Origin of the sequence: Pedobacter sp. GR22-10 (assembly GCF_026239715.1) — a bacterium.
Lineage (GTDB): Bacteria > Bacteroidota > Bacteroidia > Sphingobacteriales > Sphingobacteriaceae > Pedobacter.
The window spans coordinates 115,343-230,685 of sequence record NZ_JAPIVR010000005.1 but is presented as its reverse complement, the minus strand read 5'-3'; the positions used below and the strand labels follow the sequence as shown (position 1 = coordinate 230,685).

General features: G+C 38.2%; 92 protein-coding genes and 2 tRNA genes (1 of these 94 cut by a window edge). 44 read left to right on the top strand and 50 right to left on the bottom strand.

All coding sequences use genetic code 11. The features are described 5' to 3' along the window. Positions 1–48: 48 nt before the first annotated feature. From OQX64_RS19790 to OQX64_RS19775, 4 genes are all read right to left on the bottom strand, one after another. Positions 49–333: a hypothetical protein gene (locus tag OQX64_RS19790; RefSeq protein WP_088299391.1), complete on the bottom strand. Its 285-nt coding sequence runs from the start codon at positions 331–333 to the stop codon at positions 49–51. Between the two features lie 31 nt (positions 334–364). Beyond that, complete coding sequence (pth, locus tag OQX64_RS19785) at positions 365–925, bottom strand: aminoacyl-tRNA hydrolase (RefSeq protein WP_265820062.1); 561 nt, start codon at positions 923–925, stop codon at positions 365–367. Between the two features lie 179 nt (positions 926–1,104). Beyond that, a complete protein-coding gene (locus tag OQX64_RS19780) occupies positions 1,105–1,689 on the bottom strand; it encodes a 50S ribosomal protein L25/general stress protein Ctc (RefSeq protein ID WP_088299393.1) in 585 nt (194 codons plus the stop codon). 152 nt (positions 1,690–1,841) lie between these two features. Next, on the bottom strand, positions 1,842–2,783 hold the full coding sequence (locus OQX64_RS19775) for a ribose-phosphate pyrophosphokinase (protein WP_088299394.1): 942 nt from the start codon (positions 2,781–2,783) through the stop codon (positions 1,842–1,844). A gap of 367 nt (positions 2,784–3,150) precedes the next feature. On the opposite strand from OQX64_RS19775, the gene OQX64_RS19770 reads away from it, so the two are divergent. From OQX64_RS19770 to OQX64_RS19760, 3 genes are all read left to right on the top strand, one after another. Next, the gene (locus tag OQX64_RS19770; protein ID WP_265820061.1) at positions 3,151–6,177 is read left to right on the top strand and encodes a protein O-mannosyl-transferase family; all 3,027 of its coding nucleotides are present in this window, start codon (positions 3,151–3,153) and stop codon (positions 6,175–6,177) included. 226 nt (positions 6,178–6,403) lie between these two features. Beyond that, positions 6,404–9,451, top strand: coding sequence for a DUF2723 domain-containing protein (locus OQX64_RS19765; RefSeq protein WP_265820060.1), 3,048 nt, complete (start codon positions 6,404–6,406; stop codon positions 9,449–9,451). 235 nt (positions 9,452–9,686) lie between these two features. Continuing rightward, on the top strand, positions 9,687–10,241 hold the full coding sequence (locus OQX64_RS19760) for an REP-associated tyrosine transposase (RefSeq protein WP_088299397.1): 555 nt from the start codon (positions 9,687–9,689) through the stop codon (positions 10,239–10,241). Between the two features lie 499 nt (positions 10,242–10,740). Here OQX64_RS19760 and OQX64_RS19755 read toward each other — a convergent pair whose 3' ends face one another. The 11 genes from OQX64_RS19755 to OQX64_RS19705 form a co-directional block, all read right to left on the bottom strand. Next, the gene (locus OQX64_RS19755) at positions 10,741–11,703 is read right to left on the bottom strand and encodes an acetyl-CoA carboxylase carboxyltransferase subunit alpha (protein WP_265820059.1); all 963 of its coding nucleotides are present in this window, start codon (positions 11,701–11,703) and stop codon (positions 10,741–10,743) included. Between the two features lie 442 nt (positions 11,704–12,145). Next, entirely contained in the window at positions 12,146–13,705 is a 1,560-nt protein-coding gene (locus OQX64_RS19750) for a S10 family peptidase (protein WP_265820058.1), read from the bottom strand. A 536-nt stretch (positions 13,706–14,241) separates the two neighbouring features. Beyond that, positions 14,242–15,609, bottom strand: coding sequence for an MFS transporter (locus OQX64_RS19745; protein WP_088299401.1), 1,368 nt, complete (start codon positions 15,607–15,609; stop codon positions 14,242–14,244). A 216-nt stretch (positions 15,610–15,825) separates the two neighbouring features. After that, on the bottom strand, positions 15,826–17,505 hold the full coding sequence (locus tag OQX64_RS19740) for an alpha-amylase family glycosyl hydrolase (RefSeq protein ID WP_265820057.1): 1,680 nt from the start codon (positions 17,503–17,505) through the stop codon (positions 15,826–15,828). Positions 17,506–17,687: 182 nt separating this feature from the next. Next, a complete protein-coding gene (locus tag OQX64_RS19735) occupies positions 17,688–20,006 on the bottom strand; it encodes a glycoside hydrolase family 65 protein (RefSeq protein WP_265820056.1) in 2,319 nt (772 codons plus the stop codon). A gap of 70 nt (positions 20,007–20,076) precedes the next feature. Next, entirely contained in the window at positions 20,077–20,763 is a 687-nt protein-coding gene (gene pgmB / locus OQX64_RS19730) for a beta-phosphoglucomutase (protein ID WP_265820055.1), read from the bottom strand. Between the two features lie 118 nt (positions 20,764–20,881). Further along, positions 20,882–22,801 carry a glycoside hydrolase family 13 protein gene (locus tag OQX64_RS19725; protein WP_265820054.1) on the bottom strand — a complete coding sequence of 640 codons (1,920 nt, stop codon included), beginning with the start codon at positions 22,799–22,801 and terminating at the stop codon, positions 20,882–20,884. A 64-nt stretch (positions 22,802–22,865) separates the two neighbouring features. Next, positions 22,866–23,897 (bottom strand): SusE domain-containing protein, encoded by a 1,032-nt coding sequence (locus OQX64_RS19720; RefSeq protein WP_265820053.1) that lies wholly within the window; start codon positions 23,895–23,897, stop codon positions 22,866–22,868. A gap of 18 nt (positions 23,898–23,915) precedes the next feature. After that, a complete protein-coding gene (locus OQX64_RS19715; RefSeq protein WP_265820052.1) occupies positions 23,916–25,505 on the bottom strand; it encodes a RagB/SusD family nutrient uptake outer membrane protein in 1,590 nt (529 codons plus the stop codon). Between the two features lie 19 nt (positions 25,506–25,524). Beyond that, positions 25,525–28,506: a SusC/RagA family TonB-linked outer membrane protein gene (locus OQX64_RS19710; protein ID WP_265820051.1), complete on the bottom strand. Its 2,982-nt coding sequence runs from the start codon at positions 28,504–28,506 to the stop codon at positions 25,525–25,527. 415 nt (positions 28,507–28,921) lie between these two features. Beyond that, on the bottom strand, positions 28,922–29,953 hold the full coding sequence (locus tag OQX64_RS19705) for a LacI family DNA-binding transcriptional regulator (protein ID WP_265820050.1): 1,032 nt from the start codon (positions 29,951–29,953) through the stop codon (positions 28,922–28,924). Positions 29,954–30,282: 329 nt separating this feature from the next. Between OQX64_RS19705 and OQX64_RS19700 the strand changes: the two genes are divergently transcribed. Next, the gene (locus OQX64_RS19700) at positions 30,283–30,642 is read left to right on the top strand and encodes a response regulator (RefSeq protein WP_088299408.1); all 360 of its coding nucleotides are present in this window, start codon (positions 30,283–30,285) and stop codon (positions 30,640–30,642) included. 242 nt (positions 30,643–30,884) lie between these two features. Next, positions 30,885–31,985, top strand: coding sequence for a DNA polymerase IV (gene dinB / locus OQX64_RS19695; protein WP_265820049.1), 1,101 nt, complete (start codon positions 30,885–30,887; stop codon positions 31,983–31,985). Positions 31,986–32,085: 100 nt separating this feature from the next. Here the strand turns inward: dinB and OQX64_RS19690 are convergent, their stop codons facing one another. Then, positions 32,086–32,730: a DUF1349 domain-containing protein gene (locus OQX64_RS19690; protein ID WP_088299410.1), complete on the bottom strand. Its 645-nt coding sequence runs from the start codon at positions 32,728–32,730 to the stop codon at positions 32,086–32,088. A gap of 163 nt (positions 32,731–32,893) precedes the next feature. Between OQX64_RS19690 and OQX64_RS19685 the strand changes: the two genes are divergently transcribed. From OQX64_RS19685 to OQX64_RS19645, 9 genes are all read left to right on the top strand, one after another. After that, entirely contained in the window at positions 32,894–33,649 is a 756-nt protein-coding gene (locus tag OQX64_RS19685) for a response regulator transcription factor (RefSeq protein WP_265820048.1), read from the top strand. Positions 33,650–33,992: 343 nt separating this feature from the next. After that, positions 33,993–35,273: an OmpA family protein gene (locus tag OQX64_RS19680; RefSeq protein WP_265820047.1), complete on the top strand. Its 1,281-nt coding sequence runs from the start codon at positions 33,993–33,995 to the stop codon at positions 35,271–35,273. Between the two features lie 142 nt (positions 35,274–35,415). After that, positions 35,416–36,513 carry an AI-2E family transporter gene (locus OQX64_RS19675; RefSeq protein ID WP_088299913.1) on the top strand — a complete coding sequence of 366 codons (1,098 nt, stop codon included), beginning with the start codon at positions 35,416–35,418 and terminating at the stop codon, positions 36,511–36,513. 23 nt (positions 36,514–36,536) lie between these two features. Then, positions 36,537–36,923, top strand: coding sequence for a hypothetical protein (locus OQX64_RS19670; protein ID WP_088299413.1), 387 nt, complete (start codon positions 36,537–36,539; stop codon positions 36,921–36,923). A 272-nt stretch (positions 36,924–37,195) separates the two neighbouring features. After that, positions 37,196–37,915, top strand: a complete 720-nt coding sequence (locus OQX64_RS19665) for an SDR family NAD(P)-dependent oxidoreductase (RefSeq protein ID WP_088299414.1) — start codon at positions 37,196–37,198, stop codon at positions 37,913–37,915. Between the two features lie 8 nt (positions 37,916–37,923). Further along, complete coding sequence (locus OQX64_RS19660) at positions 37,924–38,538, top strand: MarR family winged helix-turn-helix transcriptional regulator (protein ID WP_088299415.1); 615 nt, start codon at positions 37,924–37,926, stop codon at positions 38,536–38,538. 79 nt (positions 38,539–38,617) lie between these two features. Then, entirely contained in the window at positions 38,618–39,454 is an 837-nt protein-coding gene (locus OQX64_RS19655; RefSeq protein WP_265820046.1) for a phytoene/squalene synthase family protein, read from the top strand. 63 nt (positions 39,455–39,517) lie between these two features. Continuing rightward, positions 39,518–41,065: a cryptochrome/photolyase family protein gene (locus OQX64_RS19650; RefSeq protein ID WP_265820045.1), complete on the top strand. Its 1,548-nt coding sequence runs from the start codon at positions 39,518–39,520 to the stop codon at positions 41,063–41,065. 272 nt (positions 41,066–41,337) lie between these two features. After that, positions 41,338–42,219 (top strand): alpha/beta hydrolase family protein, encoded by an 882-nt coding sequence (locus OQX64_RS19645; protein WP_265820044.1) that lies wholly within the window; start codon positions 41,338–41,340, stop codon positions 42,217–42,219. Here OQX64_RS19645 and OQX64_RS19640 read toward each other — a convergent pair. After that, a complete protein-coding gene (locus OQX64_RS19640) occupies positions 42,216–42,956 on the bottom strand; it encodes a hypothetical protein (RefSeq protein ID WP_265820043.1) in 741 nt (246 codons plus the stop codon). The two genes, OQX64_RS19645 and OQX64_RS19640, sit on opposite strands and share 4 nt — an antisense overlap. A gap of 357 nt (positions 42,957–43,313) precedes the next feature. On the opposite strand from OQX64_RS19640, the gene OQX64_RS19635 reads away from it, so the two are divergent. Continuing rightward, positions 43,314–44,852 carry a SulP family inorganic anion transporter gene (locus OQX64_RS19635; RefSeq protein ID WP_265820042.1) on the top strand — a complete coding sequence of 513 codons (1,539 nt, stop codon included), beginning with the start codon at positions 43,314–43,316 and terminating at the stop codon, positions 44,850–44,852. A gap of 1,041 nt (positions 44,853–45,893) precedes the next feature. Here the strand turns inward: OQX64_RS19635 and OQX64_RS19630 are convergent. The 10 genes from OQX64_RS19630 to OQX64_RS19585 form a co-directional block, all read right to left on the bottom strand. Next, positions 45,894–46,259: an ImmA/IrrE family metallo-endopeptidase gene (locus OQX64_RS19630; RefSeq protein ID WP_322974984.1), complete on the bottom strand. Its 366-nt coding sequence runs from the start codon at positions 46,257–46,259 to the stop codon at positions 45,894–45,896. 392 nt (positions 46,260–46,651) lie between these two features. Beyond that, positions 46,652–47,602 (bottom strand): hypothetical protein, encoded by a 951-nt coding sequence (locus OQX64_RS19625; RefSeq protein WP_265820041.1) that lies wholly within the window; start codon positions 47,600–47,602, stop codon positions 46,652–46,654. 4 nt (positions 47,603–47,606) lie between these two features. Further along, positions 47,607–49,859 (bottom strand): peptidase domain-containing ABC transporter, encoded by a 2,253-nt coding sequence (locus tag OQX64_RS19620; protein ID WP_265820040.1) that lies wholly within the window; start codon positions 49,857–49,859, stop codon positions 47,607–47,609. Further along, positions 49,859–50,965 (bottom strand): hypothetical protein, encoded by a 1,107-nt coding sequence (locus OQX64_RS19615; RefSeq protein WP_265820039.1) that lies wholly within the window; start codon positions 50,963–50,965, stop codon positions 49,859–49,861. Before OQX64_RS19615 ends, OQX64_RS19620 begins: the two co-directional genes overlap by 1 nt. A 12-nt stretch (positions 50,966–50,977) precedes the next feature. Beyond that, entirely contained in the window at positions 50,978–52,168 is a 1,191-nt protein-coding gene (locus OQX64_RS19610; protein ID WP_265820038.1) for a lanthionine synthetase LanC family protein, read from the bottom strand. A 7-nt stretch (positions 52,169–52,175) separates the two neighbouring features. After that, a complete protein-coding gene (locus OQX64_RS19605) occupies positions 52,176–55,397 on the bottom strand; it encodes a lantibiotic dehydratase (RefSeq protein ID WP_265820037.1) in 3,222 nt (1,073 codons plus the stop codon). Positions 55,398–55,415: 18 nt separating this feature from the next. Continuing rightward, positions 55,416–57,845, bottom strand: a complete 2,430-nt coding sequence (locus OQX64_RS19600; RefSeq protein ID WP_265820036.1) for a TonB-dependent receptor — start codon at positions 57,843–57,845, stop codon at positions 55,416–55,418. A 68-nt stretch (positions 57,846–57,913) separates the two neighbouring features. Beyond that, positions 57,914–58,117: a class I lanthipeptide gene (locus OQX64_RS19595; RefSeq protein WP_265820124.1), complete on the bottom strand. Its 204-nt coding sequence runs from the start codon at positions 58,115–58,117 to the stop codon at positions 57,914–57,916. A 1,894-nt stretch (positions 58,118–60,011) separates the two neighbouring features. Beyond that, positions 60,012–60,085 (bottom strand) — tRNA-Asn (locus OQX64_RS19590). Between the two features lie 89 nt (positions 60,086–60,174). Then, a tRNA-Asn gene (locus tag OQX64_RS19585) sits at positions 60,175–60,248 on the bottom strand. A 145-nt stretch (positions 60,249–60,393) separates the two neighbouring features. Here OQX64_RS19585 and OQX64_RS19580 point away from each other — a divergent pair. Further along, entirely contained in the window at positions 60,394–61,314 is a 921-nt protein-coding gene (locus OQX64_RS19580) for a PfkB family carbohydrate kinase (protein WP_265820035.1), read from the top strand. A gap of 92 nt (positions 61,315–61,406) precedes the next feature. Here the strand turns inward: OQX64_RS19580 and OQX64_RS19575 are convergent, their stop codons facing one another. The 3 genes from OQX64_RS19575 to OQX64_RS19565 are packed head-to-tail and all read right to left on the bottom strand — an operon-like array spanning position 61,407 to position 62,851. After that, positions 61,407–61,640 carry a cytochrome b5 domain-containing protein gene (locus OQX64_RS19575; protein ID WP_088299426.1) on the bottom strand — a complete coding sequence of 78 codons (234 nt, stop codon included), beginning with the start codon at positions 61,638–61,640 and terminating at the stop codon, positions 61,407–61,409. Further along, the gene (locus OQX64_RS19570; RefSeq protein WP_265820034.1) at positions 61,640–62,320 is read right to left on the bottom strand and encodes a lycopene cyclase domain-containing protein; all 681 of its coding nucleotides are present in this window, start codon (positions 62,318–62,320) and stop codon (positions 61,640–61,642) included. The genes OQX64_RS19575 and OQX64_RS19570 overlap by 1 nt, the downstream gene beginning before the upstream one ends. Further along, a complete protein-coding gene (locus tag OQX64_RS19565; protein WP_088299428.1) occupies positions 62,321–62,851 on the bottom strand; it encodes a hypothetical protein in 531 nt (176 codons plus the stop codon). A gap of 133 nt (positions 62,852–62,984) precedes the next feature. Between OQX64_RS19565 and OQX64_RS19560 the strand changes: the two genes are divergently transcribed. Beyond that, positions 62,985–64,466, top strand: coding sequence for a phytoene desaturase family protein (locus OQX64_RS19560; RefSeq protein ID WP_088299429.1), 1,482 nt, complete (start codon positions 62,985–62,987; stop codon positions 64,464–64,466). A gap of 362 nt (positions 64,467–64,828) precedes the next feature. Here the strand turns inward: OQX64_RS19560 and OQX64_RS19555 are convergent, their stop codons facing one another. From OQX64_RS19555 to OQX64_RS19545, 3 genes are all read right to left on the bottom strand, one after another. After that, the gene (locus OQX64_RS19555) at positions 64,829–65,359 is read right to left on the bottom strand and encodes an RNA polymerase sigma factor (protein ID WP_088299430.1); all 531 of its coding nucleotides are present in this window, start codon (positions 65,357–65,359) and stop codon (positions 64,829–64,831) included. A 126-nt stretch (positions 65,360–65,485) separates the two neighbouring features. Continuing rightward, positions 65,486–66,502, bottom strand: a complete 1,017-nt coding sequence (murB, locus tag OQX64_RS19550; RefSeq protein ID WP_265820033.1) for a UDP-N-acetylmuramate dehydrogenase — start codon at positions 66,500–66,502, stop codon at positions 65,486–65,488. A 74-nt stretch (positions 66,503–66,576) separates the two neighbouring features. Further along, entirely contained in the window at positions 66,577–67,017 is a 441-nt protein-coding gene (locus OQX64_RS19545) for a sterol desaturase family protein (protein WP_265820032.1), read from the bottom strand. Positions 67,018–67,182: 165 nt separating this feature from the next. Between OQX64_RS19545 and OQX64_RS19540 the strand changes: the two genes are divergently transcribed. The 5 genes from OQX64_RS19540 to OQX64_RS19520 all read left to right on the top strand — a co-directional run bounded on the left by OQX64_RS19540 (position 67,183) and on the right by OQX64_RS19520 (position 74,623). Further along, entirely contained in the window at positions 67,183–67,788 is a 606-nt protein-coding gene (locus OQX64_RS19540; protein WP_265820031.1) for a TetR/AcrR family transcriptional regulator, read from the top strand. A 143-nt stretch (positions 67,789–67,931) separates the two neighbouring features. Beyond that, entirely contained in the window at positions 67,932–69,272 is a 1,341-nt protein-coding gene (locus OQX64_RS19535; protein ID WP_088299916.1) for a TolC family protein, read from the top strand. A gap of 2 nt (positions 69,273–69,274) precedes the next feature. Next, entirely contained in the window at positions 69,275–70,342 is a 1,068-nt protein-coding gene (locus tag OQX64_RS19530) for an efflux RND transporter periplasmic adaptor subunit (protein WP_088299433.1), read from the top strand. 64 nt (positions 70,343–70,406) lie between these two features. Beyond that, the gene (locus tag OQX64_RS19525; RefSeq protein ID WP_088299434.1) at positions 70,407–73,601 is read left to right on the top strand and encodes an efflux RND transporter permease subunit; all 3,195 of its coding nucleotides are present in this window, start codon (positions 70,407–70,409) and stop codon (positions 73,599–73,601) included. 173 nt (positions 73,602–73,774) lie between these two features. After that, the gene (locus OQX64_RS19520) at positions 73,775–74,623 is read left to right on the top strand and encodes a hypothetical protein (RefSeq protein WP_265820030.1); all 849 of its coding nucleotides are present in this window, start codon (positions 73,775–73,777) and stop codon (positions 74,621–74,623) included. Here the strand turns inward: OQX64_RS19520 and OQX64_RS19515 are convergent. From OQX64_RS19515 to OQX64_RS19495, 5 genes are all read right to left on the bottom strand, one after another. Further along, positions 74,613–75,812, bottom strand: a complete 1,200-nt coding sequence (locus OQX64_RS19515; protein WP_088299436.1) for an MFS transporter — start codon at positions 75,810–75,812, stop codon at positions 74,613–74,615. The genes OQX64_RS19520 and OQX64_RS19515 overlap by 11 nt on opposite strands. Before the next feature lie 152 nt (positions 75,813–75,964). Beyond that, complete coding sequence (lpdA, locus tag OQX64_RS19510) at positions 75,965–77,371, bottom strand: dihydrolipoyl dehydrogenase (RefSeq protein ID WP_265820029.1); 1,407 nt, start codon at positions 77,369–77,371, stop codon at positions 75,965–75,967. A 179-nt stretch (positions 77,372–77,550) separates the two neighbouring features. Next, entirely contained in the window at positions 77,551–78,216 is a 666-nt protein-coding gene (locus tag OQX64_RS19505; protein ID WP_265820028.1) for an HAD family hydrolase, read from the bottom strand. Between the two features lie 120 nt (positions 78,217–78,336). After that, positions 78,337–79,551, bottom strand: coding sequence for an esterase-like activity of phytase family protein (locus OQX64_RS19500; protein WP_265820027.1), 1,215 nt, complete (start codon positions 79,549–79,551; stop codon positions 78,337–78,339). A 105-nt stretch (positions 79,552–79,656) separates the two neighbouring features. After that, positions 79,657–80,505, bottom strand: a complete 849-nt coding sequence (locus OQX64_RS19495) for a DUF6515 family protein (RefSeq protein WP_265820026.1) — start codon at positions 80,503–80,505, stop codon at positions 79,657–79,659. 192 nt (positions 80,506–80,697) lie between these two features. Here OQX64_RS19495 and OQX64_RS19490 point away from each other — a divergent pair, with 192 nt between their 5' ends. From OQX64_RS19490 to OQX64_RS19470, 5 genes are all read left to right on the top strand, one after another. Continuing rightward, positions 80,698–82,563, top strand: a complete 1,866-nt coding sequence (locus tag OQX64_RS19490) for a CocE/NonD family hydrolase (RefSeq protein WP_265820025.1) — start codon at positions 80,698–80,700, stop codon at positions 82,561–82,563. A gap of 4 nt (positions 82,564–82,567) precedes the next feature. Continuing rightward, complete coding sequence (locus tag OQX64_RS19485) at positions 82,568–84,433, top strand: CocE/NonD family hydrolase (protein WP_265820024.1); 1,866 nt, start codon at positions 82,568–82,570, stop codon at positions 84,431–84,433. 193 nt (positions 84,434–84,626) lie between these two features. After that, positions 84,627–86,279, top strand: a complete 1,653-nt coding sequence (locus tag OQX64_RS19480) for a M1 family metallopeptidase (protein ID WP_265820023.1) — start codon at positions 84,627–84,629, stop codon at positions 86,277–86,279. Between the two features lie 138 nt (positions 86,280–86,417). After that, a complete protein-coding gene (locus tag OQX64_RS19475) occupies positions 86,418–87,149 on the top strand; it encodes a head GIN domain-containing protein (protein WP_265820022.1) in 732 nt (243 codons plus the stop codon). A gap of 117 nt (positions 87,150–87,266) precedes the next feature. Next, the gene (locus OQX64_RS19470; RefSeq protein WP_265820021.1) at positions 87,267–87,710 is read left to right on the top strand and encodes a DinB family protein; all 444 of its coding nucleotides are present in this window, start codon (positions 87,267–87,269) and stop codon (positions 87,708–87,710) included. A 59-nt stretch (positions 87,711–87,769) separates the two neighbouring features. Here the strand turns inward: OQX64_RS19470 and OQX64_RS19465 are convergent, their stop codons facing one another. Both OQX64_RS19465 and OQX64_RS19460 read right to left on the bottom strand, forming a co-directional pair. After that, on the bottom strand, positions 87,770–88,660 hold the full coding sequence (locus OQX64_RS19465; protein ID WP_265820020.1) for a hypothetical protein: 891 nt from the start codon (positions 88,658–88,660) through the stop codon (positions 87,770–87,772). 96 nt (positions 88,661–88,756) lie between these two features. Further along, the gene (locus OQX64_RS19460) at positions 88,757–89,461 is read right to left on the bottom strand and encodes a DUF2490 domain-containing protein (protein WP_265820019.1); all 705 of its coding nucleotides are present in this window, start codon (positions 89,459–89,461) and stop codon (positions 88,757–88,759) included. A 240-nt stretch (positions 89,462–89,701) separates the two neighbouring features. On the opposite strand from OQX64_RS19460, the gene fabV reads away from it, so the two are divergent. The 5 genes from fabV (at position 89,702) to OQX64_RS19435 (ending at position 93,860) form a co-directional block, all read left to right on the top strand. Further along, a complete protein-coding gene (gene fabV / locus OQX64_RS19455) occupies positions 89,702–90,895 on the top strand; it encodes an enoyl-ACP reductase FabV (RefSeq protein WP_088299448.1) in 1,194 nt (397 codons plus the stop codon). A 128-nt stretch (positions 90,896–91,023) separates the two neighbouring features. Next, the gene (locus OQX64_RS19450) at positions 91,024–91,557 is read left to right on the top strand and encodes a GNAT family N-acetyltransferase (protein WP_265820018.1); all 534 of its coding nucleotides are present in this window, start codon (positions 91,024–91,026) and stop codon (positions 91,555–91,557) included. A 220-nt stretch (positions 91,558–91,777) separates the two neighbouring features. Next, complete coding sequence (locus tag OQX64_RS19445; RefSeq protein ID WP_088299450.1) at positions 91,778–92,230, top strand: cold-shock protein; 453 nt, start codon at positions 91,778–91,780, stop codon at positions 92,228–92,230. Positions 92,231–92,757: 527 nt separating this feature from the next. Then, positions 92,758–93,450 carry an SIMPL domain-containing protein gene (locus tag OQX64_RS19440; RefSeq protein ID WP_265820017.1) on the top strand — a complete coding sequence of 231 codons (693 nt, stop codon included), beginning with the start codon at positions 92,758–92,760 and terminating at the stop codon, positions 93,448–93,450. A 95-nt stretch (positions 93,451–93,545) separates the two neighbouring features. Continuing rightward, entirely contained in the window at positions 93,546–93,860 is a 315-nt protein-coding gene (locus OQX64_RS19435) for a hypothetical protein (RefSeq protein ID WP_265820016.1), read from the top strand. A 130-nt stretch (positions 93,861–93,990) separates the two neighbouring features. Here OQX64_RS19435 and serS read toward each other — a convergent pair whose 3' ends face one another. Continuing rightward, positions 93,991–95,262, bottom strand: coding sequence for a serine--tRNA ligase (gene serS, locus OQX64_RS19430; protein WP_265820015.1), 1,272 nt, complete (start codon positions 95,260–95,262; stop codon positions 93,991–93,993). Positions 95,263–95,361: 99 nt separating this feature from the next. On the opposite strand from serS, the gene rsmI reads away from it, so the two are divergent. The 6 genes from rsmI to OQX64_RS19400 all read left to right on the top strand — a co-directional run bounded on the left by rsmI (position 95,362) and on the right by OQX64_RS19400 (position 100,736). After that, entirely contained in the window at positions 95,362–96,072 is a 711-nt protein-coding gene (gene rsmI / locus OQX64_RS19425; RefSeq protein ID WP_265820014.1) for a 16S rRNA (cytidine(1402)-2'-O)-methyltransferase, read from the top strand. 24 nt (positions 96,073–96,096) lie between these two features. After that, on the top strand, positions 96,097–96,741 hold the full coding sequence (locus OQX64_RS19420) for a PH domain-containing protein (protein WP_265820013.1): 645 nt from the start codon (positions 96,097–96,099) through the stop codon (positions 96,739–96,741). 227 nt (positions 96,742–96,968) lie between these two features. Beyond that, positions 96,969–98,585: an apolipoprotein N-acyltransferase gene (gene lnt / locus OQX64_RS19415; RefSeq protein WP_265820012.1), complete on the top strand. Its 1,617-nt coding sequence runs from the start codon at positions 96,969–96,971 to the stop codon at positions 98,583–98,585. A 148-nt stretch (positions 98,586–98,733) separates the two neighbouring features. After that, complete coding sequence (lspA, locus tag OQX64_RS19410; protein WP_088299457.1) at positions 98,734–99,243, top strand: signal peptidase II; 510 nt, start codon at positions 98,734–98,736, stop codon at positions 99,241–99,243. Positions 99,244–99,366: 123 nt separating this feature from the next. Further along, the gene (locus tag OQX64_RS19405) at positions 99,367–100,116 is read left to right on the top strand and encodes a M57 family metalloprotease (RefSeq protein ID WP_265820011.1); all 750 of its coding nucleotides are present in this window, start codon (positions 99,367–99,369) and stop codon (positions 100,114–100,116) included. A gap of 203 nt (positions 100,117–100,319) precedes the next feature. Next, a complete protein-coding gene (locus tag OQX64_RS19400; RefSeq protein WP_088299459.1) occupies positions 100,320–100,736 on the top strand; it encodes an OsmC family protein in 417 nt (138 codons plus the stop codon). A gap of 123 nt (positions 100,737–100,859) precedes the next feature. Here OQX64_RS19400 and OQX64_RS19395 read toward each other — a convergent pair whose 3' ends face one another. Both OQX64_RS19395 and OQX64_RS19390 read right to left on the bottom strand, forming a co-directional pair. Beyond that, positions 100,860–102,500, bottom strand: a complete 1,641-nt coding sequence (locus OQX64_RS19395) for an NAD+ synthase (protein ID WP_265820010.1) — start codon at positions 102,498–102,500, stop codon at positions 100,860–100,862. A 15-nt stretch (positions 102,501–102,515) separates the two neighbouring features. After that, on the bottom strand, positions 102,516–103,196 hold the full coding sequence (locus tag OQX64_RS19390; RefSeq protein ID WP_265820009.1) for a porin family protein: 681 nt from the start codon (positions 103,194–103,196) through the stop codon (positions 102,516–102,518). A gap of 26 nt (positions 103,197–103,222) precedes the next feature. Here OQX64_RS19390 and gldB point away from each other — a divergent pair, with 26 nt between their 5' ends. From gldB to OQX64_RS19370, 4 genes are all read left to right on the top strand, one after another. After that, on the top strand, positions 103,223–104,257 hold the full coding sequence (gene gldB / locus OQX64_RS19385; protein ID WP_265820008.1) for a gliding motility lipoprotein GldB: 1,035 nt from the start codon (positions 103,223–103,225) through the stop codon (positions 104,255–104,257). Between the two features lie 93 nt (positions 104,258–104,350). Further along, positions 104,351–105,121: a patatin-like phospholipase family protein gene (locus OQX64_RS19380; RefSeq protein WP_088299462.1), complete on the top strand. Its 771-nt coding sequence runs from the start codon at positions 104,351–104,353 to the stop codon at positions 105,119–105,121. A gap of 281 nt (positions 105,122–105,402) precedes the next feature. Further along, complete coding sequence (locus OQX64_RS19375; RefSeq protein ID WP_265820007.1) at positions 105,403–106,203, top strand: M12 family metallopeptidase; 801 nt, start codon at positions 105,403–105,405, stop codon at positions 106,201–106,203. Between the two features lie 66 nt (positions 106,204–106,269). Next, positions 106,270–107,187, top strand: a complete 918-nt coding sequence (locus tag OQX64_RS19370) for a hypothetical protein (protein WP_265820006.1) — start codon at positions 106,270–106,272, stop codon at positions 107,185–107,187. Here OQX64_RS19370 and OQX64_RS19365 read toward each other — a convergent pair. Both OQX64_RS19365 and gcvT read right to left on the bottom strand, forming a co-directional pair. After that, positions 107,184–107,900, bottom strand: a complete 717-nt coding sequence (locus OQX64_RS19365; RefSeq protein WP_265820005.1) for a 2-phosphosulfolactate phosphatase — start codon at positions 107,898–107,900, stop codon at positions 107,184–107,186. The genes OQX64_RS19370 and OQX64_RS19365 overlap by 4 nt on opposite strands. Before the next feature lie 80 nt (positions 107,901–107,980). After that, complete coding sequence (gene gcvT / locus OQX64_RS19360) at positions 107,981–109,060, bottom strand: glycine cleavage system aminomethyltransferase GcvT (RefSeq protein WP_265820004.1); 1,080 nt, start codon at positions 109,058–109,060, stop codon at positions 107,981–107,983. 265 nt (positions 109,061–109,325) lie between these two features. On the opposite strand from gcvT, the gene OQX64_RS19355 reads away from it, so the two are divergent. Continuing rightward, positions 109,326–109,889: a DUF4256 domain-containing protein gene (locus tag OQX64_RS19355; protein ID WP_265820003.1), complete on the top strand. Its 564-nt coding sequence runs from the start codon at positions 109,326–109,328 to the stop codon at positions 109,887–109,889. A gap of 17 nt (positions 109,890–109,906) precedes the next feature. On the opposite strand, the gene OQX64_RS19350 is transcribed toward OQX64_RS19355, so the two are convergent. Continuing rightward, a complete protein-coding gene (locus tag OQX64_RS19350) occupies positions 109,907–111,049 on the bottom strand; it encodes a glycosyltransferase family 4 protein (protein ID WP_265820123.1) in 1,143 nt (380 codons plus the stop codon). Positions 111,050–111,131: 82 nt separating this feature from the next. Beyond that, positions 111,132–111,740, bottom strand: coding sequence for a ribonuclease HII (locus OQX64_RS19345; RefSeq protein ID WP_265820002.1), 609 nt, complete (start codon positions 111,738–111,740; stop codon positions 111,132–111,134). A 190-nt stretch (positions 111,741–111,930) separates the two neighbouring features. On the opposite strand from OQX64_RS19345, the gene OQX64_RS19340 reads away from it, so the two are divergent. Further along, positions 111,931–112,293, top strand: a complete 363-nt coding sequence (locus OQX64_RS19340; RefSeq protein WP_322974983.1) for a GxxExxY protein — start codon at positions 111,931–111,933, stop codon at positions 112,291–112,293. Positions 112,294–112,446: 153 nt separating this feature from the next. Here OQX64_RS19340 and OQX64_RS19335 read toward each other — a convergent pair whose 3' ends face one another. The 3 genes in view from OQX64_RS19335 to OQX64_RS19325 are tightly spaced (each overlapping or abutting the next) and all read right to left on the bottom strand, a layout consistent with a single transcriptional unit that may run on beyond the window. Continuing rightward, on the bottom strand, positions 112,447–113,589 hold the full coding sequence (locus OQX64_RS19335) for an ABC transporter permease (protein ID WP_265820001.1): 1,143 nt from the start codon (positions 113,587–113,589) through the stop codon (positions 112,447–112,449). Then, positions 113,589–114,725 (bottom strand): glycosyltransferase family 2 protein, encoded by a 1,137-nt coding sequence (locus tag OQX64_RS19330; protein ID WP_265820000.1) that lies wholly within the window; start codon positions 114,723–114,725, stop codon positions 113,589–113,591. The genes OQX64_RS19335 and OQX64_RS19330 overlap by 1 nt, the downstream gene beginning before the upstream one ends. After that, positions 114,703–115,343 carry the 3' portion of a lysylphosphatidylglycerol synthase domain-containing protein gene (locus tag OQX64_RS19325; RefSeq protein WP_265819999.1) on the bottom strand. 337 nt of this gene lie beyond the right edge of the window, so only the last 641 of its 978 coding nucleotides appear in the window; its start codon lies beyond the right edge, outside the window; the stop codon is at positions 114,703–114,705. Before OQX64_RS19325 ends, OQX64_RS19330 begins: the two co-directional genes overlap by 23 nt.

Sequence of the window (115,343 nt, the reverse complement as noted above, 5' to 3'; positions counted from 1 at the left end):
TCTTTTTTCGTTGGTGGAAATCTTAATTGTTTCGGAAAAAAAAAGCTTTTATAGAAATCGTACGACTAACTGTTCCCATTCCTCTTCCAGTGAAATTTGTGGCCGGCTTTCTTTTGCGTTCCTATACCAATAATCTGCATTCCAGGTATCGCCTTCTTTACGGTGTAAATAAGCATGAATCAAAGCGGAGATAGCATCATCCAAATGATCTACTTCATGGTGCGCTTGATCCCAATCACCTTTTCCATCAAACCAGAGTGCCTTTAATGGAACAGATAAACCTATGGGCGGATGATCAGATTTTAAGGAATCTTTAAATTCGATGAAAGTCATGAAGATGAAGTTTAATAATGATGATTCGATGTTATTTATTAAAAGCTGTCATGGTATGTGCCGGACCAATCGTAACAAAACTTTTAATCAGTTCTACACTTTTATCAATAAGCGCAGGCAATTCCAGTTGTTCATTTTTATCAAACAGACCTAAAACGAAATCGATCTGACGACCTTTAGGATAATCATTCCCAATACCAAATCTTAAACGGGCATAATTTTGTCCGCCACAAACTTCCTCTATACTTTTTAGGCCATTATGACCAGCACTTGAGCCTTGTAATTTTAACCGGAGTTTACCCAGTGGGAGCGCCAGATCATCAACAATAACCAATACATTTTCAGGAGTAATTTTCAACTCCTTCATCCAATAATTTACGGCTTTACCGCTGAGGTTCATAAAAGTTGTAGGCTTGATGACATGAAGTTTTTTTCCTTTGAAACTCACTTCAGCATAATAGGCCAACCGGATATTATCAAAACTGCCCCCTAGGCCCTTCACCAATTCATCAGCAATATCAAATCCAATATTATGCCTCGTATGCGCATACTCCGGACCAATATTACCCAAGCCAACTATCAGATATTTCATGGCGCAAAGATATAATGTTTAATGGAAGATGGAAAATGGGTTTTGGAAAACCTAGGGAGTAACTTTAGCTTCTGACGGGTAGCGTAAGTTAAGACAAAATTTGAATAAAAAAGCGGTACAAAATTGCTTTTGCACCGCTTTTAATCTGTGAAATCACTTTAATCAGTGAAATCCTTGTACTATTTTTTACCTTTAGCAGCTTCAGTTTCTGCTTGTTTTAATGCTCTAGACATTGCAACAGAAACGATCGTATCTTCAGGAGTATTTGTAATGGCATAACCTTCAGCTTTAAGATCACGCACACGGTATAAACTACCTACTTCTAATTTTTCTAAGCTTACTTCAACATTTTGTGGCATGTTAGCAGGTAATGCTTTGATACGTAACTTACGTAATTTCTGAATCAATTTACCCCCCATTTTAACACCTGGAGAAGTTCCTGTTAATTTAACCGGAATTTCCATAACGATTTCTTTCTCGTCGAACAACTGAAGAAAATCGATGTGCATTAATACGTCAGTAAGCGGGTGAAACTGGGTGTCTTTAACGATCGCTTTAGTTTTAGTACCGTTTACATCAATTTCCACAAAATTTACTTCCGGGGTATAAATAACATCTCTTAAATCAGCAATAACCACTGCTAAGTGTTGTTGCTCTTTTCCACCATACAATACCGCCGGAACCTTACCTTCGTAACGAAGTTCCTTGGCATCGCGTTTCCCTACGTTCTCTCTTGGAGAACCGCTAATTGCGATTGTTTTCATTTTATTTATATTTATTTATTAGTAGCAAGTTTTAGTATCGAGTATTAAGACCTTACGCCCTAAACTATTTAACCTTCAACTTTTTCAAACTCTCTTTTTGTTCAGCGTAAGTTCTTTTGGCCTTTTAAACGCCTACCGCAACACGCTTAACGCTATACTTTAAACAAGTCGCTAATTGAACCGTGCTCATTTACATTGGCAATTGCCCTGGCAAATAAACTTGCGGTACTCAGCACCCTTATTTTTTCACTCTCCATTCTTAAAGGAATGGTATCTGTTACGATCAATTCTGTTAACACAGAATTTTCAACCGTTTCTATGGCTTTACCAGATAATACCGCATGTGTACAGACTGCCCTTACGCTAGCCGCACCATTTTCCATAATCAAAGCCGCAGCTTTTGATAATGTTCCGGCGGTATCACAAATATCGTCAATCAACACTACATCCTGCCCGGTTACATCACCAATAATTGACATGGATTCAATTTCATTGGCCCGTTTACGGCGTTTATCACAGATAATTACCTCTGCATTGAAAAACTTTGCAAAAGTTCTGGCCCTGTATGAACCACCCATATCCGGAGATGCAATGGTTAAATTTGGCAGATTTAAACTTTTAATATAAGGTACAAAAATCACTGATCCATCCAGGTGATCTACCGGAATATCAAAGAAACCCTGAATCTGAGCCGCATGCAAATCCATCGTCATAATGCGGTGGATACCTGCTGATTTTAATAAGTTTGCTACCAATTTGGCGCCGATTGCTACACGTGGTTTATCCTTTCTATCCTGACGGGCCAAACCATAATAAGGAACAACTGCCGTAATATAATGTGCCGATGCCCTTTTAGCCGCATCTACCATCAACAAGAGTTCCATTAAATTATCACTAGGCTGATAAGTAGATTGGATTAAAAAAACATCGCAGCCGCGGATTGATTCGTCAAAAGAAGGCTGGAATTCTCCATCACTAAATTTGTGGATCGTAACATCACCAAGTGGCTTGCCGTAACTTTCGGCAATTTTCAGTGATAGTCCTCGTGAACCTGTTCCGGAAAATAATTTTACCGGGTTAAACTGCAATGGCATAATCCGTGTGTAGTTTACGGTTTAAAAAAAATCGGATCATGTTATTTAAAAACACGATCCGATGATAAATTTGTTGTCCGACCTGGATTCGAACCAAGACAAACAGTACCAAAAACTGTCGTACTACCCTTATACTATCGGACAAACTTTCCCGAGGTTAACCCCTCGTAAGGGAATGCAAATGTAGGAAGCTTATTTGAAATATGCAAGAGTCATTTTAAAAAATTTTTCAATTTTTTCTTACTCTTCCTTTTTGCATTGCAAAGATAAAAAAATCATCATATGCCGTGCAACATTTTATTTTTTTCTACGACATTTTTAATCAGGAACCACATAAATCATTTATTATCAAAGACTAAATTTTACTATGAATTATTCAAAGATCAACATCGCTATGGGTTGGCTGTGCTTTTTTATTGCTGCGCTCACTTATATCCTCACTTTAGATCAATCTGTAAGTTTCTGGGATTGCGGAGAATTTATTGCAGCAGCATATAGAATGGAAGTTGTTCACCAGCCAGGTGCACCAATGGTTTCCATGATCCAGCGGTTATTTTCTACGCTTGCCCTGGGCGATAAAACGCTGGTTGCCTATTTTATGAATGTATCTTCAGCTTTGGCAAGCGCAGGTACAATTCTTTTCTTATTCTGGACCATTACAGCATTGGCAAAAAAAACGATTCTTAAAAAAGAAGAAGAAATAAGCACTTCTAAATTAATCAGTATCATGGGTGCCGGTCTGGTAGGCGCGCTGGCTTATGCTTTTTCTGATAGCTTTTGGTTCTCGGCCGTTGAGGCTGAAGTTTATGCCATGTCATCGCTCTGCACCGCAATAGTATTATGGGGAATATTAAAGTGGGAATCTCATGCAGATGAACCAAAGGCTGATCGATGGTTACTATTCGTAGCGTATATGATGGGTATTTCGATTGGCATACATCTTTTAAACCTATTGGCTATCCCAGCGCTGATCTTCATATATTATTTCAAAAAGCATCCAAATCCCCGCTTGAAAAATGTGATTAAAGTTTTTGTCATATCAATTCTGGCATTGGCAACTGTACAATTTGGAATTATACAATACCTGGTCTCATTTGCGGCGAACTTCGATTTTTTCTTTGTAAATACATTAGGTCTTGGCTTTGGCAGTGGTATTCTATTTTTTGTGTTATTACTTATTTGCGGACTCGTTTATGGAATCCATTACGCTATCCGCAAGCATAAAAAAGCATTGAACATAATTCTGCTGTTTACAACGCTGCTCATTTTTGGCTACAGCTCATTCGCTATTTTAATCATCAGGGCACATGCGAAACCAAATTTGAATAACACAGACCCTGAAAATGCTTTTAACTTTTTAAGCTATGTTAACCGATCTCAGTATGGTGATCGTCCTTTACTTTATGGTGAAAATTACAATTCAGAAAAAATCGACATTAAAGAAACCGGAACACTTTACAGAAAGGGGAAAAACAAATATGAACTTGCCGGAACCAAATCAGAATATGTTTTTGCTGACAAAACTTTAATGCCACGAATGTATAGCGATAAGCCTGAACACATCAATTTTTACAAAAACTACATGGGTTTTGATGATGCACATCAACCTACTTTAATGGATAATTTAAGTTATATGTTCTCTTTTCAGACCGGGCAAATGTACATGCGCTATTTTATGTGGAATTTTGTGGGCAGGCAAGATAATGAAGACGGACAATTAGGAGGCCGTAATGGTGCCTGGTTAAGTGGCGTTAAGCCAATTGATGCTTTGAGGCTGGGCAATCAAAGCCATTTGCCACCATCTATTACAGAAAACAAAGCCTATAACCGTTTTTTCTTTCTGCCATTGATTATCGGATTAATTGGTGCTATCTGGCACTTTAAGCGCAATCATAAAGATGCAGGAGTAATTGGATTATTGTTTGTATTTACCGGAGTTGCAATTGTGATTTACCTCAACTCAGTACCAATAGAACCCCGCGAAAGAGATTATGCTTATGTAGGATCTTTTTATGCCTTTGCCATCTGGATTGGCCTGGGTGTTTTGGGGCTGAAAGATTGGCTCTTTCAAAAACTTTCACCGGCAAAAGCGGGCCTGTTTGCATCATTTACCGCAATTTTAATGGTGCCGGTATTGATGGCTGTTCAAGGCTGGGATGATCATGACCGTTCAGAAAGTCATGTTGCTCATGATATGGCTGTTAATTACCTGGAATCTTGTGCGCCTAATGCCATTCTTTTTACTTACGGCGATAATGACACTTATCCGGTTTGGTATGCACAGGAAGTGGAAAATGTTCGTCCGGATGTACGGGTGGTTAACCTGAGTTTGTTTACTGCCGATTGGTATATTGATGGTTTGAAGCGGAAACAGAATCAATCGGAACCTTTGCCAATAACGCTTAAACCAGAACAATATGTTGCCGGTACCCGGGATGTCATGTATTACCAGGATTATAAAATTGCACAACATGTTGAATTAAAAGATATTCTGGAAGTACTGCTATCAGATAATGATGCAGACAAAGTAACGATGAATGATGGCACTAAATATAATATCCTCCCTACCCGGAATTTAAAATTAACAGTAAATCCCAAACAAGTTTTAGATACCGGAACGGTGCCAAAAGAAGATGCCGGAAAAATTGCTGAAAGCATGGAATGGACATATACGGGGAATTATGTCAGCAAAGGTACCTTAGTTTTGTTTGATATTCTAACTCATAACAATTGGGAACGACCAATATATTTCACCAGTGCTATGCCAGATGAGCAGTACATCGGACTGGATAAATACTTATATACAGAAGGCCTTAACAAGCACCTGTTGCCGCTGAAATCAGATCGTTCACAAGCTGACGGTAAGGATCTGATTAACCCAAAACCGATGTTCAATAACCTGATGAACGTATACGGGTACGGCAATATCAAAAATGCGAATCATCTGAACAGACAGTCAGCTGATGATGTGACTTATGTTTCAAATATGTTTAGCGGGCTGTTAACTAAATTAATTGATGAGGGGAAAATTAATGAAGGTAAAAAAATAGCAAATCAATACTTTCAGGTGATACCTGACAAATTTTATACCATGCGCCAGGTGGTAAGTACTTTCTATTTTACAGAAAGCCTTTATCGTTTGAATGATTTAAACCGGGCAAATGCAATGATCAGCAAATCCGCCAATCACATCAACAAAGAGCTGACCTATCTGGCTGACGTTTCTGAAAGCAAAGATCAACTCGCATCAGCGCAAAACGTTCGTATTTACCTTACCTATCTTGCTCAGATGGTCAAGCTGACGCAAACATTTAAGCAGAGCGGGTTGAGTAAGCAACTTGAAAATCAATACAACGAATTAATACAAAGATTTACCCCATTTGCCTCAAGCTAAGTAAAAGTACATTTAAACCTAACCCATAATCAGCATCTATGATTCTGTTTATGGGTTTTTATTTTTTTCACCACATTTAAAAGGCAATAAAGCACCTGGTAAAATAACCTGCAGCCGTTAAAATTTGTTAAATCAATCTAAAAATTTACCAGTTTTATCGACTAGAATAGTTAATTTCGGCAGCATTTTTATGTGAAAACAATTTTTTAATATCATTAAATAACCAATGAATTATTCTAAAGTCAATAATATAGTAGGCTGGATCTGCTTTCTAATTGCTACCATAACTTATGTTTTAACCCTTGAGCCCTCTGCAAGCTTTTGGGACTGCGGAGAATTTATCGCATCAGCATACAGAATGCAGGTGGTACACCAGCCAGGCGCACCATTATTCTTAATGATCCAACGCTTCTTCTCTATTTTTGCCTTTGGTGATGTTACAAAAATTGCCTACTGGATGAACATTGGTTCTGCAGTATCAAGCGGTGCTACGATCATGTTCTTATTCTGGACGATTACGGCATTGGCTAAAAAAACACTGGTTAAACCAGGCGAGGTGCTTTCAAAAAGTACGTTAATCAGCATTATGGGTGCCGGAGCGGTTGGTGCGCTGGCTTATACCTTCTCAGATAGTTTCTGGTTTTCTGCAGTAGAATCAGAAGTTTATGCTCAATCATCCTTATTTACAGCTATTGTATTCTGGGCAATTCTAAAATGGGAATCTCATGCCGATGAGCCGAGAGCCGACAGGTGGCTGTTATTTATTGCCTATATCATGGGTTTATCTATTGGTATTCACTTACTAAACTTATTAACCATTCCGGCAATTGCTTTTGTATATTATTTCAGAAGAACAGGCAAAGCCACTACCGCTGGTGTTTTTAAAACCCTGATTGCTGGAATCTTAATTTTAGCTGTTATTCAATATGGCATTATTCAATATTTAGTCTCCTTCGGTGCCTATTTCGATTTATTCTTCGTGAACACTTTAGGTCTTGGCTTCGGAACAGGCGTGCTGTTTTTTGCGATCGTATTAATTGGTTTATTGGTTTGGGGAATCAGGTACTCCATTAAACACCAAAAGAAATTATTAAACCTGGGCTTGATTTCAACAGTACTCATTATTTTCGGATATGCTTCATTCTCCATGATCATCATCCGGGCAAAAGCTGATCCAAATTTAAATAACAGTGCCCCTAAAGATGCTTTCTCCTTTTTAAGCTACCTTAACCGTGAACAATACGGCGACAGGCCACTGGGCTACGGACCTAACTACAACTCTGAACGGACCGGAATTAAAGAGGGGGGAAAAACCATCTGGAGAAAAGGGAATGATAAGTATGAAAAAGCAGGTACAAAAACGGAATACGAATACAACAACAATACTTTGCTCCCCCGTATGTATAGCGATGATGCCCCTCATGCCGCATTTTATAAAGAATGGATGCACCTTGATGATGCTAAAAAGCCAAACCTGGTAGATAACGTAGGTTTCTTATTCAGCTACCAGATCGGTTACATGTATATGCGTTATTTCGGATGGAATTTTATTGGCCGCCAGAATGATGAACAAGGTCAGGGAAGCGGTTATGAAGGAGAATGGTTAAGTGGCATTAAAGCTTTTGACTCTTGGAAAATTGGCGATCAAAGTCATTTGCCCCCATCAACAGTTGATAATAAAGCTTACAACCGCTTTTTCTTTCTGCCATTGATTATTGGCTTGTTAGGTGCCATCTGGCATTTTCAACGCAATCAAAAAGATGCCGGTGTGGTGGCCTTACTCTTCTTTTTTACCGGTATTGCCATTGTTTTATACTTAAACCAAAAGCCCTTAGAACCTCGTGAACGTGATTATGCTTATGTAGGCTCATTCTATGCCTTCGCGATATGGATTGGACTCGGGGTTCTGGCCATTCGAGAGTGGGTACTCAAAAAGCTAAGCCCAACCGCCGGTGCCATTGGCGCTACCGTGATTGGATTACTGGTTGCACCTGTAATTATGGCTGAACAAGGCTGGGATGATCACGATCGTTCTACAAAAATGGTGGCACATGATATTGCACTGGATTATCTTCAGTCATGCGCACCCAATGCCATTTTGTTTACTTATGGCGATAATGACACTTATCCGCTCTGGTACATCCAGGAGGTTGAAAATGTTCGCCCTGATGTCCGCATTGTGAATTTAAGCTTATTCGATACAGACTGGTACATTAATGGTTTAAGACAGAAACAAAATCAATCTGAGCCATTGCCAATCACCATGAAACCTGAACAATATGTACAGGGAGAAAGAGATGTAATGCCTTTCGATGATTATAAAATTGCAGGTAATGTGGAACTTAAAAACATCGTGGAATTACTTTTATCCAATGATGACAATGATAAAGTAGCCATGCAGGATGGTACTAAATCTAACTTCCTGCCTACTAAAAATTTCAAAATCACCATTGATCCGCAACAGGTAATCAGTACAGGAACCGTTTCTCCTGCCAATGCAGCAAAAATTACTCCTGAAATGGACTGGACATTCAACAAAGGGTATGTTACTAAAGGTACTTTAGCCATGCTGGATATCCTGGCACACAACAACTGGAAAAGGCCGATTTATTTTGCCTCTACTGTACCTTCAGATCAATACAATGGTTTGGATAAATACTTATACAGTGAAGGCCTGGCCTTACGCTTGATGCCACTTAAACCAGATACGGCTAATAATGAAGAAAGGGCTGAACAGTTAAATACTCCGGTTCTTTACAACAACGTAATGACCAAGTTTAAATGGGGCAACATGAAAACTGCCACTTATTTAGATCCGCAATCATCAGATGACACCTTTATTTTCACCAATATCTTCAGTAACCTCGCCGGAAGTTTAATTAAAGAAGGAAAAAATACCGAAGCTAAAAAAGTGGTAGATAAATATTATGAAGTGATGCCACAACGGTTCTTTGGCATTCGTACCGTAGTGGTAAAATATTACATGGCCGAAAATCTGTATAAGTTAGGTGAAACAGCCAGGGCAAATGAAATTTTAACACAATCAGCAGATTATATCAATAAAGAACTTATTTTCCTGAGTGATATTTCGCAATCTAAACGTTCACTAACCGGATCGCAAAATGTGCAGACAGGCCTCTACTATTTAGACAGAATGATTAAAACCAGCAAGGCTGCCGGCCAGGAAAAGGTAAGCACACAACTGGAAAAAATATTTGCTGGATTGGAGGCTAAATTTTCAGGTTATTATGGTCAGCAAGGCCCAGGGCAATAAACTTAATGATTAAAATATAAGCTTACAAAGCAGTTACATTTAGTTGTAGCTGCTTTTTTTGTGCGCTTGCGTTCGTTTCTAACGAGTGCAAGAATAGCCTTACGATTTTATCGTAAAAAGATGCATAAAGATTAATTTGGCATATAAGTCGTAAATACGACAAACTATTTAAACGCTCATTAGAATCGAGTGTAAGCAATTATGATTTTTCAGTATAAATAAATATTTTTATTGAATGTCAGATCAGTATCAGGCTAGGAATCCAGAAGGTATCTACTTTTTAACTTTTACGATTGTAGATTGGGTGGATATATTCACCCGTCAATCTTATAAAGAAATTATCATGGATTCTTTAAAGTATTGCCAATCAAACAAAGGCCTTATACTTTACGCATACTGTTTAATGACAAATCATATCCATCTTATTGCATCTACCCATACAAATGTCAAGCTTTTTGAAATCATAAGAGATTTTAAAAAATTCACAAACAAGGCTATTATTAAAGAGATATCTTCTGAAAATGAAAGTCGCAGGAAATGGTTGCTTAATAAATTTGAATTTGCTGGAAAATATCTTACACGAATTGAAAACTATAAAGTTTGGCAAGATGGTTATCATGCGGTTGAATTAATCAGTCCGAATTTTACATTTCAAAAGTTGAATTACATTCATCAAAATCCGGTTAGAGCTGGAATAGTGTCTGAGCCAGAACATTATATTTATAGTTCAGCATCCAACTATTATAATTTAGGAGGCCCAATAGAAATTGAATTGTTAGACATTGATTGAGAGATGCATGAGATATGTACTTGCGCTCGATTTTAAAGCCGCGCAATAATAGCCCTACGATTTTATTGTAAATATGTATAAAACGAGTTCACCCTTATATGCCGTAAAATACGGCAACCTATTTACACGCTTGTTTGAAACGAGCGTAAGCCGTTCTATAGCGCTTGCGCTCGTTTCTAACGAGTGCAAGAATAGCCTTACGATTTTATCGTAAAAGTATACAAAACCAGTTTACCCTTACACGCCGTAAAATACGGCAACCTATTTACACGCTCGTTTCAAACGAGCGTAAGCCGCTCTATAGCGCTTGCGCTTGCTTTTAACGAGTGCAAGAATAGCCTTACGATTTTATCGTAAAAGTATACAAAACCAGTTTACCCTTACACGCCGTAAAATACGGCAACCTATTTACACGCTCGTTTCAAACGAGCGTGAACTGCAAAAAAAAATCCCGCTCAGCCAGGCCAAACGGGACAAAAAAAATATAGTTAGTTAATGATTATTCGTTTACAACTCCCATTGCACAGAATTTATCAATTCTTTGCTCAATCATTTTATCGGTTTTTAATTTACCCAAAGCTGCCAGATCTTTAATCAGGTATTCTTTTAACGTTTTGCCCATCAGCTCCGGATCCTGATGCGCACCTCCAAGCGGCTCCGGAATAATTCCGTCAATCAGCTTGTTGCCAAACATATCATCAGATGTTAGTTTTAAACATTCTGCAGCTTTTTCTTTAAAATCCCAACTTCTCCATAAAATAGATGAACAAGATTCAGGAGAAATTACAGAATACCAGGTATGCTCTAACATATAAACCTTATCGCCAATACCAATCCCTAAAGCACCGCCTGATGCACCTTCACCCACAACAATACAGATAATCGGCACACGGAGTACAGACATTTCTAATAAGTTTCTGGCAATGGCTTCACCCTGACCACGTTCTTCTGCTTCTAAACCCGGATAAGCACCCATGGTATCAATAAAAGAAACAACAGGTTTGTTAAATTTTTCTGCCAGGCGCATTAAACGTAAAGCTTTGCGGTAACCTTCAGGGTTAGCCATACCGAAGTTGCGAAACTGACGCTCTTTCGTATTTTTGCCCTTCTGATGACCGATAACCATTACGGTTTGGCCGTTTATGGTCGCAAAACCACCAATAATGGCTTTATCATCTTTAACCGTTCTATCGCCGTGAAGCTCAATAAAATCATCACAAATCATGCTGATATAATCAAGCGTTTGCGGACGATCCGGGTGACGGCTCATCTGAACCTTATTCCAGCCTGTTAAATTTTTATATAAGTTATTGGTTGTTTCATTTAATTTACCGTCAAGCTCATCTAAAGTGGCAGACATATCTACCTTAGTTTTATCGGCAACCTGCTTAACCTTTTCTATTTGCTGAACTAAATCTGCAATAGGTTTTTCAAAATCGAATGATGTTTTTATTTGCTGCATAATTGAGCCACAAAAATAAGTATTTATTTTTAGTTTGCAGGCAACAGTTTACGCTTTGAATTTTTAAGCAGATAAATTGCCCTGGCAGCATTGACAAATTTTCCTGCATGCTGACGATTTGAGTTGTCAAACCTTAAAGTTTATGTACTGTGAAATCTGTTGCTTCTAAATAAATCATTTGGAAAGCAGTGGCAGTAATGCTTTGGTAAAGCATCCACTGTGGTCGGGTTTAAATTATTCAGGTTACCGCTACTATGAGGGGTTTCCGTGCCACAAGCCTAACCGATTTAGCCCTGATTGAAGCGGCATCTCCCGATTTTTCATCGGGAATACAGCGCAAAGCAGGAACAAACTTTAATATTTGCACTGCCTTTGCGCTCCCATTATTGAATGAACGATATCTCTACACTATCTTAGCATCCTATAATCACCACCATCATAGCTAAAACTTAGCCGCCTCTCCTTCTTTTGGCAACGCTTTTTTGATAAACTCCCTGATGTGGTTATTTGCCGTTTTCAAATCATCTTTTCGCAGATACATCATGTGTCCGCTCCGGTAGCCTTCCCATGTCATTCTATCCTTTAATTTACCGGCGGCGTCTAGTTGCCACATGCTGTATTTGGCATTGAAATAATCGCAGGCACCATCGTAATAACCGGATTGCACCAATAAGCGGAGGAATGGATTTTGTGCCATCGCCTGGCGGAGATTATCTCCGGTTTGGTCGCCTGCTTTATCCCAAGGGTAAACAGAACCGAACATATTATATTTTAAATCTGTTTTGTAATGGAGTTCATTGCGGATGTACATATTAATAGCCGGCGTGAACGAATGCAACCAGGAAGTTAATTCGGCATTGTAATCAGGACCTTCGCCAGCACTCATTTTATCGATGCCGCGGTAACGTGAATCTAACCGACCAACCGTGAACCCTTTATCTCGCATCAGTTCTTTCCAAAAGAAATCTGTTGGTACGTTAAGGTTATAATCCATGATTACCTTTTCTGATAAGCCGGAATATCGTGCCATTTTGTTTGCAATTTCCTTCTTCTTATCCGCACTCAACATCCCTCCCTGTGCAATTGCCGGAATGAGTTCATTAATGGTAAAAGCCTCAACTTCGGGTAACATGGCGGTTAAATCTTTCGACTGTAAATCTGCAGGCAACACTTTATGGTACCAGGCCGTAGCCGCAAAGTAGGGTAAACGCAAGGCAGCATCAACAGGGCCACCTCTTTCAATGCCTAATTCTGTCGGCGAGACCAAAACCACGCCATTCAAATACATCCATTGGTTGTTCTGTAGTTCCAAAGCCAGACCTGAAACGCGGGTGGTACCGTAACTCTCGCCAATAAGAAACTTTGGTGATGCCCAACGATTATTGCGGGTGACGAAAGTATTGATCCATTCAGCTAAATATTTAATGTCAGCTTTTACGCCGAAAAACTTTTCTTTCGGTACATCCTTACTCACCGCACGAGAGTAACCTGTATTAACCGGATCTACGTAAACAATATCAGCAACATCTAAAATAGAGTACGGATTTTCTTTGTAGCCATAGGGCTGTACCGGATAACCTTCATCATCAATATTCAAAACCACCGGACCGGTATAAGCAATATGCATCCAAACCGATGCCGAGCCCGGACCGCCGTTAAAGGAAATCACCAATGGTCGCTTATCTCGATTGGAAATATCGCTCCGCTCATAATAAGTGTAAAACAAGCCTGCAATAGGTTTTCCGTCTTCATCCCAAACGGGTAAAGTACCTGTTGTAGCTTTATAAGGAACGGATTTACCGTTGATATTCACAGTGTGATTGGTCACTACAGTGCTCTCCACTTTTATGGTTCTTTCGTTAGCTGCAGGTTTCGGCTCTTCTTTAACGGTTAATTCTGTGGTGGTTTTAGTTTCTTTTGATTGGTTTTTCTTCGGCTCTTGCTGTGCATTGACGAAAAAGCCTGCACATAAGAAGGTAGCGAGTACAAGTTTGAATTTCATTGAAGGTTTGGTTTGAATGTTTAAATATCAAACTTAAGAAGCGTTAATCAAAAATCGCTGTAGAAATGTTACCAAATCGTATGTTCTCCTGAACTTGATCCGAGATTTTTTCGAATCGTGCAGTTTTTCCTACTGCGATGGCTGGCATCGGCTGGCCGCCGAAGGGCTTTCTTCTTTTTCTTAACAAGAGCAAGCAAAAGTCAAGGCTTGTAACTGATGTCGGATAAATTCGTTAAAACTTTATTTCGGCAGCACAAGCACCCGATGAAAAATCGGGTGCTTGTGCTGCCTTGGGTGGTAGTGGTATGAAAGATTGTGGTGGAAGCTTTAATCGTTTTCACCATCCATCATTTCCTAGGCCGGGTAGCAGGATGGCAATAGCGAAGGGCAAATTTAAATTTGTAAGCTTCCTTTCAATTTTAAGCTGCTTTTTGTATTGATATGAACAAGGGATTAATGCGGTCGTCTTCCTGAACTTGATACAGCAATCTTTTTATCGAAGCCTACCAACTGTCAACGAAGAACGATCAACAATCTTACACCGATCTGTTCTCTTCAACACCCAACTTCACTGTCAAAACATCATCTGTTTTTTTCGGTTCTCTGATGAAGACATAACAAATCACTGCAGCTAAAATCATCAGGCCACCACCCAATTGAACCGCCAAAAGGCGATCATTATTTAATACGTTTCGCATTAACCAGCCGAAACCCAGCGAAGCGATAATCTCTGGTAACACGATAAAGAAGTTAAAAATGCCCATGTAGATCCCGATTTTATCTTTTGGTAAAGAACCACTCAGCATGGCATAAGGCATGGAAAGAATACTGGCCCAGGCAATGCCAACACCCGTCATACATAGATACAGCATGTTTTTGTCATGTACCCAAGCTACGCTGATCAGTCCGATGGCACCACAGATTAGACAAATGGCATGGGTTGTTTTTCTTCCTAAAGCATCAGCAATTTTGGGCAACACCAATGCAAAAAGAAACGTAATGACACTATAATAAGCCAAAGTCAAACTCCCAAAATCGGCGCCTTGTGCATAAACCGGATCGGCAGCATCTTTGCCACCAAATACATTTACCGCAACCGCAGTAGTGTAATAAAACCACATCAGGAATAACCCCGGCCAGGTGAAAAACTGCACCAATGAAACAATCTGCATGCGCTTCGGCATATTTTTCAATGCACTGAAAATTTCATTTACACCGTTCCTGAAACCTCTGCTTTCTTTTTCCGGAAGTTCGTTTTCTTGTGGCGGATACTCTTTCGTGGTAAAGACCGTCCACAATACGGCTGCGAAAAAGAAAAAAGCACCGATGTAAAACGAAAACTTCACATTTTCAGGAATGATTCCCTTTGCAGCTGTGTTTTGCAAATGAAAGACGTTGTTCATTAACCAGGGTAACGCTGAAGCCACACTTCCACCCAAACCGATCATCATGCTTTGCATAATAAAACCACGGTTCACCTGACTATCAGGCAATTTATCGGTAACAAAAGCACGGAAAGGCTCCATCGCTATGTTTCCGAAAACATCTAAAACCCAAAGCAAACCTGCTGCCATCCACAGCACGCTGCTGTGTGGCATCACGATCAGTGCCAGACTACTCACAATTGCCCCGATCATAAAATAGGGTCTTCTTCTTCCCCATTTCGGGTGCCAGGTTCTATCGCTCAAGTAACCAATAATCGGTTGAACCAACAACCCGGTTAATGGTGCGGCTAGAAACAATAAGGGAACCTGATCTGGATTGGCCCCCAGATTTTCATAAATACGCCCCATGTTGGCACGTTGTAAATCCCAGCCAAACTGGATTCCGAAAAATCCAACACTCATGTTAATGATCTGAACCAGTGTTAATTTCGGGTTCTCGAAAACTGTTTTTAAGCTCATTATTTTTCGTTATTTTACCACAGAGGGCACAGCGTTTTTCACGGAGGACACAAAGTTTCTATTTGCTAACTGTTCATTTCCTCTGTAAGCTCATTGTTATTTGGTTCTGTTTTTTACCACATAGCACACCGATTTTTTACACAAAAGACGTTGACATTTTAAAACTTCTCTGCTTGCTCTGTGCTTTTTCTTTGTGTACTCTGTGGTTAATACTTTTTAAAATTCAATCACCTGCGCCGAAACAGGCTCAAGTTTAACAGGAATACTTGTTCCCGCCGGAATATTTAACTTTCTATCTGTTAATAAATCGGTAACCGGCGAAGAACTTTTTACTTTCAGAATTTGATCCGGTATTTCAATAGTTGCTTCTAAAGTTTGGTCCCTGTCGAAGTTCGCAACCACTAATAAACGTTGCTTGCCCGAATAGCGAATAAAAGCATACATGCGGTTATTCATGTTTCCGTTTTGTGGAACATCATAAATTTCACCATGTAAAACGGCATCACTGGTTGTGGTTACTTTTAATAACTGCTGATAATAAGTCCTTAACGCCTGCTGATCTCCATTTAAACCGTATCCGTCGAATAAGCCGCCGTTCATCCATTGCTGATGATAAGGTACGCCCCAATAATCAAAAATCGTGGTGCGGTTATCATCGCCACCAAAACCTTCTGCACCTTTACCGGGCTCGCCTACTTCTTGTCCGAAGTATAACATTACGGGGCCCTGGCCCAAGGTTGCCGAAACCACCATTGCAGGTAAAGCCAGTTCGGCCTTCCCTGCAAATCCTGCAGAAGCAATTCTTTCCTCATCATGGTTTTCTAAAAAGCGCAACATGTGTTTGCCAAAACCAGCACTTTCTGCCTGCCATACGTGACGAATATCTTTAACATCTGCATTTGGTTCGTTTTTGATCAATCGCTTTAAGCCATCATATAATCCAACTTTATCGTATAAATAATCGAATTTACCCTCGTCCAGGTATTGCTTGTATACTTGCGGATTGTAAGCTTCGCCAAGAAAAATCAGATCCGGATTTATTTTTTTTACCTGTGGAATTACCCAGTTCCAGAAGGCAATCGGCACCATTTCGGCCATATCGCATCGGAAACCATCCACCCCTTTATGAGTCCAGAAGATTAAAATATCTTTCATTTTTAACCACACTGGCGGAATCGGATCAAAATACTGTTTCTCTCCATGCTGATAGTCTACCCCATAATTGAGTTTAATGGTTTCATACCAGTCATCATATTTAGGCACCGCTGAAAACACATTGTTTCCGGTGGCTTTAGCCGGATTTTCCTCAAACTTTCCATCCTGCAGCGCAGAAAGAGGCGTTTTTTCTCCGTTGGTGGGTACCACGAACGGCTGACCCGGAACATAGTAAAAATCATTTTTCGGACTGAAACTTTTGCTCGGATCATCCTGCGCACCAAAATCAATCACATTTTTTGGCCTGGCGTATGAATGATAACTTCTGGCGACATGGTTAGGAACGAAATCGATAATGGCTTTTAGATTTTTTGCATGTGTTCTTTTGATCAAAGCTTCGAACTCCTGCATCCGGTTTTTAACATCAACGGCTAAATCAGGATTCACGTCGTAATAATCGCGGATGGCATAGGGCGAACCTGCCCGGCCTTTTACCACATCGGCATCATCAACCTTAATCCCATAGGCAGCATAATCGGTTAAACTGGCGTGGGCAATGGCTCCGGTGTACCAAATGTAGTTTACATGAAGTTCCTTAATTCCGTCTAAAGCCTTATCAGTAATGTCGTTAAACTTACCGGAACCATTTTGTTCAATGGTGCCGTAAGGGATATTTTTAGTGTTTTTATTTCCAAATAACCGAGGCAATAACTGATAGATCACGATTTGTCGATCGTTCATTTTTTTACTCCTTTTTTGTGCAAATGATGATGAAGAGAGCAGCATTAAGATCAAGATAAGCATATGATGACTTACTTTGCGTAATCGAAAAGGTGACAAACATGGTGCCGAAAGGCCTTTCTGATTTGCAAAAGTTAGCTTTTTTAACCCTCTACCTTCAACCTTTAAACCCTCATCCTTACTCATACTAATTCAGTGTTTTTAACTTCGATTTCAGTGTTACCCGCTAACTTATACAACTGGTTTTTGATATTAATTTCAAGTTCTACATCATTATTGTTTTTAATGGTGATGCCGTTTTCTGCGATCCTTATTTTAAGCGTTGCACCTCTGAAACCAATCGTAAACGAGAACGATTTCCATTGTGTTGGCAAAAACGGATTAAATTGTAGTTTTCCATTTCGAACCCGCATTCCGGCGAAACCTTCTACCACACTCATCCAGGTTCCGGCCATTGAAGTGATGTGTAAACCATCTTCTGTATCGTTGTTGTAATCATCTAAATCTAACCGGGCAGTACGCAGATAAAATTCGTAAGCACGTGCTTCGTCGTTTAGTTTCGCGGCCAAAATACTGTGTACGCAAGGCGACAAGGAACTTTCGTGAACGGTACGTGGCTCATAGAAATCGAAGTTTCTTCTGATGGTTTCCAGATCATAATCTTCTTCAAAGAAATAGATACCTTGTAAAACATCCGCTTGCTTAATGAACGGTGAGCGCAAAATCCTATCCCAACTCCATTTCTGGTTGATTGGTCTATCGCTCGCCGGCAGATCTTTTACCAATGTTTGCTCCTTATCCAGATAACCATCCTGCTGTAAGAAAATTCCTTTTTCCTGATCTTCCGGATAGTACATCTTTTCGATAATATCTGCCCAATCGGTAAATTCCTCGTCTCTAAAATTTACGCTTTCCAGCAAATTCGCATATTTATGTGGCTGCTGTGTTTTTACAATTTCTGCTGCTTCGGTGGCATATTTCATGCACCAGGTAGCGAGTAAATTGGTGTACCAGTTATTGTTTACGTTGTTTTCGTACTCATTCGGACCTGTAACCCCGAGCATTACGTATTGCTGTTTTTCGCTGCTCCAGTTTACACGTTGTTTCCAGAAACGGGCAATGCCAATGAGTACTTCCAAGCCGAAGTCAGAAAGATAACTTTCATCGCCCGTATAGCGGATGTAGTTATAGATAGCGAAGGCAATCGCACCATTGCGGTGAATTTCCTCGAAGGTTATTTCCCATTCGTTATGGCATTCCTCGCCATTCATGGTCACCATGGGATATAACGCTGCGCCATCCTTAAAGCCTAATTTTGCAGCATTTTCGATCGCCTTACCTAATTGTTTATGGCGATAAACCAATAAGTTTTTGCTTACTTCCTGCGGAGCGGTAGCCAGATAAAATGGTACGCAATAAGCTTCAGTATCCCAATAAGTAGAGCCGCCGTATTTTTCGCCGGTAAAACCTTTCGGACCGATATTCAGGCGATCATCTTTACCTGTATAAGTTTGAAACAACTGGAAAATATTGAACCTGATGGCTTGCTGTGCAGATACATCTCCTTCAATAATGATATCACTCTCTTCCCATTTGGTTGCCCAGGCTGCTTTTTGTTCTGACAATAACGTATCAAAACCTTTAGCCGTTGCTTTCGCAATTACTGCCTTTGTTTCTTTTAAAAGCGATTCTTTTGGATAGTTTTCGGAAGATAAATTAGCCGCAATTTTGATCAGTGTAACCTCTTCGTTTGCCTTTATATCCAACGTTACAGTTTGCCCGACGAATTTTTCCCGGCGAACTTCCTCCAACTGAACATCAAGCTGCTTCCCATTTTTGTAGAGTTCGATGTTACTTCCTGTGCAAACTTCAAAAGCTGTTTTTTTCGTTCTCAGTTTGAGGTAAGCTTCTGTTCCTGAAAATTCATCCGCAACAAGATCCCAGAATTTTTCATCATAATTGCTATCCTGATTTTTAACATCACCATCAATAAATGGCATCAGGGTTAATTTCCCATCAAAATCTACTGGCGTAATGGAATAACGAATGGCGCCAACTTCATCATCAGCGATGCTGCAAAAACGGGTTGCTTTTACTTTTACGGTTTTACCACTTTTTAGCTTTGCGGTGAAAGTACGTTCTAAAACCCCGGCATGCATATCCAGCACCCGCTTGAATTCGCTTACTTCGGCAGTTGCCAAATCTAAAACTTCATCATCCAGCTTGACTTCAATTCCTACCCAGTTTGCAGCATTTAAAACTTTAGCAAAATATTCCGGATAGCCGTTTTTCCACCAGCCTACGCGGGTTTTATCAGGATAATAAACGCCTGCAACATAATTACCTGATAAAGTTTCGCCGGTATAAGTTTCTTCAAAATTAGCCCGCTGACCCATCCGGCCATTACCTAAGCTGAAAATACTTTCTGAAATTTTATTTAAATGTGGATCAAAGCCTTCTTCGATAATGTTCCACTCATCTGCTTTAATGTAATTTTTCATAATTGAGTATTGAGTAGCGGGATTGGAGATTGGAGACAATGCCCTTCACCTTAAACCCTACACCTTAAACCTATAAATTCTCTAAATCTTTAACTGTTAATTTGTCTAATCCGCTAACGACTACATCCGCATCGGTGAGTACGCTTTTTTCGCCGATACCAATGGCTCTCATACCACCTCTTTTCGCTGCTTCCACACCAGCCACAGCATCTTCAAAAACGACACATTCATCAGGTTTGAAACCTAAAAGTTCTGCACCTTTCAAAAATACTTTCGGATCTGGCTTTGATTTAGTAACCATATTGCCATCTACAATTTCATCAAAGAAATGCGCAAGATTGGTTTGCTCTAAAATAATCCCTGAGTTTTTGCTCGCTGAACCCAAAGCCAGTTTATAACCAGCCTGGTGAATTTCAGTCAAAAAATCTACCGTTCCGGGCAAAACTTCTGCAGGTGTCATTTTGGTGATCATTTCTACATACCAGCTATTTTTCAAAGTGGCGAGTTCTTCTTTTTCAGCATCCGTTTTTTCTACGCCGCCCCAGGCCAAAATTTTATTCAAACTTTCTACCCTGCTTACGCCTTTCAACTGTTCGTTTTGCGCTTCGGTAAAATCAAAACCCATGGTATTGGCGAGTCGTTTCCATGCCTGGTAATGGTAAACAGCGGTATCAACTAAAACGCCATCAAGATCAAAAAGGCAGGCTTTTATTTGGGTTTTGGGTTCGGGATTGGGGGTTTGGAGTTCTTCTTGCATTATTGGTTGTTATATCGTACAGCGTAGTAAGTATCTATTATCAAGGCAGGTGTGCTTACCTGGTTTTCCGCTTTGATCTTTGATCTTTCCGCCTTAGTATTTATTTTTTGCGTTCTACTTAATTCAACTCCAAAACCAGCGTTGTCCTTGCTGGCACTTTAATTTCGTTGAATGAAATGGTTTCGTTGGTAATAATATTTTTCGCTGAGGTAGTTCCGAGGGTTCTTTCTGTGAAACGATCCGTTTTCAGTGTCTTTTCTTTTTCGGCATTATTTACAACGACCATCACTGTTCCTTTAACGCTTTCATTGTAGCGGAAGTACACATAAATATCATCTTCCGGTACAAACTGCATCAATTTTCCACTTTGTAAAGGAACACTGTTTTTTCGGTAATTTGCTAATGTCCGCACAAAATTAAATGCCTCATTTTCTTTGCTTGTTCTACCTTTGGCGATGAACTTATCTTTTTTGTCACCATCCCATCCACCAGGGAAGTCGGCACGCACTAAACCATCAGGGTTGGAGAAATTTTTCATTAATATTTCAGTTCCGTAATACATTTGCGGAATGCCACGCATGGTGAGCAATAAGGCCATACCCATTTTATATTTTTGGAAATCTTCATTCACTACAGAATAAAAACGGCTCATGTCGTGGTTATCTAATGCGACGCAATTTTGAGTAGGATCTTTATATAAAAAATCGTGTGCGATCACGTCGTACAAACGATTCACGCCATCAGTCCAGCCATTTTTTCCGTTTAGTGCTTCATAAATCCCTTCTTTTACAGCCATATCGGTAATTCCCGGAAGGTGTGTATTAAAGCCGCGATTTACAGTGTTTCCTTCTGTAAAATAAGCCTGATTCGGCACGCCACTGACAAAGGTTTCTCCGAAGATAGAAAGGTTTGGAAACTCAGCTTTTATCTTCAATGCCCAATCTGCCATATAAGCCGGATCGTTGTAAGGATAAGTATCTAAACGCAAACCATCAATGCCTGCATATTCAATCCACCAGATGTGGTTTTGCGTCAGGTAATTTTGCACATAAGGGTTTTGCTGATCCAGATCTGGCATAGACGGTACAAACCAGCCATCCAGCATTTTCTTGCGATCGGCTTGTGAGGCATGTGTATCCATAACCGCCTGATCGCGGTAACTGGTTTGTGTATATTTTGGCCACTGATGCACCCAGCTTTTCATCGGTAAATCTTTAAAAAACCAATGCCCCGTGCCAATGTGATTGTGCACAATATCTTTAATCACTTTCATGCCTTTTGCATGAGCAGTTTCTACATATTTCTTAAAAAGTTCGTTGCTGCCATAACGCGGATCAATTTTATAGTGATCGGTTACTGCATAACCATGATAGGAAGCTTTTTCCATATCATTTTCGATTTCCGGTGTCATCCAAACGGTGGTGATGCCTAAATCTTTCAGGTAATCGAGGTGATTCATTACCCCCTGAATATCGCCTCCGTGACGGTAATACATACTATCACGGTTTAGTGCAGTTTCGGCTAAGCCTTTCACTACATCGTTACTTTTATCGCCATTCGAAAAACGATCCGGCATCAACAAGTAAATAAAATCTTTTTGTGTTACGCCCTGAATTCTGGTTGTGCTTTTATCGCGGTTCCTTAATTCGTAAGTGTAATTCAATATTTTTTTCCCGTTTACCGTGAAGTGAATTGGAAATTTTCCCGCCCTGGTAGTTGGCGCGATGGTTAAATCTAAAAACAGGTAATTTGGGTTTTCTACTTTATTAACTTTTACCAGTTTTACACCCGGGTAAGTTAATGAAACAGTACTTAATGCGATGTTTTCGCCATGTACAATCAACTGCAATTCAGGATTGTGCATACCTGTAAACCAAAACATCGGCTCGATCCGTTCTAATTTCTGGGCGAATAAATGACTTGCCGAAAGTGAAATCAGCAAAGTCAGCAGCATTATTTTTTTTCCTGCAAATTGCAGAAAGTTTGTTTGAGCACTGGATAATAAAGGAAAGAGCGAAAAGTTTTTGGATCTGAACATGCTGAAACATTAAAGGATAAAAGCCCTGCAAAACTGGCGTTCGGCAGGGCGAAATAAAGATTAATTACTTTTTAACCATGGTGTAGCTACCGCCTGTTACCACATCGCCTGCTTTCGTAAGCGTTAAAGTAATGGTATAAATGCCAGGGGTTTCCACCTTAATGTTGCCACCCCCCAAAGCAAGCGTGGTACCGCCACCTAAATTAATCGCCCAGTCGTGACCGAAACGAAATTTAAATTCTCCTGCAACCAGCGTAGTTTGCAATGTGTAAACCATTGCTTTTCCATCGTTAATTACTTTCAAATCGGTATCAATAACCCAGCCACCGGGAGTTGCATCACCAATAATAGACCATTCTTTTGGTGTAGTGATGGTGTAGGTTGATTTATTTAAGTCGACCGTAACTTGTTTTACTACCGCATCCGGTGAATTAATATCTCCACCAGAAGTGCTGATGGTACCCGTACCGGCATCACCGTAAGAAAGATCCCATTTTTTTGCAGGTGTAATTTTGAAAGCAAGTTTACCTGGCGTAAAGGCAATCATTCCGGTATAAATGCCATTGCTTGATAGTGAAACCAAACTATCTGCAGTAGCGGGATCCCAGTTTTGGTAAGCTCCCGGAGCATAAATCCAGGCAGAAGCTAAATAAGGTGTTGCACTTAAAGTAACCACATTCGAATAGCTGATGTCGTTTACGGCTGCGCCGGATTTTAACCTTACTTCAACCTGGGCAGGTGTACCTACTTTGCCACCTAAAGCTAAAATCATGTTATTTACCTGGGTAACCGTTGGTGCATAAGTACCCCTTGTAACCACTATTTCACTTGGCGTACTAAAGTTTTTCCCTTTTAAATCGAACTGTAAAGTAGAGGTTACAGGCACCACATAACCTGTTGCGGTAGATATAGGAAAGTTCAAGGTTAGTGCGGTTTGCGTACCATTGGATTGCACTAAATTTAAATTAGTTGCCGAAGCCGCTAATGTACCTGCAGGTGCAATATTGGAAACGGTTTGCGTTTCATCTTTTTTGCAGGACCAAAGCGATAGGGTGATTAAGCCCAACGCTAAGGATTTGAATATTGTTGATTTCATCTCTTATTAAAATTAAGATTAATAACCTGTGTTTTGAACCAGATTCGGGTTGGCAATTAAATCTGCTGTTGGAATGGCAAAGATGTTGCGGTAAGCCGGGATTGATGCTCCGGCTTTTACGCCACCTTTGTATGGCCACAAATAAGCAGCACCTGCAAACCTTCCGAAACGGACTAGATCTGTACGGCGGTGACCTTCCCAGTATAATTCACGTCCGCGCTCATCTAAATAGAAATCTGTAGTTAATGCCGCAGCACTCACATGACCAGATGCATTTCCATAAGCCCTGGTGCGTAAGGCATTAACATAAGTTAAAGCAAGGCTTGCACTTCCGCCGGAACCACCACGCGCAACAGCTTCTCCATAAATTAAATACTGTTCAGCCAGGCGGAATAAAGCAAAATCAAGCGAGCTGAATACGCCATTTAGCGAAGTTGGAGTGGTATTGGCAGATGTTCTATTGGTGAATTTTGTAACACGTAACCCATCAGTGAAAGTACCAACATCATCAATTGTATTTTTAGTACCGAAGAAAACACCACGTTTATCTAACGTTCCGTTTGCATCAGGAAACAGAGCCGGTAAATTCTGACGGGTCCTGTTTCCACCCCATCCACCATTCGGAACACCGAAACTCGCCGGATTCATATCTGCATTAATGGCCGCATTAATTAAGAAAGTAGTTCCTCCGTAATTTGTTCCTTTTACGCCATCATAGTTAATGGTTAAGATGTTTTCTGTATTGTTTCTATCGTTATCTGATTTGAAAAGATCCAGGTAATTGTTTTTCAATTGATAATTGGCTGCAATTACTTTACTTGAATAGGTAATGGCTTCAGTATATTTCGCGGTACCGGTATAAACCTGTGCATTTAAATATAATCTCGCCAATAAAGCCCAGTCTGCACCTTTATCGGCACGGCCATAATCATTTGCACGCGGCTCAGCTAAATCGCCTTCAATTGCTTTTAATTCAGATTCCACATAGTTAAATAACGCTGCTCTTTGAATTTGTTTTGGTGCAACTTTACCAATGTTATCATCTTCAGTTACGAAAGGCGGATTACCAAAAGCATCTAACAATACCCAATATTGAAAAGCACGTAAAAAACGAGCTTCAGCACGGTAGCGGGTAATGGCGGTGGCATCTGCACCAGCAATGTTGCGACTTGCCAATTTCTCTGGTGTGCTTTCTCTTAAAAACTCATTACAGAAAGTAATCTGCAGTAAACTTCTCGAGTATAAACCTCTTAAAAACTGGTTATCATTGCTTGGCGTGCCGAAGTTTAATTCCGGAATACCCACATCGCCCCAGGCACAAATGGCTTCATCCGTTGTCAGCTCCTGCGAAGTCCAGAATAACCTGAAGAAATCTGCAAAACCTGCATTTAATCCGCCAACATCACTGTTGTCTGAACCTGATGGACTGGTTAGTGCGTAAGTTGCATACAGCTTCACCAGGCTATTTTTATATCCGGCCGGAGTGGCATAAACATTCTCGGCAGTTACATCATTGGTTGGCGTTAAGTTTAAGTCCTCTTTTTTACAAGAATTTAAACCTAAAAGCAAGAACCCTGATGCCAATATGATTTTAAATGAATTTTTCATTTTTATATTTTCTTTGATATTAGAAACCAACATTTAAACCCAAAGTGTAAGTTCTCGGTCTTGGGTATAAGTTAAAATCAATCCCCGATGATAATTCCGGATCTAAGCCTTTGTAATCAGATACGATAAATACATTCTGTACGTTCGCTGAAATTCGCATACTGGTGTTACTGTTTTTAGATAATTTACCTACGTTGTACGACAAACCAACGTTATCCATTTTTAAGAATGATGCATTTTTGATAAAATAATCACTTAAATACTGCGTACCCGAACTCCCGGAGAAATTGGTATTGTATAAATCTACCCCGGCATTGTTCAGAATTCCCTGTGTACTTAAGATGTTATTTCTGATTCCGAAGTTGGATGAAATGTTATCGTATACATAGTTTCCAATGCTCGCCCGAAGCACGGTTGTAGCCGTCCATTTTTTGTAAGTGAATGACGTATTGAAACCAAAGGTGAAGTTTGGATCTGGTGATTTATAGAAATACTGATCATTCGTGTTGATTACACCATCGCCATTTAAATCTTCATAAATACCTTCTAAAGGCACGCCATTAGCATTGTAAACTTGTTTATAAACGAAGAATGCACTTGGAATCTGGTTCACCGCATTCCATTTTAAGGTATTTCCTGTACCACCGGTAATGTCACCTGCACCAACTTTAGATCCCGGATCAGGATTTAACGTCAAGTTGGTAATCTTCCTTTTGTTGTAAGCCGCATTCACACCAAATTCCCAGGTCACCTCATCTTTTTGGATGGCTACAAAATTCAAGCTGGCTTCAGCACCCTTTACTTCCATATTCCCCACGTTGGTGGTTAATAAGTTACTGAAGTTGGTCCCTACCGGGATGTTAATCGTACTCAATAAATCTTTTGTTTTTTTGTAATACACATCCAGGCTACCGTACAATCTTCCTTTTAAGAAACCATAATCCAAGCCAGCATTATAAGTAGTTGTGGTTTCCCATTTCATATCCGGATCATAACCAGCAGGACTGTAATAATTGTAAAAAGAGTTGCCCACCTGATACTGACCCTGGTTGGTATTGGCATAATATCTGGAGATGTAATTGTAGTTACCAATGGTTGATCCGTCTTTATTACCTGTTTCGCCATAGCTTAATCTTAATTTCAGATCAGATACCACTTTGCTGTCTTTTAAGAAATTTTCGCCAATAATTCTCCAGGTAAAACCAGCTGAAGGAAAATATCCCCAACGATTCTGCTCTGAGAATCTTGATGAAGCATCTGCACGCATCGTTCCGGAAAGGATATATTTATCAGCAAGGGTGTATACAAATCTTCCATAATAAGAAAGTAACTTTTGTCTCTCTACAGCATTAGGGAATACAGGAGTAGTTAAAATCTCTCCTGTTCCTCTGTACGTATTGAAATAAAAATCAGTAGTGGAGTTATCATAGTAACCATAACCAGCGGTTACATCAAACCTACTTTTAATGCTTTCTACTGTTTTGGCATAGTTTAAATAGAACTCTGAGAATTTATCAGAACCATTGTTTAACCTTCTTTCGTAGTAACCATTTGTTGAGGCGCGTTGCGCTGCATAAACAGGAATTGATTTTGAACCGTAACCTTTAGAGATATCGTAACCTAAATTTAAGTTTGCGTGCAATTCCGGCAGGAAGTGAAAAGAGTAATCAAACCTGGCATTACCAAAGCTTCTTTCTGCATTACCTACGTTATTTTGCTGCCTGATTAAAGCAACCGGGTTACGTGGTGCATTTGGATTTGGCACGCCTGCAGCCCCCGTTCCTGAAATCCACTCGAAATAGCCACCAAATTTATTATCAGCATAAACAGGTTGAGTGGGATCGAACTGGATGGCATTCTGAATTGCGGCATCATCAGGATATTGAGAATTACTCAGGGTTCCTTTTAAACTTAAATCAATTTTTAAGTGGTCCTTAAATAAACGTGGCGATAAGGTTAAACCACCAGTTGCTCTTTTCAACTTGGCGGTAATCAATACCCCATCCTGATCTAAATAACCAGCAGATACGCGGTAAGGAACGCCTTTAAATGATCCGGCAATGCTTAACGTATTATCTGTTGAAAATGCGTTTTGATAAATTTCATCCTGCCAATCAGTATGGGCGGTACCTAAAAGTGCTCGCTGTGCAGCTGTTCCATTTGCGTTTACATAGGCACGAACCTCATCAGCAGAGAAAACATCAACCTTTTTCGCTACTGTGGCGATGGAATTATTGGTACTGAAATTAATCACCGGTGCACCTGAAGCACCTTTTTTAGTGGTAATTAAAATTACCCCATTTGATGCCCTGGAACCGTAAATTGCCGTTGCATTTGCATCTTTCAATACGGTAAAGGTTTCAATATCGTTCGGGTTAATTAAAGAAAGCGGACTTGGTGCATTACCAATACTGTTTCCGCTGAAAGGAACACCATCCACAACAATTAACGGATCATTGCTGGCATTTAGAGAAGCACCACCACGAATACGGATTTGTCCTCCTGCACCTGGCGCACCACCACCTGAAATGATGTTTACACCAGCAACTTTACCCTGAATCAATTGTTCAGGAGTGGTAATGGTACCTTTTTGAAAGTCTTTCGAACTTACGGTAGTAATGGAACCGGTTAAGTTTTTCTTTTCTGCCGTACCGTAGCCAATTACCACCACTTCATTTAATTTTTGTGCATCAGGCACCAGCTGAAAGTTTAGCGTAGTGTTGCCATTAAGGCTTACCGCTTTATCGAGTGTTTGATAGCCGATAAAACTGGCAGATAAGGTTACCGAACCGTTCGGTAAACCAGCAATTTTGAAATTTCCTTCACCATCAGTGGATGTACTTCTGGTTGTACCTTTTACAACCACAGAAGCACCAGGTAATGGCAGGCCTGTTTCATCAAGCACCTTTCCGGAGATTGATCCGGTTTGTGCTTTTACGATTAATGCTGAAAAAACTAACAGCACCAAAAGCCCCTGTTTTAACAGGTAAAATACTTTCATATTCGAAGCTCGTTTAAGTATAAAAATTTGGTTAAATATTATAGTGAATTACACACAGGCCTAATTTACAGCACATAATTACATTTCAAAATTTATTTAAAAAATATATTTACTGCGAAAAACAGACCTGTAAAAAACTGATAAAAATTTAATTTTACTTTAAATTTTAGATTTCAAAAAAATGCCGAATAAAAAATAAAATATTGACAATCAATTATTTAAAAAAACATAAAAGTTGTTTAGCGTGTATTTTTTACACTAAGCCATTTTTCAACGATTCTTCGGGAACGTTCCCGAAAAAATCAATATCAAATTTGCTGCGTTTTCGGGAACGTTCCCGAAATTTGAACAGAATTCTGCTTATTTTACACTAAGTGAAGATTTTTTTTGAGATTTTCAGGGATTAAAAACCTGCTTATTTCAGTCGTTTTTTTTGCTGGTTTGAGGTAGAATTACGGATGATGATTTCTGACTCCAGAACCACCTCATTCATGAAATTTTTATCTTGCTGACAATCTAAAATTTTGAATAATAATTTAGCTGCCTCATCTCCAATTTTAGCCGCTGGTTGCGTAATGGTGGTGAGTGATGGATTTAAGAGCGGGGCAATTTCCAGACTGGAAAAACTAATTACTTTCAAATCGTCAGGAATGTCAATGCCTAAATCATAACAAGCATAATAAGTAGCAAAAGCCAGACGTTCCACAGATGTAAAAACACCATCTGGCTTTAAATCCGTTAAGGCATTCTTAATGATAATGCTATTTTCATCATAACTGTTACTGCAATCCACAATTAACTGTTCTTCAAAACCAACCCGATGCTTGGTCAAAGCATCTAAATATCCCTGCATTCGTGTTTTACCGATGGATAAACTTTTATTCACCACCAGATAAGCAATGCGCCTGCAACCTTGCATGATTAAATGTTCAGTGGCTAAAAAACTACTGTTATAATCGTTTGTAATTACTCTGGGCGTTACAATATCTTCATAAATCCTGTCGAAAAAAACCAACGGCAGGCGTTTCGTACCGAACTCATTCAGGTAATTATGGTCGTTGGCCTCCCCCGAAACTGACATGATAATGCCATCAGCACGGCCATTATGCAAATGCCGAATAAAGGTTACCTCTTTATGATAGTCATCATCGGTCACATAAATTAGGATATGATAACCATTCGCCCTGGCCACCCGCTCAATACCATGTATAGCCTGTGAAAAATAATTGTTGGCCAATTCAGGTACAATTACCGCAATGGTTTTGCTTTTTTGTTCTCTTAAATTGCTGGCGTAATGGTTAGGCTGATAGTTTAATTCTTTCGCTTTGGTTAAAATCCGCTCTTTGGTGGCACCATTAATATCGCTGTTATCTCTAAAAGCACGCGAAATTGTAGAAGTTGATAGATTTAATGCTTCTGCTAATTTCTTAATATTAATATGATCCATTTTAACTTTGAAAGATAGACTGGTTAAATTTTGATGTAAATATAAGTGATAAAATTACCTTTTAATTTTATAATACAATACAACTGTTCTGACTCCTTTTCTAAATTATCATTTAGATACTAAGTTATTCATAATATGCGCCATGTTTCTTTTTTTTAACAGCATGAAGTTGAAATAAATATGTTCTAAAAAGTATCAGGGAGTGAAATTTAAAATAATATATTTTTTTTTAAAACAAAAACAAGATTTATCCATTAATACTAATAGAGAATTTATGATATTTGCTTTTCACCTATAAATACTAACAAATAAGACAAAATCTACGCCAAATGGAAATTAAGAAAATACTCATCGCTGATGATGATGAAGGGATAGTAGATGCGATAACGATGATATTGGAAGTGATGGGTTATGATGTTGAGTTTACTTACGATGGTGGAGCAGTTATTGATGCAGTGAAAAATAAACCTGATTTAATTATGCTCGATATCTGGATGAGTGGACATGACGGACGTGATATCTGTAAGTTATTAAAAAATGATCCTAAATACAAAGAAATTCCGGTTTTGATGATTTCAGCAAGCCGTGATATCAGGCAATCTGCCATGGATGCGGGCGCGAACGATTTTATGGAAAAACCTTTCGAAATGGATTCCTTATTAGATAAAGTGCAGGAACTTTTAAATTAACCCGTTAACGATAACCAATTTCCTATTGCCAATAGCTTAGATTGTTTACATCTCTAATATCTGATTTTCCAGTCATTATCATTGGTCATTACTGATCCTTTAGCCATTCCGGATTACATTATCCCGGTTGATTTTATGTAAAGAAAAATACGGGACACTCCAGATCATGATATTTTTTTCGAAATTTAATATCAGTTTTTCACAAAAAGTGATTCTTCATTCCGAACGTATACTACCAATCAATGTCCGATCAGCCTGAAAGTATTATAAGAAAGATTATCCACATTGATATGGATGCTTTTTATGCATCGGTAGAACAACGTGATTTTCCTGAGTATAGGGGGAAACCTCTTGTAGTGGGCGGCAAGCCCGATAGTCGCGGGGTAGTTGCCACAGCCAGTTACGAAGCCCGGCAATATGGCATTCGTTCCGCAATGTCTTGCAGTAAAGCTTATCAGCTTTGTCCAACAGCTATATTTGTGTATCCCAGGTTTGATGCCTATACCGCGGTGTCAAAAGCCATCAGGGAAATATTCAGCCGCTATACTGATGTGATAGAGCCACTTTCGCTGGATGAGGCCTATCTGGATGTTACGGAAGATAAACTTGGCATAGGATCCGCCATCGATATTGCCAAATCGATTAAAGATGCCATCAGAAATGAATTGAACCTTACCGCATCTGCAGGTGTTTCCATCAATAAATTTGTGGCTAAGGTGGCTTCAGATATGAACAAGCCAGATGGATTAACTTTTATTGGGCCATCAAAAATCAAGGCTTTTATGGAAAAACTTCCCGTTGAAAAGTTCTTTGGTGTAGGCAAAGTTACTGCTGCAAAAATGAAGGCCATGCAAATTAACACTGGTGCTGATTTAAAAAACTTAACCGAATCACAACTCATTGCACAGTTTGGAAAATCAGGCAAATTCTATTACAAAATTGTACGCGGACTGGATCACCGGCCTGTTCAGTCTCAACGCGAAACAAAATCCGTTGGCGCAGAAGACACCTTGCCAGAAGATACCAATGACCTGGCCGTAATGCACGATTTATTAAAGCAAATCAGCGAAACGGTAGCCACCAGGTTAGAGAAGCATCAGTTAAAAGGAAAAACCATTACCCTAAAAATTAAATTTGAAGATTTTAAACAGATTACCAGAAGCCGTTCTTTTTCAACACCATTTAATCAGGCTTCGCAGATGTTTCAGGAAGCCATAAAACTTTTAGAGGAAGCGCAATTGGGAACCATGAAAGTTCGATTGCTGGGCATCACCCTTTCTCGTTTTTATGATGAAATCCCAATCGAAAATATCGAAAATAACCAGCTGGAATTTGATTTCTGATAGATGTGAGTGTATCAGAATTAATTTATATTGGTAACTCAGGCATATAAAAATAATGGCGCACGTTATATATTCCTTAAACCTGCTGGTCATTTTATGGTTAATGTGTTTTTAACCACTCCAGTCTGCGCTGATCTGGCAAATGTTTCACCTTAAAGTTTTCAAATTTTGCCTCAAAACCATTACCATCCGGACTAGCAGCCATTAAGCCCACCATTACAGGTGTGTTATCCTGCAAAGGAGCATTTCTTGTCATGATGTAATTTTGATCATCCAAAGAATAAAAAATCTCTACGGCATCAAGTCGGCGCACCACTTTAACCCAGATAAATGGCGGCACCTTTTCCAACGGAAGCACACTCCAATCACTTTTATCATGAGTAACTACTGTACTGATGTTAAATTTGCCATCCACAAACTCCACCCCCGTTTTAATATAGTTCTGATGATCTATCCGGATCATTAAACCCATCTGATCGAATCGGGCTTTATAGGCTCCGGTAAGTTTTACCTTTGCTTCAAACTCACCCCCATATGTTGCATAATAAAATGGTGCATCATCAACCGTAAAGCCATAATGAGAAATACGCCAGTAATCACTATTTGGTGTAACCTGCATTTTTAAGGTATTATTCTTAATTTCCCATTTATCCGGCTCATTAAACCACTGCATTTTTTCTAAATTCTGCGCCTTCAATTCGTTTAGTCCGCATAAAATACCTATTGTCAAAAGAATTCTTTTCATTTAATATTATCGATTAATTTATAGTAATGATCAATTAAGAGAATACAAGCAATTGAAAACATTTATTTCAGCACTTCATCACCATTCAAATGATTAAGTTCGCAAAGTTATTTAACGCTTCAGCCAATTTCAATGGTCATAAATAACCATCAATTTTAGTTAAATGCGAAATCTGCTTGATATTAAACTTTTGTCTCAAACTTTTGAAACGATCCAAAATCCTGATCAGAAACTGGATAACGCGAAGGGTATTGCACAGATGTACAGTCAATTTGAAAATTGTATTGCAGTGTTAAGTGATATGAAAGCGCGGAAAAGCTTTCTTTATTATGGCGATATAGCTGGACAGCTTGGGCTATCTAAGCAAGATCATGAAATCAGATCCATTTGGGAAGATCAGTTATTAAATAAAATACATCCTGAAGATTTACAGAAAAAATACCGACTTGAGTTCCAGTTTTTTCAGCACCTGCATACTTTGCCTGCCGAAGAACGCATGGATTATGAGGTCATCACCAAACTTAGAATAAAAAACAGGGATGGCAAATACGTGTTGATCAAACATCGTTTGCTGTATATCACCAGTTCGGATGATGGCAGTATCTGGCTGGCACTCTGCCTTTACCAAATGATTTATGACCACCCGGAATTTGAGGTCCCTCAAGGCATTATAATTAACAACAAAAGTGGAAAAATCATTGAGCAGAATGAAGCGCAGTTTAAAGTACTCCTCTCCTCAAGAGAAAAAGAGGTTTTACGGCTAATTAAACGTGGACTGAGGAGCAAAGAGATTGCAGATAAGCTGATGCTGAGTATCAATACTGTGAATCGACACAGACAAAATATATTTCAGAAACTAAACGCAAGTAACGCGATGGAAGCCTGCAGAATGGCCGAAACCATGGGCCTGGTAACTTAATTGGTTGACATTTAATTCTAGATGATTCAGATGTGATCAGCTGACTATAGGCTATCATTTATTATGTTTGGAAAAGATTTAATAAGGGTAAAAAATGTATACCGGCAAAAAATCAAATCAATCTTAATCAAGGTTTTGTTTTCCTTAAAATATTTTTTCTGCACTTAAAAGCAGTCATTTTCATAAGGCTTAAGACATTCCCTTAAGTGATATTGCACTCCAAATAAGAGTATAAAAAACATAAATCACTGTTACAGAGCGTTTAATTTACTTTTGCTCATTATTCATGATTTGATAGTGAAACAAAATATAGCTCTCCCTGTTAATATCGAAAATTAACAATATGAACAGAAATATTACAAAACTATCAATGATGGTTGCGATATTGGGATTATCATCACAATTATTTGCACAAGAATCAACACCAACTACCTCTGGTAGATTTGGTAAACAACCTTTAAGAACCTGGAGTGTAGGTGCTCAGGGAGGTATATTCAGCCAGAATACTTTTTTAGGTGCTGGAAGTGTTACTGCCAGAGAATTTAAAAGTATCGGTTATGGTGCTTTTGTTAAAAAACAAATCTTACCGGCTTTAGGCTTACAGGCAGACTTTTTACGTGGTGAAATGAAAACCATCGTAGCACCTAACTTAGAACAGAAAAACAGCATCAACTGGGCTGGATCATTAACTGCAGTATTAAACATTGCTAACTTCAGCTTAAATACTGAAAACGCGGTATTGATTCCTTACATTAAGGCAGGTGCCGGTTATATGGCTTCTGATTCTCAGGTAGGAACTACTCAGGTTTTTACTGACAGAGAAGGCTGGTACATCCCAACCGGAGTTGGATTTAAATTTGGCGTTTCAAAAGGCATCAACATTGATTTAGGTTATGACATCAACTTCATTAAATCATCTCCTACCGTTAAAAATGCTTACTTAGAAAGCAGATATTCTTACTCTCACGTAGGTTTAGAGTTTGCTTTGGGTAACAAAGAAAATTCTCAATTACAAAACTATAGCGCCGTTGCGGATCTTCGCAAACAAAGTGCTGAAGAAAGTGCTGAGTTAAGAAGAGCATTATCTACTGCTGAGCAAAATGCACAACGTGACAGAGATCAATATGCTAAAGATATGGCTGATGATGATAATGATGGTGTAGCGAACAAATTTGACAAATGCCCTGGAACAGGTTCAGGAACTGTAGTTGATGGTTCAGGTTGTCCAATCAAAGTACAACGCGAAATCATCAGAGAAACTAAGGTAATCACTGAGGAAGACCGTAAAGTAGTTAAAGATGCAATTTCAAACTTAGAATTTGATTTAGGTAAATCAACTATCCGTTCTAAATCATACGCAAGCTTAAACAGGGTTGCTGGGTTATTGGTAGACAAAAACTTTAGCTTAAAATTAGCTGGCCACACCGATAACACTGGTGGCAGAGAGTTAAACTTACGTTTATCTAAAGAAAGAGCAGAATCTGTAAAAGCTTATTTGGTATCTCAGGGTGCTAATGCTTCCAGAATCGAAGCTACTGGTTACGGACCTGATCAACCGATTTCATCTAACAAAACCGCGACTGGCCGTCAGGAAAACCGTCGTGTAGAGTTTACCTTATACTAAGTACAGAATAGAGTATAGCATAATATTAACTAAAATCAGATTAATATTATGCCAATGATATAAATGCAGTTAATTTATTTTAACTGCATTTATTTTATAAAATGATATGGGCGCAGGCAAAACCACATCTCAACAATTAAATATGAAAAAGGAATTCCCATTTTACATTAAGGCACCAGTAATCATGCTTGGCCTCGTTATCGCTGTATTTATACTCAGTGTGCTTCGGGATATTCTGGTTCCGCTGGCTTTTGCAACATTGATTGCGATATTATTAAATCCCCTATCGGTACGGCTGGAGAGAAAATTACCTAAAATTCTTTCCATTATAATTTCTATGATTATTGCTTTACTGGTAGTAGCCGGAATCGCTTATTTCCTGTCGTCGCAAATTGCACACTTTTTTGATAATGTTGATGCCATGAAGCAAAAGTTTACCGAATTGCTTTATACCAGTCAAGCCTGGCTGGAAAAAACTTTTGGTATTGGCACGAAAAAACAGGTACAGATGATTAAGGAGGCAGCCAACAACAGTAAGGCAGTAATCGGACAAACCTTAAGCGGCGCACTGGGTGTTCTGAGTGTGGTGTTTCTGATCCCGGTATATACCTTTCTGATCATGCTATACAAAACATTAATCCTCAATTTCTTTTATGAAGTTTTCTCAGCAGAAAATCAACAAAAAGTCGGAGAAATTCTGGCAGAAACCAAAGCTGCGATTCAAAGTTATATTGTGGGTTTACTAATAGAAACAGGGATTGTGGCTGTTATGAATTCTTGTGCATTGTTAATTCTGGGTGTGCCCAATGCCATTCTGATTGGGGTAATTGGGGCAATCTTGAACCTGCTTCCCTATATCGGCGGAATTATTGCCATTGCTTTACCCGTACTGATGGCTACCGTTTCATTTGACGGGTACACCACTCAATTATTAATTATTGCGGCCTATGCACTTATCCAGTTTATCGACAATAATTTACTGGTTCCGAAGATCGTTTCTTCAAAAGTTCAGATTAACGCACTGGTGTCTATCGTTATTGTGCTCATGGGTGCAGCGGTGTGGGGCGTACCGGGTATGTTTTTATCAATTCCTTTCATTGCCGTACTTAAAATCATATTTGACAGAATTGACGAATTAAAACCCTGGGGTAAATTACTTGGGGATAATATTCCTACCGAACACCTGGGTCAGCTCAAAAGGCTGAGAAGAGGAAAAAATCAATTGGCAAAAAATACTTAGAATAAATTTAAAGATTCAATAATATGACAACTGGAAAAAAAATCACATCAATTATAGCCCTCATCGCTTTATTAATTATCGGAGGGTTAATTTACTACAATTATTTCTTTGTATTTGGCGAAGGTGTTAAGGCAGGCGAATTAAACTATATTGTAAAAAAGGGCTACCTGTTTAAATCGTATGAAGGAAAACTTATTCAAAGCGGGATCAAATCAAGGCAAACTGGCACACTGCAGAATAATGAATTTGAGTTTTCAGTCGGAGATAAGCAAATTGCAGAACGCATGATGGGCAACAGTGGTAAATTTTATGAATTACACTATAAAGAATATAAAGGAAGCTTGCCCTGGAGAGGTTATAGCAAATATGTAGTTGATAGTATTTATACCATCAAAGATTTGCCACAGTAATCATGTTTTCCTGTATAAAATCAATCCGGACGACTTTGCGTTGGTCCGGATTTTTTTTGACCATATATTTCTGATTCATCAAAAATCTCCCCCCTTACTGATCCATAAAATTCAAGTTTCCTCTTTATTATCAGCGATACATTTATTCCATCATGACATATTGAATAGAAATGTAGTATCCCCCAACATTAGTCCTGGTCAAATATTTAGTATATTTATAAACATTATAATTACAAAATTGTATATTAATATATTAATTCAAGCGACATCCCATGAGATTTCAGCATCAAAATATTCTGGTTATAGGTGGAAGTTCAGGCATAGGCCTTGATCTGATTAGATTATTAAACAATGAAGGAGCGACTATTTATGCGGCATCCAGAAACCGTTCAGCAGAATGGCCCGCAGCAGTACACTACCTGGAAATGGATGTGATGCAAGGACCTGAGTCATTATCTGCATTTATCCCAGATGAACTGCATGGCCTGGTTTATTGTGTTGGTAACATCAATCTAAAACCATTTAACAGAATTTCTGCACTTGATTTAATAGATGATTTCAGGCTTAACGTAGTTGGTGCAGCATTGTCTATACAACAGGCATTAAAATCGCTAAAAAATGTTTCTTCAGCTTCTATTGTACTGATGAGTTCCGTAGCAGCGAGAACCGGCATGGGCTTTCATTCCAGCATCGCATCGTCAAAAGCAGCGGTGGAAGGATTGACCATCTCTTTAGCAGCCGAACTGAGCCCTAACCATATCCGGGTAAATGCAGTAGCACCCTCCTTAACCCATACCCCATTGGCTGGCAAGCTGCTTAACACTCCCGAAAAAATGGAAGCATCAGCCAAAAGACATCCTATTGGAAGATTTGGAGAACCAAAAGATATCAGCGCAGCCATTGCCTATCTGCTCTCAAGTGATAGCAGCTGGATAACCGGACAAATTTTAACGGTTGATGGCGGCATTGGCAATTTAAAAACGAATTTTTAGCCCGAAATATGATGTATCAATTAATCCATGAACTGGTAGACCTGGTTAAAATATATGAAAGCAGTACCAAACATCCTGCTGAAGATCTTCATGCCTTTCGCAGCTGGCTCGATATTCGTTTCAGAGATGAACAGCCGGTATCAGCAGCTGATCCCAACTGGACGGGTAAAGTAAATGGCCGCTCGGCAGATAGTGTCATCAACACCTCTCTCGTTCATTTATACCGTTATGCCAAAATCCACGCCAAAGCCGCTATCACCGACAGCACATTCTCCACACCCGACGAATTTATCTACCTCATCAGCCTGGTTTCTGGCGGAAGCATGAGTAAAACAGAATTGATTAAACACAATATACATGATAAGCCCGCAGGATCATTAATTATTAAAAGGCTTCTGGACAAAGGTTTAATTGAACAGCAATCTTCAGCTCTGGACAGGAGAAGTAAACTGATCCGCGTAACTGCAAAAGGAAATGACCATTTAAAACAAAGCATGGATAAAATCAGACTGGCTTCGGCTCAGGTAACGGAGCCCCTTTCTCCACAGGAAAAAATGGAACTAATTAACCTATTGCTCAAACTTGAAGACTTTCATCATGCCCAGCTCGCAGAAAAGATTTAAGATATATGTACCCGATTTATTTTGAAAGCCGCATCCTTCGATTATTTAATTTTTGCTTCCGTTCATCCATTACAGAAAAATGAAAACCATCTTTGATAAAGTATCTGCAGAATGCAGTAAGATCGTTACTAAAAATTACAGCACCAGCTTTTCCATGGGTATTCAGTTCCTGGGTAAAAAGCTTCGGAATCCTATTTATGCGATATACGGTTTCGTAAGGCTTGCCGATGAAATTGTTGACAGTTTCCACGACTATGATAAGGCCACACTGCTCCATAAGTTTAAAAGAGACTGTTATGAAGCCATCAATGACCGCATCAGCCTTAACCCGGTACTTAATGCCTTTCAGGAAGTGGTTAATAACTATCACATAGATATTGAACTGATTGATCTTTTTCTTCAGAGCATGGAAATGGATCTCCGAAAGGAAGTATATACGCCAGAAAAATATGAGCAGTATATCCTGGGCTCTGCGCAGGTGGTGGGCCTGATGTGCCTGCATGTTTTTACAGAAGGTGATAAGGCCTCTTACGCACGTTTAAAAGAATCTGCGATGAAACTGGGTTCAGCCTTTCAAAAGGTAAATTTTTTAAGAGATGTGAATGCCGATTTTTATGTTTTAAGCCGTACGTATTTCCCAAATGTGGATTTGTCGGTATTTTCAACGTCAGAAAAAACCGTTATTGAAAAGGAAATCAGCAAAGAATTCGACGAAGCACTGGAAGGCATCAGGCAATTGCCGGCATCATCCAGAAAAGGTGTATACCTGGCTTACATTTATTACCGCAGACTTTTTGATAAAATCAGGAGGAAAACAGCAGCACAAATTATGGCGGAACGCGTCAGAATTTCCAATGTACATAAATTTACACTTCTCTTCGGCTCTGTGCTAAGAAGTCGCTACAATAGAATTTAATACCGACAAGATCAACGGGTTAAGATGGAGCTGACTTAAGTGAGATCTTACATATTATGCATCATGAAGCAAAAATACCAGATACTCAGGCTTATCCTCGGCGATCAACTGAACCTGAAACACTCCTGGTTTTTAAATGCTGATCCGGCTATCCTCTATGTGATGATGGAAGTGAAAACTGAAACGGATTATGTATGGCACCACATTCAAAAAGCCTGTGCCTTTTTTGCAGCCATGGAAAATTTTGCTGAAACCATCAGCAACAAAGGATTTGAGACACTTTACCTTCACCTTGACCATCCGGATAACAGGCAAAATTTTTCTGATAACCTAAATGAACTGATAAAGAAGTATCAAATTGAGGAATTCCAGTATCAGCTTCCGGATGAATACAGGCTGGATCAGGAACTCAAAGGTTTTTGTAGTGGCCTCAATATTTCCTCCTGTAGTTTTGACAGTGAACACTTTTATACTACAAGAACAGAACTGGCTGATTTTTTTGCTGACCGTAAAGAAATCATAATGGAAAGCTTTTACCGGGCCATGCGGATAAAGCACCATGTTTTAATCCATCATGACCATGATCCTGAAGCCGGGAAATGGAATTTTGATGCAGAAAACCGGAAAAAGCTCCCCAAAAACCATAAACCCAATCCACCTTTGCTATTTGACAATGATGTACGTCAGCCATATGAGCGTTTACTGAAAGCAGGGGTCAAAACCATCGGCAAAATCGAACCGGAATATTTGCAATGGCCGGTAAACAGGAAACAATCGCTAAAACTTCTCCATTATTTCTGTGAAAACTGCCTGCCACTATTTGGTACTTTTCAGGACGCCATGCAAACGAATGAATGGGCACTTTATCATTCCCGCCTATCTTTCAGCATGAACACGAAATTAATCTCACCAGTAGAAGTAGTGAATGCGGCTTTGGCCACCTGGGAAAAAGATAAAAAATCAATCACACTGAACCAGATCGAGGGCTTCATCAGGCAAATTTTGGGCTGGCGCGAATACATGCGTGGCATTTACTGGATGAAAATGCCAGAATTTGAATCACTCAATTACTTTAATCATCAAACGAAGCTGCCAGCCTGGTACTGGACGGGCAAAACCCACATGAACTGCCTGAAACAGGCCATTTCCCAATCCTTTCATCATGCTTATGCCCATCATATTCAACGCCTGATGATTACAGGAAATTTTGCCTTGCTTGCCGGAATAAACCCTGATGAGGTAGATTTCTGGTATCTGGGTATTTACATTGATGCCATACAGTGGGTAGAAATTACCAATACCCGTGGCATGAGCCAGTATGCCGATGGTGGAATTACGGGCTCAAAGCCTTACACCGCGTCGGCAAACTACATCCATAAAATGAGCAATTACTGTGAAGGGTGCAAATATGACCGCAATGATAAGGTGGGAGACAATGCCTGCCCTTTCAATAGTTTGTACTGGGATTTTCATGATCGCCATAGGGATAAACTTCAGCATAACCACCGCCTTTCAATGGTGTATCGGCTTTGGGATAAAATGAATCCTGAACTCAAATCGGCAGTTTTAAAACGTGCAAATTACTGCTTAACAAATTTGGATAAATTATAACCCCTCTTAACAGCGGTTAAGGCATTCCTTCAGAAATTTAAAAATAAGATCAGATCAGATCGAAATACAGTTTTATTCGCAAAATGATCATCTAATCTATACTTAAAAAAGAGAAAGTCTGAATCTAACGGTAGAATTTTTAAAACAGCTCTGGCCTTGGTATTTGCAAAAAAACAGGTGACCGACACCCGGTCATCACTTTTTTAAATGGTTTCATCACATTTTAAGTTTCTGTAATCCTGACATGGTTACCTTGCTTCATATTTAAAATAATGATGAAAACATATCTGTTTCTTTTCTTTCTTTTTTTGAGTGCTAAAACGTTTGGGCAAAATACGATTGATGCTCATCATCAGTTTAAATTTACTATGCAGAACATGGAGGTTAAGCGTGATACCATCACTTTGGCAGGCACACTCCTCATCCCGGAAAAACCCTATGCCGCGGTAGTTCTGGTACATGGATCCGGACAAGAGAAAAGGATGATAAAGCTGGCATCTACCCTGGCAGAAAATGGTATAGCTGTATTTACTTATGATAAACGCGGAGTAGGAAAATCAGGTGGGGTTTACGAAGGGCCTGAGGTGGGAACAAATAACATTGATTCAGTTAACCTGAACAGGCTGGCAACAGATGCCAGTGAAGCCATCAATACCCTTCTGGCGCATCTTGCGGCTAAACCTATACCTGTAGGTTTAATGGGGTTTAGTCAGGCCGGATGGATTGTTCCGCTGGCAGCTGTAAAAAATCACCAGGTAAATTTTATGGTCCTATTTAGCGGACCAGTTGTTAATACTCTTCAACAGTTACGGTTTCAGTTTTATACCCAGGGAGATTCAAATTTCTGGGAAACGCATACTGAAAATGATGCGCGGAATCACATAAAGAACGACACTGACAGGTATTCATTTGCAGCAACAGACCCTAACCAGTCACTTGCAATGCTTAATATTCCTGGTCTTTGGATTTTCGGAGGAAAAGATATTCAGGCCCCCGTAGGTTTATCAATAGAAAACCTTCATACTTTTAAAGCTAAAGGAAAGGCTTATGAATATGCATTATACCCGGAATTAGGCCATAACACCGCCTTTTCAACATCAGAACAGCCCCTTAAGATGGCTATTTCCTGGATTAAACATCGGGTGAATCATTAATGCCCTGCCAGTGTCATTTCCATGATCCTGCTGCCTGCAGAAATGTTTTGTTTATAAATTTGCCGGGTAAGTTGATCAATCTGGTAAATACTTCGTCCGTTGGTGCTTCCGATTTCATCAGAAACTTCCACTACCCATATTTTCCTTTTACCCAGTTTTTTACTGTTAAATTCGCCTTCGCGTACATCCAGTATATTGGCCTTAAGCAAACCTGTTTTTCCATTTGGATTGTAATCGAAAATGGCAATCTCTGCTTTTAAATTCTTTTTTAAGGGTAACCAGTTGATCAGCATAGGATAAAAGTTACTGTCAAAATAGCCAGGATGTACGGATTCATTAATTTTAGTTGTTTCTCCCGTTGCCATATTTTTATAAAACCCCATCACCTCATCGCCAAAATGCAGTACCATTTCCCGCTGCGCATTATAAGAAGAATGGTAAATGGGTGAAAGATCTGAGCGGCGTACAAGCGTAGAATCTATCCACGGGGAAGCTGACGATTTCATTTTTACAATGGTTATGACCAGAATTTTATCTCCCTGAACTTCTACCTGCGTATCCACCGTTGCCAGTGGAATCCTGAGCGTATCTTTTACTGCGGACCAGATCATTTGGTAATTTTGATTCTTGATCCACTTTTTATCAACAATGTTCTTTTCAGGCTTAATCATTTGCTGACTCCACCCCAAAAACGGAATAGCCAGGCAAAACAATAATAAAAGATTTTTTTTTCTCATCACTTCAGGTATAATAGTTGGATGAAAATCAGCGCAACATGTTACAGCGCAAAATCCATTTGCTTACTTAAACTATGCTGTTTGAAAGATTAACAGCAGAAAACGGGATTAAGCATACCTGATTTAGCAAACCGGCTTGCCAGAATCATGCGGTATAAAGATCGACAGATTTAAATAAATATGCAGGGGTTTCTATAATTTTAATACTTTTGCAACAATCGAAATGAGAAAAATTCAACAAGTTTCATATCACCCTGTGACAAAGCCCTGAAACCTTTCAGTTATTTTTTTTAACCTTGGCTAATCTCTTGCCACGATAATCTCTATTTTATTTTTTTTGACATTAATTTTCACGGTATGTATTTACGTACACGTTTTTTTGACTTTTCACAAAAAGTCAACTACAAAACAGAAGTTTTGGCTGGTATCACTGTAGCAATGACCATGATACCCGAATCGCTTTCCTTTGCCATTTTGGCCGGTTTTCCACCACTGGTAGGTTTATATGCGGCATTTATAATGGGATTGGTAACCTCCATTCTGGGTGGCCGTCCGGGATTAATTTCCGGAGGTGCAGGCGCGGTAGTAGTAGTGCTGATTGCATTAATGCAGTCGCATGGAATTGAATATGTTTTTGCTGCTGTTGCCCTCGCTGGGATTGTCCAGATTATGATTGGCCTGTTTAAATTGGGAAAGTTTATCAGACTTGTTCCACAACCTGTGATGTATGGTTTTGTGAATGGCCTCGCTGTCATCATATTTATGGCACAACTGGAGCAATTCAAAACAATCATTAACGGGAAACAAACCTGGCTTTCGGGCAGCCCGTTAATAATTATGACTGGCCTTGTAGCCCTTACCATCGCCATCGTTGTATTTTTTCCGAAGATTACAAAAGCAGTTCCGCCATCGTTGGCAGCTATCGTTGTCGTTTTCTTTATCGTTTTAGGATTTGGCATCCACACTAAAACTGTGAGTGACATTGCTTCAGTGAGTGGCGGATTTCCACCTTTTCACATCCCTCATATACCATTAAATCTGGAAACCTTTCAGATTATCTTACCCTATGCTGTAATCATGGCAGGCGTTGGCCTTACCGAGGGCCTACTCACCCTTAACCTCGTAGATGAGATCACCGGTACAAGAGGTAACGGTAACCGTGAATCAATTGCACAGGGCATTGCCAATATCCTGAATGGATTTTTCTACGGCATGGGGGGCTGCCCAATGATTGCACAAACACTGGTAAACCTTTCCGCCGGCGCAAGGGCCCGTCTCTCAGGAATTGTGGCAGCACTTACTATTCTACTGATCATTCTATTTGGTGCACCCGTTATTGGCCTCGTTCCCATGGCTGCACTCACCGGAGTGATGATTATGGTTGCCATCGGAACCTTTGAATGGATGAGTTTAAGAATCATCAACAAGATGCCCAAACAAGACATTTTTGTTGGCATTACAGTAGCCGTAATTACGATATGGCTACACAACCTCGCACTCGCAGTACTTATTGGTGTCGTAATTTCTGCACTGGTATTTGCCTGGGAAAGTGCTAAAAGAATCAGGGCAAGAAAATACATTGATCATTATGGCATTAAGCATTATGAAATTTACGGCCCATTGTTTTTCGGATCGGTTACTGCATTTGCTGAAAAATTTGATGTAGTAAATGATCCTGCAGAAGTGATCATTGATTTTAAGGATAGCAGGGTGGCGGATATGTCTGCCATTGAAGCATTAAACAAACTTACTGAACGCTATCATAAGGAAGGCAAAAAACTGCATTTAAAACACCTTAGTAAAGACTGCCGTACCTTACTCGCCAACGCCGGTGATGTCATCGACATTAATATTTATGAAGATCCAAGTTATAGTGTTGCAGTTGATAAAAATTAATGCCCCCATTTTAGGCGGAGCTTTTTATTCAGGATCCGCCCCTAAAAAAATCTCAATTGATTGATGGTTCAGGTAAAATTATAATGGTTCTAATGCTTATCGTAATCTTTTTTATGATTGGCACTTATTATGAAAATAAAAAAACCCCATCCTATTAGCTAGAAATGGGGTTTTTATGTAATTTTCAGACTTGAAAATCTTTGCTCCCTCTGCTGGGCTCGAACCAGCGACCCTCTGATTAACAGTCAGATGCTCCTCATTCCTAATTACATCTTAATCAATCGATTACAAGCTAGCAAAGAAATTCCGTTAAATATTTGTTACGGTTTTTAATTACCTGTAAATTTAAGAATTTCTTTTTAGAATTGTAACATCTATTCTATCTGGATCTCGGACTCTTGATTAACATTCAAAAATTATTTTGTAAGATATTAGCTCCCTAAACTATTAAGAAGTGCGCCCTATGCAGGTACAAAAGCCTCGTACTACGCACTGTTATTTTCATCGCCGTCATGGGTTTTTACCACAGCTCTTATTTCTGGTTCGCCAACAAGATCTCCATCATCATTAACAAATTAAATTAAAACACGCTCCTGGTGATTAAACTGGTCTTTTGGCGCACCCTGAAAGGGAATAAGTGCTGGTACTTTTGATACTGATTCATCGGTTCTGATTTTAATATTTTTCATAATTACTTTTTATTTCTTTAACATCGTTTCAAATAAAATAGTCAAATTCCCCTCAAGTTCAACTTAACATCTTTCATTTGTTCTTTTAATAAAATGTTGTTTTTGCTATAACCTATTTCTCCCAATTAAACTAATTGTATAGTCGTAGGACTTAGAAAACAAGCAATACTCATAAAACCGATTGTCTTGTTCATCATCATTCATTCTCAACCAATCTGATTTACATATATCCTGTTTTTGATTCGTTGCCACTGTACACTTTTTTTGTAGTGTATAATTCGTAAGCAACAGATCCTGTCGGTGGAAGGAAATCCCTTTGAAACTTCAGAAAATATCTAAAGTCATATGATGGCTAGAACCATTTCATTTTATTTCCCTTACAAAATATGATGCATATTGGATGATTTCCTGCCTTCACGAACTTTAGAATGACAGCGGTTTTACTCACCTGAAATCGTTTTGCTAAATGGTCTATAAGATCAGGACCAAATACTTTTCTTTCACATTCCTTATAGAAAACGGTCGAAGGCATCAGGAATTCGGACGCAAACTCATTGGCTTCCACTTCATGGGGGCCTCCCTGAAACCAGCTAAGCAAATCATGATCAGTGTCCGAAATTATCGTATATAAATCCTTATGCATTTCGAAGTGCCCCAATTCGTGAGCGGAAACAAAGCGCTTCTTACTCTCATATTCCATTTGTGAATTTATAGTAATTATCGACTTCCCCTTTAATGTGATAATCTCACCTTCCTTTCTCGATAGCAGTTTTTCTTCGTAAAAGCACGCCTCCTTAAAATGATCTCCGAAATGGGGAGTTCGGTCGGGTCATCTAGTCCACAAGCATCAAGGACTTTTTGATCGGTCAGTTTGGCTTTAGTAAGCTTAAACGTCTTTGTTGTTGGATCCATCTTCCTCCATAAATTTGAGTGTATAGTGTTTAATTAAAGTAGTCTTGATGTCTTCTTTGGATAGCGTCGCAAAATTTCGGAAGTTCAGTGAAAGTTCTTCTTTTAGCATGAACTCTTTAATTGAAAAATTTCCCATTTACTTTACACTTGGTTCAAACTTATAAGGTTTGAAAAGAAAATAACGGCTAGCTTTCCTCTTCAAAATAATTTACCTAATAAACGTTGCGCGATATTTTCTTTCTTAACAATTATTTTTATACTTCCCATCATTTCTGCTTTGGGTTTGAGTTTAATTTGCCTTGAGGTAACAAGCCCATTTGTCATCAGTGCTGTACCCTCATAAAACCCATTGTTCTGAACAGTTGCAATTCTCTTAATTTCGGCATCTATATATCCAAACTCCTGGTCTGGATACTCGTTAAAAGTAATCATGGCCCTCTGACCGGAATGCAGCAAATACGATTTTATTGCAGGAACTTTTATATAGCAAGTAAGTTTGCTTATTTTTGGAATAATTAGAAATATTATTGCATTTCTTCTTCCGGTACCGGTTTTCCAAAGCTCATTCGATTCTAACTGCCCATCAGCATTAGATATAATCAAATGATCAGATTCCCATGATCTATATTTCTCGTGATAAGCTTCGATAATGGTTTGAAGGTTTTTATTAGAAAAATGGTCGCTGGTGTTCTGGGTTGAAATAATATGTCCCAGCTCCCTAGCAATCTCGACATAATATTGCTGGAATTCCCCAAGATGCAGGTTTTTTTTTCTAAAACAATTGAGTATTTGTTTTGGCTCTTTATTATTTAACAATAAGCTATCTAAAGACTTGATGTCTTGATACTTTTCGCCGTCCGTAAAGTATGCAATAGTGTCCCCTATTTTGATATCCGCTCCGTTTTCTACTAATGGACAAACACGAGAGTCTCTTATAGCGGAAATTCTTACGGTTGGACTTGTCCCTGTAACAATTGCCTGACCGCTAACAGTCGTAGGCAAAGTAATAAAACATGAGCCGACCAATAAAGAGATGACTAATATTAAAATCACAAGGCTTCCTATCTTAATCGGCCAGGATGGAGCCCTACCTATTAATTCCTGGATTTCACCGTCGCGGAGGTTTCTAAACTTGATATCTGTTGCCATATTTTTAACTACCTAATTCAAGCTGATTTTTTACAAGTTCAAAGTATTTGCCCTTACGAAAGGTTAGGGAATTATGATCACCAATTTCTACAACTTTTCCATTTTCCATAACAATAATTTGATCTGCGTGCTTAACCGTACTGAGCCTGTGCGCAATTACAACTACTGTCCTATCTTGTGAAAAGCGTTCTAAATTTTCTACTATAACCCGTTCATTGTTGGCGTCAAGCGTGCTTGTTGCCTCATCTAAAAATATAAACTTAGGCTCTTTATATATTGCTCTAGCAATTAAGATTCTTTGTTTCTGCCCCGAACTCAAACCATTGCCTGTATTTCCTATTTTTGTTGAGTAACCTAATGGAAGACCGGAAATAAAGCCATTAATATTTGCCATGGTTGCTGCCTGAATCAACTTATCCCAATCAAAATCATCCTGGACAGATATATTTTTTGCCATAGTATCCGAGAAAATATATCCATCAGACATAACAACACCGCAGTTTTTTCTCCACCAACGTGGGGAAATGCTTTCTAAAGAAGACGAACCTAAATGAATTGTTCCATTTATGGGCGAATAAAACTTAAGGAGTAGCTTCATGAGGGTTGTCTTACCACTACCGCTTGCCCCTACAATAGCAGTTACTTTTCCAAACGGAATAGTTATACTGATATCATCCAGGATGACTGGTGAACTTGGACCACCATATTGAAAGCTTATATTCTTCAAAACGATACCTTTTTCAGCGAACGGTTCGAATTTATCCTTGACCACATTTGCAGAGCAATTTTGCAGTTCAAGCTCATATTCAGGGGTCAACTGTTCTGGTTTCTCTTCATTTTCCATCATATGTATCTCGCTCAATCGTTCCAGACTTATCTTTGCATCTTGCGCACTTCTTACAAATGCGATGAGCTGTTCAATTGGTGAATTCATCTGTCCAATTATGTAGGAAACACTTAACATCATGCCTAATGTAATATTGCCATTGATAACTTCTTTTGCTGCAATAAATGTCGCAAGTATATTCTTAAGTTGCGTGAAGAAACCCGAACCAATAGTCTGATACTGAGCGAGGCTCAAACTTCTTATGCTAAGCTTAAAAAGTTTTGCTTGCACTCTTTCCCACCCCCACCGATAAGTCGTTTCACTATCATTAATCTTTATATCCTGCATCCCATTAATGATTTCTATTAAGCTATTTTGATTGTCGCTCATGCTTTGAAAACGAGCATAATTAATCTCTCTACGCCGCCGCATAAAGAATATAATCCAAACCATCGATGATAATGATCCAAGTATGAAGACAAACAAAATTGGTAGGCTATATATACCTAAAACAATAGAAAATACTATGAGATTGACTAGAGAAAAGAGTGTTGTTAATGATGTCCCCGTTAGAAATTCTTCTATTAAGCGATGATCTGAAACTCTCTGTGTAATGTCACCAACCATCTTAGTATCAAAAAAACGAATAGGCAATTTCATTAGTTTTATGAGAAAGTCGGATATTATGGAAATGTTAATTCTGGTGCTCATGTGTAAAAGCAACCAACCTCTTATCATTTCTATAGCCGTACTTCCAAAAAACAGACCAATTTGGCAGAAGAGAATTAAGTACACAAAGCTTAGATTTTGTTGGTTTATTCCATAGTCAACAAGGCTTTGTGTTAAAAATGGTGCAACAAGTGACAAAATGCTTCCGGCCAACATGCCGGCGAACAACTGGAGAATATATTTTTTGTATGGTTCCAAATACTGGAAGAGAAATGAAAACCCTTTAGTCTGAGATTTCTCTTCATCCGCGTTATAAAACAACTGTGTCGGCTCCAAGAGCAATGCTATACCAAAATTATCCTCTGTGCTAATCCATGAACGTAAAAAAACTTCACGCGATACCTTAATCAAACCGTGCCTAGGATCTGCAATTAAGATTTTAGCATTTGCTTTGTTAATATCAAAATCCTGAGGCGGTAACACCACAAAATGCTTCTGATTCCAATACAGGATGCAGGGTAAGGATGCGTCTTTGTCTAATTGCTCAAATGTCAGCTTGGCGCCAAGCGTTCTAAATCCTATTTTCGTTGCAGCCTCACTTATTCCTTTCAGAGAAACACCCTCTCGTGTGATATGAGAGCTTTGCCTTAATGTTTGAAGCGAAAAATGTTTTCCGTAAAATTTTGCAATCATCCGAAGGCAGGTCGGTCCGCAATCCATTTTATCCAACTGGATAAAGATGGGAAATCTTTTTCTCAGCATTAAATTGCACTTTTTAATTTTGTATCTTTATCTTCTGGATTCTGATTGCCTCGCTCAAAACTGCCAGTCACATTGTTCTTTGCCCCTATATCTTTAATTATGACATTACTCATAAGTAGCTTATTTTCGAAATAATCGTTAACCTTCTCAAGTAGCCTACTTTCAAAATGATAGTTTGAATTTTTAATAACCTCTATAAGATCATCGTAGAGCGCAACCTTAAGAATTTCGTATTTAAAGCTCATCGGGGTGTCAAAATAGTCAATTAGGTCGTTAATAAACTTTTCATGTTCTCCAAGTCGAAAAGTATGCTTAAGTTCCAACCAATTATAGATGAAAACTCTATCTATCGAATTTGCATCAATTTCCAAATTTGAGAAAATCATTGAAAAAAGGTCAAGACTGATCGCTTTTGGAAGTTTGGACAAGACGACCATCTGCGAAACAAACCCCCGAAAACATTCATATGCATAGCCTTCTCTCACGTAGGGAGTTTTGGCCCAGTAGGCATGTTGAACGAAAGTTTTTCCATGAAGACCATCAGTATCATTGTTAAAAAGGAATCTCAGTAATGAATTTGCCATGCGGGCACCCTCATCCCAATTCCCACTTTTAAAATAAATTCTGGATATGTTTCTATTTTGTTCTGCACATCTTAGCATTAGCGTGTGGATACCACATGTCATAAGATATTCATTTAAAGCAATGCACTCTAGTGTATAATCAATGGCTCTCTGAAACTCACCCAGTTTGTAAAAGTATAAGGCCTTAACTGATAAACCCCATTGCTTCGCATATAAGTAAAAATTACCATTCAGATTCTCTTCAACGCGTTTATCAAGGTCAAAGTAGGCTTGTAATGATGCGATTGATGGGTTGCGAGCTACCTCTGCTGCAATTTGCCCAAATTCCCGGGTTAGAATATAAACTTTTTCGGTTCCATCTCCATTATTATCGAATGGTTTTATTTCCTTATCTTGCAGTATTTCCGAAAGCTTGTTATAGTCATAGGTCATTGTTGACTTAGGATCTGATGGTGGGAATAGAGAAAACTTTTCCTCCAATAACGACAATGACTTCAAATTTACATTTGTAACTTTTTGCATATTATCTATGTTTTAAGCAATCATTAGTAGTTTGTCTATTCTAGGCATTTTAAGATCTTGTCCATTGATCATAGAAATTCCAATACCGGTAATACCCCAGCCAAAACAAATATTCCAAAGTGGTTTTGGATCGACTAACCGACTTTTGAAACCTGCATAGTTATTTTCATGAAAGGCATAGTGTGGTATTTGGCTATACCAGTATTTTTCGCTCTCACTAAATCGGGGATGGTTTGAAAGTTGATTTAATTTGCCAAAAGTTGCTGCAATACCTGATGCACCGTAAGTTATGCTTGCATCCAATGTCAATCCATCTAACCTATTCCTAATTGTGCAATCAATTAAAACTTCCATTGCAACGTTTTGCAGATAATCATCATTGAGCTCTTTTGCTGCTCTTAATAGAGCATAGCCTACCCCAAGATCCCCATAGCACATTGAGAATTGTGTAGACTCTATTTTATCGTTTAACTGAATCGGAAAAAGCCCTTTATCCTGTGTACGCTTATGTTTAATAACGAACGAAACCGACTTCCTGATCAGTTCATGACATAAATCGACTTGAATTCCACAAGCAGCGAGCCTAGAAAGAAATGCTATAATCATAGCAGACCCATGTGAAAGGCCGAAATATATTCTGTCATGCAATGAAGGTGCTTTCCAGAAATAGTCTCCCTCTTCATCTACAAGCGCTATTTTTTCAAGGTTATTAACCATGTACTCCAATGGCTCTCGACAAGAATTCGAGGAGATAATCCTAGAAAGAAAATATTCTCCAGAAGCTATTGCCCCACTATTAATATCTAGATCTCCTGCCTGAATTTTTGTTCTCATTAGCTGGAACATAATTTCATCAAAATTTGCCAGATAGGAGTTGACATTTAGGTCTATAAACCCATTTGAATTTGCAAATCCCACAAACCGACCAATATTGGAAAGATGATTATCAAGGGAATCTGTGCCGTATTCTTTTTCAAAAAGGTTAAGAGAAAAATTCGACAATGTACTTTCAACTAAATCATTAGCTATAACAAGGGAAGATTCATCTTGCTTATATTTTCCATAATAATAATAGAAAAGTGCAGTGCCTAATTTCCCTGTTTCATATGTTGCATTAGTAATGAAAGATTGATTGAGAGATATGCTTTTGGCAATGTTATCAATTAAAATGTCCGGATTGATTGGTTTAAATTGATTCGACATTTTTGAATTAATTGTGGAGTATTTGGGTATTCTGTTTATTTTCTCTAGCAATGAGCGATTTATAGTGTTTTAACATAAGGTGGTAGATAACGAGTTCATGGTTTCGCTGTTTGGTGAGAAATATCCTGTTCAGGCTCATGTGTATTAGACTTTTTAGCAATTCTGATAAGGTAATTGACTCGTAACCCAATTGATGCTTTATGCGGTCGACGATTAAACGATTTAATTCTGAACGCGAGGAAAATATTGTCTCGGTAAGCTGTTGTTCCGTATTAGCATTTAAAGTCTCGGTTACCAAATGCCTCATATCTCTAAACTTATCATTTAGATTCCGCTCTAATCTACTTTGCTGTATGGGATCTCTACCAGAGAACTCATTAAAAAAACTTGCATTTAATTGCTCAACAATGGAATGCCGTTCAGAAATTGTTAAAGCAAAATCTTTAAATAATACTTCTATACTAACTACTGCTGCTTTCCATCTTTCCTCCTCGATGTTTAAGTTTTTTGAGTAGCACTCTCGGATAAAGTTGCAAACAGCCAAACTATCATTAAAGAATAAACTTTCAACATTAGTTATTGTCGTGTTTCCATATCGCTCAATTTCTCTCACGTAGGTATCAATAGAAATACTTTTGATCTCACCAGTCGCAGTATATTGATGCAGTTTTTGCTGGAATTCCAATAATAAACTGCCTAACTTTAAATTTTGAGACGAACTATGTAGCCTCACGCGTAGATGACCTTCTGGATCATAATAGCGAATAAAAAACCATTTATCAATCAATTTTTCCTCTGTAGCTTTATTGCAAATTGGAAATATTATGTTCGTTAGGATTTTTTCTAAAGTTTTGTTACTTCCATAAATCCTTAAATAAAACCATTCACTGCCAGGAATAAAAGTTCTCTGCACTAGTTCAGTATTTGCAATAATTGAGTTGCTTAAAACACTTGAGAATTTTTCTCTTTGTCCTAACGGAATAATAATTTCATTAACAAAACTTCCTAGGCCACTTTTGGTCGGACAATTTTCGGGCATATGAACAACTTCATACAATAAAACATCGCCTAATTTAGTGTAATTGCATATGTGCTGAAGTCCAAAACTGTTTGAAAGGTCTATAAAAAGTTCATTATCTCCACCTAAAGAAAGATTAACGTATCTTGGAACATTCTGCTTAACAACCCATTCTTTTATGAATTCAGTTGTCTGCTCTTTTGTAAATCCCCGGGTCAAATTGCTTTTTATAATCCAGCGGGCCCTGCTAACTATTAATTTTTTATACTCTATCCGAGGAAGAAATGGTTCATTGGTATATTGCCCCCAAGGCCAATAAAAATTATTTTTAAAATTCTGCATTTCAACATCAGCAAGAAACCTATAAATTATCTGCCCTTTTTTAGAATTATAAGGAGTTGTGCATTGTGGCACTACCTGTTTCTGCAATTTCCTAGATCGAAGTATAACTCTGTTATTTCTGATAGAAACGTAAAGGTCATTAATATTGATAATATTTTCGGCGGTGGTATTAGATCGGCTTAAAAAAGGAATTTCATATTCTCTTAATGTTGGTCTTAGTACTAGATTTGCCATTGACCGTTCTGGCAGGTATGCCACTTCCGCCAGTATTACATCCGGATTTGCCTTTTGCTCATCATCAGCCATCCTTATGACATAATCGTTGATACGCTTGTCTCCAAATGCGAACCGCGTAAATAGCTTGCCAACCTTTGGTGAGTGTTTTTGTATTATGTTAAATTTAAACTCTCCTCGGTCTATAGACTCAGGTGAATCCGAAATAATTGACCCAAATATATAAGCGCTGGATCTGAAAGATGGTTCTTCAGGGTTTTCAAGTATTACCTCATCTAGTTCCGCATCAGTTAGTTTGATTACCTGGGTTTTATTTTGAAAAAAAAATTTAGCTTTTTGAGCAACAAGTTTGTTGAGTGGATGATAATCCTCTTTGCTATTAGTTGTCGTTGAGGAACTAAATACTATTCCATTTAGCAACGGCATTGCTTCGGTATTACCGTTCACAATCAATCCATATCCGACACCTATATTAGGGTCTAAAGCCTCGGTAAGGGGGACCTCGCGCCCTTCATATCTCAGAGAGAACTTCTTTTTAAATTCGTCCAGATTTTTGGAGACAGCATTTTGACAGGTTTTTTGAAGAATGTATGATGTTTCAGCAATTTCTTCAATAACAGAATTTTTAAGATTCAATGTTTGAGAATCGAGAAATAAATCTGTTTGGAAAGCTTCGGTATTTCTGGAAATTAAATCACTCAGAGTTTTTTTGGCTCCTGATAGTTCCAATATTGTAGGACTGTCTTTAGAAAATGTATGAGCCACCTCCTCCAGTGGAATCATAATATCGGCTGACAGGCCAAGCCCTTTTAAACGGGTTAACATCTCATTCACATACCCCGGATGAGTCACTTTTGGCAGGAACTCACTTACCAAAACTTGTTCTTTTAGAAGATCCTCAATAAAAAAATCTATTTGTTCAACAGTGGCGCCACTAGGCGTTAAACATGAAACGATATCTTGATAGCTGGCTCCATTTTGGGATATTTTAATTATGTTTTCAGTAAATGCCGTTTTTTTTATTGCGCTGAGTGCATAACCAACAGAGGATTTGTTTGACTTTGCCTCTGTATAAATATACTTTTCACCTGCTTCATATAGAGATGTATTGGTATAGAAAATCATTTTTTTTCTTATATCTTGAAATTTCCATATTCCACTTACAAAATCGTTTATGAAATCCATGCTAAACCGGTTAATTTGCCTTGGAATTGCATCAGTGAAATCCATTATCGTGCTTTTTTCGGAGATAGTGGAATAACTACACGCTGCAAACAAGCCATAAGGAGTACTTCGCGTACACATTCTTGAATAATATTTATGTAGAGTCAACATAAGCTTATCCGTTTTTTTCTTGTCTAGTTCTTTCCCCTCCAACCAGCTTAACATAAGCCCATAAACCTCTTCTGAGGCAAAAAAAAGTGCCTTAACGAATTCTCTGTTAGAAAAATGTTCTTTTAACATCTCCCTTGCTATAGTCTGATCCTCCATCTTTTCATACATGGATAAATCGTTATTCAACTTAATAGCACGTTCTATAGGAAAAGTTGGGGTTCTTACAATACAAAAGTCATAAAGGAAGTGCCCGCTAGGGTTTTTATCTAATTGTTTTGAAGGGTTCAATATATTTTTCATTAGAGGTCATTTTTGTTTTTAATTAGCTCTTCTTGATTCATCATTGTTTACCTCTTTTATTTGCCTATTAGTTTTTGCAACTTTACCGAAACTATAATTTAATGAAAAGCGTAGAGATTGACTGTCGAAGTAATTATTATAACTAGTTTGAATATTGTTTGTCACAGAACTGAATCGCACTTTAGATGTCTTCAGAATATCAACAGCATTGACAGCGAGCGCTAGATTTTTTTTGTTAAGTAAAACCTTAATACCAGCATCTAAAGAATAGTACGCTTCGAATTTTGAAATTCCAGATACCATAGGAAACGTATAACTAAAGTCTGCATTAGCTGTAATTGTTCGTGCCTTATTCAATTTGAAAGTATTGTTTGAAGATAAATCACCGCCGAAACCGCTCTGACCTGACGCATAATCAATATTCGATTTTGTAGAAATATAATTGATAGATGCAGAATTGTAGCTTTCAAGCCACTTCAAATCACTAAAGATATAATTCTGGCTAATACCATAGTTTCTTTGGGAATAGTAATTAAGCCTTGTTAATTTGGATATTTTGGTGGAATTATCATTAATCACAATCTGATCAAAAATATTATTGAGCAAATAGACATTTGCTTTTGTTATTAGTTTGTTTTTATGATTAAATGTAAGCTGAAAGATGTTGTTAAACGATGGCCTCAAAAATGGATTACCCTCATAATAAAAATAAGGGCTTACAAATTGTTTAAATGGGTTTAGATACCAATAACTTGGCCTATTGATACGCTTGCCGTATGATAGAACAAATGAGTTATTTTGATCTTTCTGGTACATCAAATATGCTGTTGGGAAGATTTTAAGATAGTTGACCTTTGTAGTTTGTTGAGCGGTAATTGATTCACCAGTAGTCAAGGTATTCTCTGCTCTAAGGCCTAGCTGAAGACTGAATCGCCCAAGTTCCTTTGAACCACTGATATAGAGAGCTTGTATATTTTCGCTGTAATTAAAGGCATTATTGAGTAAAGTGTTTTCGAATGTGATTGTATTTACATTATAATAATAGTTTGATGAGGCCGCTGTTTTGATAAAAGACAATTTTCCACCAAAATTAAAATCCATAATTTTATTCGGAAAGGATATATCAGATTGTATGGTATAAGTATTTACATTTTGTGGAGCGTAGCTGGAAGTATTGCTAACGTTTGATATTATTCCATCTACAAGAGATTCATTGACAGATTGTTGGGCCGTTGTACTGTTAAATGTAAAATAAGCGCCATCTATAGAGAATTTTTTGCCCAATGTATCCAAGAGATATTCATAATGAAGATTGATGTTATTACTATTCGAGGTTTTTGATAAACCATTTCGAGCATTGATAACAGAATCAATCAAGTTTGGATTCGAAGCAGGAAATATGTTTGTGGTAGATTCCTCTTCTGCCGGAATAGATCTAGCCCCATAAGAATAAATTAGTCCAATGGCCTGCCTTTTAGTAATTCGGTAGTCCAACGACAATCTGCCAAGGAAACTTTCGCTGGTGTTTTTTGACTCTCTGCGCTGATCCCAGGTTTGAGAAGGATAAAATATACTTGGACGGGTACTCTCTTGAAAAACGTTATTACTAATGTTGAAGCTTGAATTTACACTTAGTTTTCCGGAGTTTACATTTAATAGTAAGCCCGAATTGCCAGATAAGTAGGTTGCTTTAGATAGAGCGCCAGAAAAACTACCATTGAAACCATGCTGTCTCTTTTTCTTCGTTACAATGTTAATTAGACCAAAATTCCCTGCAGCATCATATTTAGCAGGTGGATTCGTAATTACTTCGATTTTGGAAACCTCATTAGAAGACATAGATCGTAAATAATTCGCCAAATCATCACCAGACATCTGTATCAGTCGATCATCAATCATTACGTTTACCTGTCCTTTTCCAACTAGTGATACGCCATTTGATTGATTTACTCGAACGCCTGGAATTTTAGACAGGGCTTCCAATACAGTAGAGCCCGTCATTGAAACACTATTTTCAACATTAAATACTAACCGGTCTGTTTTCTGCTCTAAAATTGGTCGGTTACCTTCAACCGTAACATCCTTTAATGAAACGGCCATAGGTATAAGTACAATGGCTGATAGAGTAGTATCCTTAGTTGAAAGCTTTAACTCTAACTTTCCATCTTCGAACATTTGGTGACTCACGCGTATTCTGTAACTCCCCGTATCCTTAACAGAAAAGTTAAATTTTCCTTTATCTGATGATAATGTTTGTGTTATCTTTTCTGCAGACCGAGCATTAATGATATAAATTGTTGCATCTGCTATTGGCTGATTCCTACCATCGGAAACACTCCCCAAAATATTATGTTGTGCTCTTACAGTAGAGCTTGAAAGGAAAAAAATAAAAAAAAATGCCTCGGCTATAAAAATCTTTAAAATGAAATGTCTTTTCCAGTTGATCATAAATATTGGTTTGATGGATATAAATAGAACAAACAGAATCGGAATTAACCGATCCTGTTTGTCTCAAACTATGCTACCGCAGTACAAGTGCTAGAACCCGTGCCGCATCCGGTCGAAGTAGCATCATTCTCCTTACCACAGGTACTACCACCTGATCCACAGCCTGTAGATGTTGCATCATAATCCACTCCACCACCAAGGATGTCATTTAATTGTTTTTCGTCAAGTCTGGCAATTGTTTCTTTGTCCAACGCCAATGGGCTTAATTCCATTTTTTTCATGGTTCTTATATTTTTTTGATGTTTATCTCTACTCTTTTGGGGATTTTCGAGTTACTCCCATCGTCGCGCAACAATATCTATGATGTCTTTATAATGTCATTGATTCTATTTAGTCCAACAAACATTTCTAACTGTTCATTTTGGCTTTTTAATTCCCCTTTGCCATCAACCAAAACCATTACTTCATCATTACCATTAAGTTGTAACTATTATTTTAAAAACAACGGATAAGGAAGTATAGGTTTCATAACCTATTAGACTTGTAAATATTTTAAATTTACCGTTTAATATATCCTATAGACATTTTCCTTCAGTATCAGATAAGCCAGCTCGGTGTGTCTCACCTCGCATATTAATTAAGGAAATTTTAGCAAATGCAACTGGCCTATCGTATTCTTTACTAATTAGTTTAAGGTTTAAACGTAGGCTTTGTTGTCCATAAACTGTCAATCCACTAAAATAGATTAAACCAGCTAGCAGCAAACTTTTTAAGCACCTTTGCAATATGTTTCTTTATAAGCCAAATGAAATCATTAATAACTGAATAAATATTTGATTAACTTAAAATGGGTAACATGATTCTTTTTAAAAAACTTTAACACTTTGCAATTTCATACATCAATAAATTAATTATCTGAAAATTAAACTCTTATAACTAAATTAGTATTGACAGAGGCTTTTAATGAAAGTATAATTAATATAAATTCATTGTATTAATTTATTTACTAATTCGAAATAATTAATTATAATTAATAGTTATTTATCAATTTTTAAACTTTTTTATATAAAAGATATATTTTTCTATATACAATGTTGCATTTTGAGGAAGTACTTTTGGGATTTTTCAAAGAAGGTTATCGGCGGAATGTTATTTCACCTTTCTTTATTAAAAATATTCTGGTCAATTTTGAAAAAGTGGAAACCTATAATGATAGGATTTCAGCAGTTTTATGAAAAAATTATTCGAATTTTACTTTATAATATGTTTTGGATCTATTACAGGAAGTTTTGCGAGAAATAACTAAAAAACATTTTAGACATAATTCTTTAGAAAAGATATTTTAAAAACTAGTCAAAACCCATAATTTTTAATGATTTAATTATACAAAGACATCTTTTTTCTATATTAAACCCTATTTCCTTTAAAACCATTTTTCATATAAAAAAATAAAAAGATTATATAAGTTGCTTCTTACCTTTTACAAGATATGTTTAGATGCATTATAATCGATGACGACCGCCATGCCATATAGAGCCTAGAAAAATATATCGATTCGTTTCCCGGACTTGAGCTGGTTGAAAGTTATATAGACCCATTAAAGGCACTTACATCTATAGCTAAAGCCGAACCCGTAGACACCTTATTCTTCTTGACATTGATATGCCCAAGATTAATGGTATAGAGCTTTCTAAAGCAATTAGAAACAAGACAGATAAATTAGGTATTCACTACTGGACATATTAAGTATGGTTCTGATGCTTTTAAGGTGTACGCAGATGATTATTTACTGAAACCTTTTACACTCGGGGAGTTTATGATATCAATGAGCAAAATATTCCCTGAGCAGAATGATGTGAAAAAAGATGAATTCTTTTTATCATTTTTTAAATGGTGAACGAAAATTTTTGCATCAACTGTTGCCATTTTAACTTAAAAAAAATTGCGTTTACGGATACCGGAAGCCCTAAATTGCGGGATTTTCTTTGTTAAATATTTGTAAAAGTCATACGTTAAAATTCGACAGTTTTTCCTGTAAAACTTAACATTGTTTGGCTATTGGAAAGACAAAATGAAGTAGGAAACTTCCTATTATGAAAATAAAAAACCCCATCCTATTAGCTAGAAATGGGGTTTTTATATGATTTTCAGACTTAAAAATCTTAGCTCCCTCTGCTGGGCTCGAACCAGCGACCCTCTGATTAACAGTCAGATGCTCTAACCAGCTGAGCTAAGAAGGAATATTTATTCTGGTTGGTACTGTATGTTTTGCTAAAATCATTTAGCAAGTTTGGCATAAAAAATCCCCACATTACTGTGAGGATTTTTGCTCCCTCTGCTGGGCTCGAACCAGCGACCCTCTGATTAACAGTCAGATGCTCTAACCAGCTGAGCTAAGAAGGAGTGCTGGTTGTTTCCCAAACCGAGGTTATTAAGGCTTTTCAGCCTGCATACCCTTGTTCGTTTTGGGAATGCAATATTAGGGCTTTTAAATTATTTATGCAATATTTGCAGTGAAAAATTTTTAAAAAAATTCAAATTAAAATATATGAGCCTGATAATCATAGGTACTGTAGCGTTCGATGCTATTGAAACGCCATTCGGAAAAACAGATAAAATTGTTGGTGGCGCTGCAACTTACGCCAGTTTAGCTGCATCTTACTTCTATAATCAAGCAAAAATTGTCGCTGTTGTAGGTGATGACTTCGGAAAAGAAAATATTGAGATCCTTACGCAGCATGGCATAGATACGGAAGGCTTACAGATTAAAACCGGCGAAAAATCGTTTTTTTGGAGTGGAAAATATCATAACGATATGAACAGTCGCGACACCTTAGTGACCGAACTTAATGTTTTGGAACATTTCGACCCTATTATTCCGGAAAGCTACCAGAACTGCGAATTTTTAATGTTAGGCAACCTGACGCCACAAGTACAGCAAACCGTGATTAAACGCCTTAAAAACCGCCCCAAACTCATTGTAATGGACACCATGAACTTCTGGATGGACATCATGATGGATGACCTGCTGGAAACCATTAAAATGGTGGATGTTTTAACCATTAATGATGCAGAGGCACGTCAGCTTTCCGGCGAATATTCACTGGTTAAAGCCGCTAAAAAAATCCTGACCATGGGGCCAAAATATTTAATCATCAAAAAAGGTGAGCATGGTGCATTGTTATTTCATGAAAATCAGATTTTCTCAGCACCGGCATTACCTTTGGCAGAAGTTTTCGATCCGACTGGCGCAGGCGATACTTTCGCAGGCGGATTTATTGGTTACCTGGCTAAAGTGGGTACCATTAATTTCAACAACATGAAAAATGCCATTATTTATGGATCAGCACTTGCTTCATTCTGTGTAGAAAAATTTGGAACGGAAAGGTTATTAAATTTAACAGATCAAGAGGTTGCAGATAGAATCCAGGAGTTTGTTAACCTGAGTGCTTTCACTATCGAAGCTTAAACTAATTAAATAGCAATCAGAAAATTTACAGTCTTTAATTATTGCTGCAGACTTGCAAATCTTGATGATTTGTACATCTGCGGCATTCTTATTTATATCATTCTTGCAACAGGAGTGAATTTCTCAAAAACCGCTTCTGTATGAGGTGCATCTGGCAACTCATCAGTGAGGTCCTGCCCTGCCCAATGCTCGTAATGCTTACCATTACGCCACAAGCGACTATCAGTCATATCATAAATAAACCCCTTATAAGCCACCCAGATCTGAGGTTTATCCTGTCCGTTCCGCAAAGCCAATTGCTGCTTGGTGTACACTGGCAATTCCATTATTTTATCGCCCTATTTTTAAACCATTCGTATAAATAAATATTCATTAACAATAAGCTCATTAAATAGAAGTGGTCTTCAAAAGGAATTGTACCTACCCTAAAACTTAAGTTTTCTTTGTTGTTGTAGATCACTACAGGTATTGCTGTTAAAAATCCATTTACAATGTAAAATGGAATCAAGGCTACAAGGTAGGCCCTGTAAAACCGATACATAAAACGAAGCTTTGTATTAATATATTCTACGTAGGCCAGCACAACAAATAAAAACCCAAAATTAATAACTGTATACCAATAGCGGTAACCAAAGAAAAGAATGGCGATACATAAGCCCAGAAAAAGGTTGCTCAGCGCCAGGCTATATCTTTGTAAACCATTTTTAGGGAAATAAACATTTAGGCATTCGTAAATAAAAACACATGCATAGGGCACTGTTAAGAAAAACAGCATTTCTTCAAGAGGCAAACCCCACAAACTGATGCCTGTAATGTAATCCGGATTAAAAGACCATACATTCAATTTCACAAAGAGTAAATCCCAGATCAGGAAAACAATCCCGGTAATTAATATCGCCGGCACAATGAATTTCCACTTACTGAAAAAATGAACCTTCTTATCAAATGACAATACCAGAGGGAAGAAAATTACAGCAATATTGATGAGTAAATAGGTATAATTCATTTAAACATATTTTTTTAGGACTTTAACTTCTTCAGGCGTACAACGTTTGCTTTCGACCATAAACTTAGCTACATTTTTAATCAGGGCCTGATCAGCGCTGCCAAAATTACCATGCTGATAGTGCTTAACAATTTGTTTGCGGTCTATGCTCAAATTTTTACTAAACCCCAGGAAAGATGGCGTAAAGTGTTCAATAGAAAAACGCATGAAACGAATTTCCAGGTTTTCTTTATCCATGTTAACCGCTTGTTGCATGGCTTTCTGTGATGCCTTTACATACTTTATCTTATTATACGGGCTCCAGGCATGTTTTGCTTTTAGTGCTTCCAGCGTTCCGAGATAGGCTGTTGTTAAAGCCGTTTTACCACTTAACTTATTTAGTTTAACAAATAAAGAATCGGTTAATTTGGAATCATCTACTGCCTTTACCAGGTCGTTCTTAAGTGCCGAAAGTTCTTTGGGAGATAACTGTGCATAACAAAGGTTTACGCTAATGGTAAATAGAAGAATTAAAAATCGAATTTTTGACATGGTTAGATGCAAATGTAATAAAAGGAATGAAAATACATGATCTGACATCGGCGATCAATGCTGTGAATTAAAAGAATTGCACTCGCATCATTATTTTCCAAACAAAATCCCATAAAATCCTTTTATTTACATCATGGATAAAAAACCGCAGGTTGCAGTTATTGGCGCTGGTTTCGCAGGGCTTTCTGCCGCAGCTTTATTAGCTAAACATGGCTGCGAAGTGACTGTAATCGAAAAAAATGAGATGGCCGGTGGCAGGGCCAGAACTTGGGAAAAAGATGGATTTACATTCGATATGGGGCCAAGCTGGTATTGGATGCCAGATGTTTTTGAAAACTTCTATCAATTATTCAATAAAACCACCTCTGATTTTTATGAACTGAAAAGACTGGACCCTTCCTACAGAATCTATTTCAACAGAGAAGATACCCTAAATGTACCCGCCACAATCGAAAAATTGTATGCGCTGTTTGAAGAATTAGAACCCGGAAGCACAAAGAACCTTGAGGTATTCCTGAAGCAGGCGAAATACAAATATGATGTCGGTATGAATGAATATGTGTTTAAACCGTCACACAGTGTAATGGAATATTTTGATCCCCGGCTGGCCATAAGTGGTATTAAATTACAGCTTCTGGGCAATATGCGTAATCATGTTCACCAACTCTTTAAAAATGAAAAACTAAGGAAACTGCTGGAATTTCCGGTATTGTTTCTGGGTGCAACACCCGGGAACACCCCAGCACTATATAGCCTGATGAATTATGCAGACCTTATTATGGGTACATGGTATCCGATGGGCGGAATGCATGAAATCGTTTCGGCTATGCAAACCATTGCCGAACAGGAAGGTGTTAAGTTTTTATTTAATACTACTGTATCTAAAATTGAAGTAAAAGGTAAGATTGCGAAAACAATCAAAACCAACAAAGGCGATTTGGAGATTGATTATGTTATAGGAAATGCAGATTATAACCATATAGAGCAACATTTACTGGATAAACCTTACCGGAATTACGACAAAAAATATTGGGAAAGCCGAACAATGGCCCCCTCAAGCCTGCTCTTTTACATCGCCTTAAATAAAAAACTTAAGAATGTTCTGCATCACAATTTATTTTTCGACCAGAATTTTGATCAGCATGCGGAAGAAATATATACTGATCCGCAGTGGCCATCTCAACCATTGTTCTACGCTTGCTGCCCATCTATAACTGATGATCGCGTGGCTCCGGAAGGCTGTGAAAATCTTTTCTTTCTAATTCCGCTTGCACCAGGTCTGGAAGATAGCGAGTTGAAAAGAGCGGAATACTTTGAAATTCTGGCAGATAGATTCAGAGACTTGACTGGCAATGAAATCCGGGATGCTATTCTTTTCAAAAGAAGTTACGCTATGAATGATTTCGTAAGTGACTATAATGCTTTCAAAGGAAATGCTTACGGCCTGGCAAATACATTGAAACAGACTGCTTTTTTAAAACCAAAGATGAAAAGCAAAGTAACAAACATGTTATACACCGGACAATTAACGATTCCAGGCCCTGGAGTGCCTCCTGCCATCATATCCGGACAAGTGGTGGCAAAAGAAATAATAAAAAAGCTAAAAAAAGCTTGACAAATTTAAAATTTCCCTTATCTTTATATCCACAAAACAAAAACACTGCCAATAACCTTTTAAACGCAATATTGTTCAGGGTTTGCATTTGTTTCGAAACGAAAGAGAAGGCGAATTGTTGAAAGTAAACATAAGAATCAACTAACCAAATATATGATAAGCAAATAAGGCCTGGTTTTTCCGGGCCTTTTTGCTTTTTACCTCACTGACCGGTAATATACAGCCTCGCTTGTCGAAATACTTATTTCATTTTCTATTTATTATTTTATTACAAATCATCATATAATAATGATAACGCTCAAAAAACAGGGCAAAAAAAAGTCCCGATTAAATCAGGACCTTAGTTTTTAAGTAGATGTATCTTAAGCCATTTCTGCAATGGCAATATCTTTAGAATATGTTTTTAAATATTTTTTAAGAATACCCCTCGCTACGTGAATACGGGTTTTTACAGTTCCGATTGGAATCTCCAGCATATCTGCGATTTCATGATATTTATATCCTTCAAAATAACGGATAAACGGAATATAATATTCCTGAGGCAACTGAGAAAGTGCTTTATCAATATCACCCAATACAAATTTACTTTCAGCCTGATTTTTAGTTGCACTATAAGAAAGGTTTGCGGAAGAAATATCCTCACTTTGCGTGATTAAAGTATTTGTTTTAACCAAACGGCGATAATTATTGATGAAGGTGTTTTTCATGATGGTAAATAACCAGCCTTTTAAATTCGTACCTTCTTTAAACTTATTGTAGTAAGTTATCGCCTTAAGCATCGTATCCTGAACAAGATCATTAGCATCTTCGGCATCTTTTGTAAAATTTAAAGCGTATGATCTAAGTGAAACAGCGTGATGGTTAACCAGATGGTTGAATTCAAATTTTGTCATGATATATAGCTTTAGGAGATTAAATAAAATGAATTGATGTTCATTTATAATACTATAATCAAACTTAATACCAAAAATAACTGGCACGGCAATATCCTCATTCAGCCTTAGTCAGGCAAGTTTTCGTCACAGAATATTTACTTCACGTTCAAGAGTGACTCCAAAAGTGGACTTTACACTGTCTATTATCTGTTCAGATAACTGATACACTTCCGTGCCAGAAGCATGTCCATGGTTAACTAAAACTAAAGCCTGGTTTTTCCAGGTACCGGTTTGACCAACTTTTTTGCCTTTCCAACCACATTGTTCAATTAACCATCCTGCAGCAAGTTTAATTTTATCATCTGCAGCAGGATAATGCACCACATCAGGATGCTTGGCTACCACATCGGCAAATTCATACTTTTCTATTACTGGATTTTTGAAAAAACTTCCGGCATTGCCGATTGTGGAAGGATCCGGCAGTTTACTCACCCGAATGTGCGCAACAGCAGCTGAAACATCTGCTATACCAGGATTTTCAATGCCACGATGATGAAGCTCAGCCTCTATGGCACCGTAACTGGTGTTTAACACTGCTTTTAATGATAAACGGAAAGTAACTTTGTTAATAATATACTGCCCTTTAAATGCACCTTTGAAAACACTTTCGCGGTAACCAAACTGACAATCATCAAAATGAAAGGTTTTGATCTGACCGGTTTTAATTTCAAAAGCAGTACAACTTTCAAATACATCTTTCAGTTCCACACCATATGCACCAATATTTTGAATAGGTGATGCCCCAACAGTTCCTGGGATTAAACTCAGGTTTTCAACACCTGCAAAATGGTTTGCAACACAATAATTCACAAAATCATTCCAAACTTCTCCAGCTCCTGCCGTTACCAACACCTGATCTCCCTCATTTTTTGATTCAATCCCCTTGATACTCATTTTCACCACTAAGCCATCAAAATCCTGCGTAAACAGCATATTGCTTCCACCGCCAACAATTAATCGTTTTTGATTACTAAAAAGTGGGTTTTGAAACAATTCCTTCAAATCACTTTCTGTTTCTATTTCAGTAAAATAGCGTGCTTTAACATCAATAGCGAATGAGTTATAAGGCTTTAACGAAATATTTTCCAAAATCTGAGGCATGGTATTGGGTGTTAAGCTGCAAAAGTAAAATAAAATTTAACTATGTTAGAAGTGCCCTGATAATAATAAAACACCTATTTCACTAAACTCTTTTTAACAAACAACAATCCAAATGCCTTTCCTTTTTCCTTGCGCTGATTTTTGTGGTGAATTTTATGTGCTTTTCTCACCATTTGCAAATAAGTATTCTTGCTTTTAAAAGTTTTAAATCTTCTGTGCACAAACCAATCGTGAATTACGAAATAAATGATGCCATACAAAGTAATTCCTAAACCAATAAAAAAGCGATAACCATAACTTTTTCGATCCAGATACATGAGGTATAAAGCAAGCGCGGCAAAGAGCAGGGCAAATAAATCATTCCACTCTAAAAAAGAATGCGATTTTTGGTGGTGACTTTTGTGCAGGAACCACAAAGGGCCATGAAATAAGTACTTATGGATAAACCAGGACAAACATTCCATTACAATCAGGGTAGATAATGTAATCAGAATACCAAATATAACATGCATCATTCTTAAGTTATTGGTTTGTAAAGATATATAAATCATTTAAAACGAAAATTGATTGTCATCCATGCGTCAGTTGTTAATCCAAATTTTAGCCTGCTGATTAAGAAATGAAAATTTAAATCTAACTTTGACTAAAATATTAAAAAAGTCAGAAAGTAGAAAAGTAGAATGATTGTAGCTGATAAAAAAAGAGAACAAATTATTGACGGGGCGATCAAACGTTTCAGCCATTTTGGGATAGGCAAAACCACCATGAATGATATCGCTGAAGATCTTTCCGTATCTAAGCCCTCTCTTTATTATTATTTCCCTGATAAGAAAAGTTTGATAGTTGGTGTAATTGAAAAGGTATTTTCAGACTATTTCGACTTATTAAAAAAGAAATATAATCCAGATGCCCCTTTAGAAACTGTTTTATTCCAGACAATAGAAATCAGAAATACCTTTTTCATGAAATATTTTATGTTGAGAATCTCAGAAGGACTACCTGATATTTTTAACGATGACTCCATGAAAAAGAAACTAACCGCATTAAAAGATTCAGAGAAAGTTTTTTATGCAGAGATTTTTGAAAGGGCAAAAGAGAAGGGAGAGATCAAACACGAAAACATGTCGCATATAGCAGAACTTTACCTGGAAAGCTTGATGGGTTTAACAAATATGTGCATTATGGAACTGGGTAAAGATCTCCTTCCGGATAAAAAAGCTGTAAACAGAATGAAACAGAAACAGAAAGACCTTTCTTCCATCTTTACCAGGGGATTAAGTTGCTGAAAGCATGAGGCAGTGGGAAGTTTAAAGTGCAAAACTTAAAGTGGAAAGTATAAAGGCCCAAAGGCTAATCGTTTAAAATACTGGTATATTGATACCGGAAAAATAGTCATAGATAAGAACCCAAAAACAAAAAACAATACATGATGCTTAGAGTAAAAATGGTAAAATTAATGCTCGTCCTGATCGTTGGCATGGCTTTACCACAACTGGTATCTGCGCAGCAGCAGATTACCCTAAAAGAAGCGCTGACCTATGCGCTTCAGAACAATGCCAATGTGCGTAAATCAAGATTGGATATCGAAAACGGCCGATATAAAGTCCAGGAAGTAAGGGCGCAGGCTTTACCACAAATTACAGGTAACGCCGGACTAACCTATAATCCGATTATCGGCCAGTTGGTGGCCAATTTTGGCGGTCAGACACAGGCCATTAAATTAGGTCAGAACTGGAATTCTTCTGCCGGCGTGCAACTTTCGCAACAGTTATTTAACCAGCAGGTTTTTACTGGTTTGCAGGCTGCCCGATCAAGCGAAGAATATTATAACCTAACCGCTCAATTAACAGAAGAGCAGATTATAGAACTGGTGGCCAACAATTACTATCAGGTATTGGTTAACAGAGAGCAGTTAAGTGTAATTGATACTAATATTAAAAATGTTAAGGTTGTCGAAAAAATTGTTTCCAATCAATACCAAAATGGCCTGGCCAGAAAAATTGATGTAGACCGGATCAATGTGAATATCACGAACCTGACTACGCAAAGGGAACAAACGGTTAATGCCATCACACAATTGGAAAATCAGTTAAAGTTTTCAATGGGTATGCCTGTTACTACACCTATTGAATTACCTAAAGCAGAATTGACCAATGTATCGCAATTGCCGGAATTTGCAGAAACCATTGACTTCGGCAACCGTACGGAAGTGAAATTGTTAAACACACAGGATAAGCTTTTATCGCTTCAACGGAAGGCCTATGTAGCTGAATACTACCCCAGCCTATCTTTAACAGGAAATTATACTTATTCCAGTCAGAGTGATGGATTTGATTTCTTATCTTCAAATGCTGCATCTATCGGTTACGGTGCATCGGCGATTGGTTTAACTTTAAAAGTACCCATTTTCAATGGCTTTTTAACCCGTTCAAAAATCCGCCAGGCTGATGTGGAGATCAAAAAAGCAAAAGAAGACAGAAAGGAATCTACAAATTCATTAAATTTAGCTTACGAGAACGCTAAAATTCAACTTCGCAATAATTTAAATACCATCACTTCACAACGTAAAAATGCCGAACTGGCACAGGAAATTTATAAAAGCACACAGAATAACTATAACAATGGTTTAGCTTCTTTAACTGACTTACTGGATACCGAAAACTCCCTGACTCAGGCGCAAAACAGTTATAACCAGGCATTATTAAACTTTAAGGTTGCCGAAATACAGCTCATCAAATCAAACGGAAATATTAAATCGCTAGTACAATAGAAATGAAAAGAATAATTACCATAATTATCGTTATTGTTGTTGCCCTGGGTGCAATAGCCTATGTTTTAACCAACAATAAGAAAAAAAACGAAGCCAAAACGGCTTACATTGCCGAAGGCGGTGGTGCAGTTGCCGTTCGTGTGGCAACAGTAGAGAAAAAAGTAGTTGATGTAGATTTTGTGGCAAACGGAAACTTTGCACCGAAGCAAGAATTAAACTTCTTATCTGAAAATGCCGGTCGCGTAACTAAAATTTATGTAGATGAAGGTGATAAAGTGACCAAAGGACAGCCATTGGCACGCCTTGATGCTGAAATTATTAATACCGACAGGGAAACTGCTGAAGCTACTTATCAAAATGCAGTTAGAGATGAAGCCAGATACCAGAGCTCTTTTCAAACCGGCGGTGTAACCCAGCAACAGTTGGACCAGGCTAAACTGGCTACCAGAAATGCAAAATTACGCCTGCAGGCTTCACAGCGAAAATTAAGTGATGCAAACATCAAATCTCCAATCAATGGTATTGTAAATAAAAGATATATTGAAGTTGGTGCATTTGTAACCGCACAAGGTACACAGTTATTTGAACTGGTTGATGTTTCTAAATTGAAACTAAAAGTAAACGTTAATGAATCGCAGGTAGCCAATATTAAAGTTGGCGATCAGATTAGCATAAAATCAACCATTTTCCCTAATGAGAAATTTTCAGGCAGAATTACATTCATTGCCCCAAAAGCGGATGCAACTTTAAATTTCCCGATCGAAATTGAAGTAACCAATAATACCAAAAACAGTTTAAGAGCGGGTATGTACGGAACAGCCGTATTTAACTTCCCTAAACAAGCACCAAGTATCCTGATCCCTCGTACCTCTTTCGTAGGTAGTGTAAGTAGTAATCAAGTATTTGTTTATGATAAATCAAATAACAAGGCTAAGGTACGCAAGGTAGTTTCAGGACGTATTTTAGGTGATAATGTGGAAATAGTTGAAGGCTTAAATGAAGGTGAAACTGTAATTACCAGTGGACAGATTAACTTAGCTGAAGGTACTGCCGTAAGCATTGTTAAATAAGCTGAAAGTCTAAAATCATTAGTCAGAACACGCGGTGGCTATACCACCAGCATAAAAATTAAAAATGAAAATAACAGACATTTCTATAAAAAGGCCCTCGCTGGTAATTGTGGTGTTTACCGCACTTACGCTTCTTGGGCTATTGAGTTACTTTTCGTTGGGTTATGAATTATTACCAAAATTCTCAAACAACGTAGTATCCATCTCAACCATTTATCCTGGTGCCTCTCCTGCCGAGGTAGAAAATACGGTAACGAAGAAAATTGAGGATGCGGTTTCCTCCATGGAAAACATTAAAAAAATCAATTCCGTATCATTCGAAAGTTTATCAACCGTTACCATAACCCTAACGGATGCAGCGAACATCGATATTTCCTTGAACGACGCACAGCGTAAGGTAAACGCCATTCTTTCAGATTTACCTGAAGATGTTAAAACACCTTCATTAAGTAAATTCTCGCTAGATGATTTACCGGTAATTACCATGACGGCTTCGGCTAATATGGATGATGTTTCCTTCTATGATTTAATTGACCAAAGAATTGCCCCGGTGATTTCGAGGGTAACAGGTGTTGCGCAGGTAAATTTAGTTGGGGGTTCAGAAAGGGAGATCAGGGTGATGCTTGATGCCAATAAATTGCAGGGGTATAACCTTGCAGTGCCTCAGGTACAACAAATGATTTTAAGCTCTAACTTAGACTTCCCTACCGGAAGCGTTAAAACTGAAAATCAGGATGTTTTAATCCGTTTATCTGGTAAATACAGAAGTATTGAAGAACTGCGGAACCTGGTATTAACGACATCGAAAGATGGTTCACAAATTCGCCTGGGTGATGTGGCTGATGTTCAGGATTCGCAAAAAGAAACTGAAAAACTGGCGCGTATTAACCGCAAAGCATCTATCGCCATACAAATTATTAAACAAAGTGATGCGAATGCGGTAGAAGTGAGTGAAGGTACACATGCCATTATCGCAAAACTTAAAACGGAATATGCAGCCAATAAATTAGACATTAAAATTGTAAACGATAGCTCTATTTTTACCCTTGAATCTGCTGATGCCGTTATTCACGATTTAATTTTAGCCGTTATTTTAGTGGCATTCGTAATGCTTTTCTTCCTGCATAGCTTCCGTAATGCATTAATTGTAATGGTTTCCATTCCGGTTTCATTAATTGCAACATTTATAGGCATCAATTTATTTGGCTTTACGTTAAACTTAATGTCATTACTGGGATTATCACTTGTAGTGGGTATCCTGGTGGATGATGCGATTGTGGTTTTGGAAAACATTCAACGCCACATGGAAATGGGTAAAAACAAGGTACGTGCAGCATCCGATGCGACTCGTGAAATTGGTTTTACTGTAGTATCCATTACCTTTGTAATTGTAGTGGTGTTCTTCCCGATTGCAATAAGTAGCGGGTTAGTATCAAACATCCTCCGTCAGTTTTGTATCGTGGTGATCATAGCCACACTGTTATCATTAGTTGCTTCCTTTACCATCGTGCCATTGCTTTTCTCCAGATATGGTAAGCTGGAACACATTGAAGGTAAAAACCTGTTTGGCAGATTCATCCTTTGGTTTGAAAAGCAACTGAAAAAATTCACGCTGTGGATTACCAGTATTTTAAACTGGTCATTAAACCATAAAGCGTTAACGCTGATTATTGTGTTTGTGATGTTCCTGAGTTCATGTGGTTTATTGGGTGCTGGTTTTATTGGTTCTGAGTTTTTTCCAAAATCAGATAAGGGAGAATTTTTGGTACAGATTGAATTACCAAAAGATGCGCCTTTGGAACAAACCAATTTCTTTACACAAAGAGCCGAAGCTTTCTTAAGCAAACAGCCTGAAATTACCCAGTTAATTACAACTGTTGGTCAGGCCAGCGGTGATTTTGGCGGTACGCAGGCTACAGCTTACAAGTCTGAAATTAACGTGAAGTTGGTAGAACGTGATAAACGTGAAGGTATGTCTTCTGACGTTTTTGCAACCAAAATGAGCCGTGCTTTGGCCAAACAACTGGTTGGTGCAAAAGTTAAAACCGTGCCGATTAGTATTTTGGGTATTGCTGAAAATGCACCTATTAGTTTAGTGGTAATGGGTTCCAATCTGGATAGTGCTTTAAAATACGCAGAGGGTGCTCAAAAAGTACTTAAAACGATTTCTGGTGCAACAGAGATTAAATTATCGGTAGAGAAAGGTACACCGGAAATTAATGTTCAGGTAGACCGTGATAAAATGTCGGCTGTTGGATTGACATTATCTACCGTAGGTTCTACCATGCAGACTGCCTTTGCCGGTAACACGGATGGAAAGTATAGAAAAGGTGAGTACGAGTACGACATCAACATTCAATATCAGGATTTCAACAGGAAAAACATTGATGATGTACGGAACCTTATCTTTGTGAACGATCAGGGCGCACAAATTAAATTATCACAGTTTGCAAACATTACAGAAGGCTCTGGTCCAAGTCAGCTGGAGCGTTTAAATAAGTCTACTTCAGTATCTGTACAGGCACAATCAATTGGTCGTCCTACAGGAACTATTGTAGCAGAATTCCAGGAAAAACTGGAACAACTACAGGCTAACGGCAAAATGAAAACGCCTATCGGTGTAAGTTATACCTGGGCTGGAGATCAGGAAAACCAATCAGAAGGTTTCGGAACTTTAGGGATTGCCTTGCTGGCTTCGTTAATTTTGGTTTATCTGATCATGGTTGCGCTTTACGATAGCTTTGTTTACCCGCTCGTGGTGATGTTTTCACTTCCGCTGGCTGTAATTGGCGCATTGCTTGCATTGGCTTTAACTAATAATTCCATTGGTATTTTCACCATTTTAGGTTTGATTATGTTAATGGGGCTGGTGGCGAAGAATGCAATCATCCTGGTCGATTTTACCAACCAGCTAAAAGCAGAAGGTAAAGAGACCAAGGAAGCACTTGTATTGGCCAATCATGCCCGTTTACGCCCCATTTTAATGACAACCATTGCCATGGTATTCGGTATGCTTCCAATTGCATTGGCAAGTGGTGCAGGTGCCGAATGGAAAAATGGTTTAGCATGGGTTATTGTTGGTGGTTTAACCAGTTCGTTATTCTTAACTTTAATTGTTGTACCGGTAATCTATCTGATATTTGATAGAATTCTGGATAGATTCGGATTCAACAAAAAAGGAAAAACCATTGATGAGTTAATGGTTGAACCATATGACCATAAAGATGTTTTGGAATATGATTTAGATGCCAAACATTAAAAATAAAGATGAACAATCAATTAAGGTCGCCCCACAAAGGCGACCTTTTTTTTAATCAAATTTGCAATACCACAAGAGACTGAACAACAGCTTAAAAACAGATTGAGCATGAAAATTCAGTGTAAATGAAAGGGCTTCAAACAAAATATTGGGCATCATTGTATATTAGTCATATGTTTAAAATTGTTTTATCTCTCCTCCTGATCAGTGCTTCAATTTTAGTTAAAGCGCAACATCCACCTGTTTTCGATGCCATGACCAGCGATTCTTCATTCATTAAAGTATCTGATCTTGACATTACACTGGTAAAATACAGTTACAAACCCAATGGCGTAAAATTTTTAGTGGTTCATGACAATGAAGATACAGGCGTTAAGGCAGGATTTGATTATATCCGCTGGAATGGCGGAGAATTAATAGACAGCCAGTATGGAGGCGTCAGGGATTATACATTTACCTATATGGACGATCCTTACCGTATTGATCCGAATGCCATTTATACAGAAACCGGTGTAAAAACCCGCTTAAAAAAGGATGCGTACAGTTCTAACGAAGTAGAAAAGCTTATTCTCAATGCAGGTAAACAGATTGTTGATTTCTATAATCCCAAAGCCACCGGCTATTTTTTAACGTTGCACAATAATGCTGATGGTGGTTTTGGGATTTCCTCCTACTTACCCGGATATGATTTATCCAGCACAGCAGATTCAGTTTTCATAAACTTTGAAATGGATGGCGATGATCTTTTATATGTAACCGAGCCCAGGTTATTTACAAGTTTAAAAAAAGCAAATGTAAATGTCATTTTACAATCTAAATTTGCCGAGAATGATGGCTCTTTATCGGTTTATGCCATGATCAATCATATTCCTTACATCAATGTAGAAGTTCAGCACGGGCATCAGGAAGAAAATTTAAGACTGATAGAAATCGCCGTGGCTACACTAAAAGAACATGGCTTAATTAAAAAGGATTATGTGCCGGTACAAAAAGATAGCTTGGGGAAAACCGCTACTCAATAGCTTTCATTTTAGTTACCAGAAAGCTCACTAATAAACCAAAAACACCAATTACAGCATAAGAATACCGCAAGCTGGATAAAGCAGAAATATAACCGATTAAAGGTGGACCCATTAAAAAACCAAAATAGCTCACACTGGACACCATTGCGATGGCAATTCCTGGAGATACTTTTCCATTTTTACCAGCCACACTGTATAAGGTAGGTACAATGCTCGAAACACCTACACCAACCAGCATAAAACCAATGGTTGCGGTTACTACATAAGGCAGGAATACAGATAGAAACATGCCTGTAGAAACAATTAAGCCACTGATCTGAATGGTTTTTTTCCTCCCCAGTTTGGCTATGATCCTGTCTCCAATAAAGCGCCCCGTAGCCATCATGATCATAAATGATGCATAACCCAAAATAACCAATGAGGCTGGTGCCTTCACGATTTCTTTGAAATAAACACCACTCCAGTCGAACATAGCGCCCTCGGTGGCCATACTGCAAAATCCGATGATACCCAATTGCAGGAGTGAACCTTCCGGCATGGTAAATAGTTTCGGCTTCCGCTCTGTTTTAGCGCCCTTTCCAGGCACCAAATGTTTGTAGTTTAGAAATACATTGATCCAGATGAGGAAAGTAATGATCCAAAAATGGTAATATGGGATGAGGTGCAGATTCACCATCAGTAAACCCACCAGGGCACCGGTAAATCCGGCAATGCTCCAGGCACCATGAAAGGAAGTCATAATAGGTCGGCCAAAAAGCTTTTCAGCTTCAGAACCCTGGGTATTCACTGCAATATTGCACATATTACCCACCACACCAAACATAAAAAGAAAGACAGCCAAATGCCAGGGTGCAGTAGCCAAACCTAAATTACATAAAGCTAAAACATACAAAGGTGCTGTAATGGTTAATATTTTCTTACTTCCGTACCTGGTTACCAATCTGCCGGAAATAGGCATAGTAACCAATTGTCCTAAAGGCAGGGCCAGTAAAATACTGCCTAACTCACCGTCAGATAAATGCAGGGAATGTTTAATATCCGGAATGCGGCTGGCCCATGATGCAAATGCAATGCCCTGACCAAAGTAAAAAAGTGAAACGGCTAACCGGATTCTATTAGGAGAGCTTTTGGCTAATACAGGCTGGTTAATGGTGTGAATGTTTTCCTGATCTGCTTTAATTTCTTCCAATTCCTGATTTTTATATGAACGTTAATACCTATGCAAAGGTCCTCAAATCAATTGAAAATTAAAAAATTATTATCATATATTAAATGCTTCATAAAAAAACCTCACAGGTTTTAAAGCCTATGAGGTTTGGAATGCTATTCTTTGCAAATACCTTATATATGTATCGCCCTGTTTTCAGTTGCAGCTAGTGCAGCTTCTTTTAAAGCTTCTGTATAGGTAGGGTGAGCATGGCAAGTACGGGCAATATCTTCAGCTGATGCACGGAATTCCATTGCAACCACGGCTTCAGCAATTACGTCAGCCACACGCGGACCAATCATATGCACACCTAAAACTTCATCAGTTGAGGCATCAGCCAGAACTTTAATGAAACCATCAGTATCCATACTTGCTTTTGCACGGCCACTCGCTTTGAAAGGGAATGAACCCGCTTTATATTTTGTTCCTTTTTCTTTTAACTGCTCTTCCGTTAAACCAACAGCGGCTACTTCTGGCCAGGTATAAACAACACCCGGAATCAGGTTATAATTGATGTGTGGCTTTTGTCCCGCTATGGTTTCAGCAACATATATTCCTTCATCTTCAGCCTTGTGTGCCAGCATAGCGCCAGTAATCACATCGCCAATAGCATAAACACCTTTAACCGAAGTTTCTAAATGTTCGTTTACCGGAACTTTTTTACCTCTCTCTTCTATCGTAATGCCAATTTTATCTAAACCTAAACCTTCTGTATATGCAGTACGACCAACCGCAACGATACAATAATCTGCCTCTAATGATATGGTTTGTCCTTTCGGGGTTTCGGCTGTTACAGTTACGGTTTCACCATTATTGGTTGCACCTGTAACTTTATGTCCCATGTAAAAGTCCATACCCAGGTTTTTCTTTAAAACACGTTGCAACTCTTTACCTAAGCTGGCATCCATAGTAGCAATGATAGATGGTAAAAATTCTACAACAGAAACTTTTGTACCTAAACGGGCATATACAGAACCTAATTCCAAACCGATTACACCACCACCAATTACAACCATTGATTTTGGAACTTCTTTGATGTTTAAAGCTTCAGTTGAAGTGATGATCCGTTTTTTATCAATTGGTAAAAATGGCAATGTTGTTGGTTTTGAACCTGTAGCAATGATCACATTTTTGGCAGATAAGGTTTCTGTAGTACCATCTGCCTTGGTAATTAAAATGGTATTTTGATCTACAAATGATCCTACGCCTTCGAAAGCATCAATTTTATTCTTTTTAAACAGATAAGTGATACCAGCAGTGTTTTGTGCGACCACATCATCTTTACGGGCAATCATCTGGTTCATGTCAACCTGTAAATCTTTCAGATTAATCCCGTGGGTTGTAAATGTATGTGCAGCATTATGAAAATGCTCTGATGAATCTAATAACGCTTTAGATGGAATACAGCCTACATTTAAGCAGGTACCTCCAAAAGTTTTATATTTTTCAATAACCGCAGTTTTTAAACCTAACTGAGCACAACGGATTGCGCCAACATAACCGCCCGGCCCTGAACCGATAACAACGACATCGTATTGCATAATTTCTTTAGAATTTTGATTGTTCAAATGTAGGGAAAAAAGGCGGAAAGCTGAAGGATCAACTGTTTAAGGCTAGGGCTGAAATGACAATTTTACATTGAAAGTGTATTGCAAAAGGTTACTTTCTAATTCATTTTTAATCCTGCAGAAAAACAATCAAAGGTTAGAGATGAATTCTTTTAAATCAGTTCGTTTTGAAGTATAAATGCTTTTGCATGAGCAAAGCTGAGGAATAATTCATCGGCTATTTTAAGTTTAAGATGCGCCCTGACATTATTTTGAATCGCGTAACAGGTAATTCCGGCGGCCATTGCTGATTTAACACCATTTACCGTATCTTCAAAAACCAGGCACTCATCTTGTTGTAAACCAAGCCGTTCTACACACACATTATAACTTTCAGGATCTGGTTTGCTTTTGCTGACATCCGTCCGGGTAATAAACAATTTGAAATATTTTGCCAGGCCGTTGCGTTCGAAAACAGCTTCTACATCTACTCTTGGACTGGCCGTTACCACTGCAAGTGTAAGTCCTTTCTCATAAAAATATTGAACAAACTCCAGGGCAAAAGGCATAAGACTGATGTCTTTCGTTTTAAATCCTTCGTAGGTAAGGTGCTCCCTTCTGGCAGTGAAGTCTGTTAAATCGGCATCAATTTTATACCGCTCTATTAAGGTCTTCGCATTTTGAGGCAAAGGAATCCCGGCGTAATTGGTTAGCCAGTCTTTAAGTTCAAGCTTTACACCATAAGGAAGCAAAAACTCATTCCAGCAATCGAAATGAAACTTTTCAGAATCAATCAAAGTCCCATCTAAATCAAACAACAATGCTTTTATTTTACTCATTTTATTTTTATTAACTAATTCCCTTATCGTTAAGAGGCTACAATAGAGAGGTCATTTTTGCGAGAAAGAATGAGGAAGCAATCACCAATGGAGATTTCTTTTCTATTCCCAACTTTCAGGTTACGGCATCACTTCAAACAGGAAAAACTGCTGAACCTGTGTTTTGCTGAAATTATTATCCACACAAAAAATCAGGCTTTGATGCCCGTTTGGTAACTTAGGTCCAAATGTTACGCCTTCAATATTATCAATATGCATCTTTAAGCTATCAAAATCAAAAAGCAATTTCTTGGCTAAAGGTTTTGGTGGAAATTTTACAAAGGATGGATTATGCATCACATTTTCTGCCTGATTCAAATCAACCAGGTAAAGCTTAACAAAGGAATGATCATCACGCCCTTTTGCCCAGGCCCGCTCCATGACCATTAAAGTATGATCGTTTACAGCTAAAATTTCTGAGATACCGTTGATATTCCAATCGCTTTCTACCGTAGGTTTTATGGGCAATGCATCAAGATTATAGGCATATTGAGCTGTATTTCTTTTACTTTTAACATCGAATTTAAGTATTCTGGTCAGCGCTTTATCATATCCAAAATGGGATTGTTCCCCATCCTGGTAAAGTGGTTCTTCCAAGCTGGCATATAAAGTTTTATAATGATCAGCATAGGTTAAGCCTTCGAAAAAAGCATTTTTCCGCACACCATAGTCCTGCTTGCTGATGTGAAAACCAGGCGGCAAAGGCACGGTATCTAAAAATTTTCCAGCGATAGAAATGAATGTCAGTGCAGGCTGAACAAGCGTTGTATCCGTTTTACGGAATAATCTTTCGCCCTCATTACTCCAAACCAACGTATTTTTCAAAGGGTGGTAACGAAGGGATTCTCCATCAGCCTTAATGTTTTTGCCATATTGATATTTTGGATAGGGTGCTCCAGCTTCCCGAAGAATGAAAGTAACATCCGTAAATTTAATGGTGTCTATTTTATGGTTTCGAATGTCAATCTTTGCCGTGTAAATCCTCGCGGGACTAAACTGAGTGGGGTCATCGCTGATGAGGTAATACTGATTGTTTTTCACATCGTAATCTATTCCTGATAAACCGCCAATAATGGTATTTTTGAAAGTATCATTGAGCGGTAAAATGTATTCATTCAGAAATTTGATGGATGAAACCGACTGAATTTGCGAATCACGAGATAAAGTTCTGTTTGCTGTACAGGCAGATAGCACAGTAATAAGAACAAGGTATAAAATGAAAAATCTTGGCAATAATATTTTCAAACCAGCATAAGTTTTGCGTAAAAGTATAGAAAAGGAGTTAATAAATTTCATCAGCAATACAATTATGAAATACCTTTTACTTTTCAGACAGTAGCAATGGCAAAAAACAAAGCCGCTTCAATTCAGATTGAAACGGCTCTATAAAATATATTTCCCTTAAAACAACTTGCCAATTACCCGGTACGTGATGTGATTTCCATCCACAACTTCTTCGTAATAAATATCATCAGGAGAAACAAAGTATTTTTCGTTTTTAATGGTGACTTCCCGGCAACCTTCAGGGAGCTGATCAATAATATCGCCAATCTGATGCGAATCCACCGTACCATTTGGGGTGTTCAATACGCCATCTTTACCAGCTACGATATAAACTGTCTTACCATCAGCATTTGGCGACTGAGTGTAATAAACTCCTTTATATTCATAATAATCAACACCATTAATGGTTACCCGTTTCGCCTCTTCAGGTAAATTCGGAACTTCTGCACCTACCGGTGGAACCACTACTTCGTATTGGTTATTATTTTGCTGATAAAATAATCCGCCTGAATAATAAAACTGGCTTGCGCCGAAGTAAAATGGATAATAACCAAGCGGCAATACGCCTATCCTAAAACCTATAAATGGCCTGTAGTAATTATAGTAACTGAAATAAGGACGATAGTATGGTCTTCCGTAAGCATAATGGTAGCCAAAACCAGGTCTGTAGCCCCGATACCCAAAACCGCCTCTATAAACAGACCTGTTATATACATAGGTAGTGCGGTTTGATCTGATGCTTGTATTATTAACACGTGGCGAAAATGTCCCCCTGCCTGGCATAGCTGATTGTCTTGAAAGTGAACCACCGCCTCTTGAGCCAGAAAACCCGCCCGATCTGCCACCGCCGTGAAAGCCTCCACCGCCCCTTCCTGGTCTTTGGGCAGAAACATTTTCAGTACTTAACATGGCCATCATCGCTGCTACAGCCATGATTACAAAACCTTTATTTAACAACCTTTTCATCTCTAATTGATTCAATTGTGTATATGACGATGAAACTGATCAAAAGATTATTTACATCCTTATTTTAACTAAATTTTGATAAAGTGATGACGAATGCCCTTTTTTCCAATATTAACAAACTATTTACCGGATGTTTTTTCTAATCAATTCCTAATCTTCTATATTTAAATTTTATTCCTAAAAAACACTTAAATGAACTTTCCCAGATTTTTATGCCTCTTATTTTTTCTATGTATTGCTAACAACTTACTGGCCCAGAGCGATTCTGCCTATGTTAGAGAAAACTACACTAAAATAGAGCGGCAAATTCCAATGCGGGATGGAGTTAAACTTTTTACTTCCATCTATATCCCTAAAAATCAAAGCAAAAAATATCCTTTTCTGATTAATAGAACACCCTATACAGTGGCACCTTATGGCGCAAATCAATATAAACTAAGTTTGGGTAATTTTCCGGCCATGATGCGGGAAGGATTTATCTTTGTTTATCAGGATGTTCGCGGGCGCTGGATGAGTGAAGGCACTTTTGCTGATATCCGTCCGCAAACCACCAGAAAAGGAAAAAAAGATATTGATGAAAGCACCGATACTTACGACACCATTGACTGGTTGATAAAAAATGTAAAAGGCAATAACGGCAATGCCGGCATTTATGGCATTTCTTACCCCGGGTTTTATTCTACAGCCGCATTACCAAATGCACATCCCGCGCTAAAGGCGGTATCACCACAGGCACCGGTAACCGACTGGTTTATGGGCGATGATTTTCACCACCGCGGCACCTTATTTTTAATGGATGCTTTCAGCTTTATGAGCGGTTTCGGAGTGCCTCGTCCGCAACCCATCACACCGGATAAAGGCCCGAAAGGATTTAAATTTCCCATTCAGGATAATTACCGCTTTTATCTGGAAGCCGGCTCAGTTAAAAACCTGAAGGATAAATATTTTGCAGATAGCATCGTATTCTGGAATGACCTCTTTAAACATCCCAATCTGGATACCTTCTGGAAAGCAAGATTAATTACACCGCATTTAACAAAAGTAAAACCTGCGGTAATGGTGGTTGGTGGTTTCTTTGATGCGGAAGATGCCTACGGAACCTTCGCCACTTATAAAGCCATTGAAAAACAAAATCCTGGAGCCAATAATATTCTGGTTGCAGGCCCCTGGTATCATGGAGGCTGGGTGCGTAGCGATGGTTCCTCTTTAGGAGATATTTCATTTGGAAAAAAGACCAGTATGGATTATCAGCAACAATACGAATTACCATTTTTTAAACACTATTTAAAAGGAGAAGGCAACTTCCATCCTGCTGAGGCTAATATTTTTGTAACCGGTTCAAATGAATGGAAAAAATTTGCAAGCTGGCCGCCAAAAGATACGGAGAACAAGAATCTTTATTTACAACCCAATGGAAAACTGAGCTTTGAAAAAGTAGGCAGAACCGATAGTTGGGATGAATACGTAAGCGATCCAAATCATCCTGTGCCCTATCAGGATGGCATTCAGGCGAGACGTACAAGAGAATATATGATCGACGATCAGCGTTTTGCAGCCCGCAGACCGGATGTTAAAACTTATCAAACTGATGAACTTACGGAAGATATCACCATTACAGGCCCCGTTCTGGCCAACCTCGTGGTTTCCACTACCGGAACTGATGCTGATTATGTCGTAAAATTGATTGATGTTTATCCGGAAGATTCACCAAACCCTGAACCAAACCCTAAAAACTTAATCATGGGTGGATATGAAATGTTGGTACGAGGTGAAATTATGCGGGGGAAATACCGCAATAGTTTTGAAAAGCCTGAGCCTTTTACACCGGATGCCATTACCAAGGTGAATTATCCCCTGCCGGATGTGGCACATACTTTTAAAAAAGGACATAAAATCATGATTCAGATCCAGAATTCCTGGTTTCCATTGGCAGATCGCAATCCGCAGAAATTCATGGATATTTATCAGGCTGAACCAGCCGATTTTCAAAAGGCCACACACCGGATTTATCACGACGTACACAATAGTTCATTTATTACCGTTTCAGTATTAAAATAAACACATGAAATACTTTAAGTTCATCCTATTGCTTCTTTTCACATCAACAGCCTTTGCGCAGGGCGATGCGAACTATGCCAAAACCCATTACACGAAGAAAGAAGTGTACATTCCTATGCGGGATGGCACAAAACTCTTCACTGCGATCTATACCCCAAAAGATGCTGGTACTGGCAAAAAGTATCCGATGATTATGCAACGCACTTGTTACAGCGTTGCGCCCTATGGAGAAGACCAAATTCCTGCCCGTTTAGGTCCTTCTGATTTGATGATGAAAGATGGTTATATTGTGGTGATGCAGGATGTTCGCGGTAGGTGGAAAAGTGAAGGCACCTGGACCAACATGACACCCGTAATTGATCACAAAAAAACAAAAAAAGATGTGGATGAGGGATCAGACACTTATGACACCATCGATTGGCTAGTTAAAAATGTAGCTTACAATAATGGTAAGGTGGGTCAATGGGGAATCTCCTATCCCGGATTTTATACTGCCGCCGGAATTTTAAGCAATCACCCGGCATTAAAAGCATCTTCGCCGCAAGCGCCAATTTCAGATTTCTTCTTCGACGATTTCCACCATAATGGTGCTTTCCTGCAGAGCTATTTTTCTACCTTTCCTTTGTTTGGTGTACAGAAAAAAGATACCACTTCCAGACCCTGGTACAATAGTCAAATGATTAACCCGAAAACCAAAGATGGTTATCAGTTTGCTTTAGATTTAGGCCCGTTAACAAATGCAGATCAATATTATAAAGACAATTTTTTCTGGCAGGAAACCGTAAACCATCCAAATTATGATGAGTTCTGGCAGAAACGGGGTTTACTCAAGCATTACAGCACCATCAAACCGGCAGTGATGGTGGTAGGTGGCTGGTATGACGCAGAAGATTTATCCGGCCCGCTAAACATTTATAAAAGCATTGAGAAGAAAAATCCAAATGCCTACAATACCATTGTGATGGGGCCGTTTGGGCATGGCCGATGGAGCCGCGAAACAGGCCATACCATGCACAGCAATGTGTACTTTGGAGATAGCATTGCGACCTTCTATCAAAAGGAAATTGAGTTAAAATTCTTTAACCACTTCCTCAAAGGGAATGGAGATAAAAATGCTGGTTTGCCGGAAGCTTATATGTTTGATACCGGCAAAAAAGAGTGGGAAACCTTTACAAAATGGCCAGCTGAAAAAACGACCAAACAAAAATTATACTTAGGTGCTGATGGTAAACTCAGCCTGACTGCGCCTGCTAAAGCAGGATCTGTAGACTATATTAGTGACCCTGCGAAACCCGTTCCTTATACCGAAGATTTAACCACCACACTAGGCTTCACCCCTCACAACTACATGAGCGAGGATCAGCGTTTTGCTGGTCGCAGGCCTGATGTACTGGTTTTTCAGACGGATATTCTTGAAAATGACATCACGCTTGGCGGAGAAATCATGTCCCACCTCAAAATTGCCACCACCGGAACAGATGCTGATTTTATGGTGAAACTGATTGATGTTTATCCTGCTGATGAACCGAACAATCCGTATATGCCCAATAAAAACATCATTTTAAGTAACTATTGGCAAATGGTTCGTTCGGAGATTATGCCCGCCCGTTTCCGCAATAGTTTTGAAAAACCGGAAGCCTTGGTTTCGAATCAAAAAACGGATGTAAATTTCCGCTTGCAGGACGTGTTGCACACTTTCAAAAAGGGACACCGGTTGATGATCCAGGTGCAGAGTACAGCTTTTCCTTTATTTGCCCGTAACCCGCAAAGGTTTGTTGAAAACCCTTATAAAGCTACAGCAGCTGATTATATTAAAGCTACTCAAACGATTTTTAATGATAGTTTTGTAGAGGTTGATGTGATAAAATGATTGGACTAAATTAACCAATTCCAAGCTCTATTCGAAAAATAAGGAGGAAGTGACCTAACAGCTTAGCAAGTAGATAGAGATAATATAACGAACGCTTAATAAGCAACTGAATAAAAGCACAACATAAAGTAAAAGCACGAGACCCAACTCCCTCTAAATTTAGAGATGGTCAGGGCTGGCAAATAAAACACAGATGAAAAAACTATTTATCCTTTTTGCGCTGGCACTTTGCCTAGGTAATGCAAATGCCCAAATGCTGGGGAAAAACCAGGTAAACGCCCGTGCAGATACCCTTCGCGGAACACTCACCCCTTTACGTACCTGCTATGATATCAATTACTACCATTTGGATGTTAAAATCGATATTGATCAAAAATCTGTGGCCGGAAGTAATGAATTTGCCTTTACAGCCACCCAGGATTTTACCAAACTCCAATTCGATCTTTTCTCGAATTTAAAGGTCGAAAAAGTGCTTTATAAAGGAAAGGAAATGCCGTTTACCCGTGAATACAATGCCGTTTTTGTAACCTTCCCGAAGGCCGTTAAGAAAGGCAGTAAAGATAGGTTTACCGTATTTTATTCAGGAAATCCGGTAGTGGCGAAAAATGCCCCCTGGGATGGCGGTTTTATTTTCAAAAAAGATGCTGCTGGCCATCCATTTGTTTCAGTAGCCTGCCAGGGCCTGGGAGCGAGTGTATGGTGGCCAAATAAAGACCACCAGAGTGATGAGGTAGACAGCATGCTCATCAGTATCAGCGTTCCTAAAACATTACAGGAAATATCCAATGGAAGATTAAGAAATACAGTTAACCAGCCAGATGGCTACAAACAGTATAACTGGTTTGTGAGTAATCCCATCAACAATTATGATGTTACTTTTTATATAGGAAAATATGCCCATTGGCAGGATAATTATGCCGGTGAAAATGGAAATTTAAGCATCGATTACTGGGCTTTACAAGTGGATAGTGCTAAAGCCCGTCCGCATTGGGATGCAGATGTTAAACCTATGCTTAAATGCTTCGAGTATTGGTTTGGTCCCTATCCATGGTATAAAGATGGCTATAAATTGGTTCAGGCGCCACACTTAGGCATGGAACATCAAAGTGCCGTAGCTTACGGAAACCAGTTCAGAGAAGGCTATCTGGGTAGGGATTTAAGCGGAACCGGGCATGGCTTAAAATGGGATTTCATCACTATTCATGAAAGTGGCCACGAATGGTTTGGAAATAACATCACTTCAAAAGACATTGCAGACATGTGGATTCATGAAGGTTTTACCAATTATTCCGAAACCCTTTTTACCGAATGCACAGACAGCAAAAAAGCAGGAAGTGAATATGTTATCGGAATCAGAGACGGGATTAAAAATGATATCCCCATAATCGGCCCTTATGGCGTAAATAAAGAAGGTAGCGGAGACATGTACACCAAAGGTGCAAACCTGATCCACACCATTCGACAGTTGATCAATGATGACGAGAAATTCAGGCAAATTTTAAGAGGACTAAATAAAACTTTCTATCATAAAACGGTAACGACTGCCGATATTGAAAATGATATTGCCAAACAAAGCGGACTTAAACTGGACAAGGTTTTTGATCAGTATCTCCGCCACGCCAATATCCCGGTGTTAGCCTATAAAATTAATGATGGTGTTTTATCTTACCGGTGGATCACGGATGTAAAAGGCTTCGACATGCCCGTTAAGGTGACTTTAAAAGCGGGTGAATATACTTTAATTAAACCCACAAATGAGTGGAAAACCATTAAAATAGATCCTGGTATAACCACAGATAATTTTAAGAGCGATCCGCAGTTTTATATCAAGACCAGAAAAGATTAATTTAAAGCGCTTGTAGTGATGATTTTTTCTTTCATGAAATGGCAATGGTTGTGCAACTTTTTTATTTTTCTGCCGTCTTATAATAAAAGCACAATCATTTTTAATGATTGGCATTTAACAAACTAAAGATTTTAATCGATGAAAAAATTATTCACCATTTTATTTGCAGCACTTACTTTAACTATAAGTATCCATGCAATCGCAAAAGATCAGATCAATATTACGCCATCAACATACAGCAATGATGACCGGGACGTAGAAAACTTCAATGGCGTAGCCGCTGCCGGGCCAATTAATGTGGTAATTACATTAGGCAGCAAAGAAAGTTGCCGTTTAGATGGTGACGCAGAAGCCATTGCCTCCATTATCACTGAAGTAAAAGGAAATGTATTAATTATACGTCCAAAAAATAGTATTACCAGCTGGTCAAAAAAATATGAAGGAAAAAAGATTACAGCTTATGTTTCCGCCCGTGAACTGGCCAGCTTAACCATGAGTGGTTCCGGAAGCATGGTGGTAAACGGCAAAATCAGTACTGGTGATTTGACAACTACATTGAGTGGATCAGGTAGTATTAAAGCCAATGCAGATGTAGACAACTACAATGGCGTAATCAGTGGCTCTGGTTCATTAAATATCACCGGCAGCACAGATCGTGCTAAAATTGTGATCAGTAGTTCTGGTTCATTTGACGGAAAAAGCTTTTCATCCCAAACCTTATCTGCTACAATCAGTGGTTCAGGAACTGTGAATATTAAAACTGATCAATCCATCAGGGCTGTTATCAGCGGATCAGGAAGCGTAAATTATTCCGGAAATGCCACTGTTGATAAGACCATCATCGGATCTGGAAGGGTGAGAAAAATATAACCATAAATATGTAAATGGAAAATGCTTGTAAGAAATTACAGGCATTTTTTGCTTTAATTATTATTTCAATCCCTGGTTAGAGAACTTTTCTATATTTTAATCGAAGAATTTTCCGCTATGTTCATAGAAACCATCAAGCTACTTTTCGAAAGAGACCTTAACAGACTTATCAACGAGATCGAACAATATCAAAATGAATCCGACATCTGGATAATTAATAAGAATATTTCCAACTCTGCCGGAAATTTATGCCTGCACCTTATGGGTAATCTTCATACTTATATAGGTGCAATTATTGGTGGAACAAACTATATCAGGAATCGTGAATTGGAGTTCAGTCTTAAAAATATTCCTAGAAAAGATTTATTGGCTTCGATAAAAGCAACGAAAGCGATGGTTCATCAATCATTAGATAAACTAACAGAAGCCCAGCTTAATGCTGAATATCCAATACTCGTATTAGCAGAAAAAACATCAACAATGTTTTTTCTGGCTCACTTGACTACACATTTAAGCTACCACTTAGGACAAATAAACTATCACAGAAGGTTATTAGGTTGATTAATTTGAAAAGATAAATTAATCAGAACATCCAATTGAATTTCTATAAAGAGTAGTTACTAGAATTGAGCCCCAAGCAACCACATATTTTCAATGTAATTAATCTTCTGGCTGGCTTTATCATACTCATCCCAGCCAGTAGTGTGAATCTGAGTTAAATTGGTGGCACCAAACTTCGTTGTATTTTGAAGATATATGTGTTTCCAGATATAAAACTTCAATCCTACCTTAGCAGACACGCCATAGCCAGAAATATTCCAATGGTTATTTCTCCCTAGGCCAAATAAACGAACATCCGATCGGGGAATCATTAATCCACCACCTAAACCGGTTTCTAATGTTAAAGAGGTATTACCGGCAGGCGCTACCCAGATATCATCATAGCGCTCCACTTCAATATTGGCATAATTAAATCCATCAGTATGCTCATACGTTAACATGCTTTCCTTCACATTGATCTGCTGTCCGTTATAATCTCCCGCCAAAGCACTAGTTGCTACATTTTCAGGCGTGATATTGGCACCGATATGACCCGTTAGGGCAACTGTCTGAGGAATATCCATCACATATTTCATGTGATCCCAGCCAATAGAAATACTATAATTATCTTTAATGAAATAGCCCACGCGAATGTTATATTGCGGAACGGTTACCAAACCCGGGTTTAACCAATCCCAGCTTAATTTCGATTGCCTGTCATGCGCCACTACATCTTTCAGCGTAAAATCATAGTTTGGCCCGGTAAACCTGATATCACTCTTACCATACCAGGAATGATTGTATCCCCAATGAACATAAAAATCGCCTTTACGGGAAAAATTCCTTTTATGTTCAGGGTTAAAAATGCTTTTAGAACTTGGAGTATTGGGGTTCGGGGAGTCTTGGTTTTCCTGCGCCTGCATCCGCCTTGCAAACAAAAGCGCAATAACCAATATAAAATATTTATTCACGCAGCAAATTGAGCAAAAAGGAAATCAATTTACAATAATTTTAACATATCGATACCGCTAATACCTAAAAAATGACTTTAAGATATTAAAACGTAATTAGAATCTGGTATACACCGCCAGTTGGATAATATTATTGTTGGTATGATTGTTTATGTTTTTCACCGCCTGATTCATATATCCCACTTCAAGATCTATCTTTTTCGAAAACCGGTATCCTGCAGCTAAATAAAGCCTGTTCTGATCAAAAACACTATTATTAAGCTTGTCTTTATTTTGAAAGTTCAAAAAAACTTCGTTTTGCAAAGCTACAAATGCACCCCTGGTAAAGGTGGGCTCAGTTTTTTTTAAGGGCTGAATAAGTCTAAAAAAATAACGGAAACGCTGTGCAAATACATCATCATTTGTGCGTTCTATAAAACGCTGCTCTACCCTGAACCGGTGGCTGGCATATATAGATTTTAATTTGTGGTTAAAAATATATTGTTCAAAAATGCGGTGTTCATGTAAGAAATTATTTGAAGTTCCATCAAGCCGATTTTGAGTTGTCTGCCATAAATAACCTAGTGCCACATTACTCTTATCATTAATAAAATATTGTATTGCAGGCCTTACCAGTGTATTTCTTACATTACTCCAATCATCTGCCGAGCGCAACTGAAGGTCGAACTGTAAACCCCACTTATCATTAAACTTTGTATTGTTTAAAAACATGAACCAACCTGTGTTCTGATGCTGCGTTTGTGCCAAAAGTTTTCCATTTAGCATAAAGAGTAGAAAGGAAAATAATAAAACGTTTCTCATGAATGATAAATGTGCATAGTAATGGCCTAATAAAAGATGTAAAGCTAAGGAGTTTACCTTAAATTAATTTAACTAAAATTTCGAACTTGTTTTGGGCCAATACAATTGCTTTATTTGAATTTCATTTAATGTTACGCAATTAAAAATTTATCTTCGTTGAAGAATTAGGATATCGATATTAGCATAATTCCTGAGATTGATCCTTTTTTTAAGCATTACAAAACGTAAAATAAGAACAAAATGATTATTGAACCGAGAATGAGGGGCTTTATCTGTTTAACTGCACACCCGGAAGGTTGCGCACAAAACGTAAAGAACCAAATTGAATATGTAAAATCTAAAGGGGCCATTAACGGTCCTAAAAAAGTACTGGTTATTGGTGCATCCACAGGTTTTGGCCTGGCATCTCGCATTGCTGCGGCCTATGGTTCTGATGCTTCAACAATTGGGGTATTTTTTGAAAAGGCACCATCTGCAGGCAAAACAGCTTCACCGGGCTGGTATAATACTGCAGCATTTGAAAAAGAGGCACATGCCGCCGGCTTATATGCCAAAAGCATTAATGGTGATGCTTTTTCTAAAGAGATTAAACAAATAACGATCGACTTGATCAAAGCTGATTTAGGGCAGGTTGATTTAGTAATCTATAGCCTGGCTTCTCCGGTAAGAAAACACCCGGATACAGAAGTAGTGCACCGCTCGACATTAAAACCTATTGGAAGCACATATACCAACAAAACAGTTGATTTCCATACCGGTAATGTAACTGATATCTCTATTGAACCAGCAACGGAAGACGATATCGCAAATACCGTAGCGGTAATGGGTGGAGAAGATTGGGCCATGTGGATTGATGCTTTAAAAGCAGAAAACCTATTGGCTGAAGGTGCTACCACGGTTGCTTATTCATACATCGGCCCTGCTTTAACTGAGCCGGTTTATCGTAAAGGAACCATTGGCAGGGCTAAAGATGATTTAGAGGCCACTGCATTTAAAATTGGTGATAAATTAAAAGATATTAACGGAAAAGCATTCGTTTCTGTAAATAAAGCTTTGGTTACACAAGCCAGCTCTGCGATTCCGGTTATTCCATTATACATCTCTTTGCTGTATAAAATCATGAAAGAAGAAGGTATTCATGAGGGAACAATAGCGCAAATTCAACGCCTTTATGCCGAAAGATTATATACCGGTGCCGATATTCCTGTGGATGAAAAAGGCAGAATCAGAATTGATGATTTAGAAATGCGTGAAGATGTACAGGCTAAAGTTGCACAACTCTGGGAAGAAGCCACAACTGAAACTTTACCAGCAATAGGAGATTTACCGGGTTACCGTTCTGATTTCCTAAGCCTTTTTGGTTTTGAAGTTGATCAGGTTGATTATCAGAAAGACACCAATGAAATGGTAGAAATAGAAGGTCTGGCCAACTAATATTTTTTGCGATCTTTTTTATAAGGGTTGCCGAAAGCATCAATCCTTTAAAGAAGAAAAGCATGATCCAACAATATTAATTACAGGAACGGCTGGCATTTGCCGGCCGTTTTCGATCTGGAAAAAAAATGAATTTCGATTTACAACCCACATTACAAGATCCTTTCATAAAAGTTGTTCCATTAAAGGAAAGTGATTTTGAAAATCTTTATGCAGTAGCTGCTGACCCACTAATATGGGAACAGCATCCCAATAAAGACCGCTACAAAAGAGAAGTGTTCGAAGTTTTTTTCAAGGGGGCAATGGATTCAAAAGGAGCATTTATCATTTATGATCAGGCTACTGGTGAAGTGGTAGGCAGCTCAAGATATTATGAATGGAATGAAGAAGAAAAATCTATTGCAATTGGTTATACTTTTATAGGTCGTAAGTTTTGGGGTAGAGGTTATAACACTGCGCTGAAAAAATTGATGTTCAATTATGCTTTTCAGTTTACAGACCAGATTATTCTGTATATTGGTGCAACTAATTTTCGCTCACAAAAGGCAATAGAAAAATTAGGAGCAATAAAAACGACCAAGATTGAGGTTGCCTATTATGGCGAACCTGTAAAATGGAACTTTCTTTATCAAATTAATAAAATAGCATGGAATAGCAGATAGCTGTTCTTCACCTAGGGCTGAACACAATGCTTTTACATACCATCCATAAGTTAATAAAGCACTCCTATTGAATGTTTTATGACAACAAAAATCAAACAACAATCCGTTATCAGTGTTCATCTTGATATGAATAAAATCGTATTTCTGATTTAGTATTCTTATATTTGTATCAATCTCAATTCCACTCACCTTTTTAAAAAAACAAAACAATTATATATTTATGGCTAAATCTCAGGCGACATACAGTAAAAAAGAGAACGAAAAAAAACGATTAAAGAAACAAAAAGACAAACAAGAGAAAAAAGAAGAGCGTCAGTCTAACGCTAAAAAAGGTTTGGCACTTGAAGACATGATGGCTTACGTTGATGAAAACGGAAACATTTCTTCTACTCCACCAGATCCGAAAAAGAAAAAAGTATTTAACATTGAGGATGTTCAGATCGGTATCACCAGACAGGAAGATATTATCGACGAAAATCCGGTTAAAAAAGGTACTGTTACTTTCTTTAATGACAGTAAAGGTTACGGCTTTATAAAAAATACCGAAACTCAGGATAGTATTTTCGTACATGCAAATGGCTTGGTTACTCAAATCAAAGAGGGTGATAAAGTTACTTTTGAAGTAGAAATGGGTCAAAAAGGTCCGACAGCTGTTAAGGTATCTAAAGTTTAATCGTTATTAAACGCTCCATATTGCTTTCTCAAAAACAGCAATAAGATAAAAAATATGCAGATCAAATTCTGCTGCGCCAGGTTTTATAAACATTTATATTTCCGTCTATTTAAGCATAAAACCTAGCGCATTTTTTTCATTTCAATCGAAAAAATCATTTTTCTTCCCTTCATCTAAAATAAACGAGGCAACGTTGCTTTGTTGAGTTTGCTTTTGCGGATGAATAACTTTATTTACAGATTTATTCACAACTATTTCATCGCATTCAGGATATGTAAGCAATTATCCAGATTTATTTTTCTAACTTCAATTTAAGTATTTACGGTTTGTGATCTAATATTGCCTAGACAGGCATATTCTATAACTAACTTATGAAGAAGCCATTGCTATAAATAAACACACATTATGGCAAACGATAAACATCAGTTTTAATCTTTACTTTTCCTTTATTTAAAAATTTTTATAATCCCGGTGTGGAATTTGCTGTTTGCTTACATCATTACTGCACACACATAGAAAATAGAATTATGAAAAAGTTAATAGCAATTGCACTAGTTGCATTTTTAGGATTATCCACCGCCATGGCTCAACAAGCAGATTTACGCAGAAAAATCAGTGTGAGCGGTAACGCAGAAACTGAAGTAACCCCCGACATCATTTACATCGGTATTTCTTTAAAGGAATATTTAAACGGGAAGAAAAAGGTAGAAATCACTGAACTGGAAAATAAACTTTATGCCGCTGTACAGAAAGCCGGAATCGCCAAAGAAAATTTAACCGTGAGCAATTTAAGCAGCTGGAACGATCAGACATCAAAGAAAAAAAATCCTGATTTTCTGGCCAGTAAACAGTACCGTTTAAAAGTGAGCGATTTAAATAAATTTAATGCCATCCTTGATGAACTGGATCCTAAAGGCGTTGCGAATACCAACATCGAGAATTATTCTTACTCTAAAATTGAAAGCCTGAAAAAAGACCTCAAAATTAAAGCACTATTAGCTGCCAAAGAAAAGGCAACTTATATGGTAGAGGCATTAAATGGTAAGTTGGGCAGTGTCATTGAAATTCAGGATGGTGGCGATAATATTATTCAGCCCGTGTACAGAAATTTCATGGCTCAATCTGCAATGGCTGAAACTTCTGCAGATACCGCTCCGGAAATCGACTTCAAGAAAATCAAACTAAACTTCACCGTTAATGTGGTTTTTGAAATTAAGTAATACGTGATAATAATTTAACATTGACTTAAAACCTATCAGAACATTTTGATAGGTTTTTTGTTTAGTAGTCATCGAACACTAAAAAAATTAAAATTATGAAAAAATTCATTTACACTTTAGCCCTTATTTTCGCTTTGGGTATCAGTTTCAATTCAGTACAGGCTGCTGATAAACCTGCAAAAAATCCTACCGAATTAACTGCTGAGCAGACGTTAAAATTAGAGAAAATTAAAACCCGTGTGGAAGAAATCAGAGACATGGACAAATCTAACTTAACGAGAGCAGAGCGTAAAGCTCTACGCAGCGAATTAAGAGAATTGAAAGGTCAGGCACGTGCGGTATCAGGTGGTGTTTATCTTTCTGTTGGTGCAATTATCATCATCATCTTATTATTGATCCTGATTTTATAATTAAAATAACATCTACCTATAAAAAACAAAAAGCTTTGCATTGCTGCAAAGCTTTTTGTTATTACAATATGGTCGGCTGAAAAAGCCTTCTCCGCAATGACGGTGAGCTCAGAGCTGACGTTTACTAAGTTTAGTCAATAAAATCGAAGCCTGTATATTTTACCAATACCTCTGGAATTTTAATTCCGTTCTCTGTTTGATAGTTTTCTAGAATGGATGCCACAATACGAGGCAAAGCTAAAGCACTTCCATTTAAGGTATGTACCAACTGTGTTTTTCCCGTAGCACCTTTAAAACGGATTTTTGAGCGGTTACTCTGGAAAGTTTCAACATTTGACACTGAAGAAACTTCCAGCCATCTTCCTTGCGCTCCACTCCAGGCTTCCATATCATAAGTCATGGCAGAACCAAAGCCCATGTCACCACCACACAACAATAACACGCGGTAGTGCAAACCTAATTTTTGCAATAACGATTGCACGTAGGCACTCATATCTTCAAGGGTTTGATAAGATTGATCAGGATGTGTGATTTGAACCAACTCCACTTTATCAAACTGATGTAAACGATTTAAACCACGAACATGTGCGCCATAAGAGCCAGCTTCCCTGCGAAAGCAAGGTGTATAGGCTGTGTTTTTAACCGGCAAATCTTCTTCTTTCAAAATAACATCGCGATATAAATTGGTAACCGGAACTTCAGCTGTAGGAATTAAATATAAATCGTCAACAGTAGAATGGTACATCTGACCTTCTTTATCCGGCAACTGACCCGTACCAAAACCAGAAGCTGCGTTAACCAAATGAGGCACCTGCACTTCATTGTATCCTGCTTCGATAGCCTGATCTAAAAAGAAATTAATCAATGCCCTTTGTAATCTTGCGCCCTTTCCTTTATATACCGGAAAGCCCGCTCCTGTAATTTTTACACCCAGTTCAAAATCGATAATATCATATTTTGCAGCAAGTTCCCAGTGTGGCAAAGCCTTAGCGGGCAATTCAGCCGGTTCACCAAAAGTATAAACCGTTTTATTTTCTTCGGGTGTAGTACCTTCCGGTACCAGATCATGTGGTAAATTTGGCAGCTGAACAAGTAAATTAAACTGTGCTGCTTCCAGTTCAGCCAGCTGCTCACCCATGTTTTTTATATTTTCTTTATGGGATGCGGTTTGTGTTTTAATGACTTCAGCTTCATCCCTTTTACCCGCACGCATTAAATCACCAATCTGTTTGGCTGCTGCATTGGCTTCCGCAGAAATGGCATCCAAGGACGTTTGAGTGGAACGGCGCTCTTCATCAATTTTAATGATTTCATCTACCAGCTCTGGTTGTTTAAAGTTACGTACACGTAAACGTTCTAAAACTTTCTCTCTATTTTCGCGGATATAGTTAACTTGCAGCATTATTAAATTTTTTTAAGCAAAGATAGCAAGAGTTTGGAGTTTGGGGTAAGGAGTTTGGAAAAAACTGTAAACTGTGAATGGCAAACTGAAAACTGAAATATGAGTGGCAAACTTTTTCTCGTACCCACACCAATAGGGAATTTAGAAGACATGACCTTCAGGGCCATTCGGATTTTAAAAGAGTGTGATTTAATCCTGGCGGAAGATACCCGCACCAGTGCACCTATGCTCAGGCACTTTGGCATTGATAAACGCGTTTTCTCCCATCACCAGCATAACGAGCATAAGGCTACTTCAGAAATTATTAAATTTCTGCAGGAAGGCCAAAAAATTGCCCTGATTTCTGATGCAGGTACGCCAGCCATTTCGGATCCAGGCTTTTTCCTGGTCCGCGAGGCGATCAAAAATGATATTCCGGTAGAATGCCTTCCGGGTGCCACTGCTTTTGTACCTGCATTGGTGAATTCTGGCTTACCGGCTGATGCCTTTGCATTTGAGGGCTTTCTTCCGGCTAAAAAAGGTCGCCAGACAAAGTTTAGAAAACTGGCTGAAGAGGAACGTACCATTATACTTTATGAAAGTCCGCATCGTTTATTGAAGACTCTGGAAGAGTTTGCACAGTATCTGGGCGAAGACAGACAGGCATCCGTTAGTCGGGAATTAACTAAAATGTTTGAAGAAACAGTTCGTGGCACTTTAGTGGAAATAAAATCTCATTTTGAAAACAATACTTTAAAGGGAGAATTTGTAATTTGCATAGCAGGCAAACCTGCAACAAAAAGTAAAAACAAATATGAAGATGCTGAATAGCACTAACACAAATAAACGTAACATATGATTAGCATAGATAGATTCTTGAGCGATGAACAGGATCCAAAAGCAGTAGAAAAAGTAATTGGAAAACTAAATGATCTTCTAACTACCGGAGAGGAAATCCTTTACCTGGCGGTACAGAAAAAACCGGCTGTAAACTTACTTCCGGATAGTATTGCCATCTCCAACAAAAGGATTTTTTATTGTGAACCGGGCAATTTGGGTTTGACCATGAATTTCAAGGATATTTCCTGGAAAAGCATCAAGGAAGTTTCCTTTAAAGAAGAACTTTTTGGTTCGAAATTTATATGCGTTCCACAATATGGCGAGAATATCGTAACAGAGTTTATCCCGAAAATACAGGCAAGAAAATTACATCAGGCAGCTAACCAGCAGTTAGAAGAATATAAAGAACTGTTGCATCAGCAAAAGCTGGAAGAAAACCGTGCTACGGCATCAGCAATAAGCATGAGTGCACAACCAGTTGTTGAATTGCCTATCGAAGAACCAAAAGTTCCGGAACCTATTCAGATTGCTGAAGTAGTGGAAGAACCAGAAGATGAAACCACATTAAAGTTGCGTAAACTGAAAACTTTATATGACAAGCACCTGATTACTCAGGAAGAATACGAAGCAAAAAAAGCGGATATTTTAGATAGTTTGTAGCCCTTGGACGATCCATTTCGCCCCTTTGTGTACGGACTATTATCTCATCACTACCGTTGACTTTTATTTCAACCTTCAAAATCAGTCTTCATCAACTGAAGCAATCTCATTCAAGATATTATTTTAGCGAAAGAGATTGCTTCATCCCGCCCCACAAAGATTGTCTTATAGCATTTTAATGTTCCATGATAAATAAATAATGCTTCAGCACAACAAATTACCTTAAAATGAAACCCAAACAGACTTACTTCCTTGCCTTGTTAAGTGCATTTTTGCTTTGGCTGGCCTGGCCACCCATGCCGTTTTCAACACCATTATTACTGGTAGCATGGGTTCCTTTATTCATCGCGCTGGATGAAATCGCTAAGAACGAACAAAAAAAACAAGGCAGACGCATCTTCTTAACAGCTGGTTTAACGTTTTTGCTATGGAATTCGGTATCTATTTATTGGGTTTATAATGCCATTAGTGCTTATAATGGTGCAATTGTTGCCATTCCGGTATCATTAATTCCATTTGGTTTAGGTGCGCTCCTCATGACTTTTGCCTTTTGGTTATATTACCGCCTGGGTAAATACGTAAATAAAAAAATAGCCTACCTGGGCTTAATATCCTTTTACATTGCTTTGGAATACTTACAACAAACTTGGGATTTAGCCTTTCCGTGGATGACGCTTGGTAATGGATTGGCAGGAATGCACCAATTGGCACAATGGTATGATTATACGGGCATTTATGGCGGTTCGCTTTGGATTATAACCAGCAATATCCTTGCATTTGAAGCGTATAAAAAGCTGAAATCAGCCTCCGGATATTTAAAATTCAGACCGGTTATTACCTGGGCCCTGGTCGTTATTATTCCTGTTTCCATATCACTCACCAAATATTTTACTGCAACGCAAAAAGGCACCCCCAGCAACGTTGTGGTCGTGCAACCCAATATTGATCCTTATTTAAAACTGAGCGAAATTCCTCCGGCAGAACAAATTAAAATCCTCACACAGCTGTCTGATTCGGTTGCTCAACCCAATACCGAGTATTTTATCTGGCCCGAAACGGCTATTCCGAACTATGCCGATGAAGATCAGATTCGCAGCAACACTGATTTTATTACATTGCAAAACTTCTTAAGTAAATATAAAAACGGCACCCTGATTACCGGAATAGAAAGTATTAAGGTTTATCCCAATAAAAAGACCATTACAGCCAAATATGATGAACGACAGAGGCTATACTTTGATAATTTCAATGCGGCAATGCAGGTCGAAAACTCATCAAACGTTCAGTTCTACCATAAATCAAAGCTGGTACCTGGTGTAGAGAAAATGCCTTTTCCTAAAGTATTTTCCTTTTTGGATGGTGTTTTTGCGCAATTGGGAGGCACTGTTGGCGGATGGGGCTGGCAGGAAAAACCAAGTGTGCTTTATGCGCAAAGCGGAATTGGCGCAGCCCCCGTAGTGTGTTATGAAAGTCTGTGGGGCGATTGGATCGGGCAACAGGTTAAGGATGGGGCGCAGTTTATTGCCATTATTACCAACGATGGCTGGTGGGGCAATACCTCCGGGAAAGACCAGCATGCCCTATACGCCAAGCTTAGGGCAATAGAAACACACCGGGATATTGCCAGGTCAGCCAACACCGGCATTTCTTGTTTCATCAATCAGCGCGGCGATGTAACCCAAAGCACCAAGTGGTGGACCAGAACTGCATTGAAGGGCGATATCAACTTGAATGATGAGGTTACATTTTATGTAAAAAGTGGTGATATCATTGCAAAAGTATTAAGCTTACTGGCCATTTTATTGGTATTGATTATACCTTATAAAAAATGGGTAAAAAAATAATAAGATAGATTGTCTATCTGATATTGGGTAGAAAGACAGGTACTTTATAAATGCCAAGAAATAAAATTAAACCTAAAAATTAATTCCAGAGTTCAATAAAGAATTGGTTATTCCACAGCAAATAACTAATGACCCTTATTAAAAACTTATGCAGTACCATAAAAACTTTACCAGATTTTTCCTTATCGTTTTGTTAATCTTAAATATTGCAGTAGATCAGATTTCAAAGATTATTGTAAGACTGGAGATTTCTGATTATGAGCACATTGTATTGATCAAAAATTTCTTTACCCTAACGAAGGTTGAAAATAGTGGTGCTTTCTTAAGCTTAGGTGACGACATGCCTTATGCTTTCAGGCTAATTATCTTAACGGGTTTGCCTCTTTTATTTCTGGGCTATGGTCTTTATTACCTGTTTGCTAAACCTGACCTGCCATCGACCATGCAAATCGCTTTATGTTTTTTAATTGGTGGCGGCATCGGTAATTTATACGACCGGATGGTGCATGGATCAGTTACGGATTTTATGCATATGGATTTCCATATTTTTCAAACAGGTGTATTTAATTTCGCTGATATTTCCATTATGATCGGTATAGGAATTTTACTTCTTCAATCTGTTAAGGGAAATCTGATCAAGCAAAACGGGTTGGTTTAGCTATAGAAAATGAGTTGAACAAAATGAACTACACTCGTCAAGATTAAAGAATACATTTTTGTATTTTTTATACTATATTTACGATAGTGATATCAGTCATTACGGTCAACCTAAAACTAAACTATGAAAAATCTATTTAAAAACGCCGCATTAATTGCGCTACTTTCAATCTTCATTATTTCGTGTTCCAAGAAAAATGAAATCCTGCCGGAACAGCAAACAGAAACCACTCAACCCAATAAAGTTTTAGCCTACATTAAAAAATTAGGGTTTTCAGAGGCACAAATTGTTGAAAAAGGAGACAACTATATCGTTGACGGAGACATGGTGTTTAGTAAATACATGGATATTCCTGCAGATAAGGGAAATCAGATAACCGAGCAGTATTACAATGGATATGTTGTAACCAACAGCAGGAGCATACGTGTTAAAATCGATCCATCTATCACCAGCATGACCAGTGAGATCAATGGTGCCATTAACCAATGGAACACCGTACCGAACTCCAGGCTCAGGTTTGTAATTACCACCGGTACTGTTTATGATATTCTGATTAAAGTTGACAATTCCATTGGAAGTTCTACCTGCGGGCAGGCCTATCTGTCAACATCTAATGGCCTTGCGGGCAATACGGTTTGGATTAACCAGGCACTGATTCAAAACAATTCTTTTGCTCAACGCCAGAGAACAATAGCACATGAGTTCGGGCATACCATTTCTTTCAGACATACCAATCAATCTACCACCATTAATGTACCCGGAGTTGGCGGAACAGATGCCCAATCCCTCATGAATGGCGGACAATGCGGAAGTGGCGCCACCGTGTTATCATCAAAAGATAAGTTGGCTACCGCAGCCTTGTACCCTTTATAATGAATCAACCAGATAATTAAGAACCTAAAGATCGTAATGTAATGGAAGCTGTTTCTCTGAGACAGCTTCTTTTTTTGGAATAGACTGATGTGATTTGAAATGGAGTTGACCGGTATTTTTTATAACCGGAAATGCCACCTTAAACAAACATATAATTATCTTTAAGTGTTAACAACAAAAAACAACCAAAATAAAACCCAATCATGAAAAGAAATGCAACAGCCGTATGGCAAGGATCTATTAAAGAAGGCGCTGGTAACATTACCACACAAAGTACCACGTTAAACAACACCCAGTATTCATTTAATTCACGCTTTGCAGAAGGTGTGGGCACTAACCCCGAAGAATTAATAGCCGCTGCGCATGCGGGTTGTTTTACCATGAAGTTATCCGCCAATCTTGGTGAAGCCGGATTCACCGCAGATAAACTGGAAACCAAATGCGATATCAATTTAGATCCTTCAAAAGGTGAAATTGTAGAATCTCACCTGACATTAACCGCCACTGTGCCAGGCTTATCTCAGGAAAAATTTGATGAATTGGTTGCAGATGCAGAGAAAAACTGCCCAATTTCAAAATTGCTTAATACCTCAATCAAAGTTGATGCAACATTAGCCTAAATCTCCATAAACTTTGACAACTTTAAGGGCATAATGCTTATTAAAGCTGTCAAAGTTTTAAATTACACCTTCGCTAATTCAACAAAATCACTTTATTCGATAGAGTTAGTTATTGATTTTATATTATGCCATGTACTTTCCAACAATTGGCATTCTTCTTCCCATTCCAAATGCTTTTGGCGAGACCCTTAAAATCGGAGGTGTTTGATAACGTTTAAATTCAGCAACATTCACCATTTTTAAAATCCGCTGCACCAGAGCTTCATCAAACCCCTTTGCAATAATGGCTTTTGAGCCTTGTTTTTCTTCAATATGATGGTACAGAATTTTGTCTAAAACATCATATTCCGGCAAGGAATCCGAATCTTTCTGATCTGGCCTGAGCTCGGCAGAAGGTGGCTTTACAATGGTATTTACCGGAATGAGTTCGTCCTCTTTATTGATATATTTTGCCAGTTCGAAAACCTGGGTTTTGTATACATCACCAATTACACCAATGGCACCACACATATCGCCATACAGGGTACCATATCCCACCGCACATTCGCTTTTATTAGAGGTATTGAGCAAGATATAACCAAATTTATTGCTCATGGCCATTACAATAGTTCCGCGAGACCTCGCCTGAATATTTTCTTCCGTCAGGTTAAAAGGCAAACCCTTAAAAGCCGGTGCCAACGCTGCATCAAATGCATCAGCAACCGCTTTAATCGGAATGATTTCATGCATACAGCCAAAATTATCGACTAAATCCAGGGCATCCTGAACAGAATGATCAGAAGAAAATTTAGAAGGCATTAATACAGCCATCACATTTTCTGCACCCAAAGCGCGACAGGCCAGTGCACAAACCACGGCTGAATCAATCCCCCCTGATAAGCCCAAAACAGCTTTTGTAAATCCTGATTTTTTGAAATAATCCTGAATACCAAGTACCAATGCATCGTGAATTTGCTCAATATCAGTTAAACGTTCTGCTTCTGGATATTTGTTCCGTACATGTTCAACTTCTTCCAGATCGAAAACCTGAAGATCTTCTTCAAAATATTTCATTTCCGCCTTCATTGCTCCGTCTGCATCGAAAACAAGGGATCCGCCATCAAAAATAATTTCCGTTTGTGCACCCACCTGGTTCACGTAGAAAACAGGCAGATGATATTTTTTAGCATTATCAGAAAGCACTTTTATGCGTTCATCGTCGTGAGTATAAGAAAAAGGTGAGGCGGCAATGTTAATCATCATGTCTGGCTGTTCCTTTATCAGCTCATCCATCGGGTTTGAAACATACAATGGATTGTCGTTAATATTCCAAAGGTCTTCACAAATGGTTAAGGCAATTTTCTTTCCGTTAAAATCAATACAGCTGAATGATGTGGATGGTTCAAAATACCTGTATTCATCAAAAATATCATAAGTAGGCAACAAGGCCTTTTTCACAACCGCTTTTATCTGCCCGTTTTCAATAAAATAGGCTGCATTATGCAGGTCTTTACCTTGAAGGAGATTATTTTTAACAGGCAACCCTATAATACAAGCAATGTGCTTACAGTGCGCAGCGATTTCCTGTGCAGCTTCTTCACAAAGAGATATAAATTCATCAAATTCTAAAAAGTCTCTGGGTGGGTAGCCGCAAATGGCCAGTTCTGCAAATACAACCAAATCAGCTCCCTTATCTTCAGCCAGTTTAATATGATCAATTATTTTTTGAGTATTTGCCTCGAAGTTGCCGATGTGATAATTAAGTTGCGCTAATGCTATTTTCATAATAATTGATAATTTTTAAAAGAATACGCCGAAATTTAACGCTAAATAGTGACTTCTAACATCCCTGTTTTTTTCGGTGGTAATACTGGTAAACCCGTTATTTAACGTTAAGCCTGCCACTATGCTGGTATTTCCTGAAATATCAAATTCGCCGCCACCACCAATGATTAGCCCGGCCCGGTAAAACTTAGTACGATCACCAATTCTTACATCATTTAGCTTAACCGTACTGCTTACCGCATCTTGTTTAGCACTTAATAAAATAGCATTCGACAAACCAAACTGACCATAAAAACGTCTCCCATTATCCTTTTCAGTCTTAAGTTTTATCGTTAATGGCAATTCCAGGTACTGAACTTTATACTTTAAATCGTAAGCTACGGGGATACTCTTATTGGCTCCTACATCCAGGCTTTTAATATATGCCGGATCAACCTCTGTGCTTTTTCCATTCATAGTCGTAATGGTTAATGCTGTTGAAAAGCTATAATTGGGCGCAAAATTGAAATCCCCTATTAACCCGTAAGAGAAGCCTAAAGCCACGCCATCGGTTTTACCTTGTTCAGGTTTTACCCAGCCAAAGGTTGGCGATGCTGTTAAGCCTAACCGGAATCCGTAATTATTTAACTTTGGAAGTTGAGCAAAAGCACTGAAACTGAGGAATGAGAAAATTAAAATTGTTGATATTTTTTTCATGCTGGATGTGTTTATATTTGTTGAACATGATTGATAACGTAAAACACAGACAAATCTATCTAATTTTTCTTTTTGCCATTGCATTTATTTCATGCAAACAGGCAAACAGGCCTGATGTGAGCAACATAAACCTGGATATTAAAATTGATCGGTTCGATCATATACTTTATGCTGCTAAAAACAGAAATGCCAGTGAAGTGAATCAAATGCTGACAAAAAGCTATGGTTTGTTTTATGAGGATTATATCCACCGGATGATTGGCTCACCTGAGTATAGTAATGATGAAGTATTAAGCACATTATTTAAAGATCAGGCTTATACAGACTTAACAAAGGATGTGGACAGTGTTTTCCCCAACCTCAAACCACAGGAGGCAGGCCTGACCCAAACTTTCAAATACATTAAATACTATTATCCTAAGGCTAAAATTCCGAAATTCATTTCATTCGTATCTGGTTTTGCCTATCAGATGCCAGTGGGTGATCAGTATCTGGGCATTGGTTTGGATATGTTTTTAGGCAAGGACAGCAAATTTTATAAAGCAATTGTTCAGAGTGTTCCGTTGTACCTGTCTAGACGTTTTACACCCGAATATATTGTTCCCCGTGTGGCAGAAACCTATGCACACGAAGAGCTCTTTCCTGAACCTGATGAAAACCGGACATTACTCTCCAAAATGATTTTCCAGGGAAAGATATTATACTTTCTTGATCAGGTTTTACCGGAAAACATTACTGATTCAGTTAAAATCGGGTACAGCACCGAACAGCTGCAGTGGGCTCAACAATTTGAAGGCGATATCTGGGCATATTTTTTGGAAAAAAATTACCTCTATGAAACAGACTATCAGAAAATTCAGGTATTTCTATCTGAAGGCCCTTTTACGCCAGGTTTAGGAGAAAACAGAGATTCGGCACCTAAATTAGGCGTGTGGACAGGTTGGCAGATCGTGAGAAAATATATGGATGAAAATCCTCAAGTGACACTACAACAATTGATGGCTGACCATGATGCACAGAAAATCCTTAATCAGTCGAAATATAAACCGAAGCAGAAATGAAATAGTAATAGCTGACCAATAAAGGTGATGTTCATCTTGCAACAATTAATCAATTCAGTTATCTAACCATCCATTAAGCCATTAATTAATTTTATGAAAGTAGGCATCGTTTTATCAGGAGGAGGAATAAGGGGCATTGCTCACTTAGGTGTTCTAAAGGCATTTAGCAACTTAGGGATTACTTTTAGCCACATCAGTGGTACCAGTGCTGGTGCCATTGCCGGTGCATTCTTTGCTGCAGGAATTGACCCTGAAGAAGGATTAAGTATTTTTCTTAAAACCAAATTGTGGCGATTTGTAAGACCTGCTGTTGGCTCATTAGGTTTAATCAATATTGAAAATACGGCTATGATTTTGAAGGAATACTTTCCTGAAAATGCCATTGAAAAATTAAAGATTCCGCTAACCATTGCAGCAGTAAATTTTAGCGAAGGCCGTTTGGTCTATTTCACCAAAGGACCATTAATCAGGGCCATACATGCATCAAGTTGTATTCCTGGTATTTTTAAGCCCATTATGATTGATGGGCAGATGTATGTTGATGGCGGAATTTTAAATAATTTTCCTGTTGAACCTTTAATGGAAGACTGCGACTTTATTATCGGTTCGTCATGCAATCACCTTAAACCCGTAGATAAAATTACGGGAATTACCAATTTAATGGGAAGAGCCGGAATTATGTCTATTAACCATGATATGGAAAGAAAAGCAAAGTTCTGTAATGTTCTGATCGAACCAAAAGGCCTGGGTGCCATTAGTACCTTCGATATGAAACGTGCTGAAGACATTTACTGGTTAGCGCATGAGGAAGCTTTAATTACAATTAAAAACAATCCAACTATTTCTCAATTGATCAGCAAGTAATCAGAAATTAAATTGAACGTCATATCATAACATTTTAACCATACTCATATATGTTAATGTAAATACATATATGCAATATAAATATTACATATCTTTTGGCGATTAACGAATAAAGCTTTAGATTAGGATCATCTGCAAATGCAGAACAACTTAACCTAAACTTCTTATGTGCAACTCAACTATTTCCTTTTTTGACAAAAGGAAAATTCCGGTTTTCGCCATATTTTGATCTGATCCTAAGTTTGTCATCAGATTAAAATACTAACCTAAAAACCGAAAACATGAAATTAAAATTTAAGAGATTGCTATTGATCGCATTTGCGATGAGTACCACATTTTACGCCTGTAAAAAGAATATAGCAACAGAATCTTCAGTTGTTGATCAACAAGAAAAACTTGGCACAAATCCACTTGCTGATATTAAAATTTGTACGGAAAGATTTCCTGATGGAACTAACCCGAGAGGCGCCGTTGTAAAAACAAAGAAATGGACACCCGGAACCACATTAAAAGTCAGCCTAAATGGAAGTACCTTAGCCATTAGAAACAAGGTGATTCAATTTGCCAGAGAATGGGAAAAATATGCAAACATCAAATTCAATTTCGTAACAAATGATAATACGGCGGCCATCCGGGTTAGCTTTGTCAGCGGAGACGGTTCATGGTCTTACATAGGTAAAGATGCCAACAGTATAGCCAGTGGAAATGCTACAATGAATTTTGGATGGTTTACGGCAACCACAGCAGATACTGAATATAGCCGTGTAGTTATTCATGAATTTGGCCATGCTTTAGGTATGATCCATGAACACCAGCAGCCACTGGTTTCAATTCCATGGGATAAACCAGCAGTTTACGCTTATTATGCTGGCTCACCCAACTTCTGGACCCAGGCACAGGTTGATAACAATTTGTTTGCAAAATACAGCACAGCAGAAACAAACTATAGCGCTTATGATGCCAAATCGATTATGCATTACGCTATTTCAAATGATTTAACCGTAGGAGATTTCGAAGTAGGCTGGAACAATGTCTTATCTGATACTGACAAAACATTTATTAAATCAGTATATCCATTTTAAACTAAATTTTGCACATAGTGGAGCGCTCCACTATGTGTATATAAACGGCTAAGAATAAAATATTATATGTTTAATCCTTTGCAGGTTTTTTCTTTCAAAAGCATTTTATTTTTTCTACTCATTATGCTTTTTGGTAGGGTTACATCAGCACAGCAGATCACCCATAAATGGGAAATCAAGCCAAACATTGGTTTAAGTCGAGCTGAATTTAATTGGTCTATAGCGGGTAACCTATCCGGCACAAGCCCCAACATCTTATCAGAACTGATCTGGAAGAATTTAAGAGGACCAGATTTTGGATTAGATGTTCAATATCAAATTACTGATAGGCTGTACATCAAGGCTGCTACACAATACACAGACATTGTTAAAGGTGATGCAGAAGATACGGATTATGCAGATGATAACCGTAAGAATGCTTTTTATTACGATCTTTTTGATGCGGGCAAAGGATACTTGTTATCTACGCAGGTACAACTAAAATACAGAGCCGTAAATTTCGGTTTGGTGAGTATTTTCCCAATTATTGCATTCACCTATAACCAGCATCAATTTAACCTATTGGAAAACGCTGGTAACACACAAGCTATTGGATTAAATTCCACGTATCAAACCAAATATAACGGGTTTGATTTCGGGGTCGAAACCATTTTAAAGATGAAAAAATTCTATATCAGCGCAGGTATTTTGAATGGTTTCTATTCCTATTCTGCTAAAGCCAACTGGAACCTGATTCCCGCTTTTGAAAAGCCTGTCAGTTTTACACAAAAAGCCAACTCTTTCGCTTTAACAGGTTACGCCAGTGTATCAATTCCAGTTAATAAGGATCTACAGTTCTTCGTTGATTATCAAATAAATAATATAAATACCAAAAAGGGCATTGACCGCGCCTATCTAGTTGGTAAAAACATTGAAGAGACCCGATTTAATGGCGCAAACTTCCGCAGAAATACGATTGCATTCGGCTTTAACTTCTTGTTTTAATGCTTCAAAGCAACCAGACGTTCACCTGCTAAAACCGGAATAGCAGAACAGATATTAAGCTGCAAACAAAATACAACATCTTCCTCAATATTAAGCTGAGCTAAACGGTGGCTATGTGACGACTTATAAAGATACTTCCTCAAATCACCTTTAGCCAATGAATATAAATCCTCGGCTGCAACGCTGGAATCATCGAAATGCTCAAAGTGTTTCCGCAGTTTATTTACCACAGCACCGGCAAACAAGGTATCTTCCAAATTGAACTGATCTTTCCAGCCTGCACATAATAGCAATACACTTTTATGTTGAGCAGATAAATAATCGCAGAGTGAATCCAGATTCAGGAATGAACCGATCACGACCTGATGTGCATTTTTTTGCGCCAGATGCAATGCTTTGGTTCCGTTGGTGGTGGTAAGGACGATAGTCTTCCCTTCGACTTTTTCACTGGTGTAAGAAAAAGGTGAATTTCCGAAATCATAACCGGCTACCACTTCACCGTTTCTTTCCGCAGCCAATAAAAAACCACAGTCACTATACTTCAGGCAATCCTCAACATTAGCCACAGGGATAATAGCTTCAGCACCATTAGCAATTCCGTAAGTAATGGAAGATGTAGCCCTTAAAATATCAATTACCACTACAATACTTTCCTTAATATCGTATAAATCAATCAATGCGGGGGTTAGACAAACTTCTATTTTTTTAGACATACGCTGGATGTGAGTATTGAGATTTGTGATATGAGATAAAGCATTATTGCGCTTAAATCTCATATCTACTGTCTCAAATCTTATTTATAAAAAGGAAATTTAACTACTTTGGCTTTAATGGGTGTATTGCGGATGTTTATAAAAATCTCAGTTTCTTCTTTCGAAAAATCTTTAGTTACATATCCCATACCAATTGCTTTCTGTAATGATGGTGCCTGTGTACCTGACGTTACCTTACCAATAATATTTCCTTCAGCATCTGCTATTTCATAATCATGACGTGGAATACCACGGTCGATCATTTCAAAACCTACCAGTTTCTTTTGAATCCCGGCTTCTTTTTGAGCAAGTAAGGCTTCAGAATTGGTAAAAGATTTGGAGAATTTAGTAATCCAGCCTAAACCAGCCTCAATAGGTGAAGTGGTATCGTCAATATCATTTCCATACAAGCAAAAACCCATCTCTAAACGTAAGGTATCACGTGCACCTAAACCAATCGGCTTAATATTATAGGTTTTACCCGCTTCAAAAATAGCTTCCCAGATTTTGTCTGCGTGTTCGTTCTCAAAGTAAATTTCAAAACCACCTGCGCCGGTATAACCCGTTGCAGAAATCACCACGTTATCTATACCCGCAAAGGTTCCCTTAACAAAGGTGTAATACTCCATTGATGCCAAATCTACATCCGTTAAAGTTTGTAATGCATCAGCAGCTTTCGGGCCCTGAATAGCCAATAAAGAGGTTTGATCTGATATATTATGCATTTCAACATTGCTGGTATTAAACTGCTGAATCCAGTTCCAGTCTTTTTCAATGTTTGATGCATTCACCACCAGCATATAGGTTTTTTCATCAATCCGATAAACCAAAAGATCATCAACAATACCGCCATCAAGGTTTGGTAAGCAAGAGTACTGAACTTTGCCATCATACAATTTTGATGCATCATTACTGGTTACCCGCTGAATTAAATCTAAGGCATTTTCACCTTTTAAGATAAATTCACCCATGTGGCTCACATCAAAAACCCCTACCCCGTTACGTACTGTTGCATGCTCTGCATTAATGCCTTCGTAAGTAACAGGCATATTATAGCCTGCGAATGGAACCATTTTAGCGCCTAAAGCGATGTGTTTTTCTGTTAATGCCGTATTGTTCATGCTTAATCTTTATTTGCCGCAAAAGTACTAAGAAAACAGCAATGTTTAATACCTTATTTCAGGAGATATATAGCCATTTTAAAGGCAGAATTTAGGTATATACCAACCGCTAAGCAACAAAACCTGAAGGCTTATTCAAACATGCAATAAAGCATACTTAAACCTAAACTTAAAAATCAAGTTGCTGAACATCTATATTCTTTCGTAAATTCAACATACCGAAAGTTCGTTGAAGCAAATATTACGACTAAGAAAAATAAAACCTATGAGTACCGAAAAGACATTAACACCTGAGCAAACAGCAGCATTGATGCCTATACTAAAAAATCGTTTCAATGCGAATATGCAGCGGCATTCAGATCTGAAATGGACGGATGTAGAAACCAGGTTAAGTATGAGCGCCCAGAAACTATGGTCATTAAATGAGATGGAAGAAACTGGCGGCGAACCGGATGTAGTTTTGCTGGATAGTACCTCAGGTGAATACCATTTTATGGATTGCTCAGCTGAAAGTCCGAAAGGCCGCCGGAGTTTATGTTATGACCGTGATGCACTTGACGCGAGAAAAGAAAACAAGCCTCATCATAATGTGATTGATCTGGCTTCAGAAATGGGAATTGAACTTTTAACGGAAGAACAATACCGTTTTTTACAAACGCTGGGCAAGTTTGATGAGAAAACATCAAGCTGGATTAAAACACCAGAATGCATCAGGGTACTTGGAGGAGCACTTTTTGCAGATTTTCGCTACAATACCGTTTTTATTTACCATAATGGCGCACAGTCTTATTACGCAGCACGGGCTTTTCGAGGATGTTTAAAAGTTTAATGATTACTTTAAACCTTTTAAGTGTTCGCCAGTTCCTGGTAAATCTGAAGCATTCCGGATGAAATTGAATAAACACTATGATCGGTTTCTACGGTTTTACGCGCATTTTCTCCAATTTCCATCCAGCGTTTAGGATTAATGATACATTGTAAAATTGAACGGTAAAATTCATCTGCAGAATCTGCAATCAGAATATCATAACCATGCTTACAGTTAATACCTTCAGCCGCGGTAGTAGTGGCTATTATGCATTTTTTCATGGCCATGCCCTCAATAATTTTTACGCGCATTCCCGTTCCGGAAATTAAGGGTACAATCATGATCGCTTTAGAATTCATAAAATCTACTGCATCAAATACCTCTCCTTCCACAATCAGGTTTTCTGAGTCATATTCGAAAAAATGCTTTTGCATATTTTTGCCTGCAATATAAAAACGCAAATCCTTATTCAGTTTTTCAATATCAGGCCAGATATCATCCAGAAACCATTCGAGACCTTCCTGATTAGGCCGCCAATCCATTGCACCAAGATGAAATAATGTTGGAAAACTGGTTTTAGTTTTATCTACCTTATACCTGTCCAAATCAATAGCTACCGGAAAAACCGTCATGGGCACCTCACAACCAAACCGGAGGATACTCTGCCTGTCGGGCTCGCTGATGGCAAAAATCTGATGAAAGCGATTAATCTGATCCGTTTCATAAGCCTTTAACCGCTGCGCCAGGAAAGCAAGATATTTTCTGCGCAGTAAAAAAGTTTCGGAATGCGCAAGACGTTCCCACAAAGTAAACTCAATATTGTGTGCCCTGTAAATCAGTTTAGCATTGCTGTTTGCTTTAACAATATCCAGATAGGGAACAACAAAAAGTCCTTCAAACTGAATGATATCGAAAACATTCTCACGAAGAATATTCTCCAGTTGACGGGCGGCCTCGTCATTGTAAAACCGGGAAACATTGTAAGATTGATTGGTGAAAATATTAAAAAAGGCAGACCATACATTCACGTCGGTATCCAGATCAACATTATGATGCTTTATCTGTTCGAAAACTGGATCATAAATGTCTTCCACATCAATCCTTCCTTTTGAAGGATTTAAACTAAACAAAGTAATATCCGCACCATGATGCAGTAAACCTTTCATGGTATTATAAACCACAATTGGATAACCACTATTTGGCGGAAAAGGAACCCGCTTAGTTATTAACAAAATCTTCACAATGCTGTGAAAATACTAAATTTTAAACGTTTTTAGAAAACAAATCTAATTGCGGATCACGAACATTAAAAGTTTTACGGTGAAACGGAGAAAGTCCGATTTCCATTACCGCTTTACGATGTGCAATGGTCGGGTAGCCTTTATTTTTCTGCCAGTTATAATGCGGATAATCATGATGTAAATTGGTCATAAATTCATCACGATGTGTTTTGGCCAATATCGAAGCAGCTGCAATATTTAAATATTTACCATCACCTTTAATAATGCAGCAGTGTGGAATTTGAGGGTAAGCTTTAAACCGGTTACCATCAATAACCAGGTACTGTGGTGGCGTATGTAGTTTTTCTATCGCACGGTGCATTGCTAAAAAAGATGCATTCAGAATATTAATCTGATCAATCTCTTCATGATCGCAAAAAGCAACCGCCCAGGCCAGTGCCTCTTTCTCTATAATCGGGCGTAATAAATCTCTTTGTTCATGCGATAATTGTTTGGAATCGTTTAAACCTTCCAGCACAAAGCCTTTAGGTAAAATGACGGCAGCAGCAAAAACTGGCCCGGCCAGGCAACCTCTTCCAGCTTCATCACAACCCGCTTCCAAAAATTCTTCCTGATAACAACTCAACAACATCTACTATGATTATTATGATTCAATACTATGATTAGTATGATTCAATGAGGACTATGATTAAATCATACTTAGTATGATTCAATTATTATACAAAGATAACTCCTAAAAATAAATACTTGCAATATTTTATCTAATTTGTAGTAGCTATTATTTAATAAGTGATGATTGATACCCAATATCCTGAAAGTGAATTAACTGGAAAAATAATTGGCTGTGCAATGGAAGTACACAAAGCTTTAGATATGGCTTTCAGGAAAAGATTTATCAAAAAGCTTTCGCTATAGAATTACACAGTCAAGGTATAAATTTCGTACAAGAACATGAAATGAGCATTTATTACAAAGGCTACTTTCTAGGTAAACGACGGGTTGATCTGTTTATTGAAAATAAAATTATGGTTGAATTAAAAGCTGTAATTCTACTGGATGATGCTCATTTGGCTCAAGCAATTAATTACTTAGAAGCATCGGGTTTTAAGGTTGGCTTATTAATTAATTTCGGAAGCAGGAGTTTGCAGTTTAAACGAGTAATGAAACCAGGCACAAAACTATGATTGGAAAGCCCTTTGATCTAAACTAATGGTGTTTGAATCTTGAATGATAGTAATCAATAATTAAAAAAATATAACTTACTCTATTATTGCCTAAAAATCATAGCCAGCAATCCAGAAATCATGACCAATCATTTAATCATGAAATTCATAGTCTTACACCGTAACATTCTGCCCTTTCACATCGAAAGCATCTCTTAGGCCAATTGCTAAAACATTAAAGGCATAAACCGTAAACATGATGGCCAGCCCAGGCAAAACGGCTAAATAAGCTGCATCCATGATAATATAGCCATAGTGCTCCTTAATCATCCCTCCCCAGCTGGGCATGGGCGGCTGTGCCCCAAAGCCCAGGAAACTTAATCCGGTTTCCAATAAAATAGCCGATGCGAAATTTGAGGAGGCTACCACCAAAATAGGCCCTGCGATATTGGGTAAAATATGTTTGATAATGGTTCTGCCTGTACTGAAACCAAGGGCCCGTGCCGCCTCTACAAATTCTACTTCTTTTAAAGCCATCACCTGGCCACGTACCAGCCTGGCTACATCCACCCAAGTGGATAAACCCACGGCAATAAATATTTGCCAAAACCCTTTTCCCAGTGCAAATGAAATGGCAATCACCAATAACAAAGAAGGTAAAGACCAAACCACATTCATAAACCAGCTGATGGCTGCATCTACCCTTCCCCCAAAATAACCGGCTATTGCACCCAAACCTATACCAATAAAAAGAGAGATTAATACGGCCATTAACCCTACGGATAAAGAAACACGAATCCCCAGAATTAAACGACTCAATAAATCACGTCCATAAATATCTGTACCCAGCAAGAAAGTTTGCTGATAGGTATAATGCTGTTCAAAATACTGTTCGGTTGTTTGAGTTTTATTTATGGACGAGCAATCGGGACAAAGTTCGTTGAGCAGATAAACCGATTCTTTACTCGATTCTTCTTTCCCGATATATTCATGAACCAAAACCTGCTTACCTATAATTTTATATGATGTGATTGGAATGCTTTTAAATTGTGGCTTTTGTCCATACAGCATTCTTTTGAAAAAATTGACCTCCGCAACATTTTGGTATTTTTGGATAATCAGGAATCTGAATTTACTTCCTGGCGGCACTTTACAAATCTGAACCACCTGGGTGTTCGCATCCGGCGTATTAACAGGTGTAATGAGGTAACCTGAAATCCCCATTGCCATTAATACCAGAATAAAAATCAATCCTGCGAATGCAAACTTATTCCGTTTAAATTTTAACCATACTTTTTTCGACGGACTGTTATCCATTACCTAACCATTCTTCCTTTCCAATTGTATTTACCGCTATTCCCGGCAATGCCGATATAAACCATATAAAAAATATGCACAACAGTTAAAACCGGGGTGAGCAGAAGTATGCTCCGTCTCTTTGCAAAGCCTGTAACATCCCATAAAAATAAGCTTTCCAAAATCATTTTAACCAATAACTGATAAAATGTTACGGATAAAAAATCAGCAATAAATAAACCTGTGATGAAATTGGCAAGTATACTAAGATTGAATACCCATACAAAAACGCCTAAAATGATAATGGCTTTATTTTTATACCGGGTGCTTTTTGAAGCCCATCTTTTGCGTTGTTGCAGAAACGAATGAAGATTTTCTTTGGCATGGGTATATACGATCGCCTCGCTGTTTTTAAGAAAACCAATCTGATCAGGATATTTTGCAGCAATTTTATGAAGCAGTAATTCATCATCCCCTGAAGCCAGGTCATCAATCCCCTGAAAACCACCCACCTCATAAAAAGTCTTTTTTTCGTAAGCTAAATTCGCACCGTTGCAGGTGGATGGCTGCTTATTGCCGATGGTAGATGCACCTAAACCAATCAGATAAAGAAATTCTAAAGATTGCAAACGTTCGAAAAAGCTCTTTTCCTCAAAATAGGCCACCGGCGAGGAGATCATTTTGTAATGATGCGTTTCATAATAATTTACAATCGTAGTCAGCCAGTTTTCCCCCATCCGGCAATCTGCATCAGTGGTAATGATGAAATCTCCCGAACAAGTGCCTATGGCAGTCTGAATAGCTTTTTTCTTATATGAATTAAGTGCCCGGTCTTCATTTAATCTGATTAATTTTACCCCCTGACTGGCATAGCTCATCACAATTTCTGCCGTACGATCAGTGGAATGATCATCAATAAAAATAATTTCCGTTAAATGCTTCGGGTAATGCTGGGCCACCAGATCATCAATCGTTCTGGTGATATTCTGTTCCTCATCACGGGCGGCCACAATGATCGATACCTTTGTTGAAGGAATACCTTTAGATGGATGAAAATTAACAAGTTTATGCCAGCCTCTGATAAATGTGATGACCAGAAAACCATAAACCAAGGTCAATGTAGCAGATAATAGGTTAGTGAGATTTAGAAATTCCAAAAAAATTGAGTTTAAAAACGAAATATGTGCCTAATATAGCAGGAATAATAATATTTATCAGCCAAATACTGGCCGTGCAGGCAATCACTGCCACATGCTGATCAGTAATATGCTTAAATAATTCTACCGCCGTGATGCTCCTGATTCCAACATCAAAAAGATCCAGGGAAGGTAATGCCGATTGAATAAAAAACAATAAACAGGTCATCATGATGATATCCAGGTAGTTTAAGCCAGGAATAAGCCAGGCAAAAAGAATAAAATATTGTGAACTGAAAACAACATAGCGGGCCAGGCAAAAAAGTATAACCCTAAAAAGTTCGGCTTTTCTGTACCGGCCTAAAATGCTGTAAAACTTCTTATATTTCCGGGTAAACTTAAAGGATAATAATATGCCGTTTAACCATTGGATATTGAAATAAAAAACGATAAAAAACAGGCAAAAGACTGAAGCCAGAACAACTAGTGCCGTAAACACCAGGTGATCAATCGGCACAAACTGATAAACAAAAAAACAGGCTGCAATGGCACCAAATACATTGGTTAATACCAGCTGCCCGATATTGCCAATGGTCATGGCTACGATACCAACAATCCGCCGTTTTGGAGAAAGAAAAA

Coding starts and splice junctions, on each gene's coding strand:
- OQX64_RS19790 (WP_088299391.1), bottom strand. CDS start 333: ATGACTTTCATCGAATTTAAAGATTCCTTAAAATCTGATCATCCGCCC.
- pth (WP_265820062.1), bottom strand. CDS start 925: ATGAAATATCTGATAGTTGGCTTGGGTAATATTGGTCCGGAGTATGCG.
- OQX64_RS19780 (WP_088299393.1), bottom strand. CDS start 1,689: ATGAAAACAATCGCAATTAGCGGTTCTCCAAGAGAGAACGTAGGGAAA.
- OQX64_RS19775 (WP_088299394.1), bottom strand. CDS start 2,783: ATGCCATTGCAGTTTAACCCGGTAAAATTATTTTCCGGAACAGGTTCA.
- OQX64_RS19770 (WP_265820061.1), top strand. CDS start 3,151: ATGAATTATTCAAAGATCAACATCGCTATGGGTTGGCTGTGCTTTTTT.
- OQX64_RS19765 (WP_265820060.1), top strand. CDS start 6,404: ATGAATTATTCTAAAGTCAATAATATAGTAGGCTGGATCTGCTTTCTA.
- OQX64_RS19760 (WP_088299397.1), top strand. CDS start 9,687: ATGTCAGATCAGTATCAGGCTAGGAATCCAGAAGGTATCTACTTTTTA.
- OQX64_RS19755 (WP_265820059.1), bottom strand. CDS start 11,703: ATGCAGCAAATAAAAACATCATTCGATTTTGAAAAACCTATTGCAGAT.
- OQX64_RS19750 (WP_265820058.1), bottom strand. CDS start 13,705: ATGAAATTCAAACTTGTACTCGCTACCTTCTTATGTGCAGGCTTTTTC.
- OQX64_RS19745 (WP_088299401.1), bottom strand. CDS start 15,609: ATGAGCTTAAAAACAGTTTTCGAGAACCCGAAATTAACACTGGTTCAG.
- OQX64_RS19740 (WP_265820057.1), bottom strand. CDS start 17,505: ATGAACGATCGACAAATCGTGATCTATCAGTTATTGCCTCGGTTATTT.
- OQX64_RS19735 (WP_265820056.1), bottom strand. CDS start 20,006: ATGAAAAATTACATTAAAGCAGATGAGTGGAACATTATCGAAGAAGGC.
- pgmB (WP_265820055.1), bottom strand. CDS start 20,763: ATGCAAGAAGAACTCCAAACCCCCAATCCCGAACCCAAAACCCAAATA.
- OQX64_RS19725 (WP_265820054.1), bottom strand. CDS start 22,801: ATGTTCAGATCCAAAAACTTTTCGCTCTTTCCTTTATTATCCAGTGCT.
- OQX64_RS19720 (WP_265820053.1), bottom strand. CDS start 23,897: ATGAAATCAACAATATTCAAATCCTTAGCGTTGGGCTTAATCACCCTA.
- OQX64_RS19715 (WP_265820052.1), bottom strand. CDS start 25,505: ATGAAAAATTCATTTAAAATCATATTGGCATCAGGGTTCTTGCTTTTA.
- OQX64_RS19710 (WP_265820051.1), bottom strand. CDS start 28,506: ATGAAAGTATTTTACCTGTTAAAACAGGGGCTTTTGGTGCTGTTAGTT.
- OQX64_RS19705 (WP_265820050.1), bottom strand. CDS start 29,953: ATGGATCATATTAATATTAAGAAATTAGCAGAAGCATTAAATCTATCA.
- OQX64_RS19700 (WP_088299408.1), top strand. CDS start 30,283: ATGGAAATTAAGAAAATACTCATCGCTGATGATGATGAAGGGATAGTA.
- dinB (WP_265820049.1), top strand. CDS start 30,885: ATGTCCGATCAGCCTGAAAGTATTATAAGAAAGATTATCCACATTGAT.
- OQX64_RS19690 (WP_088299410.1), bottom strand. CDS start 32,730: ATGAAAAGAATTCTTTTGACAATAGGTATTTTATGCGGACTAAACGAA.
- OQX64_RS19685 (WP_265820048.1), top strand. CDS start 32,894: ATGCGAAATCTGCTTGATATTAAACTTTTGTCTCAAACTTTTGAAACG.
- OQX64_RS19680 (WP_265820047.1), top strand. CDS start 33,993: ATGAACAGAAATATTACAAAACTATCAATGATGGTTGCGATATTGGGA.
- OQX64_RS19675 (WP_088299913.1), top strand. CDS start 35,416: ATGAAAAAGGAATTCCCATTTTACATTAAGGCACCAGTAATCATGCTT.
- OQX64_RS19670 (WP_088299413.1), top strand. CDS start 36,537: ATGACAACTGGAAAAAAAATCACATCAATTATAGCCCTCATCGCTTTA.
- OQX64_RS19665 (WP_088299414.1), top strand. CDS start 37,196: ATGAGATTTCAGCATCAAAATATTCTGGTTATAGGTGGAAGTTCAGGC.
- OQX64_RS19660 (WP_088299415.1), top strand. CDS start 37,924: ATGATGTATCAATTAATCCATGAACTGGTAGACCTGGTTAAAATATAT.
- OQX64_RS19655 (WP_265820046.1), top strand. CDS start 38,618: ATGAAAACCATCTTTGATAAAGTATCTGCAGAATGCAGTAAGATCGTT.
- OQX64_RS19650 (WP_265820045.1), top strand. CDS start 39,518: ATGAAGCAAAAATACCAGATACTCAGGCTTATCCTCGGCGATCAACTG.
- OQX64_RS19645 (WP_265820044.1), top strand. CDS start 41,338: ATGATGAAAACATATCTGTTTCTTTTCTTTCTTTTTTTGAGTGCTAAA.
- OQX64_RS19640 (WP_265820043.1), bottom strand. CDS start 42,956: ATGAGAAAAAAAAATCTTTTATTATTGTTTTGCCTGGCTATTCCGTTT.
- OQX64_RS19635 (WP_265820042.1), top strand. CDS start 43,314: ATGTATTTACGTACACGTTTTTTTGACTTTTCACAAAAAGTCAACTAC.
- OQX64_RS19625 (WP_265820041.1), bottom strand. CDS start 47,602: ATGGCAACAGATATCAAGTTTAGAAACCTCCGCGACGGTGAAATCCAG.
- OQX64_RS19620 (WP_265820040.1), bottom strand. CDS start 49,859: ATGCTGAGAAAAAGATTTCCCATCTTTATCCAGTTGGATAAAATGGAT.
- OQX64_RS19615 (WP_265820039.1), bottom strand. CDS start 50,965: ATGCAAAAAGTTACAAATGTAAATTTGAAGTCATTGTCGTTATTGGAG.
- OQX64_RS19610 (WP_265820038.1), bottom strand. CDS start 52,168: ATGTCGAATCAATTTAAACCAATCAATCCGGACATTTTAATTGATAAC.
- OQX64_RS19605 (WP_265820037.1), bottom strand. CDS start 55,397: ATGAAAAATATATTGAACCCTTCAAAACAATTAGATAAAAACCCTAGC.
- OQX64_RS19600 (WP_265820036.1), bottom strand. CDS start 57,845: ATGATCAACTGGAAAAGACATTTCATTTTAAAGATTTTTATAGCCGAG.
- OQX64_RS19595 (WP_265820124.1), bottom strand. CDS start 58,117: ATGGAATTAAGCCCATTGGCGTTGGACAAAGAAACAATTGCCAGACTT.
- OQX64_RS19580 (WP_265820035.1), top strand. CDS start 60,394: ATGAGCCTGATAATCATAGGTACTGTAGCGTTCGATGCTATTGAAACG.
- OQX64_RS19575 (WP_088299426.1), bottom strand. CDS start 61,640: ATGGAATTGCCAGTGTACACCAAGCAGCAATTGGCTTTGCGGAACGGA.
- OQX64_RS19570 (WP_265820034.1), bottom strand. CDS start 62,320: ATGAATTATACCTATTTACTCATCAATATTGCTGTAATTTTCTTCCCT.
- OQX64_RS19565 (WP_088299428.1), bottom strand. CDS start 62,851: ATGTCAAAAATTCGATTTTTAATTCTTCTATTTACCATTAGCGTAAAC.
- OQX64_RS19560 (WP_088299429.1), top strand. CDS start 62,985: ATGGATAAAAAACCGCAGGTTGCAGTTATTGGCGCTGGTTTCGCAGGG.
- OQX64_RS19555 (WP_088299430.1), bottom strand. CDS start 65,359: ATGACAAAATTTGAATTCAACCATCTGGTTAACCATCACGCTGTTTCA.
- murB (WP_265820033.1), bottom strand. CDS start 66,502: ATGCCTCAGATTTTGGAAAATATTTCGTTAAAGCCTTATAACTCATTC.
- OQX64_RS19545 (WP_265820032.1), bottom strand. CDS start 67,017: ATGATGCATGTTATATTTGGTATTCTGATTACATTATCTACCCTGATT.
- OQX64_RS19540 (WP_265820031.1), top strand. CDS start 67,183: ATGATTGTAGCTGATAAAAAAAGAGAACAAATTATTGACGGGGCGATC.
- OQX64_RS19535 (WP_088299916.1), top strand. CDS start 67,932: ATGCTTAGAGTAAAAATGGTAAAATTAATGCTCGTCCTGATCGTTGGC.
- OQX64_RS19530 (WP_088299433.1), top strand. CDS start 69,275: ATGAAAAGAATAATTACCATAATTATCGTTATTGTTGTTGCCCTGGGT.
- OQX64_RS19525 (WP_088299434.1), top strand. CDS start 70,407: ATGAAAATAACAGACATTTCTATAAAAAGGCCCTCGCTGGTAATTGTG.
- OQX64_RS19520 (WP_265820030.1), top strand. CDS start 73,775: ATGTTTAAAATTGTTTTATCTCTCCTCCTGATCAGTGCTTCAATTTTA.
- lpdA (WP_265820029.1), bottom strand. CDS start 77,371: ATGCAATACGATGTCGTTGTTATCGGTTCAGGGCCGGGCGGTTATGTT.
- OQX64_RS19505 (WP_265820028.1), bottom strand. CDS start 78,216: ATGAGTAAAATAAAAGCATTGTTGTTTGATTTAGATGGGACTTTGATT.
- OQX64_RS19500 (WP_265820027.1), bottom strand. CDS start 79,551: ATGAAATTTATTAACTCCTTTTCTATACTTTTACGCAAAACTTATGCT.
- OQX64_RS19495 (WP_265820026.1), bottom strand. CDS start 80,505: ATGAAAAGGTTGTTAAATAAAGGTTTTGTAATCATGGCTGTAGCAGCG.
- OQX64_RS19490 (WP_265820025.1), top strand. CDS start 80,698: ATGAACTTTCCCAGATTTTTATGCCTCTTATTTTTTCTATGTATTGCT.
- OQX64_RS19485 (WP_265820024.1), top strand. CDS start 82,568: ATGAAATACTTTAAGTTCATCCTATTGCTTCTTTTCACATCAACAGCC.
- OQX64_RS19480 (WP_265820023.1), top strand. CDS start 84,627: ATGAAAAAACTATTTATCCTTTTTGCGCTGGCACTTTGCCTAGGTAAT.
- OQX64_RS19475 (WP_265820022.1), top strand. CDS start 86,418: ATGAAAAAATTATTCACCATTTTATTTGCAGCACTTACTTTAACTATA.
- OQX64_RS19470 (WP_265820021.1), top strand. CDS start 87,267: ATGTTCATAGAAACCATCAAGCTACTTTTCGAAAGAGACCTTAACAGA.
- OQX64_RS19460 (WP_265820019.1), bottom strand. CDS start 89,461: ATGAGAAACGTTTTATTATTTTCCTTTCTACTCTTTATGCTAAATGGA.
- fabV (WP_088299448.1), top strand. CDS start 89,702: ATGATTATTGAACCGAGAATGAGGGGCTTTATCTGTTTAACTGCACAC.
- OQX64_RS19450 (WP_265820018.1), top strand. CDS start 91,024: ATGAATTTCGATTTACAACCCACATTACAAGATCCTTTCATAAAAGTT.
- OQX64_RS19445 (WP_088299450.1), top strand. CDS start 91,778: ATGGCTAAATCTCAGGCGACATACAGTAAAAAAGAGAACGAAAAAAAA.
- OQX64_RS19440 (WP_265820017.1), top strand. CDS start 92,758: ATGAAAAAGTTAATAGCAATTGCACTAGTTGCATTTTTAGGATTATCC.
- OQX64_RS19435 (WP_265820016.1), top strand. CDS start 93,546: ATGAAAAAATTCATTTACACTTTAGCCCTTATTTTCGCTTTGGGTATC.
- serS (WP_265820015.1), bottom strand. CDS start 95,262: ATGCTGCAAGTTAACTATATCCGCGAAAATAGAGAGAAAGTTTTAGAA.
- rsmI (WP_265820014.1), top strand. CDS start 95,362: ATGAGTGGCAAACTTTTTCTCGTACCCACACCAATAGGGAATTTAGAA.
- OQX64_RS19420 (WP_265820013.1), top strand. CDS start 96,097: ATGATTAGCATAGATAGATTCTTGAGCGATGAACAGGATCCAAAAGCA.
- lnt (WP_265820012.1), top strand. CDS start 96,969: ATGAAACCCAAACAGACTTACTTCCTTGCCTTGTTAAGTGCATTTTTG.
- lspA (WP_088299457.1), top strand. CDS start 98,734: ATGCAGTACCATAAAAACTTTACCAGATTTTTCCTTATCGTTTTGTTA.
- OQX64_RS19405 (WP_265820011.1), top strand. CDS start 99,367: ATGAAAAATCTATTTAAAAACGCCGCATTAATTGCGCTACTTTCAATC.
- OQX64_RS19400 (WP_088299459.1), top strand. CDS start 100,320: ATGAAAAGAAATGCAACAGCCGTATGGCAAGGATCTATTAAAGAAGGC.
- OQX64_RS19395 (WP_265820010.1), bottom strand. CDS start 102,500: ATGAAAATAGCATTAGCGCAACTTAATTATCACATCGGCAACTTCGAG.
- OQX64_RS19390 (WP_265820009.1), bottom strand. CDS start 103,196: ATGAAAAAAATATCAACAATTTTAATTTTCTCATTCCTCAGTTTCAGT.
- gldB (WP_265820008.1), top strand. CDS start 103,223: ATGATTGATAACGTAAAACACAGACAAATCTATCTAATTTTTCTTTTT.
- OQX64_RS19380 (WP_088299462.1), top strand. CDS start 104,351: ATGAAAGTAGGCATCGTTTTATCAGGAGGAGGAATAAGGGGCATTGCT.
- OQX64_RS19375 (WP_265820007.1), top strand. CDS start 105,403: ATGAAATTAAAATTTAAGAGATTGCTATTGATCGCATTTGCGATGAGT.
- OQX64_RS19370 (WP_265820006.1), top strand. CDS start 106,270: ATGTTTAATCCTTTGCAGGTTTTTTCTTTCAAAAGCATTTTATTTTTT.
- OQX64_RS19365 (WP_265820005.1), bottom strand. CDS start 107,900: ATGTCTAAAAAAATAGAAGTTTGTCTAACCCCCGCATTGATTGATTTA.
- gcvT (WP_265820004.1), bottom strand. CDS start 109,060: ATGAACAATACGGCATTAACAGAAAAACACATCGCTTTAGGCGCTAAA.
- OQX64_RS19355 (WP_265820003.1), top strand. CDS start 109,326: ATGAGTACCGAAAAGACATTAACACCTGAGCAAACAGCAGCATTGATG.
- OQX64_RS19345 (WP_265820002.1), bottom strand. CDS start 111,740: ATGTTGTTGAGTTGTTATCAGGAAGAATTTTTGGAAGCGGGTTGTGAT.
- OQX64_RS19335 (WP_265820001.1), bottom strand. CDS start 113,589: ATGGATAACAGTCCGTCGAAAAAAGTATGGTTAAAATTTAAACGGAAT.